The sequence below is a fragment of the Rhodococcus ruber genome (assembly GCF_027270735.1).
GTDB lineage: Bacteria > Actinomycetota > Actinomycetes > Mycobacteriales > Mycobacteriaceae > Rhodococcoides > Rhodococcoides rubrum_A.
The window spans coordinates 341,317-456,193 of sequence record NZ_JAPWIJ010000006.1 but is presented as its reverse complement, the minus strand read 5'-3'; the positions used below and the strand labels follow the sequence as shown (position 1 = coordinate 456,193).

Here is a 114,877-nt window from a genome sequence, read left to right as displayed (position 1 = left end):
ACCAGTGCCGGAGCGTGTCTGGCCGCGTGCACTGCCTTGGAACTTCGTGACAGCGGCGGTCCGAGACTGGCGATGCAGGCACTGATCGAACCGGCACTCGACGACAGAGCCGACTCGCCGTCGATGAAACAGGGCGTCGACGCCGTGTTCTGGAACACCGGCAATGCGGTTCTGAGTTGGCAGCATTATCTCGGAGGTCGGGTTCCGGACGAACGCACATCCCCGGCTCGACGACGAGACCTCGAGGGCCTACCGCCGACCTATCTCACCGTCAACGAACTCGACCCGCTACGCGATCAGGGTATCGACTACGCCCGCCGACTTCTGGCCGCAGGTAACAGAACCGAATTCCATTGCTGGCCTGGCGCATTCCATGGATTCACCATGTTCGACACGGCGCTGTCTCGTCGCACCCGGGCAAGCGATGTCGCCGCGATGGATCGTCTGATGAACGGTTCCGTCAGCAGCTGAGTCCCTCCGCAGCTACGCAACGAGATTGCCGACGGCCCACATCATGTGGTCACGCACCGCAGCTGTCGCATCGTCGGGCACCCCGGCCTCGATGGCGTCGACCATCTCGTGGTGGCGGTCGGCATCCATGTTGCCCAGGGCGCGATCACGTCCGGCGTACATGATCGACATGCGGATCGAACCTTCGAGACTCGTCCACGAGTGCAGCAGGGTCTCGTTGTCGGCCGATCGACAAAGCAAGCGATGGAAGTCGAGATCTGCCTCGATGCGGTCGTCGAGTGTCTCGTCCTTCGGGGCCTGATTGAGCAGCTGCAGTGCTGCCCGCAATTCCGCGACTATGCGGGGACGCTCAGGATGTCGAGCGATTTCGGCTGCAGCCAAGCCCTCCAATGCGCCCCGCACCGAGAAGATGTCGTGAATCTCCTTGGTGTCGAGGTGGCGTACGTGCAGACGCCCGCGCGCACCGGTGACGACAAGGCCTTCCTGCTGCAATTGCCGTAGGGCCTCGCGCAGAGTGCCTCGACTGATCTGCAAGCGCTCGGACAGTTCGGTCTCGACCAGGGCGCTGCGGGGACGAAGCTCACCGCTGGTGATGGCAGATCGCAGAGCGGTGACCGCCTGCTGACGCAGGTTGGTCTTCTGCAGTCCGAGAAGTGCGCCGGGTTGCCCCATGGCGGGGGCTCCTTTCGTCGATGACGTCTCACTGCAAACAGTCGACTGATAGCTGTTGACAGTAAGTGTACGTCCGGCGTCGACGACCCTCGGACTGCAAAGCCGCATCGTGTCAGAGTCCTGCCATGATGCGGGCTTCCATACTGGACGTCGAGAGGCCGTAGCGATCGTGCAATGTGGGTAGGGCACCCGCGGCAAGGAACTCGTCGGGCAAGGAGATCGCACCGACCTTCTTGCCGAGTCCGCGCTCGACGATCGCCGAGGCGACGGTCTCGAACAGACCGCCGATCTTGGTGTGGTTCTCGCAGGTGAAGGCCAACCGAGGTGTATCCAGTTCAGCCAGAACAGTATCGGCATCGAACGGCTTGATCGTCGGAGTATGCACCACCGCGACGTCGATGTTGTGTTTCTCGAGATTCTTCGCTGCCTGCAACGCGCGCATCGTCATCAGGCCGCTCGATACCAGCACCACATCGTTGCCGGGTCGGATGACCTTGGCTTTTCCGAGCTCGAAGGTGTAGTCGTACTCGTCGAGCACGGTTGCCACCTTGCCGCGAAGCAAGCGCAGGTAGGTCGGCCCGTCGGAGGCGGCGAGTTGGGGGACTGCCTGGCTGATGTCGACCGAATCGCACGGATCGACGATCGTCAGGTTCGGCATCCCGCGAAAGATGGCGATGTCCTCGGTGGCCTGGTGGCTCGGTCCGTACCCCGTGGTGAGGCCGGGAAGGCCGCCGATGATGTTGACGTTCAGATTGGGTTCGGCGATATCGAGGCACAGGAAGTCGTATGCCCGACGGGCCGCGAACACGGAGTACGTCGACGCGAACGGGATCAGTCCGGTCTCGGCCATGCCGGCGGAGGCTCCGAGGAGCAGCTGCTCGGCCATGCCCATCTGAAAGAAGCGATCGGGAAAGGCCTGGGCGAAGATGTGCATGTCGGTGTACTTGGCGAGGTCGGCGCTGAGGCCGACGATCTTGTCGTTGTTCTGCGCGGCCTCGACCAAGGCGTGACCGAACGGTGCGTCGGCGGTGCGCTGGCCGGGATCGACGAACGATGCAATCATCGCCGATGTCTTGAGTTTGGGGGAAGTGGTGGTGGTCATGCCTGAACCTCGTTTTCCTGCAGGTAGGTCGGGTCGGTGAAACGCTCGGTCAACTGGTCGCGGCAGATGCTCCACTCGCTCTCGTCTATGCGCATGAAGTGCGCCTTCTCCCGGTTTTCGAGCAAGGGGACTCCGTAGCCGATCTTGGTGTCGCAGATGATGATCGAGGGTGTTCCGACGGGCTCGGCTGCGGCGCAGGCAGAGTCGAATGCGGCAGACAGGGCCGCGGGATCGTTCCCGTTCACGCGGTAGACGCTCCACCCCATTGCAGCCCATTTCTCGTGAACGGGCTCGATTCCGAGCACACCTGCTGTGGGGCCGTCCGCCTGGAGCGCGTTCATGTCGACCATGGCGATGAGGTTGCCGAGTCGGTGGTGATGGGCACCCATCGCGGCCTCCCAGGTGGAACCTTCGTCCAGTTCGCCGTCGGAGAGAAAGTTGAATACCCGCGACGCGGAACGCTGATGTCGGAGTCCGAGTGCCATCCCCACTGCGACGGTCAGTCCGTGGCCCAGCGAACCGCCAGAGATTTCCATACCCGTTGTGTAGGTTGCCATTCCGGACATCGGGAGTCGGGACTCATCCGAGCCGTAGGTTTCGAGTTCGGCGACGGGGACGATGCCCGCCGCGGCCAGGGCGGCGTAGAGACCGATGGCGTAGTGGCCGGTGGAGAGCAGAAAGCGGTCGCGTTCGGCCCATTCGGGATCCTCGGCCCGGTAGTTCAACCTGTCGGCGTACACGGCAGCGAAGATGTCCGCAGCGCCGAGGGCCTGCCCTACGTAGCCCTGTCCCTGAGCTTCGCCCATATCGATGACATGGTGGCGCATGGCGTACGCGAATTCGGCTGCGTGTTCGATCCTGCTCTTCGAGTCATGCTGTGCTGCTTCGGTTATCGTGCTCACAGTAATTCCTTTGCGCGTGTGGTGGCCGGAAAATTCGCTGGGGTGTCGAGTTCTGCCTGTGCCGCGAGGCGTCTCTCGGTCGGGCCCCAGGTTTCTTTGGTGACGATGGCGGAGCCGAGACCGATCAGGGCGTAGGCAATGAACAGCAAGGCCGGTCCGAGCCACCCGAGCCAGACGAACAGCAGCGTCGTTATGAACGGAGTGAAGCCGGAGACCATGGCCGAGATCTGGTACGCCAGTGAAGCTCCCGATGCACGGCGAGAGGCGTCGAACAGCTCGGGGAACCAGGCACCCTGAGCGCCGGCGAGGGCATTCTGGCAGACGGCGTAGGCGAGCACGATGGTCGCGATGACGAACAGGAACAGACCGGTGTTGACGAGCAGGAACATCGGTATTCCGAACAGTGCGGCGAAGCTGCACACCGCGATGTATAGGGGGCGTCGTCCGATCCGGTCGGTGAGGGCGGCCCAACCGGTTGTGGCGAAGATACCGATGAACGAAGCAATACACAGTGCGGTGATGGTCTCGGACGTGGTCGCCAGCTCCTGCGTGTGCAGGTAGGAGATCATGTAGGTGACGGACACTGCGTATCCCGCAGTCTCGGCGATACGAAGACCGATGCCGCGCAGAATGTTTCGCCAGTCGTGCTTGATGGCCTCTTTGATCGGAGACTTGGAGACGCCTGCTTCTTTGACGTCGTCGAACACCGGCGACTCGGGAACCTTCGAGCGGATGATCAGGCCGACTGCGACCAGGACGATGCTGAACAAGAAGGGCACTCGCCAGGCCCAGTCGCCGCCGAGGTGCACGCTTCCGAGGAAGACGAGGTTGGCGAGCAGTAGTCCGACGGGGAAGCCGGCCTGCACGATGCCGGTGAACTTGCCTTTCTTGCGCCACGGCGCGTGCTCGTAACTCATCAGGATCGCGCCGCCCCATTCGGCACCGAAGGCGAGTCCCTGGATGATGCGCACCACCACGAGCAGGATCGGCGCGATGATGCCGGCTTGGGCGTACGTGGGCAGCAAGCCGATGGCGAAGGTGGCGATGCCCATGAGGATCAGGGAGCCGACCAGTACGGGTTTACGGCCTACGCGATCGCCCAGGTGTCCTCCGACGATGCCGCCGAGGGGGCGGGCTGCGAACCCGACACCGAGGGTGGCGAAGGCCGCGAGTGTGCCGGTGACGGAGTTGGAGCCGGGGAAAAATGCGGTTCCGAAGTAGAGGGCGGCGGCGGTGCCGAAGCCGATGAAGTCGTACGTTTCGATGACGGCACCGACCGAAGATCCGACGGCGACGCGTTTGGCGTCTTTTGTGCCGTGAACCGGTCCGCGCATCTGCAGAGCATCTGTGCTCATGGGGGCTCTCCTGCTGAGGTGTTGGTTTCAAACTCGTCCAAGTGACCGTCGACTGTCAACATCACGAGTGTGACCTATTCCACTGTTACTGTCAACAGTCAACCGGCGACGGTTGACGAAGGGCCGGAGGGGTGCCTACTGTGGTCCGCATCACGACGACAGGAAGGAGGCTCGGATGTTCGATTCGCGGCTGGGCTGCTCGACGATCTCGTTTCGGCACCTACCTCTGGGCAGCGCGCTCGACGTCATCGGCGAGCTCGGATTCGCGGAAATCGACCTGGGATCGCTACCAGGGGTGTGCGACCACGTGCCCCTGGACCTGGGCGATCGTGGTGTTCGCGAGGTGGTGGAGGTTGTGCAGCGCTCAGGCCTGGCCGTCCGGTCGATCAATTGCGATGTCGGAGATCTGAACGATCCGACTACCAACCTCGGGGCGGTTGTTCACCTCGAACGACTGCTCGAGTTAGCTTCACAGGTGGGGGCTCAGGCGCTCGTGCTACCGAACGGCGCCCTCGGGCATGAGCCCATCGAGTCGCTCGACTTCGATCTCGATCGGGTCGCGGCCAACCTGAACTATGCGTCGACACGGGCCCATCGGCACGGCGTGAACGTCTGGACCGAGTCGCTGCATGTGTTCCGGCTCTGCTGCACCACCGGGCGCGCAGCCGCGTTGGCCGAGCGCATCGATCCGGCGATCGGCATCGTCATGGACTTCAGCCACATTGTTGCCTCCGGAGGCGACCCGATTCACTTCGCGCGGTCGATGGGCAGCCGAATCTCGCACGTTCATGTTCGCGATGCGACCCGCGGCGACGTCCGGCTCGATGGAGCCGACGCCATCGACGACCCGGGCAACATCAACGTCAGCGTGGGTCGCGGCGAGGTCGACTTCCGCGGCGGCATCGATGCGCTCCGATCCGTGGGATTCAACGGCCATTTCGCGCTCGAACTCGAAACGAGAGACATCTCCGACGAACAACGTCCGGCGGCGACCACTGCCGCCGGAGACCTGATCACCGAACTGCTACTCGACACACACCAGGAGACATCATGACCACAACCATCCGTACCGCAGTGATCACCGGGGCTACCTCCGACAAGGGAATCGGCCGCGCCACCGCGGAGCGCTACGCCGAGGACGGCTGGGGCGTCGTCATTCTCGACCTCGACGGCGAGAAGTCCGAGAAGGTTGCGGCAGAGATCGCGGCGGCGTACAACGTCGCTGCGTTCGGGCACGCCATCGACGTATCGGACGAGGATTCCGTTCTCAAGGCCTATGCAGCAACGAAATCGGAGGTCGAAGCAGGGAACCTGCCACCGGTCGGAGCCGTGGCGAACATTGCCGGCATCACGTCCCCGGTGCCGTTTCTCGAAACCACGGTCGAGCTCTGGAACAAGGTCTTCGCGGTCAACGCCACCGGAACCTACCTGGTCACCAAAGCATTCTTGCCGGACATGATCGAGCAGCGGTGGGGTCGGATCATCACCATGTCCTCGGTCTCGGCGCAACGCGGCGGCGGAGTCTTCGGCAAGGTCCCGTACTCCTCGGCCAAGGCCGCTCTGCTCGGTTTCACCAAGTCCCTGGCCCGTGAGTTGGAAGATACGGGCGTGACGATCAACGCGGTCACTCCGGGAGCTGTGGACACCAACATCCGTGTCGGCAGCACCGACGAACAGGAAAAGGCCATCGCCCAGGGCATTCCGCTCGGACGCACGGCCACCACCCGCGAAGTTGCCTCCGTCATCACGTTCCTGTCGTCCGAGGACGCCGCGTACCTCACCGGCACCACGATCGACATCAACGGTGGAAGCCACATGCACTGAGAATCTCAGGACGGAACACCATGAAGTACAAATCACTCGACGTGCGGCTGCCCCCGCCGATCGCCGGCGTGTGGGAATGGCAACTTCGAGCCCGGTGCAGAACGATGCCGATCTCGATGTTCTACCCGGACAGAGGATTGCGTGGCCCCACCCTTCGTCGCCTCGAAGCCGAGGCAAAGGCCATCTGTCGGCAATGTCCGGTAGTCGAGTCCTGCCTGGCCCACGCCCAGCGATGCGACGAGCCGTACGGAATCTGGGGCGGGCTGACCGAGCGCGAGAGAACTACGAGGCTCGACGCGCGATGATGCGTCGAGCATGCGCCAGAACGGGTGCGTCGACCATCTGACCGCGGAAGGTGAAGACACCGCGGTTGTGTGCCACAGCGTCGAGCACTGCGGTGGCCCACTCGATCGCCTCGGGGGTCGGGGCATAGGCGTCGCGAATGACCGGGATGTGGCTCGGATGGATGGCCACCTTGCCATCGAAGCCGACGGCCACGGCGTCGTCGGCCTCGGCTCGCACCCCGTCGAGATCGGGGATGTCGAGGAACACCGAATCGAGTGCGAACACCCCGCGTGCCTTCGCCGCCAAGAGCGTATGCGACCGAACATGCTGTGCGACATCGCGGTACGAGCCGTCGCCGTGTCTACTCGAATTACCGCCCATGGCGGCGACCAAGTCCTCGGCACCCCACATGGCACCGATGGCGTTGTCGGCCGCAAGTGCGTCGAACACCGTCATCGCGCCGAGTGGAGATTCGATCAACGCGACGACGTTCAACGGAGTCAGAGCGACAATCTGTTCGGCTGATTCACATTTGGGCAGCATGACCGTCGTGTACCCGGTCTGCTTCAACGCCAGGAGATCGGCGGCCTGATCGTCGGTACCGTGCGCATTGATGCGGACGATGGTGCTCGCGGGGTCCAGAGCGGTCGACACCACGGACTCGCGAGCTCCGGCCTTGTCGGCGGCACCGACAGCGTCCTCTAGATCGAGGATGACCACATCTGCTCGGGCTGCGGCTTTTTCGTAGCGCTCGGGACGGTCTGCCGGGCAGAACAGCCATGCCGGACCCGCCGGAACCCAACATTGCGCCCGGCCTCCGGCCTGCCCGGGGCTCACGATGCGTCCTCCGACGGTTGCATTCGGACCAGCGTCTTGCGGACCGCGATGGCGACGACATCCCCGTGCTGATTTCGACCGGTGTGGGTGAATGTCACGATGCCTTCGCCGGGGCGAGAATTCGATTCGCGCTTGTCCGAGATCACCGTCTCCGCGTACAGCGTGTCGCCGTGGAACAGCGGCTTGGGAAAAGAGACCTCGGAGAAGCCGAGATTGGCGACGATGGTGCCCTGGGTCAACTGCGTCACCGACAACCCGACAAGGGTCGAGACCGTGAACATCGAATTCACCAGGCGCTGGCCGAAAGGTGTTGTCTCGCTGTAGGCCGCGTCGAGGTGCAGGGCCTGAGTGTTCATCGTCTGCGTGGTGAACAGTGTGTTGTCGGCCTCGGTGATGGTCCGTCCCGGACGGTGTTCGTAGACGGTGCCCAGCTCCATCTCCTCGAACCACAGGCCGCGTTGGCGAATGCGCTTGTCGCTCACAGTCCCAGGCTCCGGGCGATCAGCATCAGCTGAACCTCGGTTGTACCCTCGCCGATTTCGAGGATCTTGCTGTCGCGGTAGTGACGGGCGACGACGTACTCGTTCATGAAACCGTAGCCGCCGTGGATCTGCGTGGCATCGCGGGCGTTGTCCATGGCCGCTTCGGAGGCGACGAGCTTGGCGATGGACGCAGCCTTCTTGAACGGCTTGCCCGCCAACATCAACGCAGCTGCGTCGTAGTACGCCGTTCGCGCGGTGTGGGCGCGTGCCTCCATGCGGGCGATCTTGAACGAGATCGCCTGATTGCGGGCGATCGGAGCGCCGAAGGCCTCACGCTCCTTGGCGTACTTGACGCTCTCGTCGACGCAGCCTTGCGCGGCTCCGACCGATACTGCAGCGATCGCGATGCGTCCCTCGTCGAGGATGTGCAGGAAGTTCGCGTACCCGCGACCTTCCTGGCCCAGTAGGTTCTCCTGGGGTACGCGGACATCGGTGAAACTGAGCGGGTGTGTGTCGGACGCATTCCAACCCACCTTGTTGTACGCAGCCTCCGCAACGAAGCCCGGGGTGTCGGTGGGCACCAGGATGGAGGAGATCTGCTTGCGTCCGGTTGTCTCGTCGACGCCGGTCACCGCGGTGACGGTGACGAGCTCGGTGATGTCGGTGCCGGAGTTGGTGATGAACTGCTTGCTGCCGTTGATGATCCAGTCGCCGCCGTCACGCTTGGCGGTTGTCTTGGTACCGCCGGCATCACTACCGGCACCGGGCTCGGTCAGGCCGAACGCGGCCAAGGCTTTGCCTGCGGTGAGCTTGGGCAGCCACTGCTCCTTCTGCGCATCGTTGCCGAAACGGTAGACCGGCATGGCACCGAGTGAGACACCGGCCTCGAGCGTCATCGCGACGCTCTGATCGACCTTGCCGAGCTCCTCGAGTGCCAGACACAGAGCGAAGTAGTCACCGCCCATACCGCCGAACTCCTCGGGGAACGGCAGACCGAACAGGCCCATCTCGGCCATCCCGGCGACAACCTCGTACGGAAACGAGTGCTCGGCATCGTGTTTCGCCGAAACCGGCGCAACGACCGTCCGGGTGAAGTCGGCAACGGACTTCACCAGTTGCTGGTACTCGTCGGGCAGATTCGACGAAGACAGATGATCGGTCATGGCTGGTCCTGTTCGGTGTCGGTGGGAACGATTCGGGCGAGGACCTGGTCTACGCGGACCTGATCCCCCACTGCAACAGTGAGTTCGACGGTGCCGTCGATGGGCGTGGTCAGGGTGTGTTCCATCTTCATCGCTTCGACCACCACGATGGCCGAGCCTGCGGTGACGGCGGTGCCGGTGGTGGTTCCGATCGCGATGATCGAACCCGGCATCGGGGAGAGGATCTCGGCGTCTCCGGAGTGCGCTTCGTTCTCACGGACGCTGGGCTCGGCGATTCGATCGATTCGCCAGGTGCCGCGGGAGCTGGAAACCCAGGTGGCCGAACCGCTTCGGGCGAACGTCATCGTCTCACGTCGATCGTCGAGCACCACATCCACGGAATCTTCGGTGGCCACGCCGCGTAGGGTGCGCGGCATTCCGTCGTCGACGACGACCGTGGCCGCATCGAGGGTCCCGGTGATGGACACGTGGGCAGTGCGCCCTCCCGAGGCCAGACGGCAATGGAACGGCGCGTGCGCTCCCACACGCCATCCCGACGGCGTACCCCAGATGTCGTGGCCTGCCGCCTGCCACACATCGAGCCAGGCAATGGCTGCCGCGGCGACCAGCGCCTCGTCGCTTGCCTCGGCGGCCACGAAATCCTCGACCCGGCGGTCGAGCAGCCCGGTATCGAGGTTGCCGGCTCGGACGTCGTTGTCGGCGAGCAGGAATCGCGCAAACTCGATGTTCGTGACGACTCCGAGCACGGCAGTGTCGGCGAGCGCTCGATCCAAGCTGCGTAGCGCCGTGCTGCGGTCGGGGCCGTGGGCGATGACTTTCGAGAGCATCGGGTCGTAGTTGCTGCCCACCTCGGTTCCTACGGCGAGGCCGGAGTCGACGCGGATGCCGGGGCCGGTGGGTTCGCGCAATCCGACGACGGTGCCGCCGGTGGGGAGGAATCCACGGCCGGGATCCTCGGCGTAGACGCGGGCCTCGATGGCGTGGCCGGTCAGGCGAATGTCGTTCTGGCTCAAAGTGAGCGCTTCACCGGCAGCTACACGGACCTGCCATTCGACGAGGTCGAGTCCGGTGACCATCTCGGTGACCGGGTGCTCGACCTGCAGGCGGGTGTTCATTTCCATGAAGAAGAACTCGTCGGGGTGCTCGGCCGAGACGATGAATTCGACTGTGCCGGCACCGGAGTAGTCCACGCTGCGGGCCGTATTGCAGGCGGCCTCGCCGATGCGCGCCCTGGTTGCGTCGTCGAGCAGCGGAGAGGGTGCTTCTTCGATGACCTTCTGATGTCGTCGTTGCAGGCTGCATTCGCGTTCGCCGAGGTGGATGACGTTGCCGTGGCCGTCCGCGAGGATCTGTACCTCGATGTGCCGTGGCCGCAGCACGAATCGTTCGAGGAAGAGGGTGTCGTCACCGAACGAGGAGGCCGCTTCACGGCGAGCGCTGGTCAATGCCGCGGGGAGGTCCTCGGCGTGCTCGACCAGGCGCATACCCTTGCCGCCGCCGCCTGCGGATGGTTTGACCAGGACGGGGAAGCCGACGTCCGGCGCGCCGGCAATGAGGTCCTCGTCGGTCAGGCCCGGACGAGAGATGCCGGGTACGACGGGGACGCCGAAGGCGCTGACGGCGGCCTTGGCGGCGATCTTGTCGCCCATCACTTCGATTGCCTTGGCCGGCGGTCCGAGGAAGGCGATTCCCGCTGCAGCACAGGCGGTTGCGAACTCCGAGTTCTCGGACAGGAAGCCGTATCCCGGGTGAATTCCCTGTGCTCCGGTGGCTTTCGCGGCGGCGATCACCTTGTCGATATCGAGGTAGCTCTCGCGTGCGCTGGCTGGGCCGAGTCGCACCGCGGTATCCGCTTCGCGGACGTGCCGGGCGTCGGCGTCCGCATCGCTGTACACGGCGACGGTGCGAATCCCCATGCGGCGCAGGGTCCGTGCCACTCGGACGGCGATCTCGCCGCGGTTGGCGATCAGAATGGTGTCGATCATCGTGGTCATGCCTCTCACATCCTGAAAACGCCGTAGGAGACCGGCTCGAGCGGCGCATTGGCGCACGCCGAGAGGGCCAGTCCGAGAACCTGCCTGGTGTCGGCGGGGTCGATGATGCCGTCGTCCCAGAGCCTGGCCGTCGAGTAGTAGGGGTTGCCCTGGCTCTCGTACTGATCCCGGATCGGAGCCTTGAACGCTTCCTGGTCTTGCTCACCCCACGGCTTCCCCGCTGCATCGAGCTGGTCGCTGCGCACCGTGGCGAGCACCGATGCGGCCTGCTCGCCGCCCATCACCGAGATGCGAGCGTTGGGCCACATGAACAGGAAGCGAGGCGAATACGCTCTGCCGCACATGGAGTAGTTACCGGCGCCGTAGGAGCCACCGATGACGACGGTGATCTTGGGGACGCGGGCGCAGGCAACTGCCGTCACCATCTTCGCGCCGTGTTTGGCGATGCCGCCTGCCTCGTAGTCTCGGCCGACCATGAAGCCGGTGATGTTCTGCAGGAAGACGAGTGGGATGCTGCGTTTGTCGCACAGTTCGATGAAATGTGCGCCCTTCATGGCAGATTCGGCGAACAGGACGCCGTTGTTTGCGATGATCCCGACGGGATGGCCGTGGAGGTGGGCGAATCCGGTGACGAGAGTCTTGCCGTATTCGGCCTTGAACTCGTCGAACTCGCCTGCATCGACCACTCGGGTGATCACCTCGCGCACGTCGTACGGGGTGCGAGGATCGGTGGGGACGACGTCGTAGATCTCGCTCTGATCGGCGACGGGCTCGCGGGTGGTGACGATGTCCCATGGCCGTGGGGTGCGGGGCCCGAGGGTGGAGACGATGCGGCGCACGCGTCGCAGTGCGTCTCGATCGTCGTCGGCGAGATGGTCGGTGACGCCGGAGATCTTCGAGTGCAGATCACCACCGCCGAGTTCTTCTGCTGTGACGACCTCGCCGGTCGCAGCCTTCACCAGTGGCGGACCGCCGAGGAAGATCGTGCCCTGGTTTCTGACGATGATCGCTTCGTCGCTCATCGCAGGCACGTAGGCACCGCCCGCGGTGCAGGAGCCCATGACGGCAGCGATCTGTGCAATCCCTTTGGCGCTCATGGTCGCCTGATTGAAGAAGATGCGACCGAAGTGGTCGCGGTCGGGGAACACCTCGTCCTGACGCGGCAGGAATGCGCCGCCCGAGTCGACGAGATAGATGCACGGGAGGGTGTTCTGCAACGCGATTTCCTGAGCGCGCAGATGCTTCTTGACCGTCATCGGGTAGTAGGTGCCGCCCTTGACGGTGGCGTCGTTGGCGATGATCACGCACTCGCGTCCGGAGACGCGGCCGATGCCGGCGATGACACCGGCACCGGGGCATTCGTCGTCGTACAGACCGTTGGCGGCCAGCGGTGCGATTTCGAGGAACGGGCTGCCAGGGTCCAGGAGTTCGTCGACGCGGTCGCGGGGGAGCAGCTTGCCGCGGGCGACGTGCCGTTCCCGAGACTTCTCACTGCCGCCGAGGGCTGCGGCGGCGAGCCGTTCGGTGAGTTCGCTGGTGAGAAGCTCGTGATCTGCTCGGTTGGCAGCGGTATCGATCGCCATGAGGTGCACGCCTTAGGGGTCGGACGTTGGTGTAGCAGGAGTTCAGTTAATGGTTGATAACTGACATGATAGTAAACTACGATTAACTGAGCGTCCAGGGTCGAGGGGGTGCAGGAGTTGGAAAAGCCGACGACCGTGCGCGAGCAACGCAAGGCCGAGCGTCGGCAGCAATTGCTCGACGCCGCGGCATCTCTGTTCGCCGATCGTGGGTTCACGTCCGTGCGGCTCGAGGATCTGGGTGCGGCTGTGGGAATCAGTGGTCCCGCCGTCTATCGCCACTTTCCGAACAAGGAGGCGGTGCTCGTCGAATTGATGGTCGGAATTTCGGAGTATCTGCTCGACGGCGGGCGCAAAGTGGTCGGCCGAGAGGCCGTCGCTGCGAGCACAGTGTCGGCCCTGGTCGATTTCCACCTCGATTTCGCTTTCGAGACACCCGCATTCATTCGCATTCAGGATCGAGACCTGCAAAGCCTTCCCGAGGGAGCTCGACGCAAGGTGCGCCGAATGCAGCGCGAGTACGTGGAACTGTGGGTCGAGGTGCTGTGTGCCGTCGACCCGGAGTTGAGCGAGTCCGATGCGCGGACCACGGCACACGCAGTATTCGGGCTGATCAACTCGACGCCCTACAGTGCGGGACGCAGTCCGTCACGCAATGCTCGGCCGGTTCTGCGAGCAATGACTCTGGGGGCACTGGGGGTATCGCACTGACCTGAGTGTCCACAATTCGCTGCACCGATCGCGATCCCGCCTGCGGACACAAATAGTGGACACTCAGCGCACCTGCGCTCCATAGGAAGAGCAACTCGACGTCATCGGAGACAATGATCGACATGACGACCCAACTATCGCGTGTCGAACTCGGCAGACGGCAGAGTCGATTCACTCTCGACGAGGTTCCTCGGCTGCTCGCGATGGCCGGCTTCATTGCCGCGTTGCATGTGATCGGGTGGGGGCTGTTCACCCACTACGACTCCATTCCGAGTATCCACGGCCTGACCGGAGCCGATGGCACCCTCGTCTACGCCGGAGCGGGCGTGCTGGCGTACACCCTCGGTCTCAGGCACGCGTTCGACGCCGATCACATCGCCGCTATCGACGACACCACCCGCTTTCTCCTGCAGAAGGGCAAGCGGCCGTTGGCCGTCGGGCTGTTCTTCTCGCTGGGGCATTCGACCGTCGTATTCGTGTTCGTCGCCGCGATTGCCTTTGTCGCCTCGCAGGCGACGGCGTTCCAGGATGCCTTCGCCGGGGTCGGCGGCATCATCGGCACGTTGGTGTCCGGAACTTTCCTGTATCTCATCGCCGCGCTGAACATCGCGGTCCTCGCCGGCATCGTCGGGGTCTGGCGGCGAGCGAAACGCGGTGAGTTCACCGAGGCCGGGCTCGACGAGTTGCTGGCCAAGCGCGGCTTGATGAATCGACTGTTCCGGGGCCGCTACGACAAGATGATCAACCACTCCTGGCAGATGTATCCGCTCGGTCTGTTGTTCGGTCTCGGTTTCGATACCGCCACTCAGGTCGGCCTGCTCGCGATCGCCGGTACGACTGCCATCGCCGGCGGACTGCCACCGATGGCGATAATCGCGCTGCCGGTCCTGTTCGCCGCGGGCATGACCACGATGGACACGATCGACGGCATCTTCATGTCCAAGGCCTACGGCTGGGCGTTCGTCACCCCGGTCCGCAAGATCTACTACAACATGACGATGACGGGACTCTCGGTCTTCGTAGCCCTGGTGATCGGGACGGTGCAGCTGCTGACCCTGCTTGCGGAGCAGTTCGAGCTGACCGGTGGACTGTGGGACGCGCTGGCCGTCATCGACCTCAACCTCGCCGGCCAGCTCGTCGTCGGCACGTTCTTCGTTGTCTGGATCGGCGCGGTCGTGTATTACAAGGTGGCGCGCATCGACGAACGCGGTGGCGCGCTCGCACACTCGAATGCAACGGAGACCCAGTGATTGCTCGTCGTCGGATCGGTGCCCTCGCAGTCGTCGCAGCGCTCGCCGCCGGCATGGCGAGTTCGACACTGCTCGCGTCCCCGGCCTCCGCAGCACCGACGATCACCCAGGACATCGGCGACGTCGTCTCCAGTCGTGAGCTGCCACAGGACTTCTGGATTCCCGGTGCGTCCTCGGCCGAGGTGCTCACCTACGTCACCACCGACACGTTCGGCGAGAAGGCGCTCAGCACCGGTACCGTCTTCCTCCCGCAGGGCACTGCCCCCGATGGCGGTTGGCCGGTGATCTCGTGGGCCCACGGCACGTCCGGACTCGGTGACTCGTGCGCACCGTCCGTCGCGGGACCTGCGCTGGCCGAACGAGATCTGCCGTACCTCGCGAACTGGATCGCGCAGGGATACGCCGTTGTGGCCAGTGATTACGCAGGCCTCGGAACGCCGGGTTTGCAGGCATACCTGGACGGGCGGACCACGGCGCACAACGTTGTCGACATGGTCAAGGCGGGTCGCCACTACTCGAGTGAGCTCTCGAACTCCTGGGTGGCGGTCGGTCAATCGCAGGGCGGCGGCGCAGCGATCTACACCGCTCGGTACGCAACCGAATTCGGTGGACCGGATCTGGACTATCGGGGCGCAGTCGGCACCGGAACCCCCGCGTACATCGAGAAGCTCGTCTCGATCGGCGGACCGGGTATGCCTCCGGTCGCACTGCCGGCAGGCCTGACCGCGTACGTCGCGTACATCGGTGCTGCTCTTCGCTATTCGCACCCCGAGCTGGGCTTGGACGGTATCCTCACCCCTGCAGGAAAGAAGTACGCGGCACTGGCCGAGACGGCGTGTGTGGCGGACCTCGAGGAGCAACTGGACGGCGTGAAGATCGGCGATTTCTTCACCGCGCCGCTGACCGGCCTGCCGGGCTTCACCGCTGTGCTCGACGACTACATGGCCATGCCCGAGGCAGGTTTCGACAAGCCGTTCTTCATGGGCCACGGTCTACGCGATACCGACGTCCCGTTCCCGACCACCGCCGCCTACGTCGCCAGACTCACCGCGAACGGCCAGCCGGTGACGTTTCGGACGTACGACGCCGACCACAGCGGAGCGCTCGTGCAATCACAGGCCGACACGATTCCGTTTGTCGCACAGCTGTTTCGCTGAAGCGCAGCTGTTTCGCTAGCTCACCGGCCGCTTGCTGGGCAGGCCGTATGCCCGTGCTGTGAACTTCTCGAGCACGGTGCGCGGCAGCAATCGTTGGGCGAGGAACACTGCAGGCGCATTGCTGCCGACGGCATAGATCGGGAGTGTCTTCTTGTCCTCGACCGCTCTCAGCACGGTCTTGGCGACCGTCTCGGCGGTAATGCCCTGTGCCTCCTTGGCGTCGAGCTGTGCGATCACTGTGGTGAAATCGCGAAGATACGGCGAATGCGGTCCGCAGTACTTGGTTCGGCGAGCGGACAGGCCCGTGGCGATGGAGCCGGGTTCTACTGTGGTGATGTCGATTCCGTAGGGCTCGAGCTCGAACCGCGCCGCCGTGGCGAATCCCTTGATCGCGGCCTTGGTCGCGGCGTACGAGGAACGGTAGGCCAGGGGGAAACTGGCCAGCATCGACCCGATGTTGATGATTCGTCCGCGTCCACGCTCGCGCATCGCCGGTAGTACGGCCTGGGTCAGCTCGATCGCGCCGAAGACGTTGAGCTGGAACAGCCGGGCGATCGCCTCGATGGGGAGTTCTTCGATCGGTCCGCACTGGCTTTCGCCGGCATTGTTGATCAGCACATCGATCGGTGTGTCGCCGATACCGTTCACGAACGCGCGAATCGATGCCGGATCCGTCAAGTCGAGATCGCGGTAGTCGACGCCGGGAATGGGGTCGACCACGGCCGAGCTGTTGCGGCTCGTCCCGATGACGCGAAAGCCGCGAGCGATGAGAAGTTCGGCGATCGCCTCGCCGATTCCGGACGTCGCTCCGGTGACAATTGCAGTATTCATCTACGCCTCTTGGTTGCAATGCTTCTGGTCTTTTGAGCAGTGACTGGAGCCGTGGGTGTCGGTCGGTCGGCGCGCCGGAGCGTCGTGCTCGGAACTCGGGTGTGCAATGCCGGTACCGATTTGCCCGACGCCATGACGGTGCGGTCCGGTCGCACGATCGCTGCAACAGCGCGACCGCGCCGCAGCCACAAGCCGAGATCGGACGAGGCCGCCACTTCCACCACTGCGGCACCGCGCCGCTGGACTTCGCGTCGTTGCTCCACGGTCAGGGGTGTCGACGCGAGAAACAGGAACTGCCCAGGTGCCCGATCATCGAGTCGCATCCCATTGTCCAACAAGCTGTTCGGGCAGAGTTGTCCGGCGAGTGAGCGAGGCTGCATCGGCGATCGCAGGACGTACTGCGATCCGACGAGCGAGGGCGTAGTGCTCGCGGTGACCTTGTCGCCGATGACCGGAAGATGTCCGAGGACGGGCGCGATGTTGGTCCGCATGATGCCGGTGAGCTTGCTCCCGCCGGTCATGGCCCGCCCTATCATCACGGCCAGCCTGATCATGGCCTTGGCGTGCGTCTTTCGTTCGGTCTCGTAGCTGTCCAGCGCGGACTGGGGCACGTGTCCGTCGAGTGCGCCGACCAACTTCCACACCAGGTTGCGGGCGTCGCGCAGACCTGCACCCATTCCCTGACCGATGAACGGCGGCGTCAGATGCGCGGCGTCGCCCAGGACGAAGACCCGGCGATCACGCCACCGATCGGCAATCTGTGCCTTGAATGTGTACTCGGCACTGCGAATCAGCTTCATCTCAGGGATCTCCGCCGCAACGAACCACGGTGCGATCAGTGGGTGTGTTGCCGAGAGATCGGTGAACTCGTCGAGGGTTTCGCCATCGAGCATCTGGAACTCCCAGCGGTAGCGCGTGGTTCCGATACGCATGTACGTCGCCGATCTCTCGGAATCGCACACCTGATGCACACCGTCCCACTGGTCGAGGTCGACATCGGTCTCGATATCGACGACCAGCCAGCGCTGCTCGAAACCGAGATCCTCCATCTTCGAACCGATGGACCTGCGCACCACACTGTTGGCACCGTCGCACCCGAGAACGTAGTCGGCGGTCACCCAATGCAGCGTTCCGTCCTCGGTGGACGTGTACGAGACCCGGACGCTGTCTTTCAGATTCTGTACATCGGTGATCTCGTATCCACCGCGCATCGCAATGCCGTCGTAGCGAGCGATGTGAGAACGCATCAGACGCTCGAGTTCGGGTTGATCGAACATGTTGGCCTGCGGATAGCCGTGCGGTCTGTCGTCGGGATCGCGCTCGAACTCGGCCAGGGTCCGCAGGTCCTTGGTGCACAGTCGTAGCCCGCGCGCCGGACGTGAGATGGCGGCGAAATCCTCTGCCACACCGATGTCGTGGAGAATTCGGTACACCTCGTCATCGAGGTGGACCGCGCGCGGCTGGGGATAGACATCTGCCCATCGGTCGAGGACGAGAGTGGGTACGCCGTACCGGGCCAGCTGGAGCGCGGCGGTCATCCCCGTCGGCCCAGCGCCGACGATCACCACCCGGTGGTGCGCGCCGTCGAGCTCGTGTTCGCTCATCGGTAGGAGACCCGGGTGCGCTGAACCCCCAGATCCAGGGCTCCGTCGGGAGTCGAGCTCGTCAGTTCGAGCACGTCGCCGTCCTGCAGGAAGTCGGGATTCTTGGCCTGCTTCTTGAAGAAGACCTTCCACTTGACCGACGGCGGAATCAAAGCACCGATCATCTCGATCGGTTTGGCGGGAGCCTTGAGGGCGGTACCGCCGGGTGTGCCGGTGAGCAGCAGGTCGCCGGGATCGATGCGCTGAAACTTGCTCAGCGCCTTCAGTGATTCGACCGGCCGGAAGATCATGTCTGCGACCGTACTGTCCTGTCGAACAGTGCCGTTCACTCGGAGTGTCATGGCCAACTCGCCGAATCGATCGAACTCGCCCTGCTCGAGCAGTACCAATCGTGGGCCTACAGGAGTGAAGGTGGGGTACGACTTACCCTCGTAGAACTGGGTTTTCGGCAGCTGCACGTCACGCGCCGAGACGTCGTTGGTGAGTACGAGTCCCGCCACGTACTCGGCCACATTGGTGGCATCGATCTTGGTGCCCACGGTCAGAGTCTTGCCGAACACCAGACCGATCTCGATCTCGTAGTCGAGAAGTTTCACGTGCGGCGGCTTGACGACGTCGTCGGTGGGGCCGCTGATCGAACCCGAGGTCTTCCGGAAGAACGTCAGCGGCACCGTCTCGGGGTTCATGCCCGAATCCTTGACGTGCGAGACGAAATTGGTCATGTTCGCCATCACGCGGCACGGTGCGGTGACCGGGGAGAGCAGCGACAGTGTCTCCACCGCAACGACATCGGTGCCGGCACGGGCGGCGTCCACGGCCGCGCGATCGGCCAGAAGCTCGGCAGTGGTGGTTGCCGAAGTGTCGATGCGCGACGCTCCGTTCGGGGTCTCGACCCACCAGGCGTCGGCGGTGCGGAGTACAGCGATGCTCATGAGGAAGCCACTTTCATCAGGCCGCGAAGGCGTTCGGTGTCGAATTCGTTGTTGTTGCGTAGCGAGGAGAGGATCGATTTCAGTTCGTGCAGAGACGCTTTGCTCGGCGCGATTCCGAGAAAGTCCTTGGATGCGGGCGGGCCCCACTGTGCGAGGCCCGACGCCGTCATCGGTGCCCAGCCGGGTTCGAGCGAATTGTCGAACATGTCGCCGTCGCTGAAGTGCTCCACCAGGAAACCGTCGGGATCACGCCAGTAGTCGAAGATCTGGCTGCCTTGGATGTGTCTGCCGATACCCCAGGAATGCTTGTACCCGTGCTCGGTGAGGAATTCGCCACCGGCGGCGATGGCGTCGATGTCGGTCACCTGATACGCCGAGTGCACGTACCTGTCGGACGGACCGAGAGTCATGGCGAGCGTGTGATGATCGGAGGGGATGCTGCCGCGATCGCAGCGGATGAAGCTCATCACCGGGCCTCGGTCGCGTTGGCCGTCGTAGTAGAGGAAATCGCTGACGATCAGTCCCAGGTGGTGCAGGTACCAGTTCAGGTTCTCCAGGTAGTCCACTCGCTGCAGCACCACATGCCCGAGTCGTTGTACTCGTGCGGGCTGATGCGGTGGGCGCTGAGTGGCGTTCACCCGGTTGCGGGGATCGCCGAAGTTGTAGGTATGTGTGTCCTGGCCCGGAAGCTCCGGGTGCTCGGTGTATCCCGAGACGACCTGAACGGGCTGGCCGCCCGGATCGGTCAGAGTGACGGCGATACCACCAAGGGTGTCGGGCAGTCGGTGGACGCGTTGCCCCGTGGCCTCGGCGAGTCGGACGACGTCGGCATCCTCGGCGGCGGCGAACGCTGCACCGACGAACCGCGTTCGCTTACCGCGTCGGATGATCACGCACGGTGAGCCGATGTGGGTGCCTCGAAGGTGAATCTCCTCGGACGTCCGTAGCGAGACGGTGAATCCGAACGCCACGGCGAACGCCTCGGCCTTGGCCAGATCGGGTTTGCGGAACTCGAGCCAGGCGATGTCGCGCACCTTGACGATCGGGTCGGTGGCTTTTCCCGGGTGTTCGCCTGGTAGCGCGCCCTGATCCACATGCATGTTCTTGTGGCCGTCGACGTCGTGTCCCATCAGCCCTCCCTCGTTGTTGACACTATCGTCACCTATGACTACTGAGTCAGTCAAGAGTATTGACAAATTCGTCAGCGGTGAGGAAGGGTCAGCGGGTAGACCAGCGTAGACAGAGGTAGGGAACATGGCGGAGACCCAGAATCGCCTCGAACGGCGGAAGGCGCGCACCCGTGGCGCGCTGATCACGGCGGCGCAAGGCTTCATCGCTCGGGGCGAGCTGAATGCTCCGATCGCGGAGATCACTCAGGCAGCCGACGTGGGGATGGGTTCTTTCTACAACCACTTCGTCAGCCGCGAGCAGCTGTTCCAGTCGGCGGTCGACGGTGCCCTGGAACTGCTGGGACGCTACCTGGACTCGTTGACCGACGCCGACGCAGATCCCGCCGAGGCATTCACTCGATCGTTCCGAATATCCGGCCGACTCTTTCGGCTGCAACCGGAACTGAGCCGGGTACTCATCCACTCCGGTCCCGAGTTGATCACGTCGCAGCACGGCCTCGGTCCACGGGCGGCGAGAGACATCGTGGCCGGAATCGGTGCAGGGTATTTCCGCGTTGAGGACATACAGCTGTCCCTGGCTCTGGTGGCAGGTGCTCTGCTCGGTCTGGGCCAGCTGCTGCTCGAGCAACCCGACCGTGACGACGCCGAGGCCGTGGATCGGATGGCGTACACGGTGCTGCTCGCGCTGGGAGTGTCCGACGGCGACGCCCAGGACCTGTGTTCGCGGCCGCTGCCGCCGATGAGTGACGTCCCGAGCGTGGGGGACGAGCTGGTTTAGCGCTCGTGGTCGGCTTGTTGTTCTAGCAGTCGACGAGTGTTGGCTACGAGGACATCGGACGTGCGGCGCTGGAAGTCGGCTATCACCGTCAATTCCTCGGCAGAATAGGTCGACATCAGTTCGTGCATGTCGGCTCCTAGTGGCCCGAAAATCGATTCTGTGCGGCGGTTCATCTCGTCGTTCGTAGTGAGTTGTACGACGACTTTTCGACGATCGTGTTCGTCCCGCGTTCTTTCCGCGAAGCCGGCTTTGACGAGGCGATCGATCAGGCCCGTCACGGCACCGCTCGTCAGTCCGGTGTGGTCGGCGATCTCCCCGGCCGATACCGGGCCGAGCCTTTTGAGCACGTCCATGCACTTGCGCTCCACCGGACTCAGGCCCATGGCCCTGCCCACGACCTCGTGAAACACGACTACCGACGTGATGAACTCTCGGCCGAGAAGTTCGCCCGGAGTCGACCTGGCTTCGATTTCCTGTTGCGCCATGCCCCGACTATAGCTTACGGTCTAAGTATCTTAGTTACCAAGATAAAGGAGTCGAGATGAGGGCAGTGGTGGTAGGCGCAGGACTCGGAGGCCTGGTTGCCGCGCATGGTCTGAGGTCGATCGGGGTGGACGTCGAGGTGTTCGAGGCCAGGCGGCCGTACGACGCAGGCGGGCTGGGCTATCGAATCAATGTCTCGGTGGCCGGAGACCGTGCGCTCCGCGGGTGCCTTTCACCCGAGAACTTCGCCGAATACCGAGCCACCGTGCATCGGCAGCCGATTCCGTTGGTGGACATCTATTCACCGAGCCTGGAGCTGATGCTGCGTCGCAAAGCTCCCGGTGCTCCCGGGGCCATCGACCGCGGCACGTTACTGACGTTATTGGCGAAGACCCTGGACGCTCCGATTCACTGGGGCTCGCCCGTCGGCTCGGTCGACGACCTCGCAAGTTTCGATCTGGTCGTGGCCGCGGACGGTGTGGGCTCGGCGTTGCGTCGCGAATTGTTGCCCGGACACGGTCCGCAGCCATTGGGAATCACTGCGCTGTACGGTCGGAGCCGACTCACCGACAGCAACCGTTCCTGGATCGCCAAGACCGTACTCGACAGCAGGTTCACCGGGGTCACCGACGGTGCCACGACCTTGGCGCTCGGTGCTTACGATGTGCCGAGCTCCATCAGCGAGCCTTACGTGATGTGGGTGCTCCTCGGTCCAGCCGACGAATTCCCCACCCGGGGGCAGAATCCTGCGCAATTAGTGGAATTCACCCGACAACGTTTGTCTGCTTGGGACCCGCGAGCGACGGCCGTTCTGCACGACGCCATCGTCGACGACACCTTCCGCATCACCCTCCGCGCAATGGATGTGTTGCCGGAGATGACGTTCCGCTCGACCGTGCCCGTCGCGTTCCTCGGCGACGCCATCCACGCCATGTCGCCAGCAGGAGGCGAGGGAGCCAACACCGCCTTCATCGATGCCTACGATCTGCAAACCCGAATCGCCGCCGGCAGCGACGTGCAGTCCGCTGTTCTTGCCTACCACGAATCAATGAAAGATCGAGCGGAGCAAACGATTACACGGTCGAAAAACTACTCGCGAACAGGAGCCTGACGTCATGCCGAACACCATCAAGACTCGTATTCTCGCGTCGTCCATCGCCAACATCGCCATCGATCTGCTGCTCCCGACCGTTGTCTTCCTGCTGCTCTCGCACGCCGGCATGCCGGCGACGGTGGCACTGTCCATCGGCGGTGCAGTCGCCGGCGGTAAGGCGCTGGGTGGACGGGTCGAGAGCGGTGAATTTCGTTGGCTACGAGCATTGCTCGGGGCAATCGCGCCGACCGGCACAATACTCGTGGCAGTCGTGCTGGGCGCGTCGGACATAACCGCTGCAGTTGTCGGCGCGGTAACGCTCGCCTTGTTGTTCGTCGGTGATCTCGTGACTCGTCGACGCAGCAGAGCGAGTGTGGACGGGATCTCGATTCTCGTGCTCGCCGAGATTGCCGCCAGCGTCGCACTGGTCGCAATCAGCGACGACCCCCGATTCATCCTCGTCCGCCCGGCGTTCTACGCAATAGTGGCTGCTGTCGTCGCATTGGCCAGCGTACTGACCAGCCGTCCGTTGATGATGGAGGCCAGCCGTCCTATGGCCGTTGCCGGTGATCCCGACCGAGCGCGGGCATTCGACAACTCCTGGGCCGCGTCAGCACAGTTCCGCTCGATTCAGCGGGTGATGACGGCGGGGTTCGGTGCCGTGCTCCTGGCCGAGGCCATTCTGCGCATCGTCCTCGTCTACCGTGCCCCCGCCGACGCTATCGCCGAAACTTCGCTCACATCGCAGATCCCGGCGGTCATCCTCTTCGTCGCCTACTTCGCCGCAGTACGCCTGCTTGCCGTGCCCCGCGCCAGCAAGATCGTCGACGCCCAACTCCGTCAACTTCAGAGTGCCTGAACATCTTCCAGATCGCGGACGATCTGGGCGATCGCGCGGTCGTGGACGAGCCGACGTTCCAGAATCGGGTTGAGTATTCCGCGGAACCAGAAGTACGGCGTCCACACAGCAGGGGCTATCAGTCGTGCCCGACGGGTGCGGACCGCACGGACGAGCAACTCCGCGGCGCGCCGAGACGGCAGACGTCGGTTGAGCGGCCACGGGAGCAATCCGCCGATTCGCTGACCGATCGGGTCGTCGTCGAGGGTGTGACGCGCCAGGTCGGTATCCACCACTCCGAAGTACGCAAGACCGGCCGATGCGCCGACGGCAGCCAATTCGATACGCAGAGCGCGTCCCAGCTGTTCCACGGCAGCCTTGCTCACCATGTACGCAGACCCGCCCATGCCGGGAGTGAATGCAGCACAGGACGATACGAGCAGTATGTGGCCGCCGCTCGCCACGATCTCGTCGGCAGCGGCGCGCACGATGTTGAGGACGCCGCCGAAGTTCACTGCCATCACCGTGTCGAAGACGGCGCGGTCGATCGAGCGAATCGTGGCGGGCGGCGGCGTGATACCGGCATTGGCGATCACGATGTCGAGGCGGCCGAACTTGTCGATCGTTGCCGCGACGCAGTCCACCATCGCTGCCGGATCGGTGACGTCACCGACGAGGTGGAGTGCGCGCTCGGAACCGGCCGTCTCGGGTGGAAAGTCTCGATCCACCATTGCCACTCGGACTCCCGCGGACAGTAGTGACGCCACGGTCGCAGCTCCGATGCCGCGTGCCCCACCCGTTACCAACGCGACCGTGCCGGTGAGGTCGATGGGCTTGTTCATACGAGGTCCTTCGTCGTCACGAGCGTCGGATCCACACCGGTCGTCACGCTCCGACAGTGATAGTGGTCGAGCTCGATGGTGGACATGCGTCGAGTGAAGTTGCGGACCGAACCCGGCCAGTACGTGACGTTTCGGCCCGAGGGGCTCAGGTAGTAGCTGCTGCATCCGCCCGAGTTCCACACCGACCCTGCCAGTTGTGCGTCGGTGTGATCGGCGAACTCGGTCTGCGCGCGCTTGCTCACTTCGAGCACGGAAATCGCGTGAGAATCCATGGCGCGCAGGGCCGCCAGGATGTAGTTCACCTGCGCTTCGATGGTGACGACCTGCGAGGTGTACACCACCGAATTGGGGCCGAGCAGCATGAAGAAGTTCGGAAAACCGTGCACCGTGGTCCCTCGATACGACGACATTTCACCACCCGGCCACGTGTCCGCCAGTGATGTTCCGCCTCGCCCGACGATGCGTCGGAAGCCCGAGTGGCCGGCGACGGTGAATCCGGTTCCGAGAACGATCGCATCCACCTCGTGGACCGTGCCGTCGGTCGTGACGATTCCCTCGGGCACGATCGCGTCGATGCCGGTGGTCTCGACAGTGACGTTCTCTCGGCACAGAGCGGGGTAGAACTTGTTGGAAAAGGTCGGCCGTTTGCAACCGAATGCGTAGGAGGGCGTGAGCTTCTCGCGAAGAATCGGATCCTTCACCTGACGGCGTAGGTGCGCGCGCCCGAGGGCGGTCAGTGGGGCCAACAGGGAACGGTGCCGAATCAATCCCGGCACCAACGCTTCCTGGAACAGATCGAACATGCGACGCATGGCGCGCTGAGCCGGTGGGAACTTCTCGAACAGGGATCTGCCGGAGTCGGAGATGGGCCGGTCGGGGTGCGGAAGAATCCACGTCGGTGTCCGCTGGAACAGCGTGAGATGCCCGGCCTCGGGGGCCAGGCGCGGGACGAACTGCACCGCCGATGCACCGGTGCCGATGACGGCGAGGCGTCGCCCCTTCACGTCGTAGCCATGGTCCCAGTGCGCGGAGTGGAACACCGAGCCCGAGAACGAATCCAGTCCTGCGATAAAGGGAGTCGCCGGTTCACTGAACGGGCCGAGGGCTCCGATCAGAATCCGAGAAGTCCAAGTACCACCGCTCGTGCGTACCACCCACTGCACGCGCTCGTCGTCCCATGTCGCATCGAGCACCTCGTGTCCGAAGCGGATTCGATCGCGGATACCGAACCGATCGGTGCAGTCGTCGAGGTACTGCTCGATCTCCGGCTGTAGCGGATACAGGCGCGTCCAGTTCGGATTGGGCGCGAACGAGAACGAATACAGTGCCGATGGAATATCGCACTGGGCACCGGGATAGGTGTTGACATGCCAGGTTCCTCCGACAGCCGTATCGCGCTCGAAGATCAAGAAGTCGCCGCGGCCTTCCTGCTCGAGCCTGATCGCGGCCCCGAGACCTCCGAAGCCCGCGCCGATGATGGCGACGTCGATGTGCGGCAGTGCAGTGTCGGCAGTCGAATGTGATGCAGCCATAGGGGTCTCCTTCTACAGATCGAGGACGAGAACTTCGCCGTCGACCGCGCCACGTGAGACGCACAGGGTGAGTGAGTTTTCGCGCTCGGGGTTGCTCAGTACGCGGTCGCGGTGCTCGACGCGTCCGCCGACGAGACCCACGACGCAGGCCCCGCAGAAGCCCTGCCGGCACGAGAACGGTTGATCCGGTCGAACTCTTCGGAGGGCATCGAGGGCAGTCTCCTGCGCACCGACCTCGATGGTGTCGCCGGAGCGGTCGAGCTTCAGTACGAAAGGAGTGCCGTCGACCACCGGTGCAGGCGCGAACAATTCGGTGTGGAACTCCCGAACCGCGGTGCTGCGGGCGGCCTCCTCGCGTAACCTGCGCGAGAGCGCCGCGGGGCCGCAGACGTACAGGGCCGAGGATCCCGTTCCGAGATCGACGATGTCCGCAGGATTCGGAAGTCCCTCGACGTCATCGGTTTTCACCATCACGTGACCATGCGAGACGAGTGCCATCTGCTGCAGTTCGGTGACGAACGGCAGACTCGCACGCGATCTTCCGTGGTAGTAGAGCGTCCACCGTATGCCGTCGGCGACTGCGCCTTCGATCATGGACCGGATGGGGGTGATGCCGATGCCGGCGGCCACGAAGAGGTAGTGGTCGGCGGCGGCCAGCGGAAAAGCGTTGCGGGGTCCACGAACTCGCAGAACATCCCCGCGGGAGAGGGTGTGGATCTCTGCGGAGACCGTGCCGCCGGGTATCTTGCGGACGCTGATGCGGTAGCGATCACCTTCGCCGGGGCGCCCGGCGAGCGAGTACTGGCGCACCGAACCGGAGGGGGTGGTGACGTCGATGTGCGCACCGGGTAACCACGTCGGCAATGCAGCTCCGTCGCTGCGACGGAGCAACAGTGAGCGTACGTCCTCGGCCTCGTCGACTGTCTCGTCGATGGTGGTCTCGAATTCGTAGCCGACGCATCTGCGTGGTCGGGCCGGGGACAGGGCGGTCACGAGGGACGAGTCGGTGACCAATCTGGCGTACACCCGCGAAGCCGCAGCGATGGCTCGCAGACCGCGACCGGGCTCGGTCACCGTGATCTCACCCAAATGGCTGTGAATCGGGGACGCTGTGGTCATCACCGCTGGGCCGCCAACGCTGCGGGGGACACTGCCAGGTATCGCACGGCCTTGTCGATGTCGCCCATCTTCGACGGGTGGAAGCCCGGACGGATGTACAGGGCGAGTTGGACGAACAGGAACGACAGGCCCGGAATGAGGTGCTTGCGGGACGCTCGTGCGAACGCGAGAGGCCACGGGGTGCGAACTCGGCGTTTCCCGGTGCGCGGGGTGGCCACCGAATTCTCGTACAGGTACGCGGCGGTGCTGAACCACAACACGGCCAACCCTGCACTGGCTATCACTGCGGTACGGGCGCGGCGAAATCCACCACCGTCGACGTACTGGAAGGCGTCGAACGCCACGTTGCGGTGTTCGAGTTCCTCGGCCCCGTGCCAGCGGAGCAGGTCGAGCATCGTCGGGTCGACGCCGAGGCGGTCGAATTCGGTGTTGTCCAAGAGCCATTCGCCCACCACAGCAGTGAAGTGCTCGGCCGCTGCGTAGATTCCGAGTCGCTCGTTCAGCCACGCTTTGCCTGCGCGCCCGGTGAGACCGTGGTCGCCGAACACCACGCCCACCGCAAATCGGATCCGCTGCAGAATCGGTTCGATGTCGACTCCGTGGGCAACGAGGTAGGTGCGGAAGCTTTCGTGGGAGGACGCATGAGTGGCCTCCTGGCCGACGAATCCGACGACCTCCTCATGCAGTCTGCGGTCGTCGATGTACGGGAGCGCGAGGGCGAAGACGTCGGCCATCGCCCGTTCTCCCTCGGGCAGCACCAGATGCATCACGTTCCAGAAGTGGGTGGCGTACCACTCGTGCGGAATGTATTGCAGCGGAACGCCGGTCCAGTCGAACGTCACAGCACGGGCCACGATCGCATAGGACTCGTCCGTGTGGCGCGCGTTCGGGTCGATCGCTCTGTCGCGGGACATTCGAGCTCCATTCGTCGAGACGCTGATACACCGATGCTACATAGCAACAACTAGTGTTGCAATGTTGCATTCTGCGATCGAGGGTGACGTTAGGATTGGACAATGCATCCAGACGGTGACGACGGGCCGATCCTCGATGCCGCGTTGGAGTTGTTCGGCGAGGTCGGCATTCCCAGAACGACCATCGGGGACGTGGCCAAGCGCGCCAAGATCAACCGTGTGACGGTCTATCGCCGCATCGGATCCAAGGACGAGCTGGTGCGGGCAGTCATGGCGCGTGAATCGACGAGGCTGTTCGTCGCCGTGGCGGCAGCGGCCGCCGAGCAGTCGTCACCGGCGGATCGAGCCGCGCACGGATTCGCGACGACGATCGATTCGGTGCGAACCAACCCTGTTCTGCTCAAGATGTTCGATTCCGAGAGTGCGTTGGTGCTCGAACAGTTGACGACCAATGCGTCGACCCTGCTCGCGTCCGCGATAGACGCTGCCGCCCAGATTGCCCGGGGAGGGCTGGACTCGGACAGTTTCGCAGTACCCGATGCCCCGGAGATCGTGGTTCGCGTCGTGCATTCGATTCTGTTGACGCCTGCTGCAGGCGCTGCACTCGAGACGTACGACGACTTGCTCGCCTTCGCGCACCGCAGCATCGTGCCGTTGCTGGTCAGCGGTGACCACCGCGGCGAATAGTTAGGCTAGGCTGCCCAGTTATGCCCAGGTTCTCTGTGTTCGACAGCCGCTCGACCAGCCGCACGAGACGGCCCGCCTCTGCGCGGAGGTACGCGCTCGCCGGTGCACTGTCACTGGCGTTGGTCGCCCTGGTCGGTTGCTCGAGCGCGACCTCGGAACCGTCGGACACGGCCGAGACCGCGGGCACCAGAACGGTGCAGGACTACTTCGGCTCCGTCGAGGTTCCCGCTGCGCCGGCACGAGTCGTCGCTGCCGACCCGATCTCCCTGGCGCTGATGCTCTCCCTCGACGCGAAGCCGGTGGCGGCGTCGTTCAATCCTCTCGCCCTCCCTGCGCACGTCGACCAGCGCGCCGCCGACGTCGAGAACATTGCCGGGGAAGGCGGGGGATTCGATCCCAACGTCGAAGCGATCCTGGCTCAGGATCCGGACCTGATCATCGTGGTTGCCGGCTACGACGGCGAAGGCGAGAAAGCCTGGAACAAGGAGATCTACGACAAGCTTGCTGCCAGTGGAGTACCGACCTACGGGTTCGCGTACAACGACGGGGTGTCGCTCGACGATGTATCCAACGGCGTTACTGCCGTGGGCGAGGTACTCGGAAAGCAGGACGAGGCAATGAATCTGATGCAGGGCCTCACGGATCGAATGGCCGAACTGAAACAGCGCGTCTCCGATGCAGGACTTGCCGACAAGCCCGTCTCGGCCGTGCGTCTCAGTGACCGGGGCGAGTACTCGATTCGAGTCGGAACCGGAGAGAGCATCGCCTTTCGGGGGTTGGGAATGGCGCAGCCCGAGGGGCAGCAGGATCCCAGTGTGTTCCGCATCGACATCACCGACGAAACGCTGAACATTCTCGCGTCCGCCGACACCTTGTTCGTCTACACCGACGAGGGATCCGATGCCGAACGAGACGCCATCAGCACCGCACCTCTGTGGTCGACCCTGCCTGCCGTGCAGCAGAATCGGGTGCACTGGGTGTCGGCAAGTGCGTGGAACTCGTCCGATCCCATCGGCCTCGGCCTGATCCTCGACGACATCGAAACGCTGTTCGTCCAGCCGGCCGAGCAGAACTGACGGCACCGTCATGGCCGGCCGAGGTGGCGAGGGCGGATACCTCACCGCGACAGTAGTCGAGTCGATTCGCTTGTCACCGTCGCTGATTCGCGTCGTGTTCGATTCTTCCGGTGCGCACGGGTTCGAGTCGAGCGGTGTGCCCGACGAGATCGTGCACCTGTACTTCCCCGCAAACAGGGAGAGTGCACCGCCCGAGATGACCCGTCGTAACGGGGTTCTCGCTCATCATGACGGTGTGGCACGTGCATGCCGCAACTACACCGTCAGGCGCTGGGGCGGGGACCGGATCACCATCGACTTCGTGGACCACGTCGGCGGGGTCGCCGCGGACTGGGCACGCTCGGCCGAGCCGGGTACGGCGCTGGGGATGTGGGGAACTCGGTCGTGGTACGAGCCACCCGCCGACACGGAGTGGATGTTGTTGATCGCCGATCTACCGGGTCTACCGGCTCTGTGTCGTGCACTCGAGCAACTGCCTGCCGGCCTGCGCGCCCATGCGATCGTCGAGGTGGCTCACGACGACGACATGCTGGACGTTCGATCGGCGGCCTCGGTGACGATGGACTGGCGGGTGGCCGGAAACGGCCGCGCACCATCGGAATTGCCCGATGCCGTTCGCGCGTACGGGATACCGGCGGGAAATGGCTACGTCTGGTTCGGTGCGGAGGCCTCGGCGGGGAGAGCTGTGCGCAAGTACTTGCGCGGCGACATCGGCATACCGGCGAAGCGGCTGGCCATCGTCGGCTACTGGCGTGACTACAAAGAGGCGTGGCTCGAACGCTATGAGCGCGTTGCCGATTCACTGATCGACGACTACGAGCGAATCGCGGCCACCGGAATGGGTGAGGCCGAGGCCGAGCTCCACTGGGACGAAATTCTCGAGCGCGCCGGTCTGTAGCAACGCGGACCGGAGTCAGGGCGTTCGATCGTACGAATCGAGGACCCGAAACAGCGCGTCTCGCAGTGCAGGTCGGTTTCCGCCCGGTGTGGGCCTGGCGATTTCGTGCAGGGTGTAGCCGTCGATCAAGGCCAGGAAATGCCGAGCCGGTAGATGTGGTTCCGGGATGCCGAATGCCCCGAGCGCCGCCTCGGCCGCCTCCTCGATCATCCGCATGATTCGGTGCACCGAATCGGTCAGCTCGGGCCGTCTGCGTACGGCGAGGTACGCCTCGAACTGAACGCGAGAGTCGTCGTCTTCGGGAGAGGACAGCAGCGAGACCAGGTCCATGATCGCGTCGGCGAGATCGTCGCGCGTGAGGCCCCCGGTGTGCGCCACCTCGAGGAGCGCGGTGACCTTCGTCGTCACGTTCTCGGCAATTCGAGTGATCGCGGCATCGATGAGTTCGCTGACCGAGCCGAAGAAATAGCTGGTGGTCGACGGCGGGAAACCGGCGGCGTCGGCCACGGACCGAAACGAGACGCGTTCGAGTCCGCGCGTTGCGATCACGCCGATGGCAGCGTCGACCAGGGCGTCGCGGCGCTCCTGGCCACGTGCGTATCGCGTCTTCCGGCGCTCTTCGGTCATCGCTACAACGTAGCCGGGATGCTGTCGTCCACCCTCATCGCAGTGCCCTCCAGCAGGCACTTTCCTTCAATCCTGGCCTAGTGGCCAATATTGAGTTACTGTCGCCGCTACATCGAACAGCTCGGAAAGGGGCACCCATGTCCGAGAATTCGGCAGCCTCGCAGGTGGACGTAGTGGTCGTCGGCGCAGGACTCGCGGGTTTGACCGCCGCCAGGGAGTTGAGGGCAGCGGGCCTGACCGTCCAGGTTCTCGAAGCCCGAGATCGGGTCGGCGGGAGGACGGTCAACCATGCGATCGGCAGAGACGCTGTGGTGGAGACCGGAGGGCAGTTCGTCGGTCCGACGCAGGATCACATCCTTCGTCTGGCCACCTCGGTCGGCGTCGCCACGTTCCCCGCTCACGACATCGGATCGAGCATCTACGTCAAGAACGGACGCGCCCGACGCTTCGCCGGTGGTGTCCCACCCGACCCCATCTCGCTACCCGATGTCGGGATGCTCGTTGCACGAATGGATCGAGCCGCCAGGCAGATTCCCGTGGACAGACCGTGGGATGCGCCCCGTGCGCACGAGTGGGACACCCAAACTCTGGCCACCTGGGCTCGGCGCCACGCGGCCACCGACGGTGGAGTGGAGCTACTCGACATCCTGCTCGGATCGGTGTTCGGCGGCACGGCCGCCGACGTGTCCGCGCTCTTCGGCTTGGCGTACGTGGCCGGGGCGGGTAACGAGTACACCCCCGGCACGGTGGACCGATTGATGAGTGTGGCTGGGGGAGCACAACAATGGCGCTTCGTCGGTGGCTCCCAGGCGATCTCGATCGCATTGGCCGAGCAGCTCGGTGACGCCGTCCGGCTCGGCAACCCGGTGCGCCGGGTGGAGCAGTATTCGGATCGAGTGGTGGTACGGACCGAAACCGAATCGTGGATCGCCGGATCGGTCGTCGTCGCGATTCCTCCGGTTCTGGCATCCAGAATCGACTGGAGTCCAACGCTTCCCGCAGCCCAGGAGGCGCTGTTTCAGCGGATGAACTTCGGCGGATTGGCCAAGTGCGAGGCGGTGTATTCCGAACCGTTCTGGCGCGCGAGTGGGCTCTCCGGTCAGGCGCTCTTTCGTGACAGCGACGTAGCGGTGTCCTCGATGTTCGACAACTCGCCGCCCGACGGGAGTCAGGGAGTACTGATGGGATTCGTCGGCACCTGGGGTGCACGCCACCGGGGCGGCCGGAACTGGTCGGACGGTAACGACGCCGAACGACGCGGCGAGGTTCTTCGGGCCTTCGCCTCCGCGGTGGGGCCGCGCGCGCTGGAACCGACCGAATGGATCGAGCTGGACTGGACTCGCGAGCAATGGACTCGCGGCGGGCCCACCGCGGTGCTGGCTCCCGGGGTGCTGACCGGGCTGGGCCAGTGTCGCGACGCCGCGTTCGGCCGAGTGCATTGGGCAGGTGCCGAACACTCCGACTACTGGAACGGATACATGGACGGCGCTGTGCGATCGGGTGAAAAAGCAGCAGCAGAAGTACTTTCGACCGAAGGAGAACTCTCGTGGAACAACGCTTCGTAGTCTCGGCCCATCGCACCCTCTCGGTCAGCCCGGAGGAAGTGTGGGCACTGACCAGTGACACCAGTCGTTATGCGGAGTGGGTCACCGACGTTCGGTCGGTCACCACGCATCATGGCTCTGCACGCGCAGGCGGTGTGTACACCGAGGAGGTGGCAGCGCTCGGCCGCTTCACCAGTCGCGTCACATGGACCGTCCGGCAGCTGGAAGCGAATCGACTGCGAGTGGATTTGGGGCAGGGTTTCGCGCCGCTCACCAACGTGGCGAACGTATTTCGCTTCGCACCGCTCAGTGGCGGTACCTCTACGGCGATGACCTTCGAGTTCTGGTTCGACGTCTCCCCGAGCTGGGCGGGACGTCTGGTTCGGCCGATCGCCACCGCAGGGATGTCCGCACGATTCGACGTCTCGATGTGCACTCTGGAGGCCTTGATCCTCTCCGAGCGAACCGTGACGATCCGATGAGAGAACCAGCGGAAGTGCTCACCCTCGGCGTGCATGTACTCGACACTCTTGTTCGTCCGGTGACCGAGATACCCGCCGGTCAACAGGCCGTACTGGCCGAGCAGATCGCGATGTCGGCCGCGGGAACCGCCGGGGGCACTGCACTGGTGCTGGCCCGACTAGGTGCCGCGGTACACACCGCGGGAGTCGTCGGCGGTGACTCGGCAGGAACGTTTCTCCTGCAGCTCCTCGCCGACGACGGAGTGGACGTCTCCCTGGTGCATCGTATGGACGGGGTGCAGACCTCGGCGTCGGTGTTGCCGATCAGGCCGGATGGCTCGCGGCCGGCCTTGCATGTGATCGGTGCCAATGGCTATCTGTCTCAGCATGTTCCGTGGAACATGTTTCACAACGTCGACTTCGTGCATCTCGGTGGACCGGAGTTCTTCGGACCGGACACCGCGCGCGACATCGCGCGCCGCGCCCACGAGGACGGCGTCGTCGTCACCGTCGACAGTCTTGCGCCGTCCGTTCCCGAGGGCCTCGGTGCGTTCGCGCCCGCGCTGCCGTACGTGGACTACCTGCTGCCGAACGACGAGCAGGTCCTCGGCTGGACCGGCTGCGCCACTGTCGAAGACGGGTGTCGGCGACTGCTCGAACTCGGTGCGTCCTGCGTGGTGGCCACCGCGGGGGCGTCGCCCACGCTCGTCGTGACGGCGGAAGAGACCGTCGAAGTGCCCGCGTTCGCTGTGGACGTGGTGGATACCAGTGGATGCGGAGATGCGTTCTCGGCAGGGTTCGTTCGTGGCCTGTCGCTGAGCATGAGCCTCGTCGACTCCGCGGAGCTGGGCAACGCGACCGCCGCCCAGGTTGCGCAGGGTCTCGGTACCGACTTCGGCACCTACGACCTCGAATTCGTCCGGAAATTCGCCCGCACCTGCAGGACCATCTGATGCCGACCGACGTGGACGAACTCCGAGAGTCCGTCGCCGAGACCGCCCGCCAACTGGGTCGACGGGGCCTGGTTCTCGGTACCGCAGGCAACGTCAGCGCTCGCGCGGGTGATGTGGTGGCGGTGACGGCGACCGGGCTCGTACTGGGCGACGCCACGATCGAGGACGTCACGCTCGTCGGGATGGACGGAATCGTGCGCGCAGGTGCGTGCGAACCGACCTCGGAACTGGGTCTGCACTTGGGCATCTATGCGTCGTCCGAGGTTCGGGCTGTGGTGCATGCGCATTCCTCTGCGGCAGTTGCTCTTTCGCTCGTCACCGACGAACTGCCACCCGTGCACTACGCGCAGTTGGCCCTCGGCGGCCGGGTCCCGGTGGTGCCGTTCGCGCCGTTCGGCACAGTCATGCTCGCGGACGCGGTGGTGGCGGCGATGGACTCCAAGTCGGCGGTCATCATGGCCCACCACGGGTCGGTGGCTACCGGGCACGATCTCGAGGCGGCGCTGTCGAACATCGAACTGCTCGAATGGCTGTGCGGGGTCTACCTATCGGCCGCTTCGGTGGCCCGCCCACGTGCTCTCACCGACGCGCAACTGGCGGCAACTCTGGACGAGGTGGTGCGTCGGGCTTACGGAACCACGTCACCCGTGCGGAGGGACTGACCGATCGACGTCGGTGGTCACAGGGACGCTCCGAGCGCGTCCTTAGCCACGTGCGCATCCCGTAAGTCGCGCTTGAGGATTTTACCTGCCCCACTCATGGGGAGAGCGGTGACGAACTCGATGGTGCGCGGGGTCTTGTACCCGGCAACGTAGCTGCGGGTGTGCTCGCGCAGTTCGGCGGTAGTGGGTGAGAGTCCCTCGGCCAGAACGACACACGCGTGTACGCGCTCGCCCCACTCCTCGTCGGGCACACCGATCACAGCGCAGGCCAACACTGCGGGATGCAGGCTCAACGCGCTTTCCACCTCGGCGCTGTAGACGTTCTCGCCGCCGGTGATGATCATGTCCTTGAGACGATCGACGACGAACAGGAAGCCGTCGGAGTCGAGGTAGCCGACGTCGCCGGTGTGCATCCATCCGTCACGGACAGCAGCTGCAGTCTCTTCCGGCTTGTTCCAGTAACCCAACATCACGTGTCCACCGCGGACACAGATTTCGCCGACCGCGCCGGTGGGCATCTGCTCGTCGTCGGGTCCGAGAATCTGGATCTCGGAGTGCGGGGCCGCGCGTCCGGCCGAGCCGATGCGTTTCCCCACATGGTGTTCGGGCCACAGCAGCGACGCAACCGGCGCAAGTTCTGTCATGCCGTAGGCCTGAGTGAGGCGGGCCTGCGGGAGCCGGGCGAGAGTGCGTTCGAGGACACCGGCGGAGATCGGTGATCCTCCGTAGAGCACGCGGCTCAGCGACGAGGTATCGAACTCGCTCAACGTGGGGTGGTCGACCAGAAGCTGAATCATTGTCGGTACCAGCAGAACATCGGTGATCGAATGCTTCGCGATCGCGCCGAGGACAGCGGTCGGCTCGAAGAACGGAACCATGACATGGGTGCCACCGAGCATGACCTGACCCACCCACGCGGCCAGATCTGCCAGGTGGAACATCGGGGCCGCATGGAGAAGGACGGAGGCGTCGTCGAGCAGCTGTCCGGTTGCCACCGTTCCCAGGCCCGAGGTGACCAGGTTCGCGTGCGAGAGCATCACTCCCTTGGGGAATCCGGTGGTGCCGCCGGTGTAGAAGAGGCCGGCAAGGGCGTCGCCGCTGCGGCGTACGTCGGGAACGGGATCGTGGGATGCCACCAGTTCCTCGTACGACACCATGCCCTCCGGTGTATCTCCGTCCCCGCAGTAGACGACGGTCGCCAAGTCGGGACACGACGAGCGCAGAGCCGGAACCATCGCGCCGAAGGTGTCGTCGACGATCAGAACCTTGGTCAGAGAGTCGTTGAGTGCGTAGGCGACTTCGACGGGTGACCACCGGATGTTGACGGGATTGAGGACGGCATCGGCCCACGGGACCGCGAGCAGGTACTCGGAGTATCGGTCGCTGTTGAAGGCGAGTATCGCCACTCGATCGCCGGCCTCCACGCCGATCGAGTGCAGGCCGGACGCCAATCTCGCCACGCGGTCGATCTGCTCCGAGAAGGTTCGCACGCGATCGCCGAACACCGTTGCTGCACGATCGGGTGTGGTGGATGCGGATCGATGGAGGCCTTGAGTGAGATACATGGCGAAGTCCCTTGTGCGAGATGGGGCGACGTGCGCCCGGGTGAATACGGTCACAGTTCCACCTTGTTGGCGCGGTGTCAATAGTGCCGGCATGCGATGACGTGTGGAGGCACGCAGCGAAAAGGATTGCCCAGCTAACGATCTGGGGCGTCGTCCAGAGAGCGCGCGGTCGCGAGAACGGTGACCAGTACGTCCGTCAGCAGTACTTCCACCTGGTCCCGGGTCAGCGTGCCACGCACCAGCCACTCGCGGCCCGCTGCCTTCACCATGCCGCCGAATGCGCGCACGGCGGGCAGCGCGATGCGTCTGTCGCCGCGGCGCGTATCGAAAGCCGTTGCATCCAAGACGCGCTCGGCAGCAAGATCGTCTGCCTCGTCGAGAATCTGCGCCACCTGCTCGTCCACACCCGACCCGCTCGCTACCGACACCCACGCCGTGCCATGCGTCTCGATGACGCCCACCAGCCAGTGCACACTGCCACGGGCGCGCTCTTCGAGCGAACCAGTGGGTAGGTGAACATCCTCGATCGGCGGCACGGTGACCAGAAAGCGAACGCACTCGAGATACAGATCGCGCTTACTGCCGATGTAGTGGTGGATGAGTCCGCGTGCGACACCCGCGGTCGCGGCCACGTCGGCCATCGAGACCTCGGCATAGGGCTTGTCGCCGAACAAGCGAACGGCGGCGGCCAGAATCTGCGTCCGTCGCTCGTCCGGTTCCAGTCGGTTCCACTTGGGTGTACTTGCAGCCGGCATGGTTCTCATGATTGCACCGAACCGACCGATCGTGATCTCAGAGGTACCGCTCGGTGCGTGAGCGCAGCGACTTCGGCACGACGAACCTGTCGCCGTAACGCGCCCGCAGCTCGTCGGCTCGACGCACGAATCCCTGCAGCCCGCCGTCGAACTGATCGACGAACTGCAGCACACCTCCGGTCCAGGCGGGGTAGCCGATACCGAGAATGGAACCGATGTTCGCATCGGCGACCGTACGCAGTACACCCTCGTCGAGGCACGCGATCGAATCGAGCGACTGCGCGACCAGCATGCGATCCATCATGTCCTCGAACGGAATTCCATGATCGGGGCGGTGGCAGTGCTCCACCAGCCCCGGCCACAATCCGGCCTTGGTGCCGTCCTCGGCGTACTCGTAGAAGCCACGCCCGGCCTTGCGGCCCGGTCGGTCGAACTCGTCGACCAGGCGATCGACCAGGGCGTACGAATTCGAGACGATCCAGGGGCGACCGTCGGCGCGAGCGGCCTCGGCCATGCCTTCGCGGATGTGTCGGGACAGGGTCAGCGAAATCTCGTCCATCAGAGCCAACGCGCCGGACGGGTAGCCCGCCTGCAGGGCGGCCTGCTCGACGGTGGCCGGGTGCACGCCGTCGGCGACCAACGAGATCGCCTCGTCCATGAAGCGGCCGATGACGCGAGTGGTGAAGAAGCCGTGACTGTCTCCGACGACGATCGGAGTCTTGCCGATCAAGCGAACGAAGTCGAACGCGCGGGCCAACGCGGAGTCGCTGGTGTGTTCTCCCACAACGATTTCCACCAACGGCATCTTGTCCACCGGAGAGAAGAAGTGCGTGCCGATGAAGTCCGCGGTGCGCGAGACTCCCGTCGACAGTTCGGTGATGGGCAGTGTCGAGGTGTTCGAGCACAACAGTGCGTCGGCGGTCAGATACTTGTCGACGGACTCGAACGCACCCTGCTTGACGGCGGGATCCTCGAAAACTGCCTCGACGACCAGATCGCAACCCTCGGCATCGGCGGCGTCGGAACTGGGCGTGATGAGCGCGAGCACCGCATCGGCGTCGGCCTGGGTCTTTCGTCCCTTCGCGACGGCCTTCCCGAGAATCGAACGCGCGTAGTCCTTTCCGTGCTCGGCAGCTTCGATCGAGACATCGCGGAGGATCACCGGAACCTGTGCCGAGGCGACGACATAGGCGATGGCGGCACCCATCATTCCGGCCCCGATCACCAGCACCTTCTCGGGTACCCGGTGCGGTTCGGCCGCCGGCCGGGAACCACCCTTGGCGATGGAGCCGAGATCGAAGAACATCGACTGGATCAGGTTGCCCGAGACCGCTCCGCAGGCGAGGGAGGTGCAGTAGCGGGTTTCTACGAGCGATGCCGACTCGAAGTCGAGTACCGACCCTTCCACGGCCGCAGCAACCACCGCGATCGGAGCGGGCATCGGAGCGCCCTTGACCTGCTTGCGCACTGTGGCGGCGAAGGCCGGCAGCTGGGCAGCCAATGCGGGTGAAGCTGCGGTTCCACCGGGAATTGTGAATCCCTTTTTGTCCCATGGTTGTACGGCGTCAGGGTTGGCAGAGATCCAGGCGCGTGCACTTGCCATCATCTGCTCTTCGGTGTCGACGACCTCGTCGACGAGTCCGAGTTCGAGGGCCTGCGCCGGCCGATACCGCTGGCCCTGGCCCACCACCTGTGTCAGAGCCTTGACGATGCCGAACATCCGAACCGTTCGGGTGACGCCACCGGCCCCGGGTAGCAGCCCGAGGGTGACTTCGGGAAGCCCGAAGCGAGCCTTGCTGTTGGTGAGGGCAATTCGATGATGACAGGCCAGCGCGATCTCGAAGCCGCCCCCGAGTGCGGTGCCTCCCAGCGCGGCCACGACCGGTTTGCCCAGTGTCTCGAGACGGCGGAACTTGTCCTTGGTGAAATCGAGAGCATCGGCGATCGCCGCGTGATCGGAGGGACCGGCGTCACGCAGCAATTCGAGGTCGCCGCCGGAGAAGAAGGAATCCTTCGCCGAGGTGACGATCACACCGTCATAGGCATCGAGGTTGGCCTCGAGCCAGTCGACGGTCTGTCCGAGCGATTCGCCGAACGCGGTGTTCATCGTGTTGGTGGACTGCGTCGGGTCGTCGATCGTCAGCACGAGGATACGGTCGATGCCGATCTCGCAGGTGATGGTGGGAGTCTGCAGGGCAGCGGATGTGGTCATCGAGGTCCTCGAATTGTTGTTTTCTTGCAGTGTTTTCACAGGCGCTCGATGATGGTGGCGACGCCCATTCCGGCACCGATACAGAGCGTGATCAGTGCGTAGCGCTCGCCCCGGCGCTCGAGCTCGTCGAGGGCCATTCCGGTGAGCATCGCGCCCGTCGCGCCCAGTGGGTGGCCCATCGCGATCGCGCCACCGTTGACGTTGATGCGCTCATGGTCGATGTGCAGCTTCTTCGCGTAGTTCAGCACCACGGAGGCAAAAGCCTCGTTGACCTCGAACACCGCGATGTCGTCGAGGGTGAGACACGCTGCGGCCAACACCTTGTGTGTCGCCGGAACCGGTCCGGTGAGCATCAGCGTCGGGTCCGATCCGGCGACGACACCGGCCACCACGCGCCCGCGCGGAGTCAATCCGCCTGCGCGACCGGCTTCTTCGGAGCCGATCAGAACCATCGCGGTGCCGTCGACGATGCCGGACGAGTTGCCGGCATGGTGCACGTGCTCGATGCGCTCGACCTCGGTGTACTTCTGCATCGCGACGGCGTCGAACCCGGCGAGCGCGCCCATCCGGTCGAACGAGGGCTTCAGGGCCGCGAGATCGGTTGTGGTGGTATCGGGTCGCATGATCTCGTCGTGATCGAGCATCAGCCGGCCATTCGCGTCGAAGACCGGAACGACGGACTTCTCGAAGTGGCCCATCGACCAGGCGTGCGCCGCTCGCTGCTGACTGCGTACGGCATAGGCGTCGACTTCACCGCGATCGAATCCCTCGATCGTCGCGATGAGGTCTGCGCTGATGCCCTGCGGAACGAAGTAGCTGCCGTAGTTGGTCATCGGGTCGCACGGCCACGCGCCGCCGTCCGCGCCGAGCGGAACCCGGGACATCGATTCGACACCACCGGCGACGATCAGGCTGTCCCAGCCGGACCGAACACGTTGCGCCGCAGTGTTGACGGCCTCCAGGCCCGATCCGCAGAAGCGGTTGAGCTGAACGCCGGCGACACTGTCCGGCAGGCCGGCCACCATCGCGACGGTTCGGGCGATGTCGCAGCCTTGATCGCCTACGGGGGTGACAACACCGAGCACGACGTCGTCGATCAGGGCCGGATCGAGCTGCGAGTGTCGAGAGAGCAACGTGGACAACGTGTTCGCAGCCAGATCGACCGGTTTGATGGTGTGCAGTGAGCCTGTGCTCTTGCCGCGGCCACGTGGGCTGCGAACTGCGTCGTAGAGGAACGCCTCCATGATGGTGCCTTTCTGGGGCAACAAGATTGCCGAGTTCTACAGCGAGCGGGAGATGAGGTCTTTCATGACTTCGTTGGCACCGGCGTAGATGCGGGCGATGCGGCCGTCGACGAACATGCGGGCGATGGGGTATTCCTCCATGTAGCCGTAGCCGCCGAAGAGTTGCAGGCAACGGTCCACCACTTCGAACTGTCGGTCTGTGGTCCAGTACTTGACCATCGCGGCGGTCGTCACGTCGAGAGATCCCGAAATGTGCTTGGCCATTGCGTCGTCGACGAAGGTGCGCACGACGCGGCCGATCGTGGCGCATTCGGCGAGCTCGAACTTCGTGTTCTGCAGGTCGAACAGGGTCTTGCCGAAAGCGCTGCGCGACTTGGTGTAGTCGACGGTCTGCGTAACGGCTGCGTCGATCATCGCGGCAGCGGCGATCCCGCAGATCAACCGTTCCTGGGGGAGCTGCTGCATCAACTGTGCGAAGCCGCGCCCCTCTTCACCCAGAATGTTGGCGGCGGGGATGCGAAGTCCGTCGAAGGTGAGTTCTGCTGTGTCCTGCCCTTTTTGGCCGATCTTGTGCAGCACGCGTCCGCGGTGGAAACCTTCGGTGTCGTCGGAGACTTCGGCGACGAGCAGTGACAGCCCCCGTGATCCCGCGGCCGGATCGGTCTTGGCGGCGATGATGATCAGATCGCAGTGAGCTCCGTTGGAGATGAATGTCTTTCCGCCGGTCACGACGTAGTCGTCGCCGTCACGCACCGCGCGGGTGGTGATGCCCTGCAGATCCGAGCCGGTGCCTGGTTCGGTCATCGCGATCGCGCCGATCCACTCGCCCGAGCACAGCTTCGGCAGCCAGTGCTGCTTCTTCTCCTCGGCGGCGTAGGCCAGGATGTAGTGCGGAACGATGCCGCTGTGCACGCCGAGCTGCATGGCCGAGTCGCCGGAGCGAACCTGCTCCTCGAACAGCACCGCCTCGTGACGGAAGTCGCCGCCGCCGCCGCCGTACTGCTCGGGTACCGACATGCCGAGCAGCCCGAGGCCGCCTGCGGTTCGGTAGACCTCGCGGCTGGGGCGTCCGGCCGCAGCGAATTCCTCGCGGTGGGGCGCGACCTCTTTCTCGAAGAATCCTCGGGCGAGCTGTCGCACGTCGGCGAGCTCGGTGGCGAGATCGTCACCGGTGCGGTCTGCGAGTGCAGTCATGGTGGGTCCTTGGCTCGAAGCGCAACTACGGCTTGTTGGCGCTGTGCCAATAATGATTGCGCGCCGGGTCGGTGGATGTCAACAGTGGACGGGTTCGACCGAGCCGCCTCAGCCTGAAATCCGCCGAACTCGAAGTTATGGATACTTTTCGGCTGGAATTCATCCATAACTTCGACTTCGGCGGCGATCGACCGGGGGCTATCGTCGTGCAGGTGGCGGGAAATGCGCGGGATCCCGGGGTGTCCGTCGCTACGCGACTGCTGGCGTTGCTCGGTGTGTTCGACGAGAAGACACCTGCCTTGACGTTGACCCAATTGGCCGACGGTGCCGGTCTGCCCATCGCCACCGCGCATCGGATGGTGCGGGAACTGGTGGAGTGGGGTGCGTTGGTCCGCGCCGAGGACGGTCGCTACGTCGTCGGCCGACGGCTGTGGAAGCTGGGACTTCTGGCACCCGATCAGTCCGACCTTCGCGACATCGCGTCACCGTTTCTGCACGATATCTACGGAGCGACTCTCGCGACGGTGCACCTGGCCATCCGCGACGGCGACGAGGTGCTCTATCTCGATCGACTGGCCGGTCACGCGTCGGTGCCGGCGATCAGTCGCGTGGGGGCGCGCCTTCCCCTGCACGCCACCGGCGTCGGGAAGGTGCTGTTGGCGTATGCGCCGCGAGAGGTGCACGACCGGGTGCTGCGTTCTCTGAAGCGCGTCACCCCGTACACGGTGACGCATCCAGGACAGCTGGAGAACGAACTTCGTCGAGTGCGTCGGGATGGCTTTGCGCAGACGGTCGAGGAGATGACGCTCGGTGCGTGTTCGGTGGCCGTGCCCGTTCGTGCCGGCGGCGACAGTGTGGTCGCTGCATTGGGAATCGTGGTTCCGAAGCTGGGCCGTGATCGAGTGAAACTGGTTGCAGCGCTGCAGGTTGCAGCCCAAGGGATCGGGCGAAGTCTGGGCGGATAGTAAGGCGTTTCCACTGAGTGGAAGCGTTCTCTTGTTCGGTTCGAGATTCCGGGATGTACTGCACGCATGCGTACACAGGTCGCCATCATCGGTGCAGGGCCCGCGGGCCTGCTGCTGTCCCACCTGCTCGGCGAGCAGGGGATCGACTCCATCCTGATCGAGTCACGTACTCAGGACTATGTGCTGTCGCGAATCCGGGCTGGAATCCTCGAGCACTCCACGGTCCAGTTGCTCGACGAACACGGACTCGGTGAGCGCCTGCACCGCGAAGGCCACGAGCATCGCGGTATCTACCTGCAGTGGCCGGAAGAGCGGCATCACATCGACTTTCGTGATCTGGTCGACCGGAGTGTCTGGGTCTACGGGCAGACCGAGGTCACGAAGGATCTGGTGGCGGCACGCGAGAAGGCGGGTCAGCAGACGTACTACGACGTCTCCGACACGGCCTTGCACGACGTCGAATCCGACGCTCCTTATGTCACCTGCACGGACGCGTCGGGCAACACGATGCGGATCGACGCCGATGTCATTGCCGGATGCGACGGTTCCTTCGGGCCGAGTCGTGCTGCAATGCCCGACGCCGTCAGGAACACCTGGGAGCGCGTGTATCCGTATTCCTGGCTCGGCGTGCTCGCAGACGTTGCGCCTTCGACGGACGAGCTGATCTACGCCTGGCATCAGGACGGATTCGCCATGCACTCCATGCGATCGTCGACGGTGAGTCGGCTGTATCTGCAGGTGCCGAACGGCACCGACATCGACACGTGGTCCGACGACCGAATCTGGAACGCATTGGCCACCAGACTCGGTCACGGCCAGGACGGGTGGACCCTGAAACCGGGACCGATCACGGAGAAGAGTGTGCTGCCGATGCGGAGCTACGTGCAGACACCGATGCGACACGGCAACCTGTTCCTGGCCGGCGACGCCGCGCACATCGTTCCGCCCACGGGTGCAAAGGGTCTGAACCTTGCGGTTGCCGATGTGGCTCTACTGGCACCGGCCTTGGCGCAGATGCTGCGGGGGAAGGGGGCCGAGAGTGCCGATACGTACAGCGACACTGCGCTGCGTCGCGTCTGGCGCTGCACCCACTTCTCGTGGTGGATGACGACGATGCTGCACACGGGCGACGACCCGTTCGATGCGCAGTTGCAGCTCTCGCAACTGAAGTGGGTGGCCTCGAGCGAAGCGGGTGCCATGGGACTGGCGGAGAACTACGCCGGCCTGCCCATCGGGTTCTGACCATCCCGCACTGCCGAACTCGAAGTTATGGACGGAATCTGCCCGGAATCCATCCATAACTTCGAGTTCGGCGGCCGTCGCGGCATCGACCCTCTCGTTCGTTACCCTTGAAGAACAGCGAGAGAACAGGGTAATTCACAGTGTCTGATATCGACGCCGCCTCGGCGCGCACGGCCGTGGCGGTGCGGGCGACCTATACAGCGTTCATCGGAGCCGGTTTTGCCTTCGCCAGTTGGGCTTCTCGGATCCCGCAGGTGCGCGATCGCCTCGAACTCACCTCGTCTCAGCTCGGAATCGTGTTGCTCGCGATTGCAGTCGGATCCCTGCTCGCACTGCCGATGTCCGGAATTATCATCAACCGCTTCGGATCTCGGCTCACGGTAACCGTGATGTCCCTCGTTCTCGCGGCCGGTCTGACGATCATTGCCACCGGCTATCTCGTGGGTGTCGTGCCGTTGCTCATCGGACTGTTCGTGCTCGGATTCGCCAACGGTGCATGGGATGTCGCCATGAACGTCCACGGTGCCGTGGCCGAACGTCGGCTCGGGCGCTCGATCATGCCGCGGTTCCACGCGGGTTTCAGCGCCGGCACTGTGGCGGGAGCCCTGATCGGCACTGCGATGGTGGCGCTGAACATCTCCGTCACGGTGCATCTGCTGACGGTCGCTGTCGTGATCGCCGGAGCCATTCCGTGGGGAGTTCGCCATTTCCTGAACGAATCCGATGCCGAACCCGAACAGTCGACCCCCGGTACCACGCGGCCGCACGCCCTTGCTCGGTGGAAGGAGCCGCGCACCCTGCTGATCGGCGTCGTCGCCTTGTCCTTCGCGTTTGCCGAGGGCAGCGGAAACGATTGGCTCAACATCGCATTGATCGACGGTTACGACGCGTCGGCCGTCGCTGGAACCCTCGCGTTCACCACGTTTCTGGTCGCCATGACTGCTCTGCGATGGTTCGGTAACGGACTGCTCGATCGCTACGGTCGAGTCGTGGTACTTCGAGGCTTGGCAGGCGTCTCGGTGGTCGGAGTGCTGCTGTTCGTGCTCAGTCCGGTTGTGCCGCTGGCTTTTCTGGGCGCATTTCTGTGGGGATCGGGCGTTTCGCTCGGTTTCCCCGTCGCCATGAGCGCGGCGGCCGACGAGCCCGCCGCCGCAGCCGCGCGAGTGAGTGTGGTGGCCTCCATCGGATACTTCGCCTTCCTGGGCGGCCCGCCCCTCATCGGCTTCCTCGGCGGTCATGGTGACGTGCTCCGCGCGCTGCTCGTCGTGGCTGCCCTTCTTGCGGCTTCGCTGCTGGTGATGGGAGCGCTGCGACCACTTCCAGGGTCGAACTCCCGACACTGAATTCGCAGTCACGGCGGAGGTGTTCTCGGTTACTGTGGCCGGTATGCGTATCGACGAGTATCGGAAGTACGACGGGCTCGGGCTGGCAGAGCTGGTGGCCAACGGCGAGGTTACGCCCCGTGAGCTACTCGATTGTGCATCGGCGCATGCGAAGTCGGTGAACCCGGCTCTCAACGCGATCGTGCGTCCGATGCGGGAGCAAGCCGAACAGCGGCTGTCCGGGACGCTGGACGGCCCGTTCGCCGGTGTGCCGTTTCTGATCAAGGATCTGTCCCAGGACTATGCGGGTCTGCCCACCTCGAGCGGATCGAGTTCGCTCACCGACCTGCCGATGCCCGAGCATTCCACAGTGGTGCAGCGCTGGCTCGATGCGGGCCTGGTCATCTTCGGAAAGACCAACACTCCGGAATTCGGTGCGAAGGGGATCACCGAGCCGACGGTGTTCGGTCCGGCCCGAAATCCATGGGACCGCAGCCGAACTCCAGGTGGTTCCTCGGGTGGGTCGGCGGCGGCGGTCGCGGCCGGGATCGTCCCGGTGGCAGGGGCGAACGACGGCGGAGGGTCGATTCGCATTCCGGCGGCGTGCTGCGGACTGGTCGGGCTCAAGCCGGGACGCGGACTGGTGCCGTCCGGACCCACGTTCGGAGAAGCTATGCACGGGGCAGCAGTGCAGGGCGTTGTGTCGCGGTCGGTACGAGACACCGCAGCGATGCTCGACGTGCTGGCGGGCGGCGAGGCGACGTCCGGCTACTCGCCGGCGCGTCCGGACGGCACGTTTCTGTCTCGAACGAACAAGGACCCCAAGCCTTTACGTATCGGGATGCGCGCGGTCACCTCGGTGAATCCAACGCCGGATCCGCAGGCTGTTGCCGCGATGGAACAGGCAGCGAATATCTTGACCGACCTCGGCCACACCGTCGAATTTCTCGACGCCTCGCCGTACGACGACACGAGCCTCAATCGCGAATTCCTGCTGGCCTGGTTCACCTACCTGGCCTGGGAGATGGACGAAGTCAAGCGCCGAACCGGTTGCAGCGACGACAAATTCGAGCGTGATACCCGAATCATGGCCGCATTGGGCAGATCCGCCAGCGGTGTCGACTACCTGGAGGCGGTGGAAGGCCGGCACAAGCATGTGCGCGCGCTGGCGACGTACTTCGAAACGTACGATCTGCTGCTGACGCCCACCCTTGCCGACCTACCCCCGAAGATCGGCGCGTTCGAGCTCGCGAAACCGCTTCAGCTGGCGTCGGAGTTGTTGTTGCGCAGCAGAACTGCTGGGGTTCTGCGATACACGGGCATCGTCGATCAAATGATAGACGACAACATCTCGTGGATTCCGTACACCCAGTTGGCCAACGTCACCGGGCGTCCCGCGCTCACTCTGCCCGTCCACTGGACCCCTGACGGGCTACCGATGGGCGCGCACTTCACCGCACCGCTCGGCGGCGAGGCGCTGCTCGTCCAACTTGCCGGCCAGATCGAACGTGCAGCGCCCTGGGCTCATCGCGACGAAGCCCTCGACTAGCGGATCGCCCCCAACTGCGCCTTACCCAGAATTCCGGACGGTCGTTGCCGCACCTGCCCATCGACGATGTCGACGACGCCGCCGGCCCAGTCGGGATCGGTGTCAGCGGCCGCCTGGGGATCGGCGTGGGCGTCGGTACCCTCGTCGGCCACCACGGTGATGGAGCGCTGCAAGGCTTCTCGCACGCTCATCGGCGTCGTATCGGGTTCGGCGAACACCTCCGTTGCGGCGTTGCCTCGACGCACCACCATGTCGTGAGTGAGGCTGTCCACCAACGAGATCACCGTGCCGGGGGGCATGCCGGTGATGATCGCAACGGCGCGGCCCACCAATCCGGTCGGCAGCAGTGGGACCGGAATCTGGGCGCGGCGCAGACCGGCGACGCTGCCGTACGCCTGCAGCAGTTCCGGGTAGCTCATCGTTTCGGTGCCCCCGATGTCGAAGGAACCGGGCCGGGCGGTGTCGCCCAGGGCGCGAGCGATGATGGCAACCACATCGACGACGGCAATGGGCTGGACCTGCCTGCGCATCCACGTCGGAATCGGAGTGAGCGGCAGTCGCTCGGTCATGCGTCGAACCAACTCGAAGGACGTCGATCCCGAGCCGAGGATGATGGCCGCACGCAGCACTGTGGCGTCGACGGAGCTGTCGAGGAACGTTTCCTCGACCTGTAGTCGTGAGCGCAGATGATCCGACAACGGTGTGTCGTCGTCGGGAATGAGACCGGAGAGGTAGACGATCCGCTGTACGCCGTTGCGTTCGGCTGCGGCGGCCATCGACTGTGCCGCATGGCGATCTTTCTCGACGAAGTCTCCCTCGTCCATCGAGTGCACCAGGTAGACGACGGCGTCGACATCTGCCGTCGCGGTGTCGAAGGTCTCGTGATCGTCGAGGTCGAAGTGCACCGCGGTGACCTGGGCACCCCATGCGAAGCGTGACTTCTTCGCGGGGTCACGCATGGCTGCGTGGACCTCGTGGCCCTGCTCGAGGAGCACGGGGATCAGCCGAGACCCGATGTATCCGGTTGCGCCGGTGACCAGTACTCGCATGATGAATCTCGTTTCTGTAGGTACATGCGATACCCGGTCGGAGCAGTCTCACTCCCCGCTGTCGGCCGCAGATGACAGACTGTGCGGGTGAACGCACGTACCAGGAACAACGTCAGGGTCGTCGGGGCTGCCGACGGTCCGGTGGTGATGCTGGCTCACGGGTTCGGCTGCGACCAGACGCTCTGGCGTTCGGTGACCGATATCCTGGCGGCAAACTTTTGTGTCGTGCTCTTCGATCATGTCGGGTCGGGAGCGTCGGACCCGGCCGCCTGGGATGCCGAGAAGTACGTGCCCTTGGACGCCTACGCCGAGGACATCGTCGAGATCGTCGAAGAACTCGACCTCCGCAATGTCACGTTCGTCGGTCACTCGGTGGCGTCGATGATGGGTGTTCTTGCGGTTCAGGCGGCGCCCGAGCGGTTTTCCAAGCTCTTCCTCCTGACGCCGTCTCCGCGCTACATCGACGACGGTGACTATCGCGGAGGCTTCAGCTCTGAGGACATCGACGAATTGCTCGAGTCGTTGGACAGCAACTATCTGGGCTGGTCCGCGGCCATGGCACCGATCGTGGTGAACGCACCGGATCGGCCGGATCTGGAGAACATGTGGACCGCGAGCTTCTGTCGAACCGACCCGTCGTGTGCACGGGTGTTCGCCCGCACCACATTTCTGTCCGACAATCGCGCTGATCTGGCCGGGGTGAACCTGCCCACGATGATCGTCGACTGCGCCAGGGATTCGCTGGCCCCGCCTCAGGTCGGCAGGTACGTCCACGAGCACATTGCCGGCAGCACCCTGAAGACTCTCGACGCGAGCGGCCACTGCCCGCACGTCACCGAGCCCGAGCAGACCGCCGAGGCGATTGCGACCTTCGTGAGATCGTCATGATCAACGAACTCGACATCGAGGATCTCTACGAGAACGCTCCGTGCGGCTACCTGTCGGTCTATCCCGACATGCGGATCGCGAGACTCAACGCGACGCTGGCGGGTTGGCTCGGGTTCGACGTCGACGCGTTGATCGGCACAGATTTCACCGAGCTGCTCACCGGTGGTGGACGCATTCACTACGAGACGCACTTCGGTCCGATTCTGCGGATGTACGGCCAGCTCGACGGCATCGCCTTGGATTTCGTGACGTCGGATCGTCGTCGGTTACCGGTGTTCATGACCGCGAACGTCAAGACCGACGAGTCCGGCACGCCGGTGCTGATCCGTATCACTGCGCTCGATGCCCGGGATCGACGCACCTACGAGCGTGAACTGCTCGAATCCCGCACACGAGCAGAACTGCTCGCGAAAACACTGCAGCGGTCGCTGTTGCCGCCGAGTCTGCTACCGCCGTCGGGAATGACCGCGGCTGCTCACTATCACGCGGCATCGAGCGACGAGGTGGGCGGCGATTTCTACGATCTGTTTCCGCTCTCGGACGACCGGTGGGGATTCTTTCTCGGCGACGTGTGCGGAAAAGGCGCGTCGGCCGCAGCCGTCACCTCGCTGACGCGGTACACGTTGCGTGCGGCCGCGGTCTACGACCACGATCCGGTGGCGGTGCTGCACAATCTGGATTCGGTTCTGCGTCAAGAATTTCGAGAGAACAACGCGCAATTCTGTACGGCGGTGTTCGGAGTTCTCAGCCGCTCCGCCGAGGGATTCGAGGTGTGCATGGCCAGTGGTGGCCATCCGCCGCCGTTGGTGATTCGGGCCGATGGCAGCGCGCAGTACGTACTCATGACCGGCGGGCAGCTGGTGGGAATTCTGCGCAACGCACGGTTCGTATCGGCCACCGTGACGCTGGGTGCCGGCGACACCCTGATGCTCTACACGGACGGACTCACCGAGGCCCGGGTGGGCTCCGGTCGTTACGACGACGACGGCGCGCTGCTGGATTTCGCGACCGAGCATGCCCCTTCGGCGCCGGCCGTCCTGATCGACCATTTGCGGAAACTGCTGAACAGCTTCGGCGACGGTCTGGTCGACGACGCGGCTGTCATGGCATTGGGTGTCTCGTCAGTCGAGAGCAGCGCGCGCTGACGCGAGGTCGGCATGCAGTGCGAATTCCTGGTCCAGGCCCATCAGCTTGATCGGACGGCTGGTGGTCGGTCCGTCGGCGACGACCGAGAATGCCACTGCGTCTCCGTGATCTTTCTGCGTTGTCGCCAGCACGGTCATCGCGGCCGAGGCCAGGAACGAGACGGCGGACAGATCGATGATCAAGGCCGAGGGCGCGGACTCGATCTGCGCTTCGATGGCGGTGGCGAGAGCTGGTGCGGTGGTGATATCGAGTTCGCCGGACACCGCAATGACGGCTACTCGGCCATCGTTGCTGGACTGAATCGAGAACCCGGCGTTCGTATCGGCAGACATATGTACTCCTGAATCGTTACCCGCCGCGCTCGTCGACGGGGTTGCGCACCATTCAATCAGTAGGGACTACTGGAAGGTGACCTGCGTTCCTCTGAGGGCGGGAGCTCCGACCGTCGTCGTCCAGGACGGCACTGCATCGGGCTCGATTCCGGTGGCCCCGCCGTAGATGACCGCCAAGGTCTGCTGCTCGGTGACCGAGCCTGCGTAAGAGGCGGGCACGGGGGAGAGCTGAGGTGCCGGGAGGACGGGAATGTTCTGCTCGCCAGGGTTCCTCGTCGGCACCTGGTACGAGCCGTCGTTGGGTGAACCGCCCGGATACTGGGGGAAGTACTCGCCGGCATAACGATCGAGGGACGTGTAGCAACTCGGGCCTCGGTTCTGCTCGAACAATCTCGGTTCGTCCTGATTGGGTAGGTAACGCCCCTTCGGATTGACCAACGGCATCGAAACGTTGATGCCGGGATACTCGTCACCGTCGCCGAGCAGGATCTTGCCGCGCCTGGCACCCTCGGCGAACTGTGAGACGGTGCAGCCCAGAGCAGGCGAGAACTCGGCGAACACCTCGAGTGCCTCACGTGAGTTCGCGGCCAAGCCGATCAGCTGTGCAGAGTTCGCCTCCAGAAAGCCGGCCGTCGTGTTCGAGGCCGATGTGAGCGAAGCGTAGAGCGTCTCGAGGGCCGGGCGCTTCTCGACGACGGTGTTGCCGGTGGTCCGCAGATTGTCCAGCGCATTGATCAACTCGGGGGCCGCATCGGAGTAGGTCTGCGAGAAGTCTGCGAGACCACGCAGATCCTGCTGGATTGCGGGAAGTTCGGTGTTGAGCCCGGCGAAGATGTCCTCCAGGCGGTCGATGGTGAGGCCGAGTTCCTCGCCGCGACCGCTCAGACCCTGCGCCAGAGCGCCGAGGGTGTTGGACAGGTCCTGCGGAGGGACGGCTTGGAGCAGCGGCAAGAGGCCGTCGAGCAGCTGGCCCACCTCGATGGCATTGCCGCTGCGATCCTGCTTCAGGACGGTGCCCTCACCGATCGGCGAGGCCGGTGCGCCGTCCGGGAGTATCAGCGACACATACCGCTCGCCGAACAGTGTCTTCGGGAGAAGCCGAGCGGTGGCGTTCGACGGAATCATCTCGGCCATGTCCGGCTGGATCGCCAACTCGGACGTCACGACGCCATCGGTCGTCGTCGCCGATCGGACTTCGCCCACGATCATGCCCCGCACCTTGACATCGGCATTGCGGGGGAGCGCGTTGCCGACGCTGTCGGTCTGCAGGGAGACGGTCACGACGTCCTGGAACGTCTTGTTGTACGAGGTGACGCTCCACCCGACGAACACGACGATGAGTACCACGAGGGCAATTCCGAGAAGCCGGTTCTGCAGCGGCGAGGGGGTGCCGGTCACGGGAAGCACGGATCGAGAGCGTCAACCATGTCGCGAACATTAGTGGTACATGACGTCACACTTACTACTTCGCGACGGCTTGTGAGATGCATGTATCAACGCCAGAAATATGAGATGCAGCTCACTCACCGGTGGCGGACCGAGCCCAATCGATGAACTGGCGGGTTGCGGGGGATTGCTCGCCGGTCCTGTGCATCAAGGTGATGGAGTACGTCAGCGGCGGCGTCAGATCGATCGACCGGAGATGGGCAAACGTGTCGAGTGGCATCGAACTCGGTACGAGTGCAGCACCGACACCGGCATCCACCAGGCTCGGTATCGTCAGAACCGGCGTGCCGGTCAGCACCGTGTGTGGGCGGGCACCCGAACGTCGAAGTCGTTCCAGCGCATGTGCACCGGTGGTCTCGACGGCACCGGCGATGAAGGGGAACTCGCCCAGCCAGTCGAGTCCGTGCCGATCGCTGATCCGGGCATTCGACTGCGTCCACGCCGCAGGGACGATCAGCGTCAACTCCTGGCGTCCGACGTGGATGCCGAGCAGATCGGGCGGAGTGGGAAGACGCGGAATCAACGCCAGCTCGGCAGCACCGGATCGCAGAGATTCCATTGCTGCCGTGGCGGTCTCGACGCGTGCGATGTGCACATTCAGGCGCGGTCGCCCTCGTGTCACAGACGCGATCATGGTCGGCAGAACGGGCCCGGTGTCGTCAGCTGGAGCCGCCACCACTACTGCCCCCACTCGGCCGAGGGCGGCGTCGACGGCAAGGGCGGAGAACAGGTTCAGATCATCGACGACGCGCCGGGCAGCGCGCACGATTTCCCGTCCCGCATCGGTCGGCACGAGTCGCATACCGCGCCGCTCGAAAACGGTCACGTGGGTCTGCTCCTCGAATCGTGCGACAGCGCGCGAGACTGTGGACGGGCTCAGTCCGAGTTCGATTGCCGCACCGCTCATCGAACCTGCGTCGGCGACCGCAACGCACTGCCGCAGTTGTCGTGAAGAAAGTTCCATCACGTCCCGTCGATCGATGACACCGGAAGGAACCCGACGTACCCCCGATGATGCTGCAGCCCCACCGAAGTGTTCACACTGATGCCGTGAACGTCACCACTTCGATGCTCGAGTGCTTCGTGGCCATCGTCGACGAGCATGGACTCGGTAACGCGGCTCGTGCACTCGGGGTAAGCCAACCGACGGTGTCCGGCATCGTGCGAAGTCTCGAGACCGAACTGGGTGTCGAGTTGTTTCGTCGTGACGCCAATATGCTGGTTCTGAGCCCCGAAGGTGCTGCCTTACTACCGCTTGCGCGTCGAACTGTACTCGACCATCGAGCTGTCGAGCGAGTGGTCGACGAACTGCGGACGACGCATTCCGGCGGTGCGGCACCGACCGTACGCATCGCGCTGTCGGACCGTTCGGCAACGCCGGAATTGATGGCGGCATTCGTCGCTGCGCGACCGGGCTCGCGGATCGACGTCGTGACGATCTCCGATCCCACGGAAGCGCTGGCGCAGGTTCGGATGGGGCAGATCGACTGCGCGGTGGTTCCCGGTTCCGACGCGCCGGCCGACCTCGTCCACGAATACTTGCCCGATGAGGTTCTCGTGCTTGCACTTCCGCCCGGATCAGGAGATGTCGGCACCCTGGATCGACTCGACGTGGCGGTTCCGTTGGCCGTGCTGGCACCGACGCATCGTATGGGCGTCGGTGTCGTCGACGCTCTGGCGGGGTTCGGGATCGTGGCGGCAGTGGTGTTGAGCGGGGTGCCGCAGCAGGCACTGCCGGGACTCGTCGCCCATGGAATCGGCGCGGCGGTCATGGCCGAGTCGATGGCGCGTTCGGTGACTGCCACGGGCGGTGCGGTCGTCCCCTGGCCGGTGCCGCCCGCGGAGCGCACGATGCTCGTCTATTCTCCCAATTGGATAGCACCGCTTATTAATTCGTCAATCGATCAACTTGATCGTGGCCGGTCGCTAGGTACAAAAACGAACCATTCGTGACCGTTTGTGCGTTTTGGCTATGACTTTGCGTCATTCGGTTGCCTCGGCTGGCTGTCGGTGCCCTGTGTCACTTAATGTGGCGCGCAGCAGGATCAGGGGGCGATCGGCGGGGGAGTATTCATGGACGGAAAATTGCGGAGACGGGTGTGTCTCGACGCGCACGCGCATCTGAAATCTCTATCGAAAGTGTTGCCTGACAGCGCTCTACGTTCGATTGGTGTTGTCGATGGTTGCTGATGCCATGGGTCTGGAATGGGCGTCTCCGGCAAAGCCGGATGCCATCGTGGTATCGGCGCAACTAGGCGCCGTCCAGGCGGCAATGAACCGTATTCTCGAGCCGCACAGTACCTTTCGTTCGATCTATGATCATGTTCTCTCGATACCGGGAAAGCGTGTGCGCGCCGGCATGGTACTTGCGTGTGCGCAGCTCGCGCCCGGCGCTGATGCGGTACCGTTGCGCGACGCCGTCGACATCGCGGCTGCGATCGAGATGTTGCACGAATCCTCTCTGATACACGACGACATCTGTGACGGGTCGTTACTTCGTCGCGACAATAATTCTGTTGCAGCAGCATTCGGTGTTCGAGTGGCAGCGTGTGCCGGCTTCCACCTGGCGGGTACCGCACTGCGGGAAGTCGCGAGAGTGCTCGACGCCAATCCTTCTGTGTTCGCCCGAATCGGTCGCGCTGCCGGAGTGACGTATCTCGATCGACTGTCGGAACTCTCGTACGGTCAGTTGATCGAAACCTTGCCGCCGGATCTCGAGGACGGTGCGCTCAGGAGGCACTACCGCGCGGTTGCCGGAGCCAAGACCGGGACACTGTTCAGGCTCGCCTGCGCCTACGGCGGTACAGCAGGCGGAGTGGACGACGATGGACTGCGCAGTCTGATGAACTACGCAGATCATCTGGCGCTGGCATTCCAGATCATGGACGACGTCCGCGATATCGAGGGCGGGCCGAACCTGGGCAAGGATGCCTGCGGAGATCTCGAACGCAGAGTGCCTACCTGGCCGGTGATCGACTGGCTGTGTACCGATGCCGAGGCGCGGAAGATGTGGCTCGACGAGTCGGTGTCCGGCCGCGACCTGCAGGCCGCATTGACACACAGCGGAGCACTCGGCAGCGCTCGCGAGTTCGCCGAATCCGCGAGGCGGCAGGCATGCATCGCAACCGAGTGTTTCGTCGATTCGCCTGCGCGAGAGCACCTGCGCACACTGGCCCGACGGGTCGTGCTCCGGTGAGGCCCGCCCGCCTACTGATACTTGCCCGCGGCATACGGGATCTCCGACGTGCGGTCGATCCGTCCGCGCTCCTGCGGGCAGGTACGCCGGATGAACTCGCCGAATCGGCATTGATACCCGCCGCCCGAAACCTGGCCGTGGCAATCGACCTGTTGCCGGAGGTGCAACGGACCGAATCGATTGCGGCTGTGCTGGCCTGTCGAGTGCTCGACGCCTACGAGGACCTGTACTCCGGTTCCGTGGGCGCTGCGACGACGGTGCTCGGAGCGGCCCGGTATCTCGTGGGCGACGACCCGGTCCCGCCGCCACCGTTGCGTGCGCGAGTTCTGCGTGAGAGTGATGCGGTGGATTCGGTTCTCGCCGAACGGATCGACGACGTGCGGGTGTTGGTCGAAGGACTGCCGGTCGCCGGCCGCACACGCGTGCGAGAGCTGCTGATCGACGTTGCCACCGCAATGGCAGACAATCTCGACACACCGATGGCGCGGGTCACGTACGGCGAGAGAGTCCTCGGGCGTGTCGTGGTCTATGCGTGCACGGTGATCTGCGACAACGACCCGGACGCCACCGATGAGGATGTCACCGAGCTGGCCCACTGCGTGGGAGCCGCGGCGCAACTGGCGAACGATCTCCGCGATCAGGAACTCGAGCTGTACCGGGTGGGTACCAGTGCCGAATTGACGCATGAGATCGTATTGCGTTTGCTGACACCGGCACTCGGCACATTCGCTCTGTTGTCGCATCTCGGACGGCGAACCCGGAGCAAGGGTGCCAGGGCGGCCGTCGCCTACATGTCGATCACCACGACCGCATTCTTCTGCGGCGCGGTCGGAGTGCGAAGTCCGTATTCCCGGAGGCTGCGTCTGGTCGGTGCGGTGGTCGCGGCCACCGGTACCGACCGATGGGAGGCCATGCTCGACCGCCTGCGTGAGTCGGTGGACAGAACGGTCGAGTTCCTGCTCGACTCGTCGACCGAGGGCGGACAACAGTTGCCGGACAGCTTGTTTCCGCGCATCGATACGCACTCCGCGGACACCGCGATGGGCTCGATCGTCGTGGACTCGGTGATGGCGCTCGTCGACGGGCTGCCGGCCGGAGCGCTGCGCGGCGAGCTGCCCGAGGACCAGGTACGCCGAATGATGATTGCCGACCACCTCGCTTTCGGATCGCTCGAGCGTATGCAGCCCGGCGACAGCAACGCCATGCACCTTCTCGGCACTCGGTTTCAGACGGCTGCGATGTCCCGAACGGCACCGCATCTCCCACTCGATTCTGAAAGGCAATCATGACTGCGGTGACACCCCGGAACGAGACCGGTACGACCGGCGAACCGAAAGATCCGATCAGCAAGCGCATCTTCCGCCTGGAGAATCCGGCGAACGTGGGTCCGCTCGTCCACGTCGCACTGTGGCTCGCACTTCTTGGCTTCGGACTGTTCTCGCCGATCGCCCAGCGCTGGTACACCGCGGTGCCTCTCGTGCTCGTCCTGACCCTGCTGAGCTTCTCCTTGACCATCGGGGTGTTGCACATGCACACTCACCGACCACTGTTCGTCTCGCGCCGGGCCAATCGAGTGGTGGACATCCTGTGTTCCCTCCCTGCCTCCTTGACGGCGGCCGAGATGCGCGAGGTGCATGTGCTCAACCATCACCGATACAACGACGGCCCAGGAGACGTGACGTCCACCGAGGGCCGGGAGCACGGTTCGGGTGCCGTCGGATATTGGATTCGGTACGGCTCGATCGTCAAGATGCACACGATTCGCGAGTTGTTCGCCACCGGGGTGTCGGACGCCAGACGTAAACGACGTCGACAGTTCTCGTTCGATTGTGCTGTTGCCCTGACCTTCATCGTCGTCGCCTGGTACTTCGCCGGGACGGGTCCGTTCGTGGTGTTCTACTGGATCCCGTTCCTGATCACTCAGGTCAATTCCGGGTACTTCGCATGGCTCACCCATGCCCCGGCACGAGGCTTCGAGGACGACCCGAGCAAGTCGCTCAACACGGCCGGGAACTGGCTCAACTTCTTCATCTTCAACCAGGGGTATCACAGTGTGCACCATCGCTATCCCGGTGTGCACTGGAGTGTCATTCCGGACAAGCTCGTGTTCATGCGCGACGTGGAGCCGGAGGTCATCGTCCCCTACTGGATGACGATCCAGTCCGCGTGGCGACTGGCGATCCCTGGCGCGTTCCTCGATGCGACGTACGGTGAGCGTTGGAAGGCCAAGCTGGAGAGCAAGATCGAAGCAGGCACCGTCCGGCCGCGAGTTCTGCGCTGGTTCGCGTGGATCTGATTCCCTGGCCGCAGGTTCGCGAGACGCTGCGCGATCGAGCTCGGCTGCTGCCCTTTCTCGCGGCCCTGACCGGCTATGCGATCGCCGGCATCACGGTTCCGTTGCTGTTGCTCTTCTCCGGCGGCCGGCTGTTGCCCAAGACGGTCGACGACGGACCGCATCTGTCGCCGTGGGTTGCAGTCCCCATCGACCTGGCGGTCGTCGGACTGTTCGGCCTACAGCATTCGGGTATGGCGAGACCGTCGTTCAAGGCGTGGCTCACCCGGCGGGTGCCCGAGGCGCTCGAGCGCACCGTGTACATCTTCATGGTGAGCGCAGTGGTCTGGTTTCTGGTCCTGGCCTGGCAGCCCATTCCGTACCGGATCTGGTCGATCGACGGTGTTGCAGGCCGTGTTCTCGACTCCGCATTCTGGGTGGGCGTGCTTCTGGTCTACGCAGCGACACTGTTGCTCGACCACTTCCACCTGCTGGGCCTGCGACAGGCCTACCGCGAGTATGTCATCCGGATTCCCGACGCCACCGCGGATCGACTGCAGGTCCACGGGCCGTATCGGTTGGTGCGTCACCCGTTGATGACCGGACTGCTGCTGACCTTCTGGGGCGCGAGCGAGATGACGGCCGGTCATCTGCTGTGGGCCGCTGGTCTCACCGGCTACATCCTGCTGGGGACTGCGCTGGAGGAACGGGACCTGCTGGCGAGGTTCGGCAGTTCGTACCGCGCCTACGCCGCTCGGGTACCGGCGTTCTTCCCGTCTCCGAGACAGGCCCTGCGCAGAATGCCACGACCTGTCGAGTCGGAACAGTCCGACGTCGACACCCGACGCGACACCGAAAGTGACTCCACACCATGGTCATCCACGACACCGCAGTAACTCGTCCGCACCTGTCCGATGCTGCTTCGACTCCTGTACGCGAGGTGGAGATCGCAGTGATCGGCGGAGGTGTGGGCGGGATCGGGCTCGCAGTGGCACTACGCAGACGCGGTATCGAGGACTTCGTGGTTCTCGAACGCGGCAACGACTTCGGTGGAACCTGGCGCGACAACACCTATCCGGGTGCGGCGTGCGATGTTCCCTCGCACCTGTATTCGTTCTCCTTCGATCACAATCCGAACTGGTCGCAATCGTTCTCGACGCAGCCGGAGATCCAGGACTACATTCTCGGTGTCGCCGACCGGCACGACATTCGAGAGAAGTTCTCGTTCGATCACGAACTGATCGCAGCCGATTGGGACGAGCCGACGGCGCGGTGGAGGCTGGCCACAACTCACGGACCGATCAGTGCGAAGGTAGTGGTCTCGGCCATGGGTGCACTGTGCGAGCCGAACATGCCCGACATCGAGGGGCTCGACCGGTTCGACGGCCCGGTCTTCCACTCGGCGCAGTGGGACCACACCGTCGACCTCGCACACAAACGGGTGGCGGTGATCGGTACCGGAGCGTCGGCTATTCAGATCGTGCCCGCAATCGCGAGCACAGTTGCCCATCTCGATCTCTTCCAGCGGACGGCACCGTGGATCTTCCCGAGGCTGCTCCGAAAGTACAGCAAGCTCGAGAGGCTTGCCTTTCGTCGAGTTCCCGGGCTCACCAGCGCCTTTCGGTCGATTCTCTACCTGCTGCGAGAGATCTACGCGATCGTGCTCATCAAATTTCCCCCGGCGACCGTCGGCCTCGGTCTGATCGCGGCGGTCAAGCTGCGGTTAGAGGTACGAGACCGCGCCCTGCGCGCTCAGGTCACCCCCGAATATCGCGTCGGCTGCCAGCGCATGTTGTCATCGAACGAATATTATCCGGCGCTCGGTCGCGAGAACGTCGACGTCGTCACCTCCGGGATCGCCGGCGTGCAGAAGGAGTCGATCGTGACGGTCGACGGCACCGTGCGTCCGGTCGATGCGATCGTGGTCGCCACCGGCTTTCGCATCACCGACTCGCCGGCATTCGAACTCTTTCGCGGCCGGGCAGGTAAGACGTTGACCGAGATATATGCCGAACAGGGAGTTTCCGCCTACAAGGGCACCGCGGTGGCCGGGTTCCCGAACATGTTCGTCATCCTCGGACCGAACTCCGGGCTGGGCTACTCCTCGGCGATCTTCATGATCGAATCGCAGATCAATTACATAGTCGACGCAGTAGCCGCGGTACAGGATCAGCAGATCGCCAGCGTCGAGGTGCGTCCGGAGGTGCAGGAACGCTACAACAGCGACCTCCAGCGAAAGATGAGCAAGAGCGTCTGGGTCACCGGTGGATGTCGAAGTTGGTTCCTGGACAGCACAGGTCGGAACATCGCGTTGTGGCCCGATTTCAGTTTCAGGTTCCGCAGGCTACTGCGGACCTTCGACCTCGAGTCCTACGAGACGACGCCGCGCCGCTCAGGCGACAACCACCGGTGACGGTCGGCCGGTGAATGTCAGTCGGCGACCAGCTGGGACGATCGACCCCACCCGCTTCGGGTGCCCTCGCGCTGACGACCGATGACGTATCGGCCGGGCGCAATTCCGGTGGCACCGTGCTCCGGGTGAATGAGATACGCGGTCACCGACGTGTCCAGAATGCCAAGGGCCAGGCCCCGGGCATCGAACACCGGTGCGGACCACGTGCACGGCCCACCGTCGGCAACGAGGCTGTGCGGGTTGCCGCCGACTGCGCTGCGCAGCAACTCGATTCCCGAGAGTGGCACGTTCTCGGTGTGGCTACGGTCGGTGGTGGCGACGCTCTCGGTCAGCAGCGAGTAGGGAACGACGATGAGATCTCCCTGGGCCTGCAGGCCGTCGATCACGGGTACGGAAATTTCTCGGTCGAGGTAGTCGAAAACGTCGAGGCCGGTGAGAGTGGTCAGTGTGGACAGTGTCATGTCGGAGATCATGTGAGTCACCTTGGGTAGTCGTGTGAGTTGGGTAGTCGTGTGAGTTGGGTGGAAGCTACGTGCGGCGGAGCAGTTGGACATAGTCTGTTCCGGATAGGCCGTACGTCCACGCCGCGGCGTCCAGTGCCGAGGAAATCTCGCCGGGGATGCGCAGGCCGTAGCGTCGACGGTCACCGTCTCTTTCGCGGGAGCCGTTGACGGCCAGCAGTACTCGGCCGTCTCCTCCCCATCCTGCAGGGGTGGCGAACAGGTGCAGAGTGCACCCCGGATTTCCTGGATCGTCGGCGGTGTCGAGTAGGGCGAGCCCGGCCTGGTCGAGGTAGGTGTCCCAGCCGATGCGTTCGATCGCGCAGCGTCGAACCTCGACGTTGCGTTCGGTGGTGATGCGTTCGACGGTCGGATCGTGCATCACCCAGTCGGGAACGACGGTGCCGTGCAGCACGTTGACGGCATGTCCGTCGCTGAACTCGAGCGCGGGTGCTCGCGAATTGTGCAGTCGCACTTCGCCGTGGAAGGAGTCCGGTATCGGTTCGGTCTGCAGGGTGGTGGGCCGCTCGCACATCACTGCGACGTTCTCGAACGCCCACCACCATCCGGTCGACTCGACGAGATCACGCTGAAGTTCGAGTAGTTCGACGTGGCCGGCCGAGAAGGTGGTCAAGCCGAACCGTCGATGGATGTCGTAGAAGGCGACACGATGCGCCTCCTGTTGGCCGTACCAGGTGATGCTGCCGAATGAGTGCGGGGCGAGCTGCCGGATCGCCGAGGCTACCCCGTCGAACAGGCTGGTGCGCAACGAATTCCAGACTGTCCTGCGAACGATGGGGTCGGGGCTGATGCCCGCGCGGGCAGCGTCTTCCGGTGGACTGTTCGCGGCTGTGATCCGCGCTGGGAGGTCGCGGTCGAAGTTCCCGTCGGGACGGAATCGTTGTCGCGGCCATTCGATTCTTCGACCGTCGATTCGCTGATCCATCCGCCGGCGCGAATCGGCCAGCAGCGAGGCGATACGTGCCGGTGCGTGGTCGATCGTCGCACCGGGTACGGGCGTCTCCGTCGCCAGTCCCTCGGCGTTGACGAATGTCGTTGCGGCAGCGGGTGAGGTCACCCACACGAACTCGGGCTCCTCGTACTCCACTCGGCGATACAGTTGTGCCACTGCAGATTCCGCGGTCGATCTGTCCGACGGACCGACTCTCAGGCCGAGGTCGAGCCAGCTGTCGCGAACCGCGCAGACCGCACGAATGCTCTCGGAATATGTATCGGGATCGTCACTGAATGTGCCGCGACGGGGGAATGTCGACGGCATCGGCACGGCGCTCACGTGAGGGAGGCGGTGTCCGCCTTTCCGGTTGTCATGGTTTCAAGAGTGACACCTCGAGTGCGTGAGCGCAAGAGCAACCGTCAGGTGCGTGATCGCAGGATCAGTTGGGCAGCGCTGATGTCGTCGATGACGAGGTCGGTGATCAGTCCGCCTCGCAGCGCCGCGGTGAGTGCGTCGAGCTTGGAGGCCCCGGCGACGATGCACAGTCGTCGCTCGACCTTTTTGATGCGATCGAGACTCGGTCCACTCGACCTGTCGTTCAACGCAATTCGGTCGTAACTACCGTCGGACCGGAGAAACACGGTGGCGATGTCTCCGACGACGCCGTCACGTCGGAGCTCGGCACCGTCCTCGGGTTCGAGGTAGCCGGCGCTGTAGACGTGGCTCGGTACGGCTCCGCTCATGACGCCGATGCTGAACACGGCCAGGTTCATCCGATCCTGCAGCTCGAGTACTCGCCTGATGCTGCGTTCACGCCACAGGTGTCGGCGGGTCTCGGGGTAGTCGAAGAATGCGGGAACCGGAAAGCCCTGTGCTACAGCGCCGTAGGCGTCGGCAAAGGTTCTGATGATGTCGGTGGCGTAGGAGACTCCGGTGGTGCGGGTGTTGGCTGCCCCGTTGAGCTGCACGACGGTCGAGTTGTGGGTTCTCTTGGGTGCCACCTTGCGGCTGACGGCACTGACGGTGGTTCCCCAGGCCACGCCCATCACCATGTCGGACTCGAAGAACGATGTCAGCAATCGACCGGCGAACGTGGCGACACGATCGAGGCGCTGCAATTCGTCCACCGTCTCCGAGACCGGGACGACGTGTGCACGGATGTCGTACAGATCGGCGAAGGCCCGCTCGATTCGTGGTGCCTGCCCGAGCGGTGTGGAGATCTTGATTTCCACCAGTCCCGACGCCCGCGCGAAGGTGATCAGTCGTGAGACGGTCGAACGAGAGACTCCCAGCTCACGGCCGATCGCCGCCATCGTCATGTCCTGGAAGTAGTACAGCCGGGCGGCCTGGGTGGCGTGGCCGGTCCGCAGGTCGGATTCGGGAGTGATGCCGGTGTCCGTCACCGGCACCAGTGTACGACCGAATTGCACATATGTGCATCAGCTGTGCAACGCAGTGCAGGGCGTCTACCGTGGCAAACAGCACGCAATGTGGCGTGCATCACCAACTTTGCGGAGGCTACACAATGGCTCGTAAGGAACCGGAATGGGGATTGCCGGCGCACATGGCCGCCGAATTCGCCGGAACCATGATTCTCATTCTGTTCGGCGTCGGCGTCGTCGCGCAGGTCGTCTCGGGCGGTGAATCCGGCAGTCTCGGAGACCACGACTCGATCGCCTGGGCTTGGGGCCTGGGCGTGATGTTCGGCATCTACGTCGCGGGCCGAATCACCGGCGCGCATCTCAACCCCGCGGTGACCATCACGTTCGCACTCTTCCGCGGATTCAGCTGGAAGATGGTTGCGCCGTACATCCTCGCGCAGACCGCAGGTGCCTTCGTGGCCGCACTGCTGGTGCGCTGGAACTACAACGACATGATCAACGCAGTGGACCCCGGGCACACCAGCGCCACTCAGACGATCTTCTCGACGCTTCCCGGTAACGGCACGTTGCCCGTGAGCGTGTCCTCGGCGCTGATCGACCAGATCATCGGCACCGCGATCCTGCTGTTCCTCATCGTCGCCGTGACCGATTCGCTCGGCACCGCTCCGATGGCCAACATGGCTCCACTGATCGTCGGCCTCATCGTCGTCGCCATCGGCTTCGCCTGGGCGACCAATGCCGGATACGCGATCAATCCGGCTCGAGATTTCGGACCTCGCCTGGCGTCGTACATCACCGGATACGGTGGAGCGTGGCGAGACCAATACGGCGGCCTGTACTTCTGGGTCCCGATCGTCGGACCTCTCGTAGGTGGACCGATAGGAGTGTTCCTGTACGACCTGCTGATCGGAAAGAACCTACGCAAGCAAGAAGGTTCGACGCCCGAGCCGCCATCACGACTCCCAGCCGACACCCAGACCACAGGAGAGAAGCCATGACCGAGTTCGCAGGAAAGTACGTCGCCGCGATCGATCAGGGAACGACGTCGTCACGCTGCATGATCTTCGATCACGCGGGCACCGTCGTCGCGGTCGATCAGAAGGAACACAAGCAGATCTTCCCGCAGGCCGGTTGGGTGGAGCACGACGCGTCCGAGATCTGGGACAACGTGCGCGCCGTGGCGGCCGGTGCCATGGCCGCAGCCGATCTGACGCGCGAGGACATCGCCGCTGTCGGTATCACCAACCAGCGTGAGACGGCGCTGGTGTGGGAGCGCGAGACGGGCAAGCCGATCTACAACGCCATCGTCTGGCAGGACACCCGTACCGATCGGATCGCCACCGCACTGGGCGGCGGCGACGCCAACAAGTACACCGCCAAGACCGGTCTGCCGCTCGCGACCTACTTCTCGGGCCCCAAGATCAAGTGGATCCTCGACAACGTCGAGGGCGCGAGGGCCAAAGCCGAAGCGGGAGAACTGTGTTTCGGCAACATGGACACGTGGGTGCTGTGGAACATGACCGGCGGTGTCGACGGCGGACTGCACTACACCGATCCGACCAATGCCTCGCGCACCCTGCTGATGGATCTCGACACACTGCAGTGGGACGAGAGCATTTGCGCCGACATGGACATCCCGATGTCGATGATGCCCGAGATTCGCTCGAGCTCCGAGGTGTACGGCACGGGCCGTGAGCGCGGACCGTTCAGTGGAGTGCCGATCGCCGGTATCCTCGGCGATCAGCAGGCAGCCACCTTCGGGCAGGCCTGCCTGTCTCCCGGTGAAGCCAAGAACACTTACGGCACAGGCAATTTCGTGCTTCTCAACACCGGTACCGAGAAAGTCATGAGCAAGAACGGTCTGCTGACCACGGTCTGCTACAAGATCGGCGATCAGCCGACGGTGTACGCGCTCGAAGGCTCCATCGCCGTGACGGGCTCGCTGGTGCAGTGGCTGCGCGACAACCTCGGCATGATCTCCTCCGCCGCGGACATCGAAACCGACGCACGTTCGGTGGACGACAACGGCGGCGCATACTTCGTCCCCGCATTCTCCGGACTCTTTGCCCCGCACTGGCGCTCGGATGCTCGCGGTGCCATCGTGGGATTGACGCGGTTCGTCAACAAGGGGCACCTGGCCCGCGCCGTGCTCGAAGCCACCGCGTACCAGACGCGTGAAGTGATCGAGGCCATGAACGCCGACTCCGGTGTCGATCTCGAGGTGCTCAAGGTCGACGGCGGCATGGTGGTCAACGAGCTGCTCATGCAATTCCAGTCCGACATCCTGAACGTCGACGTGGTGCGTCCGGTCGTGGCCGAAACCACCGCTCTCGGAGCGGCATACGCGGCCGGCCTCGCAGTCGGATACTGGGAGAGCGAAGACGATATTCGCCAGAACTGGGCCGAGGACAAGACATGGACCCCGTCCATGGACGAAGACCAGCGGGCGAAGTTGTACGCCGGCTGGAAGAAGGCAGTAACACGTACTCTCGATTGGGTTGATGAAGAATGAGTTCCACCACAACGGCTTTGAGTCCGCAGTCGCGCACGGATGCGCTGGCGAGGATGGAGTCGGAAGAGCTCGACATCCTGGTGATCGGCGGCGGCGTCGTCGGCGCGGGAACAGCATTGGACGCGGTGACCCGCGGATTGAAGGTGGGCCTGCTCGAAGCGCGGGACTACGCGGCCGGCACGTCCAGCCGCTCCAGCAAGCTGTTCCACGGCGGTCTGCGCTACCTCGAGCAGTTCAACTTCGCGTTGGTGTTCGAGGCGCTGAAGGAGCGTTCGCTGGTACTGAACAAGCTCTGCCCGCACCTCGCTCGCCCGGTGCCGTTCATCTATCCGCTGGAGAAGGTGATCGACCGTCCGTACGTCGGGCTCGGCATCGGCGTATACGACGTCATGGGCGCCGGACGCGGCGTCCCGAGTCACCACAAGCATCTCGGCAAGAAGAAGACGCTCGAGTCCTTCCCGTCCGGTAAGCGTTCGGCGATCCGCGGTGCGGTGAAGTTCTACGAGGGCCAGGTCGACGACGCCCGGCACACGATGATGCTCGCTCGTACCGCAGCGGCTTACGGCGCGTTGTGCGCCAACAGCACTCGCGTCACGGGCTTCCTGAGGGAGGACGACAAGGTTGTCGGCGTCGTGGCGAGCGACCTCGAAACGGGCCGCTCGTTCGAGGTGCGGGCCAAGCAGGTCATCAATGCTGCCGGTGTCTGGACCGACGAGGTGCAGCAGATGGTCGGTGGCCGTGGACAATTCCAGGTTCGCGCATCCAAGGGTGTGCACCTGGTGGTGCCGCGCAATCGCATCAACAGTGCCACGGGCATCATCACGCGAACCGAGAAGAGTCTGCTGTTCGTCATCCCGTGGGGTAGCCACTGGATCATCGGCACAACCGACACCGACTGGAAGCTCGATCTGGCTCACCCGGCCGCGAGCCAGAGCGACATCGACTACATCCTCGGGCACGTGAACAAGCTGCTGGCCGATCCGCTGGACCGGACCGACGTCGTCGGCGTCTACGCAGGTCTGCGTCCGTTGCTGTTCGGCGAATCCGATTCCACCAGCACCCTTTCCCGGGAGCATGCGGTGTCCAGTCCGGTACGCGGCCTGACAGTCATCGCGGGTGGCAAGTACACCACCTATCGAGTGATGGCCAAGGATGCAGTCGATTCCGCGATACACGGACTCGAGCGCACAGTGCCGAAGTGCGTCACCGAAGACATCCCGTTGGTCGGTGCCGACGGCTACCTGGGTGCGTTCAACTCCCGCGCTCTCACGGCCGAACGCACCGGGATGCGCGTCTCACGCGTCGAGCATCTGCTGGGTCGGTACGGCACTCTGATGGGTGAGTTGTTGGATCTCATCGACGCCGATCCCGAGCTCGGCAAGCCTCTCGAGAGTGCACCGGAGTACCTCAAGGTCGAGGCCGTCTATGCCGCGAGTCATGAAGGCGCGCGGCACCTCGAAGATATTCTGACGCGTCGTACCCGCATCTCCATCGAGGTTCCCGATCGTGGTGAAGCGGCCGCCGACGAGGTGGCCCGGCTGGTGGCACCCGTCCTGGGATGGGACGATCAGCACGTTGCCGAGGAGATCGAGCACTATCGGCTTCGTGTTCTGGCAGAACGGGATTCGCAGCAGCAGCCCGATGACGACACTGCCGATGCAGCCCGACTCGGGGCACCGGACGTGCGCGCCGGGGTGAGCTGACCTTATCGGTCGAGTGGTTCGGTGAGGTAGCGCCGCAGCGTCGGCCCTACCCACCGGACCAACTGCTCGTGGCTCATCCTTGCCAGTGGTGACACCTGGAGGATGTAGCGAGCGAAGACCAGGCCGAGTACCTGGGTTCCGACGAGCGCAGCGCGTTCTGCATGCCGGTCGACCGAGACGGCGGCCAGGGCAGGGGCTACCTGTGTGGCGAACACCTGTTGCATCGCCGCGGCTGCGGCGGCGTTGGTGGCGGCCGCGCGCATCAAGGCAAGGAATGTGCCGTCCTCCTCCCAGATCTGAAAGAACCTGGGCATCAACACTTCTGCAATTCTCTCGGGTTCGATGTCGGTCAGATCCGGAATGTCGAGGACGAATGTGGCGGCTTCGGCGAACAGCGCTTCCTTGGTTCCGAAATACCGGACGACCATGGCCGCGTCGACGCCTGCAGTGCCGGCGACGGACCGCATGGTGGTGCGGTCGTAGCCGTCGGCGGCGAATTGTGCGCGGGCTGCGTCGAGAATGCGGGCTCGGGTGGCGGTCGCGGATCGAGGTTGTCGTTCGGCCATCTCCGTAGCCTAAGTCAACGACCGTTGACCACTGCGCTCGACGGGTCTATCGTCGGAAGTCAACAGGCGTTGACCAGGAATGCGCCGACCACAGTGGGAGTTCGCCATGAACCATTCGGACGTGATCGTTGTCGGTGCGGGTCCGGCGGGCTGCATGCTGGCGGGGGAACTCGCGCGTGCCGGCCGCTCGGTGACGGTGCTCGAGAAACACGATGCACCGTCACCGCTGTCGCGGGCGTTCGGAGTGCACGCCCGCACGCTGGAGGTTCTCGACAGTCGTGGTCTGGCCGAGGACCTGCTCACCACCGGAGCCCACGCGTCGGGATTGAAACTCTGGAACGGGTTGTCCCTCGACCTCGGCGTACTACCGTCGCAGTTTCCGTATCTGCTGGTCACACCACAGACCAACGTGGACTCTCGACTCGAGGAGTACGCGCGGGCATCCGGTGCGCGGATTCTGCGCGGGGTGACGGTCACCGGCCTCGAACAGGACGCCGACGGAGTCGTGGTGCGCGGGAGGGCGGCCGACGGCAGCGCGCAGGAATGGACGGCGTCGTATGCGGCCGGCACGGACGGGGTGCACAGTATCGTCCGCACGTCGATCGGACTCGACTTCCCCGGCAAGGAATTGCTGCGGTCGATCATGCTCGCGGATGTCCGGTTGACCGATCCGCCCAACGGTCTGATCAATATCGGCGCGGGCAAGGACTGCTTTGCGTTCGTTGCGCCCTTCGGCGACGGCTGGTTCCGAGTGATCGCCTGCGACCGTACCGACACGGCAGACGTAGCTGCATCGGTCGACGAGACGCGGCTTCGTGACGTGGTGCGCCGTGCGATCGGAACCGATTACGGCTGGACCGACGTGCGATGGAGTTCGCGCTTCTCCTGCGACGAGAGGCAAGTCCGGCGCTACCGAGTGGGCCGGGTATTCCTGGCCGGCGATGCTGCGCACGTACATTCGCCTGCCGGAGGGCAGGGCATGAACACCGGAATCCAGGACGCGATGAACCTCGGCTGGAAGCTGGCAGCCGTCCTCGGCGGTGCCGACCAGAAGATCCTCGACACCTATCACGACGAGCGGCATCCCGTGGGAAAGCTGGTGCTGCGCAGTAGCGGCGCGACGATCCGCATGTTGTTGCTGCGCTCGGCGACAGCGCAGAAGCTACGCAACGTCGTGTCCGCACGAGTGCTTCGTAGCCAACGTGCGGTCGGCAAGATTGCGGGCATGTTCTCGGGAGTGGGGATTTCGTACGCGCGCACCCGAGGTGAGCATGCCCTGGTCGGGACCCGGGCCGTACGGATCCCGCTGAACCAGGGCACGGTCACCGACCGGCTGCGGGCGCACGGCTTTCTTCTGATCGGCGAGAGAGACTGCAAGAGAGCAGGTATCACTCGTCGCACCGACAGTGGCCCAGCCGTTCTCGTCCGGCCCGACGGCTACATCGCGTGGGCCGGACGCTCCGATTCGGAGGAGTGGCAACAGGTTGTCGAACGATGGACCGGTCAGCCCTGCAGCAACGTGAACGAGTGCTCACGAATCAGGATGGACGGACCGCCCGCCTCGTATGCCTGATCGGGGTCGCTCGAGGTCGACTGAGTCCACTTGCCCTCCGGCAGAGTGAACTCGACGGTCGCAGGTGAGGCGTTGGCCATCCACGCGAACGACGCATCGCCCTCGCCTGCGCGCATCAGCACCAGGATGCTGTGCGCGTTGCCGTCGGTCCAGTCCTCGTCGGAGAGCTTTTCGCCGTCCGCGCGGTAGAAGTCGACGGTGTCTGGTCCGGCCCCCTCTTCGTCGGAATCGCTGTCGTGGCGGAACCATGTGGGACGCAGTGCCGGGTGCTCGTCACGTAGCGCGATCAGGTGGGTGGTGAAGTCGATGAGATCCTGATCGGCTGCGCTCCAGTCGAACCAGGAAACCTCGTTGTCCTGGCAGTAGGCGTTGTTGTTGCCGTTCTGTGTCCGGCCCAGCTCGTCGCCGCCGAGGATCATCGGGACTCCGGCCGAGAGCAGCAGTGTCGCCAGGTGGTTGCGCTGCTGCCGAGCGCGTAGCGCGTTGACGCCCTCGTCGTCGGTCGGTCCCTCGGCACCGCAACCCCATGATCGGTTGTCGGATTCGCCGTCCTGACTGTCCTCGCCGTTCTCCTCGTTGTGCTTGTCGTCGTAGGAGTTCAGGTCCGCCAACGTGAAGCCGTCGTGTGCGGTGATGAAGTTGACGCTCGCCAACGTGGGGCGCCGGGTGCTCTCGTAGACGTCGGGGCTGCCGGTGACGCGTTGCGCCAGAGCCGGGAGTGCGCCGCTCTCACCGCGCCAGAAGTCTCGAACGTCGTCGCGGAACTTGCCGTTCCACTCCGACCAGCGAGCCGGGAAGCCGCCCACCTGGTAGCCCTGGGTGTCCCACGGCTCGGCGATGAGTTTGATCGAAGCGAGCGTCGGGTCCTGATGCACCAGGCTCAGGAAAGCGCTGTGCACGTCCAGGTCCGAGTCCTGGCGGGTCAGTGTGCTCGCAAGGTCGAACCGGAAGCCGTCGACGTGCATTTCCGTCACCCAGTACCGCAACGAGTCCAGGATCAGCGCCAGCGCAGCGGGGTGGCCGACATTGAGACTGTTGCCGGTGCCGGTGGTGTCGTAGTACGCACTTCGGTCGTCGTCGACCAATCGGTAGTGCGAGCCGTTGTCGATTCCCTTGAGCGAGAGGGTCGGTCCGAGATGGTTGCCCTCGGCGGTGTGGTTGTAGACGACGTCGAGAATGACCTCGATGTCGTTGTCGTGCATGGCTTTGACCAGTGCCTTGAACTCGTCCACCTGGCCACCGGTGTCGCCGCTGCTGCTGTATTCGTTGTGCGGTGCGAAAAAGCCGATGGAGTTGTATCCCCAGTAGTTACGTCGCCCCTCTTCGAGCAGATGTGAATCCTGAACGAACTGGTGGATCGGCAGCAACTCCACTGCCGTGACCCCGATGCGCTTCAGATGCGCGATCGCGGCCGGGTGTGCCAGCCCTGCGTATGTGCCCCGAATATCTTCGGGCACATCGGGATTGGTCGCAGTGAACCCCTTGACGTGGACCTCGTAGACCACCGTGCGATCGAGTGGCGTGCGCGGCGACTCGTCACCGGACCAATCGAAATTCGACTGCACTGCAACGGAGTACGGCATGTACGGAGCCGAGTCCTCGTCGTTGCGGGTCTCCGGCTCGGCGTGGAGATGGCTGAAGACCGACTCGTTCCAGTCGACCTGACCGGTGATGGCGGTGGCATACGGGTCGAGGAGCAGCTTGGCAGCATTGTGCCGCAGGCCCGAGGCGGGATCCCACGGGCCGTCGACCCGTAGTCCGTAGCGGGCACCCGGCGTGACATCGGGAACCAGGTCGTGGAACACGTGGCCGGTTCGCAGCGCCAATGGAGTTGTACTGCGTTCTGTTCCGTCGTTGTTCAGCACGACCACGGACACCGAGTCCGCCGTTTCGGAGTAGACGGCAAGGTTGGCACCGTCGTTCGACAGACGCGAGACGCCCAGGGGGTACGGGAGACTTGATGAGGAGGGCATGCTCGCCCCAGTACCCCCACGGGGGATGAGCGAAACGCCTGCATACCCGGCGCTCGGCTACTATCGATGCCGAGATTGCGACCGCCGAACTGTCGCGGAACGCTGGTTACGAAGGACGAGGCGATGAACTCCGCACGACCCGACGACGGTTCGGCCCGGTTGGACGAGCTGTTTCCGGGTGACAACTCCACCGACGCCCTGTTTCGTGAGCTGGATTGGGCGGCGACCGATGTGGGGCCGGTGGAGAGTTGGCCGGACGAGCTGGTGACGGCCGTGCGCACCGTCCTGCCGTCGACAATCCCGATGCTGATCTGGTGGGGCCCCCACCTGGTGCAGATCTTCAACCACTCCTACACGAATTTTCTGGGCGACAAGTTTCCACTGGCCGCAGGGCAGCGGGCCAGCGAATGCTGGTCCGAGATGTGGGATTACGTCGGCGGGTTGTGCGCGCAGGTGATGGATGGTCGAGAGCCGGTGCACGGCGTTCGCCAGATGTTCGTCATGGACCGGTACGGCTACCCCGAAGAGACGTACTGGACCTTCTCGTACAGCCCGATCTTCGGACCGGGTCGCACGGTACTGGGTGTGTTCGTTGCCACGACGGAGGTGACGATGCAGGTGCTCGGCGAGCGCCGCATGCATGCCCTTCTCGCCCTCGGATCGCTGACCGCCGACGATACCGGTGGCCCCGTCGGCATCTGCCGCGCGGCAGTCGAGGCGCTGGGTAACGAAGCACGCGAATTCCCCCTGGTGGCGGCATACCTGCGACGCGATCTTGCCGACGACGGAGTACTCGAGCACATCGCGACCGCAGGTGCACTCGGCTGCGAGGCTGCCACCTGGGACCTCGCCGACGTTGTCGAGGTCTCGGACGGACGGGTCACCCGCGCGACCGTCGACGTGGACGGAACGGTCGCGAATGCCGTGATCGTTCCGCTGACGCTGGCCGGACACGCTCGACCCATCGGTGCTTTGCTGGTCGGAGTCGATGCATTTCGGGCCCGCGACGATTCCGCCATCTCGTTCTTCGTGGCAGTGGCCGAGCGCGTGTCCACGGCACTGACCGCCTCGCATGCGTTCGAGATGGAACGGCGTCGCGTCGCGGCGCTGGCCGAGGCCGACGAGGCCAAGACTCGACTGCTGGAGAACGTCGGCCACGAGTTCAGGACTCCGCTCACCCTGTTGGCCGGCCCGCTGGACGCTGTGCGCGAGAGCACCACGTCGATCCTGACCGACTCCGACCGCGACTCCCTCGACGTCGTCCACCGTGCATCGACTCGGCTCCGCCGACTCGTCGACGATCTGCTCGACGTCGTCAGCGCCGACGCCGGCCGGCTGCGCGCCCGTCTCGAGCCCACCGACCTGGCCGCGGTGACGCGTGACTGTGCGTCGATGTTCGCGGCGGTCGTGTCGGATCAGGGCCTCGAGCTCGTTGTCGACGCGGCCGAGGACGTGGTCGTTCTCACCGACGGTGAGATGTGGGCGAAGGTCGTCTTCAACTTGGTCGCGAACGCCGTCAAATACACCCCGGCCGGCCGCATCTCCATTCGCCTCGGTGCCGACGCGGACGCTGTTCGGTTGGTCGTCGCGGATACCGGCCTCGGCATCCCCGAAGGCGATCTGCCCCGAATATTCGATCGGTTCCACCGGGTCGAACGGTCCGGTGCGCACAGCATCGAGGGGTCCGGGATCGGACTGGCGCTGGTGTCGGATCTGATCACGGCCCTGGACGGACGGATCGACGTCGACAGCCGGGTGGGCGTCGGTAGTACCTTCACCGTGGTTGTCCCGCGACTGCCCGTCGAGTCGATCCAGGGCGTCGCGAGACCGATCCCTGCCGTGGATTCGGTGTCCGCGATCTTCCCACCGCACGAACCGACCACGGTCACCACCGACCGCGCAGACATACTGCTCGTCGAAGACAACATCGACATGCGCAACTATCTCGTTCGGCTGCTCACCGACGAAGGATGGACCGTCACGACCGCAGGTGACGTCGAGACCGCGCTGGACCGCGCGCGGTCGACGACACCGGGACTGGTGCTCACCGACGTCATGCTGCCCGGCCGCAGCGGACTGGACCTCGTCGGCGACATCCGCCACGACGACGCGCTTCGGCGAGTACCGGTGATCCTGGTGACTGCGAGGGCGGGAACCGACTTCGTGCTCGACGGCCTCGGGCGCGGTGCAGACGACTACATCGTCAAACCCTTCCACGACCGCGAGCTGGTGGCCCGCGTTCGAGTGCACCTCGAACTGTCCCGCATGCGCGAGCAATTGCTCGAAGAAAGTGACAACCAGGCCGCGACGCTACGCAGCGCCCTCGACACTCGCGCGGCAATCGGCCGTGCCGTCGGAATCCTGATGTCGGTGTACCGCGTCGACGCCGACGCGGCCTTCGCACAACTGACCGAACTGTCGCAGAACTCGAACCGCAAAACCCGCGACCTGGCAGCCATGATCGCCGACGACTTCACCGCGGGGCTCAGGCGCGAGGGTCAGTGATTTCGGCGGTAGTTCTCGCGCTCACGTTGCATTTCGGCCATCTTCTTTTCACTCTTCAGATCAGCTGGTAACCCATGGATTTCGAGGCGACGGGCACGGTTCTGGTCCATGTACGCGGCCGTGTAGAACAGCGCGAGCAGCAGACTGAGCAACACCATCGACGCCCGTAGCCAGATCGCTCCGGGGAAGAGGACGAAGAACCCGATGAAAATGGGCAGGAACGGAATCATCGACCGCAGGATGTGACGCGGCGTCGCACCGGGCCCGACGAGGTCGCGTCGAACCCAATCCTGCAGGGAATCGGGCAGTTTGCGGCCGAGGACTGCGTAGCCCAGCCACTGACCGAAGGACGGACGGCTGCGGTTCGTGTTCATGACAGTGCTCCTGCTGCGATGGCCGCGTCGTTGACACGGGTGAGGACGCGTCGAAGATCGTCCAGTTCGGCGAGTGACGCGCCGAGCTTCTCCACGACGGCGGGCGGGATCTTCTCGGCCCGTGTTCTCAGGGCGGTCCCAGTCGGGGTGAGCGCGACCAGCAGGACACGCTCGTCCTCGGGGCTTCGGTTGCGGGACAGCAGCCCCATCGATTCCAGACGCTTGAGGAGCGGTGAGAGCGTGGGCGAGTCGAGCTGCAACGCCGATCCGATGGCTTTGACCGACATCGGCGACTCGCCCCACAGTGCCAGCATCACCAGATACTGCGGATGCGTCAGCCCCATCGGCTCGAGCAGTGGCCGATACACCGAGAGCACAGCACGGTTGGCGACGGCAAGCGCGAAACAGACTTGCCGATCGAGTGCGAGTGGATCTTCGGTGGTGGCCACGACAACCAGGTTAGCAGATCAGTTAGTGCACTAATGATTAGTGCACTAACAACTTGCTGGAAGCGAGTTTTACACCCGAGAAATGCCGCAAAACAGGGCAGTGGATTCGATAGGCAGCCGGTGGCAGAGTCTCGGTCGGTCCTGTTCGACCAACTTCGTTCTCGACGTTCTATCCCGTCCGAACTTGTGCGATGCTCCGTGTCGATTCGCTGTTTCCCTCGAGATTTCCCGGAGGATCGCCCATGCGTCGTCGACGCATCTTCACCCCGTTCATCGTCGTTGCAGCGATGTCGTTGTCCTCGATCGGCGTGGCTGCCGCCGCCCCGGCCGACTCCGCTGCTCGCATCGTCGACACCGCGATCGCGTCCGACACCCTGCGCACGTTGAGCGTGGACTCGCCTGCCATGGGCGGAATCGTCGAGGTGCAGGTGCTGACTCCCGCCGTGAAGGCCGGATCCCGTCCGACGCTGTACATGCTCAGCGGCATCGGCGAGGAGGATCCGCACAACAGCATGTGGCTGCGCAAAGGCGGAGCCGCCGAATTCTTTGCCGACAAGAACGTCAACGTCGTGCTGCCGCTGGCCGGCCCCGGCAGCTTCTACACCGATTGGCAACGGGACGATCCGAAACTCGGCCGCTACCAGTGGGAAACGTTTCTCACCGAAGAGCTCCCACCCTTGATCGACGCAGCCGTGGACGGCAACGGACGCAACGCGATCGCGGGGCTGTCGATGGGTGCGCAGTCGGCCATGATGCTGGCCGCACGCAACCCGGATGTCTACTCCGGGGTGGCGTCGTACAGCGGGTGCTTTGCATCCTCGGAGCCGTTGGGCCAGGCAAGTATTCGGGCGATCGTCGGGGCGTTCGGTGGAAATGCCGACAACATGTGGGGCGGGCCCCTCGATCCTGCGTGGGCGGAGCACGATTCGGTCGTCAACGCAGAGAGTCTGCGCGGCACCGACGTATACGTGTCGGTGGGAACCGGCGCGCCGGGCCCGCACGAAAGTTTCGACAGCGCAGCAGCATTGGATGTCGTGGTGGTCGGAGGTCTCATCGAGGTGGGCGCGAACTACTGCACCCACCGACTGGCCGATCGACTCGGTCAGTTGAACATCCCGGCGACATTCGACTTCACCGAGACCGGAACCCACTCGTGGCCGTACTGGGTGGACCAGCTGCCCAAGAGTTGGCCGACGCTGGCAGGGTCGCTCGGGATCTGAGTTCGTAGGTTCAATCGCGATTGCTGTCGCGAAAGTCCTTGGGGGTGCAGCCGAAGCGCGCCCGGAAGGCGCGGCTGAAGTGGGCCGGGTCGGTGAATCCCCAGGATGCAGCCAGGGCTCCGATGGTCGTGCGGGCATTCTGCGGTTCGCACAGAGCACGTTTGACGCCGTCGAGTCGTTGCATCCAGATCCACTCGCTGGCGGTACACGGCTCACCGGCAAAGGCACGGTGCACCGTGCTCAGCGACAAGTGCAGGGAAGCAGCCACTTCCGTCACGGTCAGATCAGGATCTCGCAGTCGCGCGGTCATCGCGCGTTTGATCTCACCGAGTCTCTCGGACGCCGCATACGGTGCCGGTTTCTCGACGCCGGTGAGGCCGACCAGGCCTGCGACCAGGATGTACTCGACGCTCTGCGACACGGCCTCGGCCGAGGCAGTACTCATGTCGGCGTCGTCCATGATCGACGAGATCATGCTGACGAGCAGTTTTCCCGCTCCGTGTCGTCCGGACACCGCCCGCGCGGTCAATGAACCCGTGTCCCGTACGAGCGTCCTCAGCGTTGCTCCGGGGAGCATCAGCACGTACTGGGCAAACGGGTCGTCGAAGCGAAGACTGTAGGGCCGGGTGGTGTCGTAGAGCGCGAAGTCGCCCGGTTGCAGGACTGCCGTCCGCTCGTCCTGAACGACGAACCCGGTGCCCGATGTCTGGACACTGACCAGGAAGTAGTCGTCACTGGTTCGGGAGATACCTGCAGGCGTCCGCAGCACGCTCTGAGCCGTCGCAGACACTCGCGACAATCCGAGAGTGGCAAGTCCGGTGGACTCGATATGCCCGGTGATCGCGGACGCGTCCTCGGGAATCGTGCACTCGAGATCGACGTACGTTCTACTGACCGCAGCGGTCCAGAAATCGACGCTGTCGGCTCGGTCGACGGAGTCGGTGCGCAGCGGATCGGCCATGGCAGATACCTCCCGTCTCCTCACAGAGTAGAACGCTCCACAGCAGTACGCAGTAGACCCGTGCGGTCGTGGCAGCCGAAGTACTCGAAGTACTGCTCGTCCGCCGCTGCCACGGTGACCTCGTGATAGAGCCTCAGCGACGCCGCGGGCCCCATCGTCGACAGATACTTCAGCGCAGCACCGAAGATCGCCACGTGCGTCGGATGCGACTCGGCCCACGCTTCCAGGTCGCTCAGGCTGCGCCACCAACTCATGCCGAACGATTTGTCGGTATCGGTGCCGTCGTCGGTCACGACGGTCATGTACCGGTTGGCGAAACAGCCGATCGCCAGTCCGTCGTCGCGGAGAAAGTCCATGCCGGCACGCAACACCGGTTCGACGTCTCGCAGGTACATCTCCCGCTCGGACCCGGCGGTATCGGCCCAATCCTGCCCGGACCGGATGAGGCAGAGGTTCTCCTGTGGCACGATCCTGACTCTGTCGCCGTCGCGCACGACCCGAGGTTCCCCGATGGGAGCGAGTGAGTCATTCTGTGACAACGGGATTCGATCTCGAACCCCGCCCCAGTAGGCATGCTCCTCGATGGTTCCACTGAGTGAATCAGTGAGTGTGGCAACACCTTCCATCCGTCCGGTGGAGGAGAACAGTGTCTCGTACCGGTCGACGGTCGGTCTGATGATTTCGACGAAGCGACCTCGGACGCTCGTCCAGTGGTGGCCGACGGTGTCGAACCACCGGTCGAACGTTGCCACGTCGTCCCAGTAGCCGATGAACACCGTCGTGTCGATACCCTCCTCGTCGGTGTAGCGCGCCCGGTCCGTCCGGGATGGGCCTTGGTCACCCCACGGGGAGGCGTCGGGTATGCCCTGTATTCCGAAGTAGCCCATCACGACTCGCTCGGTAGACGCTGGAAAGCGGGCGACGTACGACGGGAAGGGCGGCTGATAGCTCTCGGGTGTTCTGCGCGGACACGACCGTGGAACGACGAGATGGTCGGGTATCGCGGATTCGAGCTCAGACACGGGCAGCGTCCTCGTCGAGAGTGAGGTACTCGGCAATCTCGAGACGTACCTCGGCGGCGACGTCCTCGGTGAAGTCGTACCGTGCGTTCGCGGCAGGCTGCGCACCCGACACGACGCGGTCGCCGGGAGTCTTGTCGAGCCACAGTCTCGTCACGTCCGGACGCGAATAGTGCCCGGCTGGGTCGGCGGCAGCCTTGGCGATCGAGATCAGACCGGTGTCGATGTCGGCGTAGACGATGCCCTCCTCATCGTGTGGAAGCGGCTCGTGCATCGATTGGCCGTCGGGAGCGAAGATGCGGGCGTGACCGCCGCCTGCGGTGAGCATCGCGCGCTTGGCGTCGTCGGTGCACATGATGTCGATCATCTCGGGGGAGACGGTCGCGCACGGGCTGATGACGAAACAGCCGCCTTCGACGGCGTAGATGCGGCTGGCGGCCGTGTTGACCTCGGGCCCGAGGGCATAGGCCGCCCCGGTGTAGAGCGAGAAACTGGGCCACGCTCCGATGTGAACCTGCTCGTTCTGGGCGTACATCGCGTACTTCGACAGCGGCTGCAAGTGCTCCCAGCAGCACAGCGCGCCGACGCGTCCGAGGTCGGTGTCGTACACCGACAGATCGGATCCGTCGCCCTCGCCGTAGACGGTGCGCTCGACGTGAGTCGGCTTGAGCTTGCGGCGCATCGCGACGGTCTTGCCTTCCGCGTCGATGATCCACTGGGCGATGTAGAGGCTGGCCTTGTAGCGCTCGCTCAGACCCATCACGACCATGATGTGGTTGACCTTGGCGGCCTGTGCAATTCGAGCTGCCTGCGGCGTCCCGTACTCGAGTGAGTTGTCGAAATAGCGCTGCGTGAACTGGAATCCCCATGCCGGTGCGTCGAGCCAGATGTACCAGGGGTAGCCGGGCAGGTAGGTCTCGGGAAACGCGACGAGCTCGGCTCCGGCCCGAGCTGCGTCCTCGATCAGGCCGATGGCCTTGTCGATCGAGGCATCGAGATCGAGAAAGATCGGCGCGGCCTGAACTGCTGCGGCGCGGAACTGATGGTGGTTCATGTAAGGGCCTTTCGTTGGGGAGTGCCCCAGTTTTGCCTGCTGAAAGGCCGTTCGATGGCCTCGTCGTGTCGGAAAAATTGACTCTCCGTCGCATGCCGGGGCGGCGAAACACGGTGGTAACCGGGTCCCGGTGTCTCGACACACGATCGTCACGCGCGGAGGTCGCTCGGCGGTGCGCATCTATCGCACAATGTGTGCGCGATCACACAAGACCTTCGTGCGGCCGCGGGCGCAATCTGGGAACGGACACGCCACAGGTGCCGCGATCGGCACCCGAGAAGGAGCCAAGGAACATGACAGCAGTACAGGAATCGGCCGCACCGTCGTTGCCGACCGGCACCGCCACCGAGCTCTACATCGCAGGGCAGTGGCGCGGTGCATCCGACGGAGGCACCTTCACCGATATCAACCCCACCACGGAACAGCCTCTGGCCGAGGTTGCTGCGGCCACTGCGTCGGACGTCGATGCAGCGGTGCGTGCGGCCCGCGCTCAACTGGGTGGCGAGTGGGGCGCAACCCCCGGTGCGACTCGGGGGAAGCTGCTCAACCGGATCGCCGATCTCATCGAACGTGACGGGGACCTGCTGGCGCGGCTCGAGGCCCTCGACGTCGGCAAGCCGGTGGGTCAACCGGCGATGCTCGACATTCCCAATGCCGCAGCTACTTTCCGGCACTTCGCCGGCTGGGCCGACAAGATCACCGGCAGCTCCATTCCCACTGCGGGATACTTCGGGCAGCCGACGCACTCGTACACCGTTCGTGAGCCGGTGGGCGTCATCGGCATGATCGTCCCCTGGAACACCCCATTGATGATCGCCGCGTGGAAGCTCGCGCCCGCACTGGCCGCCGGAAACACCGTGGTCGTCAAGCCGCCGGAGGATGCGCCGCTGTCCATCCTGCACTTGGCCCGTCTGATCGACGAGGCGGGAGTACCTGCCGGCGTGGTCAATGTTGTTCCAGGACTGGGCGAAGTGACGGGCGATGCCTTGGTCGGCCATCCGGACGTCGACAAGATCAGCTTCACCGGCAGCCCTCGGGTCGGCAGAATCATCGCCAAGAAGGCAGCCGACACATTCAAGCGGACGACGCTCGAGCTCGGCGGCAAGTCCCCGCAGATCATCCTCGAGGATGCGGACCTGGAGGCGGCGATCAACGGAACCGCGATGGGACTGTTCTTCAATCAGGGCCAGGTGTGTGCCGCGGGGACGCGAGTGCTGGTGCACCGCTCGCTGTACTCGCAGGTGGTCGACGGATTGGCCGCAGCGGCGTCTGCTCAGGTCCTGGGAGATCCGTTCGATCCGTCGACGACCATGGGTGCCCTCGTCAACGCGAAGCAGCGAGACAGCGTGCTGGGGTACATCGAGGCCGGACGCGACGGTGGGGCCCGAGTCGCAGCCGGTGGCGGACGTCCCGACGGTGCCGGGTATTTCGTCCAGCCGACGATCTTCGCCGACGCCGACAACGACATGAAGATCGCACAGGAGGAGATATTCGGACCCGTCGGCACGGTGATTCCGTTCGATACGGCCGACGAGGCGATCTCCATTGCGAACGACACGGTATACGGGTTGGCCGCTTCGATCTGGACCCGCGACGTCTCGCGGGCGCACACCCTGGCCGCGCAGGTTCGCTCCGGCGCGGTGTGGGTGAACGGTTGGGCAGCAATCGATCCCGCGCTCCCCTGGGGTGGCATGAAATCCAGTGGCACGGGCCGTGAACTCGGTTGGGCGGGTATCGAGGCCAACACCGAGGAGAAAGTCGTCACGATAGTTCTGTAGAGCTGACGCAGGTGAGCGGGAGTGGAGCCTGCGGAACGACCCAGGTGAACGGAAACTCGACCCCTGCTACGAGGTTCCGCTCACCTGGGGTAACGCGGTGTTTACCGAAGGACGCGCAATTCGTAACGAGCAGGTCGCAAGATTTAGTTCAACGGACGTAGAACGACGTCTCGACGGATCGGAAGGCGATGATGACGATGCCCGAACCCTAGGTCCGAGTAGGGAGCCGCTACCGTAGGGCTGTGCCCAAGCTCGTGGATCACGACGAACGCCGCCGCGCGATCACCGCGGCAACCTGGCGTTTGATCGCTGCCAAGGGGATCGATGCCGCGAACATGCGGGACATCGCGACCGAGGCGGGATACACGAACGGTGCGCTGAGCCACTATTTCGCGGGCAAAGACGAGATTCTCCGAACCGCGTTCGAGCACGTCTTCGAGGCAACGAACCGCCGCATCGACGAAGCGCTAGGCGATGCAACGGGATTCGACGCCCTTCGCATCTTCTGCCGCGAAGTGATGCCGACGACCGAAGAGACTCTGCTCGAAGCGAGAATTGCCGTCTCGCTGTGGCAGCGCGCGATGTACGACGAGCACATGGACGACACCAACCATCGTTCCCTGGTGTCGTGGCGAACGCGGATGGCGGAGTTTCTCGAGCAGGCTCGCGCGGAAGGCGACGCAGGCGATTTCGATGTCGATCTGGCCGTCGAGATGTTGCTCAACATGATGATGGGCATGCAGATTCTCGGCGTGCTCACCCCCGATGACACCACTGCCGATCGGCAGTTCCAGATGCTCGATCGATTCATAGCTCAGCTGTAACCACCCTGTGTGCGGGTGATTCGCGCCTTCCGCATGCCTTCGTTATTCAACGTCTGTAGAACCAACACCCGACTTCGAGGAACACCCATGCCAACCCTGACGCCCCACGCAATCGACCATGCCTTGTCGTTGCCCACCGAAGACGAGATCGCGCAGGTTCGAGACATCGTCGACGCCGCCGGATTCGTCACGGCCGCAACTCGGTTCGTCTACGTCGGACTCGACGAACCGGACAAGTCCGAGCTGTACGTCGCCGAACCGACCACCCGACGCACCTATCGAGTGCTGCTACACGACATCTCGACACCCGATGCTGTCGACCTTCTCGTCTCCCTCGACGACCGGCAGGTGATCGGCTCCACCCGGCTCGACGCGATCCGCGACGGTCAGATGCCGGTGCTCGACGAGGAATTCGAGCTCGTCGAGAATGTTCTCTCCACCGATCCCGCCTGGCTCGCCGCGCTGGCCGCCCGCGGGCTGGACGTAGCCGATGTGCGAGTGGCACCCCTGTCGGCAGGCGTGTTCGACTACCCGGGCGAGCACGGTCGACGCATCCTGCGCGGTTTGGCCTTTCGTCAGGACTACCCCACCGATCACGCCTGGGCCCATCCCATCGACGGGTTGGTCGCGTTCGTGGACGTGATGAATCGGACGGTGGACAAGGTCGTCGACTTGGGTGCGGTTCCGATCCCCGAGGAGTCGGGCAACTTCGACGATCTGTCCGTCACCGGCCCGCTGCGCACCACGCAGAAGCCGATCGAGATCACCCAACCTGAAGGTCCGAGTTTCACGGTGCGGGGCAATCTGGTCGAGTGGGAGAAGTGGTCGTTCCGAGTCGGCTTCGATGTGCGTGAAGGTTTGGTGCTGCACCAGATCGGCTTCGAGGACGGAGGTGCCGCCCGGCCGATCATTCACCGCGCGTCGATCGCTGAAATGGTTGTGCCCTATGGTGATCCGTCCCCGGTACGCTCGTGGCAGAACTACTTCGACACTGGTGAGTACCTGGTGGGACGGTACGCGAATTCACTCGAACTCGGCTGCGACTGCGTCGGGGACATCACGTACTTCGACGCCGTGATCGCCGACGAATTCGGCAATCCGAAAACGCTGACGAATGCCGTGTGCATGCACGAGGAGGACTTCGGGGTGCTGTGGAAGCACACCGATCTGTGGTCGGGCTCGCAGGAGACCCGCCGTCAGCGCCGACTCGTGATCTCCTTCTTCACCACCATCGGCAACTACGACTACGGCTTCTTCTGGTACCTGTACCTCGACGGCACCATCGAATTCGAGGTCAAAGCAACAGGAATCGTGTTCACGTCCGGGCATCCCGGTGGTGACTACCCCTACGCAACAGAGATCGCCCCTGGACTCGGAGCGCCGTGCCACCAGCACCTGTTCAGTGCCCGACTCGACATGATGGTCGACGGCATCGGCAACTCCGTCGAGGAGATCGAGACTCGCCGAGTGCCGATGGGCCCGGAGAACCTGCACGGCAATGCTTTTGCTCTGCACCACACCCCGCTCACCACGGAATCCGAGGCGCAGCGAGTCGCCGACGGCACGATGGGCCGCGTCTGGCACGTCATCAATCCCACATCGCTGAGTCGGCTCGGGAAGCCCGTCGGATACACGTTGCACCCCGAAGGTCAGCCGCTGCTTCTCGCGGACGACAACTCGTCGATCGCCCGACGCGCCACGTTCGCCACCAAGCATCTCTGGGTGACGCAGTTCGACCGGAGCGAACGTTATGCCGCAGGGGATTTCGTCAACCAGCATCATGGGGGAGCGGGTCTGCCGGCATTCGTCGCCTCGAACCGCAGCCTCGTCGACGAGGACATCGTGCTGTGGCACACCTTCGGGCTCACCCACTTTCCGCGCCCCGAGGACTGGCCGATCATGCCGGTGGACTACACCGGTTTCAAACTGAAGCCAGCAGGATTCTTCGATCGCAACCCCACCCTCGACGTGCCGCGCACGACCTCTGCGCACTGCGCCACTTCGAATTGCGCGGGCGGTGAGCAGAATGTCTGATGCTCAGGCGAATTCGACGGCAGGCGCACTGCGCGGTTCCATCGGCGTCGTCGGGATCGTGTTCCTGGTCATCGCCGCTGCAGCGCCATTGACCGCTATCGGTGGGGCTCTGCCGGTCATGATCGCGACAGGTAACGGAGCGGGCGCTCCGCTCGCCTACATCGTCGCGGCCCTCGTCCTGCTGGTCTTCAGCGTCGGGTATGCGGCCATGAGCCGACACATGGTGGACACCGGCGCGTTCTATGCGTACGTGGAGAAAGGGCTCGGCAGAACCATGGGCCTCGGTGCCGCGGGTCTGGCACTGCTGACGTACACCGCCATTCAGGCGGGCATCTACGGCCTCGCCGCATCGACCGTCGACAGCCTGGTCGTGAAGTACGGCGGCCCCGATCTGCCGTGGTGGTTGTGGGCGCTCGGTCTCGTCGCGATCGTGGCGTTACTCGGCTACCGCAGCATCGATCTCGGGGCCAAGGTTCTCGGCGTGCTGCTGGTACTCGAGATCGGCATCATCGTGGTCCTGTCGATCGCGGTGTTCGCGAAGGGTGGTGCCGCGGGCATCGACGTCGAATCGTTCACTCCCTCGGCCTTCTTCAGCGGATCACCGGGAATCGCCCTGATGTTCGCCATTGCCTCGTTCATCGGCTTCGAGGCCACCGCGATCTACGGCGAGGAAGCGCGTAATCCGACACGGACCGTACCGATCGCGACCTACGCCGCCGTCGTCACCATCGGACTGGTGTATGCGGTGTCGAGTTGGGCCGTGGTACTCGCTTTCGGGAGTGCATCCGTCGCACAGGCCGCTGCCGACGACACGGCGGGATTGACGTTCGCCGCTGCCGCCCAGTATCTGGGCCCGATGTCGGCGGACATCATGGAGATCATGTTGGTGACCAGTCTCTTCGCCGCCCTGCTCGCGTTCCACAACGCAATCGGACGGTACGTCTTCGCGCTCGCTCGCAAAGGCGTCGCCCCGTCGATGCTGGCGCGCACGCATTCTCGGCATGGCTCGCCGCACATGGGGTCATTGTTCCAGACCGCTTCGGCAGCAGTAGTTCTCGTGGTCTTCGCGGCAGCAGGCGCAGATCCGGTGTTGGAGCTGTTCACCTGGATGTCGGGACTTGCCACCGTGAGCATCCTGGTCCTGATGATCCTGACAGGCGCAGCGATCATGGCGTTCTTTCGTCGATCGACCGTGGACAGACGTACCTGGCACACCCTTGTCGCCCCGGCGCTCGGAACCCTGGGTCTGGTGGCGATTCTCGGTCTCGTGTTGGACAATTTCACGCTGCTCATCGGCGGTTCCGAAGTGCTCGCCGCCCTGCTGTTGATCGTCGTTGCGGTGTTCTTCGTCGGCGGGCTCCTCGTGGCTCGGCTGGCTGGATCTCGCGCCCTCGATCTCGAGCCGACGGGCTGACACCGATGGTCATGACGGTGCTGATGGCTCTCGGTGCAGTGGGTGCCGTTCTTCCGCTGATCGGACGCGGCAACCATACGGGGCGGGTGCGGTGGGCACACCTGTGCATGGCCATCGTCATGGCGGTGATGGTGGTGTTCGGCATGGATGCCACCATCGCGATAGCGGCAAGTCTCGCACTCGTCATCGCGGCTCTGTACGTGACCGGTGATACGCCGTCGCCGTCCGGTCCGTGCGTCGTGGACCTGACCTGTATGGCTGTCCTGCTGTTGCTCGTGCCCTCGATCCACACCCATTCGGCAACCGAGGCAACGTCCGCGGCGTCGATGCATCGGCACGGATCAGGTCTGGATCCGATGCTCGCGCTACCGGTTCTGCTTGCAGCGTGGATCGTTCTGACACTCATCATGTTTCACCGGAACCGCTCGGGCCGGCGGGCCGCGGCCGGTTCCCTTCTCATGATCATCGGAATGGCGCCCGTCACTTTCTGATTCCACTATCCAGGAGACAAACAATGACTACAGCAGACATCGTCTATCGCAACGGCGCAGTGTTCGTCGTGGATGCGGATTTCACGATCGCGAGTGCGCTCGCGATCGCCGACGGCGTGATTCTGGCCGCCGGAACCGACACCGACATCGACAGGTTCGTCGGGCCGCGAACCGTGACAGTCGATCTCGCAGGTAGGACCGTTCTGCCGGGTATCAACGATTCGCACCTGCATGCGGTGGCCTTCGGTCTCGACACCCCGCCGCTCTCGCTCGACCTGAGCTTTCCGACCGTTCGATCCATCGCCGACGTGGTCGACGCGGTGGCCGACGCAGTGGCGAAAGCGGGTCCCGGTGACTGGATCGTCGGAACAGGCTGGGACGAGGGGTATCTCGCGGAGTGTGTGGCCGACCCCGCGGTGCGGCCGACGCGGTTCGAGCTCGACGCCGTCTCGCCCGACAACCCGGTGTTCCTGCAGGACTTCTCCCGGCACGTCTCGTGGGTGAACACCGTCGCTCTCCAGCGCGCGGGGGTCGACGAGAAGACGGTAGTGCCGGACGGGGGAGTGATGCCGACGGACGCATCGGGCCGACTGATCGGCATTCTGCAGGAAGGGGCGCAGAGTCTGGTTCAGTCCACTCTGCCGAGGCTCACCCGCGAACGGCGTACGAAAGCAGTACGATCCGCGATCTCCATCCTGCAGCGCGAAGGAATAACCAGCTTCACCGACCCGGCTCTCGGGCCGGGCGGCGAAGATCTGGCCGGCGGTGCGATGGGTGAGGAGGGCCTGTCGATCTACGCCGACCTCGCCGCGGCAGGTGACCTCGGCATTCGCGTCTCGGCGCTGATGTTGCCCACCGGAATGAGCGGAACTGCAGCAGAATTCGAGACGAACCTCAGCGCTATCGAACCGCCGTCGACCGAGGACCCGCGCATGTTTCGGATCCTCGGCGTGAAGGTGTTCGCCGACGGTATCCCGCCCAGCAAGACGGCGTGGATGCATGAGGAGTACGTCGGTGGCGGGTGCGGATCGCTCTGCGTGGGTGGTGACACCGATGAGCGTCGGGTGCACGAGGTGACCGAGATGATCCGGATCGGGCACGAGGCCGGTCATCAGATCGGCGTGCACGTCACCGGTGACCGAGCCATCGACACGGTCGCCGACGCATTGATCGCGGCGCAATCGTCTCATCCGCGTGACGACGCGCGGCACTACCTCATCCACGGCGATTTCATCAGTGCACAGACTCTTGCCCGGCTGGCCGAGCACAATATCGGCGTCAACATGAATCCGACGATCAAGTGGACGATCGCCGACTTGGAGGAGGGCGTCGTCGGGGTCGAGAGAGCAGCGTACGAGTGGCCGTACCGCAGTGCGATCGAGTCGGGCGTGGCCCTGATGAGCTCGTCGGATGCGCCGGTCACCACACCGGACTGGCGCCAGGGCATTTCGACGATGATGCTGCGGGAGAGTCGGTCGTCGGGCAGGGTCAGTGGGCCGGAGCAAACCATCGGATTGGCCGACGCCGTGCGGACCTACACGATCAACCCGGCGTGGCAGGACTTCGCGGAGGACTGGAAGGGCTCACTCGAGCCGGGAAAAGTAGCCGACCTGTGCATTCTGGACGGTGATCTGACGGTCATGGATCCGCACGATATTCCCTCGGTCGAGGTTGTCTCGACTGTGGTCGGAGGTGTTGAGGTGTTCCGCAACTCCACCTGGCTCGACCACTGAGCGAGGGCGCGTCTGGCCCAGAATGTGTGCGCTCAGCTACATGTTTCTGTCGCGGTGATCGGCGATTGTTGTGTCGACGGTCACAACAGAAAGAAGCAGCGCATGTCGACGAATTCGACGGACTACATCGTAGTGGGAGCAGGTTCGGCGGGAAGCGTCATCGCGAGGAGGCTTCTCGACGCGGGACATACCGTCCATGTGATCGAGGCAGGTCCCGTGGATACCGATCCGGCGATCCACTCACCGCAGGGCTGGCCCACGCTGTTGGGTGGCTCGCAGGACTGGGGACTGTTCACCACTCCGCAGAAGCACGCCAACGATCGCCGGATCTTCTGGCCGCGCGGACGCGTACTCGGCGGCAGCTCGTCCCTCAACGGAATGATCTACGTGCGTGGGCATTCCAGCGACTACGATGGCTGGGCCGCCGCCACCGGTGACACCGGATGGTCGTGGGAGAACGTGCTACCGCTGTTCAAGCGCTCGGAGTCACACGAACTCGGTGCCAACGAGTTCCACGGCGGCGACGGGCCACTGCCGGTGTCGATCATGGGCACCCCGCACCCGCTGGCAGCGGCCTTCGTCGACGCGGCCGTCGAACACGGACACAAGCTGATCGACGACTTCAACGCCGACGAGATGGTGGGTGCCGGCTACAACCACACCACCACTCGCGACGGTGAACGAATGAGCGCATGGAAGAGCTTCGTCGGCCCGGTGCTGGACAACCCCGATCTGACCGTCACCACCGGGGCCCTCGTGCACAAGGTGGTGGTCGAGAACGGCCGCGCGGTGGGAATCGAGTACAGCCTCGGTGGTTTCGAGCTGGAGCGTGCGTTCGCCGATCGCGAGGTGATCCTGTGCGGCGGGGCACTCGGCTCTCCGAAGGCATTGTTGCTCAGTGGTATCGGACCGTCGGCACACTTGGGCGAACTCGGAATCGACACCGTCGTGGACCTGCCGGGTGTGGGCGAGAACCTGCACGACCACCTGCTGCTCAGCAACATCTACGAGTCCCTCGAGCCGCTCGCAGCCGGTACGAACAATCTGCTCGAGGCGCAGCTGTACGCCCGCAGTAACGGATGGGCCGGTGCCGCACCGGATCTGCAGCCGCTGTTCATGCATATTCCGTATCCGGCAGACGGATACCCGGTGCCCGAGAACGGCTACACGATCGCACCCGGAATCGTGGCTCCGCGTTCGCGTGGCACGCTCCGGTTGGCGTCCTCGGATCCGAGCGAGCTACCGCTGGCGGATCCGAACATTCTGGCCGATCCGTACGACCTCGAAGCGATGGTCGACGCGGTCGAGATCTGCCGTGAGATCGGTGCGTCCGACGCGTTCGCGCCGTGGCGTAAGGCAGAGGTGGTTCCGGGACCGAGTGCGCGCACACGCGACGACCTGCGGGCCTATGTTCGCCAAACCGCCGGCACGTACCACCACCAGGTCGGCACCTGCAAGATGGGAGCCGAGTCGGACGTCGATGCCGTTGTGGGAGCCGATCTTCGGGTCCGTGGCATCGAGGGGCTGCGGGTCGCGGACGCATCGATCATGCCCGCGGTGCCGTCGGGCAACACCAACGCGCCGTCCATCATGGTCGGTGAGCGGGCCTCGGATCTGATCCTCGGAAGGTAGCTCGTAGTCGGGTGAGGGCGGTGTGCGCTCTCACCCGGCGCGATACTCCCGCGGCGACATGCCGTACGTCTCCTTGAACAGCTTCGAGAAATTCGAGGAATCGATCAAACCGTGACGCGCACAAATGGTTCCGATACTGTCCGCGGCGAAACGAGGGTCACGCAGATCGCGGTGGCATCGATCCAGTCTCCTGGATCTGATCCAGCCGGCGACCGTGCGACCGTCGGACTCGAAGAGCTTCTGCAAGTAGCGTGTCGAAATATGTAGGCGCGCAGCGAGAGACGCCGTGGAGAGTGTGGGATCGGACAGATGTGACTCCACGAGACTCTTGGCCTCGATCAGGAGTGTGGATCCCGGCGCATCGTGGGGAGCCGCGTCGTCGAGAGCGGCGCAGAGCAGATCGAGGACGGCGTTCTCGAGCATCGGCGTCGTCGGGAGAGTTCCGTCGGCGGCGTTGCGGCGCAAATTGAACAGAAACGGCGACACCAGCGCGCCGACACCGTGATCGCCCTCGATGCGCCGCGCCGCAACGGTCGTCAACTCACGGGAATCGATGCGCAGCGCATCGCGTGGAAACATCACCACGAACATCTCGAAGTCCCCGACGAAGTGCAGATCGTACGGTGCGCTGGTGTCGTACACCGCGAAGTCGCCCGGCTCCAGCACTGCCTCTCGGTCGTTCTGGACCAGGGTGCCGCGGCCGGTCAACTGCAGGCCGACCTTGATCAACCCGGGATCGGCACGTTTGATGGTTGCGCGCGTGCGGCGGACATCCACCTCGCGCCCCGCGACCTCGCTCAATTGCAGAGATCCCAATGTCGACGACACCAAGGTGCCCTGGAACGGAGAATGCCCGGTGGACACAGCGTCGAGCGGCACGAACGCCGTCGAGACGTTCTCGCGCCATTGCTCGAAATCCTGTGCCACCGGGTTCATGTCATACGGCTGGGCGGTTGTCGATCAGACGGCGGGCTTTACCGATGGAACGCTCGAGGGCCGCGGGTGCGACGACATCGACCGCAACGCTCACGCCGATGCGGTCCTTGACCAGCTTCTTCAGCGTTGCCGCCGCGATCGGATGCGTGTCGAGTGCAGCGTCGGGCCGGGCTTCGACGAGGACGGTCAGAGTGTCCATGCGTCCGGCGCGCTCGAGCACGCACTGAAACTGCGGTGCCAGAACGGGAACCGTCAGGATCAATTCCTCGATCTGCGTCGGGAAGAGATTGACTCCGCGCAGAATGATCATGTCGTCGGTGCGGCCGGTGACCTTCTGCATCCGACGCATCGTGCGAGCCGTGCCCGGCAGCAGTCGCGTCAGATCGCGGGTGCGGTAGCGGATGATCGGCATCGCTTCCTTGGACAAGGACGTGAACACCAATTCACCCTCCTCGCCGTCGGGCAGAACTTCGCCGGTCACCGGGTCGATGACCTCCGGGTAGAAATGATCCTCCCAGATGTGGAGCCCGTCCTTGGTTTCGACGCATTCCATCGCGACGCCCGGCCCCATCACCTCGGACAGGCCGTAGATGTCGACGGCGTCCATGTCGAGAGTCTTCTCGATCTCTTTGCGCATCTCCTCGGTCCACGGCTCCGCGCCGAATACGCCGGTCTTCAGCGAGGTCTTGGCCGGGTCGATGCCCTTCTTGATCATCGCGTCCACGATCGTGAGCATGTACGACGGCGTCACCATGATGGCGTCGGGCTCGAAGTCCTCGATGAGCTGGATCTGACGGTCGGTCATTCCACCGGACATCGGAATGACGGTGCAGCCGAGGCGTTCTGCACCGTAATGTGCGCCGAGGCCACCGGTGAACAGTCCGTAGCCGTAGGCGACGTGCACCTTGTCGGACGGCTTCACCCCGCCGGCACGAAGGCTGCGGGCGATGAGGTCTGCCCAGTTGCTGATGTCGTTCGCGGTGTAGCCCACCACTGTCGGCCTACCCGTGGTGCCCGAGGACGCGTGGATGCGTGAGACCTTGTCCTGCGGCACCGCAAACATCCCGAAGGGGTAGTTCTCCCGCAGATCCTTCTTTGCAGTGAACGGGAACTTCGCCAGATCCGACAGATCCTTCAGATCGGTCGGGTGCACCCCGGCAGCGTCAAAAGCCTTCTTGTAGTGCGGGACGTTGTCGTACGCATGCTGCAGCGACCACTGCAGGCGCTCCAACTGGAGAGTCGAGATGCGATCCCGTGACGCGAACTCGATGTCGGGGGTATCGGTGGGGGCGGACAGCACACTGGTCATGATTGCTCTCTCGTGGTCTCAGGCGTCGAAGTCGACGGTCACTGTGTCGCTGACGGGGAAGGTCTGGCAGGTGAGCACGAAGCCGGCGTCGACCTCGTTGTCCTCGAGCGCGTAGTTGCGGCGCATGTCCACATCGCCGACGGTCACCTTCGCGCGGCAGGTGCCGCACACCCCGCCCTTGCATGCGAAGGGAAGATCGGAGCGCAGTTGCTCGGCGGAGTCGAGGATCGACTCGTCCTGCGGCAGTGCACCTGTCACCTCACGGCCGTCGAGGATGATCGTGACCTCGCTGCTCGGGCCGGTGATGCCCGGTTCGCGATGCTTCTCCTGCGGCGGAGGTACGTCGTCGACGTAGAACAATTCGTGGTGGATGCTGCTCTTGGCGACGCCGAGTTCCTTCAGAACGTCCTGCGCGTCGTTCACCATCCCGAACGGACCGCACAGCCAGAAGTGGTCGATGTCCGGGGTCGGGACGACGGTGTCGAGGATCTCGCGTAGTCGCCCTGCGTCGAGCCGGCCGCTGAACAACTCGACCTCACGAGGCTCTCTGGACAGGACGTGGATGACGTCGAATCGACTACCGTACTGATCCTTCAGGTCGGCGATCTCCTCGGCGAACATCACTGTCCTGGTACGCCGATTGCCGTACAACAGAACGACTTCGGCCTCGGGGTTGGCAAGAACGGAGGCCGCGATGGACAGCATCGGGGTGATGCCGGAGCCGGCAGCGATGAGAACGTGCCTACCAGCCACGGCCGGATCCGCATGAAAGTTGCCGGTCGGGCCCTGAACATCGATGCGGTCGCCGGCCTTGACGTCGCGGACCAACCACGAGGAGAACAGGCCGTCGCTCACCTCCCGCACGCCGACGCGGGGACGCGCGCCCACCGGTGCGCAGATCGAGTAGGAGCGGCGGTGCTCGACGCCGTCGACGGTCCGGCTGAGCATCAGGGATTGTCCTGGGCGAAAGTCGAATTCGTCCGTGAGGTGTTCGGGCACGTCGAACGTGACGGCGACGGCGTCGTCGCACAGTGACTCGACATCCGCGACGGTCAACGTGTGAAAAGGCTTGTTCCGCAGGTTCTTCTGTACGGGTTCAGCGGTGACGGTCATCAAATTTCCTTCACGTGGTCGAAGGGCTCGAGGCAGTCGTCGCACCGGTACTGGGCTTTGCAGAGGGTGGCACCGAACTCGGAGGTGAGGCGGGTATTCGTGGAAGTGCACTGAGGGCAGGCGATCTGCCGCGGCTTCACTGTCAAGGTCAACGGGACCGGACCGCTCGTCCGCGCCGGAGCGGGGCCGGGCACGGAGTAACCGGCTTCACGAAGCTTGCGCAGGCCGTCCTCGGAGATCCAGTCGGTGCTCCACGCGGGGGAGAGGCTGGTGACGATCTCGACGTCGGAGTAGCCGTGGTCGGTGAGCTTGTGCGCGATGTCGTCGCGCATCGTCGCCATCGCCGGGCATCCGGAGTACGTCGGAGTGATCGTGACGAGCACACTGCCGTTCTCGCGTACCTCGACGTCGCGCAGGACGCCGAGGTCGTCGAGGGTGAGCAGTGGCATCTCGGGATCCATGACGGTGGCGGCGATGTCGCGAGCCGAAAGTTCCATCGTTGTCACCAGACTCCCTCCGGATGGGCCCTCGCCACGACCTGCATCTCGGCGATCAGGGGTCCGAACGCCTCGGTGTGGATGCCGCGACGACCACCTCGGCCGCCGATGGTGCCTACGGACTTACCCTCGGGGGCGTCGAGTTCCGCGGCATGTAGAACCTGCGCAAGAACGGAATCGAACTCCTCGCGGACGTCCCGGGGGTCGACGGCGACGCCGACCTCTGCCAGTGCGATCTCCTCGTCCGTCGGGATGAACAATTCCGAGACGTACGGCCAGATTCTGGTCACGGCGTCGCGGACTCGTCGCTTCGATTCGTCCGTGCCGCAGCCCAGGGTGACGACCCAGCGGGCTGCGTAATCGCGGTGATAGGTCAACTCTTTGACGCCCTTGTTCGCGACCGCGGCGAGAACGGGATCGCGGGATTCCTGCAGGCGAGTGAAGACGGCGAGCCGCCACGTCGAGAACACCAGCAGGCGAACCTGCGACTTCGCGAAATCGCCGTTGTCGAGCTCGGTGAGCCGAACGTTGCGGAAGTCTGCCTCGTCGCGGAAGAACGCCAGCGCATCTTCCGAGGGTGCGGGCGAGGTGTCCGAGATGAACGGCACCACCGTCGGATCGGCTTTGGCGGCGCGGGCCAGCAGCAGCCGGGCCTGGCCGAGGAGGTCGAGGCCGACGTTGGCCAGCGCCACCTCTTCTTCCAATTCCGGTGCGCGAGTGCTCCATTCGGCGAGGCGCTGGGAGTTGATCAGCGCATCGTCACCGAGCATGAGGCAGTACGCGGCAAGGGCTTTCAGGTCGACGTCGTCGGGAACGGTGGTATCGACGCCGGCGAGCGGGTCGTCGAAACTCGTCCCGAATGCCCACTGCCCGTGCGAATCCTCGTCGACCAGGCCCTCGTAGGCGCTGTCGTGATCAGTCATGAGTGCTAGTCCTCTGGAAGAGTGGGTCTCACATGTGGGGGACGTTGTCGGGGATCTCGTAGAACGTCGGGTGGCGGTACACCTTGTCGCCACTCGGTGCGAAGAACGGATCCTTCTCCGACGGCGACGACGCGACGATCGAGTTGGACGGAACCACCCAGATGCTGACGCCTTCGTTGCGGCGGGTGTAGACGTCGCGAGCATGCCGCAGGGCCATGTGGTCGTCGGCAGCGTGGAGCGATCCGACATGCACGTGGTTCAGGCCGCGCTTGCCGCGCAGGAACACCTCGTACAGCGGCCAATCAGCCTTGACTGCTTCCCGTTTCGGCTCGACCGGAACACCCTCGGTGGGCACTGCTCCGTGGCCGCCCTCGGCGGTGAACTCGGTCATGATGCTGCGTTCCTTTCGGCGAATGCGGTTGCGGCCTCACGGACCCAGGCTCCGCCGTCGTGGGCTGCTCGACGGTTCGCGATGCGCTCGACGTTGGAGGCGCCGTTGCCCTTGATCACCTGCATGAACTCGGACCAGTCGGGCTCACCGAAATCGTGTGACTTGCGCTCCTCGTTCCACTTCAGGTCCGGGTCGGGGAACGTGACTCCCAAGGCCTTCGCCTGCGGGATCGACATGTCGACGAAGCGTTGGCGCAGTTCGTCGTTGGTGTGGCGCTTGATGCCCCACTTCATGGACTGCTCGGTGTTGGGGGACTCGTCGTCCGGCGGGCCGAACATCATCAGTGCCGGCCACCACCATCGGTTGACGGATTCCTGGACCATGGCGCGCTGTTCGTCGGTGCCACGCATCATCGTCGCGAGCAGTTCGTAGCCCTGGCGCTGGTGGAAGGATTCTTCCTTGCAGACGCGGATCATCGCGCGCGCGTACGGGCCGAAGCTGCTGCGACACAGGGGAACCTGGTTGCAGATCGCTGCACCGTCGACGAGCCAGCCGATGGTGCCCACGTCGGCGTACGTCAGGGTGGGGTAGTTGAAGATCGAGGAGTACTTCTGCTTGCCCTCGATGAGCTTGACCGTCAGGTCGGCGCGGTCCGCTCCGAGCGTTTCCGCGGCGGAGTAGAGGTAGAGGCCGTGGCCGGCCTCGTCCTGCACCTTGGCCATCAGGATCGCCTTGCGGCGCAGCGACGGCGCGCGGGTGAGCCAGTTGCCCTCCGGCTGCATGCCGATGATCTCGGAGTGCGCGTGCTGGGCGATCTGGCGGATGAGCGACTTGCGATAGCCGTCGGGCATCCAGTCGCGAGGCTCGACGCGCTGCTCACGGGCAACGGTGTCGTCGAACCCGTCCTGCAGCGTCTCGGCGGACAAGGTGTTTGACGTGGTCATAAGTCCTACTTTCATTACCGAATGATCGGTTGGTAACCAGTATGCATCGAAGTGACCCCGGGCACAAGAGCAGCTTCGCCGCACGTGCGCGAAACCTCGTAGCAGGGGTCGAGTCTCCGCTCACATGCCGACGAAGGAGGCTCTTTTTTTCGCCAGAAACGCGTCCACCGCTGCCTTGTGGTCCTGCGTCTGGCCCAGAGCGGCCTGTGCCTGCGCCTCGCGGTCCAACGCGTCGGACAGTCCGGATCGAGCGATCAGCGACTTGACTTGCTTGTAGGCCTGGGTGGGGCCGGCAGCGAGGGAGGTGGCCAGCGTGCGCGCTGTCTCGAGTACCTCCGCGTCGTCGACGACGCGATGCACCAGGCCCCAGTCGAGGGCCTGGGCGGCGGTGACTTTGTCTCCGAGCAGCATCAGCCCCGCGGCCCGGCTCGATCCCAGTGCCTCGACCAACGTGTAGCTCAAACCCGAGTCGCTGGCCAGGGCGATGCCGGTGAACGCCGTCGCGAACGACGACTTGGTACCGGCCACTCGGATATCTCCGGCGAGTGCGATACCGAGACCTGCGCCGACGCATGCGCCGGGGATGGCCACGACGATCGGCACCTCGAGCGCCGCGAGCCCTCGGATGACCGGGTTGTAGTGCTCGCCGACGGTATCCATCGCCGTGGCCGGGTCGGATTCGAGCGCAGTGACATGCTCACCGAGGTCCTGGCCGACGCAGAAGTTCTTGCCCTCGGCGGTGATGAGCACAGCACGCACCTCGGGTGCGGCCGCGTTCTGGACAGCCTCGGCCAGCGCGAGCTTCGTCGCGACGTCCAGGGCGTTGTGTGCCTCGGGGCGAGCGAGGGTGATGGTCGCCAGGCCGTCGGTGATGTCGAACCGTACCGTCATGCGTTCGTCCAATCGTGAAAGCCGCGACCGGACTTGCGTCCGATCTCGCCGCGAGCGACCATGTCTCGCAACAACTGCGGGGGAGTGAACCTGTCGCCGAGTGTCGACGCCAGGTGTTCTGCGATAGCGAGCCGAACGTCCAATCCGACGAGGTCGGTGGACCGTAGCGGACCCATCGGGTGCTTGTACCCGAGCTCCATGGCGCGATCGATGGATTCGGCATCGGCGACGCCCTCCTCCAGCATCCGAATGGCTTCGAGCCCGAGGCAGACGCCGAGCCGTGACGTCGCAAAACCGGGGGAGTCGTTGACGAGCACTTCGGTCTTGCCCAGGAGCGACACCCACTGCTGTACTCGCTGCACCACGTCTGCGGAGGTGGCCGGAGCGCGCACGATCTCGACGAGAGTCGACGCCGGAACCGGGTTGAAGAAGTGCATCCCGATGAAGCGGCTCGGATCACTCAGTGCTGCGCCGAGTTCCGCGATGGAGATCGAGCTCGTGTTCGACGCGATGACCGTGTCGGGCCCGGCGATCTTGTCGACGAGAGCCAGTACCTCGACCTTGAGCGACGGGATCTCGGGCACCGCTTCGACAATCAGGTCGAGGTCGGCCGGGAGATCCGTAGGCCCGGCGACGGTGGAGACCCGCGCGAGAATCGCAGCGGGATCCTCGCTGAGTTTGCCGCGCTCGTGCGCCCGGTCCAGCCCGGTCGAGACTCGGCCGAGGGCTGCTTGTTGGTCGGCTGCTTCGGCGACGACGACCCTCGAGCCGAGGGCTGCGAACACCTGCGCGATACCTGCACCCATGCGGCCGCCACCGACCACTGCCACCGCAGAAGGAACTGTCATTTCTTCTTCTCCAGAAATGCCGTCATCCGGCGTTGTTTGTCTTCGGTCTCGAACAGAACAGCCTGTGCGATGTCGTCGGCCCATGGGTGTGAACCGGGTGCATCGAGAATCTTTTTCGTCAGCTTCAGGGCCAGTGGTGCCTGTCTCGCAATGCGATCCGCGAGGGAATGCGCTGCAGTCAACGGCTCGTCGACGACGTCCAGCACCAGGCCGCACCGAAGTGCCACCTGTGCGTCGAGCGTCCGGCCACCGAGAAGCACCTGCTTCGCGACGGAGACGCCCACCAGCGTCGGCAGCCGGTAGCTGGCTCCGGCGGCAGCCATGATGCCCAGTCCCGGTTCGGGATTGCCGAACACGGCAGTCGACGACGCGATGCGAATGTCGCAGGCATAGGACAGTTCGGCTCCGCCGCCGAGCGCGTATCCGCGGACGGCTGCGATCGTCGGCAGGGGCAATGCTGCAATGCGATCGAACAGGTTTCGGTTGATGCCGCGCAGTGCGTCGTCGCGAGTGCGGGCCCGCAACTGGTTGATGTCGGCACCGCCGGCAAAATGCTCGCCTGCTCCGGTCAGGATCACGATCTTGGGATCCTGCTCCACGAGCGCGCACACCTCGTGCAGCTCGCTGATCATGTCGGAATCGATTGCATTGCGCTGCTTCTCGCGACTCAGGGTGACGACAACGCGGTCCGTCGACTCCTCGACGATGAGAGTGTTCACGGTGCCTCGATCAACATCGACACGCCTTGCCCGACACCGACGCACAGTGTCGCAAGGCCACGTGAGGCCTTCTCGCGTTCCATGCGGCCCAACAGCGTCAACAGAATTCGAGCACCCGACGAGCCGAGAGGGTGGCCGAGGGCGATGGCCCCGCCGTCGGCGTTGACGATGTCCTCGTCGAGGTTCAACTGGCGGATGACGCCGAGGGACTGTGCCGCGAAGGCCTCGTTGAGTTCGACGGCACCGAGGTCGTCGATCGACCATCCCGCGCGAGTGAGTGCCTTCTGCGTGGACGGGACCGGCCCGAGTCCCATGATGTGGGGCGCGATGCCGGCGCTCGCACTGGTGACGATGCGTCCGCGCACCTCGAGGCCGTACTTGTTCACGGCCTCTTCCGATGCCACCACCAATGCCGACGCGCCGTCTGTGAATGGCGACGAGGTGCCTGCGGTGACGATGCCGTCCTTGCGGAAGACGGTCTTCAGGGTGCCGAGCTTCTCCAGAGTGGTTCCGCGTCGCGGCGTCTCGTCCTCGGTGACCTCGCCGTTCTTGGTCGTGACGGGCACGATCTCGTCGGCGAAGCGTCCGGCATCCTGGGCGGCGATGGCACGCTGCTGACTGCGGAAGGCGAATGCATCGGACTCTGCGCGGGTGATGCCCTCACTGAGCGCGACCTCCTCGGCGGTTTCGCCCATCGACAGGGTGATCTTGGGATCGGTCCCCGCGTCGTGGGAGGCGAAGGTCGGATTGGTGAAACGCCAGCCGAGGGAGGTATCGAAGATCTCTCCCGGTTTGGCCCATGCGGTTCCCGGCTTGGCCATGACCCAGGGCGCGCGTGTCATCGACTCGACGCCACCGGCGACGATGATGTCGGCCTCACCGCTACGAATGGTGCTCGCGGCGTTGGCCACTGCCGTCAGTCCGCTCGCGCACAGGCGGTTGACTGTATATCCCGGCACCGTGTGCGGGAGTCCTGCGAGCAGAACCGCCATTCTCGCCACGTCTCGATTGTCCTCGCCTGCCTGGTTCGCGGCGCCCAGAATCACTTCGTCGATTCGATCGACGGGCACACCCGCGCGGCGGACGGCCTCGGCGACGACGATCCCGGCCAGGTCGTCGGGGCGCACGGTCGACAGCGCACCGCCGTAGCGTCCGTGCGGCGTGCGCGCGCCGGCCACGAGAAATACTTCGCCCACTGGAGATCTCCTTAGTACGGTTGCGTCATTAGTAACCGAACATTCGGTCGTTTGGCAAGGTTTGCTGCCCACGGTGCTGTGGAATCGGGCGCCGACTGAGAAGATGTGGCAATGACAACCGCACGCGCGCCGCGCAAGACCGGACAGCCAGGGCGGCCGGGATACGACCTGGACTCGCTCTTGGCAGTGGCGGTCAAGGTCTTCAACGACCGTGGATACGACGGAACCAGCATGGAAGTTCTGGCGAAGCGGCTCGGCATCACCAAGTCCTCGATCTATCACCACGTGTCGGGCAAGTCCGAGTTGCTCGAACTCGCGCTGTCGCGGGCTCTCAATGCACTGTTCGCCGTCACGACCGAGGATCGGGCCACCACCGGGCGATACATCGACCGCCTCGAATACCTGGTGCGACGCAGCGTGGACATCCTGTGTGCGGAACTGCCCTACGTGACGCTGTTGCTGCGCGTGCGAGGCAATACCGACGTCGAGCGACGCGCTCTCGCTCGCAGGCGCGAATTCGACACGTTCGTCACCGGGCTCGTGGTGGCTGCCGCCGAGGAGGGTGACCTGCGTCCAGGGGTGGATCCGGCCCTGGCGTCGAAGCTGGTCTTCGGAACGGTCAACTCGCTCATCGAGTGGTATCGCCCACGCACCGGCGGATCGGTCGAGGAATTGGCCGACGCCGTCGTCGCGTTGACCTTCGACGGCCTGCGTCGCACGTAAACCGGCGCCCACGCCCCGCCACCGGACCTGAGTGTTCGGTATCGGCGACCTTGCGCGGCTTTCCGCCGATCGGCTCCGATCGTGAACAACCTGGTCCGCCGTCGAGTCTTGACATCTCGGCGTTCGACGGCGATGGTAATTACCGACCGAACGTACGGTGAGATGGAGGCGTTGTGAGCAGACTTCTGGAAAGCTATGCCCAGGGCACGTGGTATTCCGCACCCGATGAGGGAGCGCCGCTGCTGAGCGCCGTCGACGGCAGCGAGATCGCCCGGGTGTCGTCCAGCGGTCTCGACGTCGCAGGCATGGTGGACTACGCCCGCACCGTCGGCGGCCCAGCGCTCGCAGCACTGACGTTCCACGAACGTGCAGCCCTGCTCAAGCAGTTGGGCCTGACGCTGATGGCCGGCAAGGAGGAGTTCTACCAACTCTCCCGACACACCGGAGCCACCACCCGCGATTCCGGCGTCGACATCGACGGCGGTTTCGGAACTGTGCTGAGCTATGCGAGCAAGGCTCGACGTGAACTCCCCAACGAGACGGTCTATCTCGACGGCGCGATCGAGCAGCTCGGCAAGAAGGGCACCTTCCTCGGTCAGCACATCTACACCTCCCGGCGCGGTGTCGCCGTGCAGATCAACGCGTTCAACTTCCCGGTCTGGGGCTTCCTCGAAAAGCTGGCCCCCGCGTTCATCGCGGGCGTGCCGTCGATCGTCAAGCCCGCCAGTCAAACTGCGTACCTGACCGAGCTTGTCTTCCGTCGGATCATCGAGTCGGGGTTGTTGCCCGAGGGGTCGGTTCAGTTGCTGTGTGGCAGTGCCCGCGGTGTCCTCGACCACCTCGGCGGCCAGGACTCGGTGGCCTTCACCGGATCGGCCGATACCGCTGCGACCCTGCGCTCGCACCCCAACGTCGTCGGCGAGGGACTCCATTTCACGGCGGAAGCGGATTCTCTCAACGCGTCCATCCTGGGTTCCGATGTGGCACAGACTGATCCGGAGTTCGATCTGTTCGTCAAAGGTGTGTTCACCGAGATGACGTCGAAGGCCGGCCAGAAGTGCACGGCGATCCGGCGCGTTCTGGTTCCGCAGGACTCGGTCGAGCCCGTCATCGAGGCGCTGAAGGCCAAGCTGGAGAAGGTCGTCGTCGGTGATCCGGCCGACGAGGGGGTCACCATGGGTGCGCTCGCCAGCATCGACCAGCGCGACGAAGTCCTCAAATCCATTCGTGGACTGACCAAGTCGGCAACGGTCGTCTTCGGTGATCCGGACGCCGTGGATTCGCGACCCGGTGCCTTCATGGCACCGGTCCTGCTGAAGGCCGGCGACAAGACCGCATCCGAACCGCACGAGATCGAGGCCTTCGGGCCCGTCTCCACCGTCATCGGTTACGACAGCACCGCAGACCTGCTCGACCTCGTCGCGCGCGGAAAGGGCTCTCTGGTTGCATCTCTGGTGACCAAGGACTCCGCGATCGCGCGAGAGATCGTCCTGGGCAGCGCTCCGTATCATGGCCGCATCCTGGTCCTGAACTCCGAGGATGCCAAGGAATCGACCGGTCACGGTTCGCCGCTACCGGTACTGGTGCACGGCGGACCCGGCCGCGCAGGCGGTGGTGAGGAACTCGGTGGTATCCGCGGCGTCCTGCACCACATGCAGCGCACCGCAATCCAGGGAACCCCGGACGTCCTGACGGCCATCGGCAACAGGTGGGTCACCGGAGCGAAGCAGACGACCGGTGACGTCCACCCGTTCCGCAAGAACCTCGGCGAACTGAAGCTGGGCGACACCATCATCGGTGGGCCCCGACAGGTCACCCGTGCGGACATCGATCACTTCGCCGAGTTCACTGGCGACACCTTCTACGCGCACACCGATCCCGAAGCCGCAGCGGTCAATCCGTTGTTCGGTGGAATCGTGGCGCACGGATACCTGGTGGTGTCGCTGGCGGCCGGACTGTTCGTCGACCCGGCTCCGGGCCCCGTACTCGCCAACTTCGGCGTCGACAGCCTGCGCTTCCTGACGCCCGTCAAGGCCGAGGATTCGCTGACGGTCACGTTGACGGCCAAGCTGATCACTCCGCGTCAGAGTGCCGATTACGGCGAGGTGCGGTGGGATGCAGTGGTTGTCAACCAGGACGGCGATCCCGTCGCGACATACGACGTGCTGACTCTCGTCGCGAAGCCCGAGGCCGCATCATGAGCGTACGAGTAGCCGTCTGTTATGGAATGCCCGAGGATCCTGCCGCATTCGATCGTCACTACGCCGAGGTGCACGTACCCCTCGCTCGGGCAGTTCCCGGCCTGGTCGACTTCACCTGGGGCACGCTCGACTCGCTCGACGAGTCCCCGCCGCCCTACTACGCAATCGCAAGTCTGTACTTCGCGGACGAGGCGTCGCTGAAGGCAGGATTGGGTTCGCCCGAGATGAAGGCAGCAGGTAAGGATCTGCGCAACTTCGCCACCGGCGGCGTCACGATGTTCACCCAGAACGAGCAGTCGGTGTTGCGGCCGTGACCGATTCGCCTATCGCCCGCGAGATGTTCGAGGTCGACGCCGCGTCCCGCAAGCTCGGCATCGAACTGATCGAGCTGTCACCCGGTCACGCGAGAATGTCGATGGTCGTGACCGAGGACATGGTCAACGGCTACGCCATCACACACGGCGGATACGTCTTCCTGCTTGCGGATACGACGTTCGCTATGGCCTGCAACTCGCACGAGGACTCGGCCGTCGCGGCACGCTGCGACATCCGGTACCTCCGTCCGACGAAGGTCGGCGACGTCCTCGTCGCCGACGCCGTCGAGCGTGCGAGGTTCGGCCGCAACGGCATCTACGACGTGTCGGTGACGTGCCGAGACGAGCTGATCGCCGAATTCCGAGGCGACAGTCGCACGATAGCGCGCTAGCGATCCGGCGCGTGGAAGTACTGTGAGTCGGTGACCGCTGCAGACCTGTCGGCGCTGGCAGACGCCACCGCCACTGCGGTGGGTGGTGCGGTGTCGGTGATGGATCCGCAGGGCTATGTGGTGGCGTATTCGTCGGTGCCGGGGCAGCCGATCGACGACGTGCGACGCGACGGTATTCTGGGCAAGCAGGTCCCGGCTCGATACATGGTGCATCACATCGATCCTGACTTCCGGCGCAGCTCGACCGTTCACGTAGTCGATGTGGCCGGTGCGCTACCGCGTCTGGCAGTAGCGGTGTCGGTCGACGGTGAGTACCTCGGCTCCATCTGGTGCATTGCGTCCGGTGCTGGTATCCGTTCGCCGGCCCCTGCGGCAGTGGCTGCATTGACGCGTGCGGCCGCAGCTGCAGTGCCGTTGTTGTCGGCCCGACATCATCCGGCCGATGCCGACAATCCCAGGGTGCGTGCGTTACTGACCGATCCCGAGGTCGTCACTACGCCGGGAAAGCGCTACGCCGTTCTGGCCGCAAAAGTGGATTCGCCGCGAGCGCAGAGCATGCAGGTACAGCTCGCTGGCCTGCTTCAGCTCACGTTCGGCGATGCCGGTGACTCCGGATGCATCGTCGACGGGAACACCGTCCTGCTGGTGGTGGAGTCCCACGACGAACGCGCATTCGCTGCGGAGGCAGAGGAGGTTCGACGACGGGCGGAGACGGCCTTCGGTGCCGCGGTGAGCTTCGCGATCGGTGGCCCGGACGCCCGTCCCGCGATAGCGCTCAGACATGCTCACTGGGTACTCGACGTGATGGAAACAGGCTCACAGACAACGACATTCGAGCAGAATCGGATCCCGATCACTCTTCGGAGAGCGGGGGCGGCGCTGTCGGAGGTGTCGTTGGCGTTGCCTGCCGTCGAGCGGATGCTCTCCTGCGATGCTTCGGAAGGCACCGAGTACGCCGCGACGGTGCTGGCGTTGTTGGCGCACGAGTCCAACGTTGCCGCCGCAGCTGCATCGCTGTACCTGCACCCCAACACCTTTCGCTACCGGCTCCGGCGTACCAAGGAGTTGTTCGGTCTCGATCTCGACGACGCGGACACCCGGTTGCTGGTGTGGATGTCGCTACGGCTCAGGGCCGGGCGGTGAGTACCTTCCCGGGATTGAGCAGATAGTGCGGGTCCAGCAATTCCTTGATGCCGCGCTGCAGTTCCGCTGCAACCGAATCGAGTTCGGTCTCGAGAAGGTCCCGCTTGAGCAGTCCCACCCCGTGCTCGCCGGTGATGGTTCCACCGAGCGAGAGGGCGAATGCTGCAATCTCGTCGAACGCGCTGTGCGCCTTGGCCAACGATGAGGGGTCGAGGGGGTCGACGATGACCGTCGGATGGATGTTGCCGTCCCCTGCGTGGCCGACGACTCCGATGACGATGCCCAGCCGGTCTGCAACCCAACCCACCTCGTCGATCATCGTGGCGAGTTGCGAAATGGGTACGGACACATCGTCGACCAACGGTGAACCGAGACGCTCGAGTGCGGGGTACGCCAGTCGTCGGGCCTGCACGAGTTGCTCCGATTCGACCTCGTCCTCGGCGACGGCCACATCGATCGCACCGGATTCGGTACACAGTGCGGCAATGGCCTCGAGCTCCTCGACGGCGCCTGCGCCGATGTCGGATTGGGCGATCAGCACGGCCGCGGCGTCCGTGCCGAAGTCCATCCGGGCATAGGCGTCGATAGCGGCGATGGTGGTGCGGTCCAACAACTCGAACAGGCTCGGGGTGATACCTGCCGCACGAATCCTCGACACTGCCTCTCCTGCAGCGACAGTGGAGGGGAAGGTCGCAGCCATCGTGAGTGGTACGGCGCTGGGGAAATCGAGGCCGACGGTGGCCTCGGTGATGATGCCGAGCGTTCCCTCGGAGCCGACGAACAGTTCGGCCAGAGAGAGCCCAGCCACGCCTTTGACGGTGCGTCGACCGACGAACGTCGCGCGGCCGTCGGCGAGTACGACGCGCAGCCCACGGACGAATCGTGCTGTGACGCCGTATTTGACGCAGCACAGGCCGCCGGCGTTGGTGGCGATGTTGCCGCCGATCGTCGACGCCTCCCAGCTGGACGGGTCAGGGAGGTACGTCAGTCCCTGCTGCAAGGCGGCATCTTTCAGCTCTTTGTTGGTGACACCGGGTTGCACGACGGCGGTGCGATTGACGACGTCCAACTCGACGATCTTGTTCATGCGCCGAGTATTGAGGGCAATGGCTCCGACGCTGGTGTTCGCGGCTCCCGCCAGGCCGGTCAATGCACCCTGCGGCACCACGGGAATGCGATGTGCCGATGCGATTTTCATGATCGCCTGTACGTCCGATTCGGTGCTCGGTAGCACTGCCGCCAGGGGTAGCGCGGATTCGCACAGAGCGGCGGCATCGTGCCGGAAGCTCTTTAGAATGTCCGGGTCGGTCACCACCGCGTCGGCACCGAGGGCGCGCATCAGTTCGTCGATGACCGGCGAATGTAGAACGAGGGTGGTCGGAGCAGTCATGGCTTCGAGTATGTCCGGCGTCACTGTCGATGTCTGCGTCGTTTCGGACGAAGCACGAGGCCTCGATCGGTAGTTTCCGACGAAGTGTGGGTAGGGCCTTGTTATGCACGCGACCACCTTGACAAACTACGGTGGCGCCGGTCACCGTAATTACCGACCGAATGGACGGTGAGTTTTATCCGGTTCGTCGGTACCTGAATCCGCCGCTGTTCATACCCCACGTCACTCCGAACTGTCGCTCGCTCTTACGAGCGCCGGAGCCCGAACGAAACGAGATCGTCGATGACAACACAGGTCGAGACGCCCACCGGGGTGTCGCGTGAGCATCGCCGCGCCGCGATGGCCAGCATGGTCGGAACCACCGTCGAGTGGTACGACTTCTTCATCTACGCGCAGGCCGCGTCGCTGATCTTCGCTCAGCTGTTCTTCGCGCCCATGGGCTCGTCCGGGCAGTTGGTCGCCTACGTCACCATCGGTATCAGCTTCGTCTTCCGTCCTCTCGGGGCCATCGTCGCGGGGTACTTCGGCGATAAGATCGGCCGCAAGAAGGTCCTCATCGCGACCCTCACCCTGATGGGCGCGGCCACCGTCGGAATGGGCCTGTTGCCCACGTACGCGACCATCGGCATCTGGGCTCCGATCATCCTGATCGTGTTGCGCATCCTGCAGGGGTTCTCGACCGGCGGCGAGTGGGGCGGCGCGGCACTGATGGCCGTCGAGCATGCACCGAAGGGCAAGCGCGGAATATACGGCGCAGCAACCCAGATGGGTGTCCCACTCGGCATGCTCATTGCAGTGGGAACGTTGGCACTGTGCACCGGTTTGCTCAGCGAAGAGCAGTTCGAGGCCTGGGGCTGGCGTATTCCGTTCCTCATCAGCTTCGTCCTGATACTCGTCGGCTTCTACATCCGCCGCCGCGTCGAAGAGACTCCGGTGTTCAAGGAGCTCGCAGAACGCAAGGAGCGCAACCACACTCCCGTTCGTGCACTGTGGCGCACCAACAAGAAGCAGGTGATGCTCGCAGCGCTGTCGTTCGTCGGCAACAACGGCAATGGTTACATCATCGTCGGTGGCTTCATCGTCGCGTACTCGACGAGGGAGCACGGGCTCGCCCGTGTGGACGTGTTGGTGGCCAGTCTTTTCGCCGCTCTCGTGTGGGGTGTGTTCACCCTGCTCGGCGCGTATCTGTCCGACCGCTACTCCCGGACCGCCATCATGAACCTGGGCAACGCATCGATGGTGTTGTGCGCCATCCCGTTCTTCCTGCTCGTCGACACCGGTGAATTGCACTGGATCTACGTGGCCCTCGGTCTCTTCGCCGTCGGACTCGGCCTCGCCTACGGACCGCAGCCGGCGCTGTACGCCGAGATGTTCCCTGCTGCAGTCCGATTCAGTGGCGCATCCATCGGCTACGCCATCGGCACGGTGCTCGGTGGAGCGTTCGTTCCCACGATTTCCGAGGCACTGTTCAAGGGAACCGGCACTTCGATGTCCATCTCGATCTACCTGATGATCCTGGCCGCAATCTCCTTCATTGCGACCTCGCGCATCAAGAACCGTAGGGACGAGGATCTGAACGTCTGAGCTATCTGTGACGAAAGCCCCGCAACGAGCCGAGTTGCGGGGCTTTCGTCGTCTGTTCTCAGACTGCAGCGAGCTGATGACCGAAACAGGTTATCTGAGCGCTGGCGGGCGGCATTCTCGGCGAAATCTTCGCCGACCAGTCGACTGAGTTGATCGACTCGACCAACCAAACGTCTACAGCATTGGTCAAGCCCCCACCGTGGCGATGCCGCCCCCGAAGACGGACCGGTAGTTCCACTGCTGGGCTGACACCTAGTCGGCAGGCAGGGCGGCGGCGGCGGCGGCGACTTTGGCTGCAACATCGTTCAATGAAGAGTCTTTCGTGTTCAGTCCAGCATGCGAGGCGAGCATCGGGCTCACATCGTTGAGATCGTCGAAGCTCACTCCGTGCAGAACGGGGACAACGCGACGACTCGACAGCAATACTGCGAGTTCCTTCTCGGCCACACCCTCGGCCTCGATACTCTTGAGCAGCGCAGGCGTGACCAGCACAATCCCGACGCGGGAATTCCGGAGGCCTTTGTCGATCTCGCGGATCATGAGCGAACCGAGGGGGAGATCTTCCTCGCTAAACCAGACTGAAGCGCCGTTTGCTTTCAAGAAGCTGTACAAATCCTTCGCGCTACCTTGTCTGTCGTCCCACGCGTGGCACAGAAACAGGTCGCGGCGCTCTGGATGCGTCTGGGCCTGCTCGCTCGCCTTCCTCGTGAACGGCTCGACGGTGCGCCACTCTGTCGAGGTGTACGACACCGACCGGCCGGTCCTAGTCCGACGCGAGCCTCCGCTACTCCCTCCGGATGAGCTGTTTAACCTCGTTCCGCCGCTGTACGCGGACGACTGCCCGCCGCCATATGCGTACGACGGGTAGTAACTGCCCCTGCCGCTGCATGCAGGGCAGTTCGCGCGCCCACTTGCAGTGTGGTGGCCTCTAGACGGTGCTGTACATTGCGCCATGTATCGATGATAGACGTGGGGTCTGACACTATCGGTCCACTTGGCTCAGGCTATGCCACCGCGTTCCTCCGATACTGAATGGCTTTCATGAGTTCAAGTGTTGCATGCGAGAGCCGGAATGCGGTGAGTCCCAATCCAGCTCCTCAAGCGGCATCGATGCCAGCTGACTCATCATTCAGAAAATTCCTACGCTCGACGGTGAATACTGGTGGCGTGATGGAGCAGTAAATCGGCCCCACTGGTTGACAGCGGGTGCGGGGCGGTCGCCGACTGCCTCGGTTCGTACCCCAAGATTCGACCTGGGGGTTCAATCTTTGCGCCGCGCCAACACTCCAATGCAAGACCAGGTGAACCGAACTCAAGCTAGGTTGGAGCCCGTGGCACCACTCATCGATCATGTTCCGCGACACCTGCTTGACGAATTAGTCGAGGGAGCTTGGCTGCCGATCGTTGGTGCCGGGTTCTCCAGAAACGCGGTAGTACAGGGGGGAAAGCCGCCCGTTTCGTGGATTGAGTTGGGTGCCGCGTTGGGAAGTGATGTGGACGGCACAGACGTGACCAGCGGGACACTCGAGATCATCTCAGCCTTTGAACAGGCTTTTGGGCGTGTCGCACTCGTTGACAGGACCGCCTCACTGATACGAGCGTACGACGCAGCGCCTGGACCGACTCATCTCGCTTTCGCGCGGGTCGGGTTTGCAAATGTCGTCACAACCAATTTTGACCTACTGCTTGAGAGGGCCTACGAGCAGATCAATAAGGGATGCCTTCCTGTTGTAGACGAAACTCAGCTCTCGACGCCGAATAGATACGCTGGCCCCCGCATAATCAAGCTTCACGGCGATATAAATCATCCCGCCAGGATGGTAATTACAGAGGAGGATTACGACCAATTTCTCCATACATTCCCGTTGCTGGTGACGAGTGTTACAGCGATGCTTGTCGAGCGTACTGGGATTCTTGTCGGATACAGCCTTGACGACCCGGACACTAGACAAATTCTCGCACTGATAAAGCGACGTCTCGGTCGTATGTACCGTCCGCTTTGGACGGTGCAGATTGATTGCCCTCCCCACGTGGTCAGCAGATATGAACGACGGGGGGTAAAGGTCATTAACCTTCCTAAAGTTCGCGGGCTAAGCATTGGAGGTGAGCTGGAGCAGTTCTTCACCGAACTCGCTAAGTACTGGCGTGATCGGCTGCCGGAGAAAAGCGTAAACGCAGACGACCGTGTCACCGCCGATTTTCTGGTACTGGAGGAGCCGAGCCGAATCTGCTACTTCGCGATTCCAGCCAAACTGATCGGTTGGTACCGTGACTTCATCTTTCCTGAAGTTGAAGCACACGGACTGGTCCCCGTTACAGCGCGCGATATGTTCAGTCCGCCGGGCACAATCTCTGCAAAGCTCGACACTCTGATAAGCCGGGCGGCTTACGTCGTGGCCGAGGTCGGCGACCAGGCGAGTGAGTACGAAGTTGCGATGGCTGTCGCGCAGAAGGACGCGAGCAACGTCTTGCTTGTTCTCTCGGAGTCGCGTCCCTCGGTGCCATCGGCGCTACATGGACGATTCGCTCTCATGCGACCAGCCCGGTTCGAGGTCAGCCCCGATGAATTTGTACGTCACTTCCGAGATTGGCTTTCCTCCGTGGCGCAGAAGGAATTTTCCGAAAATGCGGAACCGGAGCGTTTGCTCAGACATCGCGAGTATGGGGCTGCGTTGATATCGGCCGTCTCTTTGTTGGAAGTCGCATTGTCCGAGATATTTGCTGCCAACGCCCGCGACTCGCCTCGGCCTACCCCGCTTCGGTCGATGCTAAAGGAAGCCGAGAGGCGGGATCTGTTCATCTCGGTTGAGGAAAAGCTAAGTATCGAAGAAGCGGTGAATCGGCGTAACCAGACGATTCATACGGCGGATACGATTTCTGGTGCCGACTCAAGAAGGCTCGTAAAAGCGATTCGTCAGTTCGTAGACCGCCTTAGGATTCGGAACTTAAGTGCGACACGCATGCAGTAGCGGCGAGCGGTTCAAGATAGACACCGCGTACGCGGGAAGTGAGATCCGCCGAAGCTAATAGGGCAGGGGTCTACCAGGTGCGGACCGCCACAGCCAATGTTAAGCGTCGTGGGGACACCTACAGCCTCTCGCGTTCAACTATGCGCGTGCAACGGCCGCCCCGACAACATCATCATAGCTTCACCGAGTGCCTCGTTCTGCGTGGGGTGGGCGTGCACGAAGCTACCGACCTCCGATGGCAGTGCTTCCCACGCAACCGCGAGTTGTGCCTCGCCGATCAATTCGCCCACGCGGTCACCGACGAGGTGGACGCCGACGACCGGGCCGTCATCGCGTGCTCGAATCACCTTGACTCCGCCGGCGGTGGAGAGAATGCGGCTCTTGCCGTTGCCGCCGAGGTCGTAGACCACCGACGTCACCGTGCCGTACTTCTCCTCCGCCGCCTTCTCGGTGAGTCCCACCGATGCCACCTCGGGGTGCGAATACGTCACGCGCGGAACGAGATCGCCGTCGATGCGTGCGGGCGAAAGGCCGGCAATGTGTTCGGCAACGAACATGCCGTGCTGAAAACCGCGATGAGCCAACTGATACCCCGCCACGATGTCGCCGACGGCATAGACGCCGTCCGCGGTGGTGAGCAGATTGTCGTCGACGGTGACGAAATCCCGTTCGGTGACGATGCCCTGCTCAGCTAGACCGAGGCCGTCGGTGCGAGGTCCACGTCCGACGGACACGAGTACGAGATCGGCCAAGAGGGTGTCGCCGGACGACAGCGCCACCGAAACGTCGTCGGCGGATTCGGTGACGCTCTCGACCTTGGTGCCGGTACGAATGTCGATGCCGCGCTTGCGCAATGCCTTCGTCAACTGCTTCGACGACCATTCGTCTTCGCCCGGAACGATACGATCGAGTGCCTCGGCGACAGTGACCTTGGCACCGAAAGAGGCCCAGATACTGGCGAATTCGATACCGATGACACCGCCGCCCAGTACGACGACAGACTCGGAGATACGGTCGAGCGCCAATGCGTCGTCGCTGGTGAGAACGCGAGGTCCAAGCTCGATGCCCGGGATGGTGCGCGAATACGAACCGGTCGCGAGGACCAGCGAAGACCCGGTGATGCGTCGACCCTCCACCTCGACCGTACGAGGACCGACCACCTGGCCGCGACCGGACACGATTTCGATGCCCGGCCGCTTCAATAGCCCTTGCAGTCCGGAGTACAGGCCGGCGACCACGCTGCGCTGATAGTCCAGTGCCGCTGGCATATCTACGCCCGCAAACGATGCGGTGACGCCGACATGTGACGAACCGCGGACCGCGTCGGCCACCTCGGCGGTGTGCAGCAGAGCCTTGGTGGGGATACATCCGCGGTGCAGGCACGTGCCGCCGAGCTTGTCCTCCTCGATCAGCGCGACCGACAGGCCGAGCTGTTCGGCCCGCAGGGCGCAGGAGTACCCGCCGGATCCACCGCCGAGGACGAGAACGTCGACGTCACTCATCGGACGGATCCCAACGCCACGACGGGGTTCTCGACGAAATCGGCCACGGTACGCAAGAACCCGCCGGCCACTCCGCCGTCGCACACGCGGTGATCGAAGGCCAACGACAGCTGCGCGACCTTGCGCACGGCCAATTGGCCGTCGACCACCCACGGGCGGTCGATGATGCGTCCGATGCCCAAGATCGCGGCTTCGGGATGGTTGATGATCGCGGCCGAGCCGTCGACCCCGAACACCCCGTAGTTGTTGAGTGTGAACGTTCCGCCGCTCAGGCGAGCTGCGGGGAGAGAACCGGTACGTGCCAGTTCGGTCAACTCGGCCAACCGCTCGGACAGTTCCTTCAGGTCGGCCTTGTCTGCCTGCGGCACAACGGGAACCATCAATCCGCGATCGGTCTGCGCGGCAATGCCGAGTCCGACGTTCTCGTATCGCAGGATCTCGCCGGCTGCGGTGTCGACGGTGCTGTTGAGCTCTGGGAACTTGGCCAGCGCGATCATGGTGAGTTTGGCGAGGACCGCCAACAGCGTCACCTTGACTCCGTCGATGGAGGTGTCGAGGTCGCGTCGGGCCTGCATAAGCGCCGTCGCGTCGACGTCCACCCAGACGGTCGCTTCGGGTATCTCCGAGCGACTGCGAGAGAGTTTGTCTGCGATGGTCTTACGGATACCGGTGATCGGGATCCGCGTGACGCCCTCCGGCGAGGAAGCAACGCGCGAACCGGCCAAGGCTCGCTCGACATCCGCGCGGGTGATGACGCCGTGGCCGCCGGCGGTATCGATAGACGTCAGATCCAGCCCACCCTGCAACGCCATGCTCCGAACGATGGGGGAGAGCACCTTCGGTGCATGTGAGCGGCTCGGTTCGCTGGTCGCTCCGCAGGCTCCGCTCCGATTCGTAGCCTGGGTCGAGTTTCCGCTCACCTGTGGCGCAGCCGCTCCCACCTGCGGCGCAGCCGCTCTCCGTTTGCGACGGTTGGTAGGGCCATGGCCGGTGCCGTAGCCGATGAGCACGTTCCCCGAACCGGCGCGTTCTTCCTCGCGGTAACGCTCGTGGGCCGCAGGGGTATCGGCGACGGCACCGCCGCTGATGCTGATCAGGGGTGCGCCGACGGCGAGTGAGGTGCCCTCGGCCGCATGCAGTTCGCCGACGACACCCTCGAACGGGCAGGGCACCTCGACGGAGGCTTTCGCCGTTTCGACCTCGACGACGACCTGATCGATGGTGACCGTATCGCCGGGCTTGACCTTCCACTCCACGATCTCGGCCTCGGTCAGTCCTTCACCGAGATCGGGGAGCAGGAATACCTGCATGCTCATACCGTGACCGCCTTGCTGAGGTCGGGAGCATCGTTCCACTGCAGTCGATCCATCGCATCGAGCACACGATCGGCGGACGGGAGGTGGAAGTGCTCGAGTTTCGGTGCCGGGTAGGGAATGTCGAGTCCGGTGACCCGTAGTACCGGAGCGTGCAGGTGATGGAAACAACGCTCGGAGACCCGCGAGGCGATCTCGGCGGCTACGCCTGAAAACCCCTGCGCTTCCTGAATCACGATGCAGCGTCCGGTCTTACGTACCGAGGCTGCGACGGTCTCGTCGTCGAACGGATTGAGCGAACGCAGATCGATCACCTCGACGCTCCGGCCGTCCTCGGCCGCGAATTCAGCGGCCTGCATGGCGACGGACACGGTGGGGCCGTAGGCGAGAAGCGTGACGTCGGTGCCGGCACGACGTACGACGGCGGTGCCGATCGGCTCGGTCTTGGCCAGCTCGATGTCGTCCTTGGAGAAGTACAGCCGCTTCGGTTCGAGGAAGATCACCGGATCGGGATCGGCGATGGCGTCACGCATCAGCGAATACGCGTCGGCCACGGTGGACGGGGAGACGACCTTCAGGCCCGGGGTGTGGGCGTAGTAGGCCTCGGACGAGTCGCAGTGATGTTCGACGCCGCCGATACCGCCGGCGAACGGGATACGAATGACCATCGGCGCGGTGAGCGATCCTCGAGTTCTGTTGCGCAGCTTGGCAACATGCGACACGATCTGCTCGAATGCCGGGTAGGCGAAGGCGTCGAACTGCATCTCGACGACGGGCTTGTAGCCCGACATCGCCATCCCGATCGCAAATCCGACGATGCCCGACTCCGCGAGCGGGGTGTCGAAGCAGCGATCGTCACCGAAGTCTCGGGTCAGTCCGTCCGTAACGCGAAAGACGCCGCCGAGCGTGCCGACGTCTTCGCCGAACACGACGACCTTCTCGTCCTCGGTCAACGCGTCGCGCAGGGCGGCGTTGAGGGCTCCGGCCATGGTCATCGTGGTCATGACAGTTCTCCTGCTGCGATTTCGGCGGCGACCTGATTGCGCTGTTCGGTCAGGCCCGGGGTGGGGGAGGAGTAGACGAATCGGAACAGATCCTCGGGGTCGACGTCCTGCTCGACGTTCATGCCTGCGCGAAGTGCCGCGGCATCGGCGTCGGCGGATACCGTCATCTGCTCGCGGAGCTCGTCGGTAAGCAGACCCTGGCCTTCGAGGTAGGAATCCAGGCGCGAAAGCGGATCCCGAGCCAACCAGCCCTCGACCTCGTCGGCCTTGCGGTAGCGAGTGGCGTCGTCCGCGTTCGTGTGTGCGTCCATGCGGTAGGTATGCGCCTCGACGACTACCGGTCCCTTGCCTGCTCGGACGTACTTCACGGCCTCGTCCATCACGGCCATCATGGCGATCGGGTCGTTGCCGTCGACCTGCTCGCTACCGATGCCGTAGCCGACACCCTTGTGCGACAACGAGGGAGCTGCAGTCTGACGTGCGAGGGGAACGCTGATGGCGAATCCGTTGTTCTGCACCAGGAAAATCACCGGGGCGCGGAACACCGCGGCAAAGTTGAGGGCCTCGTGGAAGTCGCCTTCACTGGTCGCACCGTCACCGCAGAATGCGAGGGCGATGGTGTCTCGTCCCTGCTTGGCCTCGGCGTAGGCGAAACCGGTCGCGTGCAGCAATTGTGTTGCCAGAGGGGTGCATTGGGGAGCCACCTTGTAGGCGGTGGGATCGTATCCGCAGTGCCAGTAGCCGGCGAGCATGCCGAGCAACTCCACCTGGTCGACGCCTCGCGCCGCGAGAGCCATCGAGTCACGGTACGTCGGGAACATCCAGTCCTGCTCACCCAGGCAGAGGGCTGCGGCGATCTGGCAGGCCTCCTGGCCGCGCGAGGACGGGTAGACCGCGAGCCTGCCCTGCTTGGTCAATGCCGTTGCCTGCTGGTCGAATCGGCGACCGTGCACCATCGAGCGATACATCTCGAGCAGGCGCTCGTTCGACGGGTGTGCGTAGCGGGCGGCACTGTCCACGCCCGTCCCATCGGGTGCGAGATATTGCACGGGACGGTCGGCAGGCATGAACTGTTGGTAGGACGTTGCCGGAACCTTCTCGACGGTCGTCATGTCGCACTCTCCTGAAATCGGCTTGTACGGCGATTCTGGCCGAATCGGTGAGGAAGAAGTCCGATGGTCGTAGGATTGCAGACATATGGCTGCCGATCTGGATGCAGACCTCAAAAGTGTCCGATCGGCACAACGAACCACGAGGTAGGAGCGGACGAATGGACGACGTCTCGAGACGTGTGGAATTGGACGACACGGATCGGCATATTCTCACCGAGCTGACCTCCGACGGTCGGGTCTCGATGCGGGTGCTGGCCGATCGTCTCAATCTCTCTCGGGCACATACCTATACGCGGGTGGACAGGCTCAAGGATGCGGGCGTCATCGAGCGGTTCACCGTGCAGGTGGACCACGCGGCGTCCGGGCTCGGTACCTCTGCATTCATCGCGATGTCCATCCGTCAGGACTCGTGGCGCAGTGTGTCCGAGGGTTTGCGATCGATGGAGTTCGTCGACCATTTCAGTTTGCTCGGAGGGGATTTCGACGTGCTGGTACTCATCAGGACTCCCGACAACGAGAGTCTGCGGCAAGTGGTGCTGGAGGGGCTGCAATCGCTCGACGGCGTTCGGGCGACCCGCACATGGCTGATCTTCGACGAGGACCGAGGTGGTTTGGGACGGACGACGCCGCCCACCGAACGCTGACAGTGGGCGGCGTCGAACAGGGTACGAGTCAGAAGTTGCCGCGAGCGTCCTGCTCGCGCTCGATGGCCTCGAACAGTGCCTTGAAGTTGCCGATGCCGAAGCCGAGCGAGCCGTGGCGTTCGATCAGCTCGAAGAACACCGTCGGGCGGTCGACCAGCGGCTTGGTGAAGATCTGCAGCAGATACCCGTCCTCGTCTCGGTCGACGAGAATTCCGCGCTTCTGCAACTCTTCGATCGGCACTCGGACGTTACCGATACGGGCTCGCAGTGCGGGATCCTCGTAGTACGAATCGGGCGTAGCGAGGAATTCGACGCCCGCCGCGCGGAGGGCATCGACCGAGGACAGGATGTCGTTGGTCGCCAGCGCCAGATGCTGGGCTCCGGGGCCTCGATAGAAATCCAGGTACTCGTCGATCTGTGAACGCTTCTTGGCGATGGCCGGCTCGTTCAGCGGAAACTTCACCCGGTGGTTGCCGTTGGAGACAACCTTGCTCATCAACGCCGAATAGTCGGTTGCGATATCGGCCCCCACGAACTCGGCCATGTTAGTGAAGCCCATGACGCGGTGATAGAAGTCGACCCACTCGT

The 114,877-nt window shown here is 64.1% G+C and carries 106 protein-coding genes (2 of these 106 running past the window's edge); 50 read left to right on the top strand and 56 right to left on the bottom strand.

Annotated features, from left to right (window positions below):
• Positions 1-471, top strand: the 3' portion of a protein-coding gene (locus O4220_RS16995) for an alpha/beta hydrolase (protein WP_269606258.1). The gene continues 453 nt to the left of window position 1, outside the view; the window shows 471 of its 924 coding nt (coding positions 454-924); its start codon lies off the left edge, out of view; the stop codon is at positions 469-471.
• Between the two features lie 12 nt (positions 472-483).
• On the opposite strand, the gene O4220_RS16990 is transcribed toward O4220_RS16995, so the two are convergent.
• The 4 genes from O4220_RS16990 to O4220_RS16975 all read right to left on the bottom strand — a co-directional run bounded on the left by O4220_RS16990 (position 484) and on the right by O4220_RS16975 (position 4,502).
• Positions 484-1,143 carry a GntR family transcriptional regulator gene (locus tag O4220_RS16990; RefSeq protein ID WP_269606256.1) on the bottom strand — a complete coding sequence of 220 codons (660 nt, stop codon included), beginning with the start codon at positions 1,141-1,143 and terminating at the stop codon, positions 484-486.
• A 112-nt stretch (positions 1,144-1,255) separates the two neighbouring features.
• Positions 1,256-2,245: a transketolase family protein gene (locus O4220_RS16985; RefSeq protein ID WP_269606254.1), complete on the bottom strand. Its 990-nt coding sequence runs from the start codon at positions 2,243-2,245 to the stop codon at positions 1,256-1,258.
• Positions 2,242-3,153 carry a transketolase gene (locus O4220_RS16980; protein WP_269606365.1) on the bottom strand — a complete coding sequence of 304 codons (912 nt, stop codon included), beginning with the start codon at positions 3,151-3,153 and terminating at the stop codon, positions 2,242-2,244. The genes O4220_RS16985 and O4220_RS16980 overlap by 4 nt, the downstream gene beginning before the upstream one ends.
• Entirely contained in the window at positions 3,144-4,502 is a 1,359-nt protein-coding gene (locus O4220_RS16975) for an MFS transporter (protein WP_269606252.1), read from the bottom strand. The genes O4220_RS16980 and O4220_RS16975 overlap by 10 nt, the downstream gene beginning before the upstream one ends.
• A gap of 175 nt (positions 4,503-4,677) precedes the next feature.
• On the opposite strand from O4220_RS16975, the gene O4220_RS16970 reads away from it, so the two are divergent.
• Genes O4220_RS16970 through O4220_RS16960 form a run of 3 tightly spaced genes read left to right on the top strand, consistent with a single transcriptional unit; the run spans position 4,678 to position 6,631 of the window.
• Positions 4,678-5,556 (top strand): sugar phosphate isomerase/epimerase family protein, encoded by an 879-nt coding sequence (locus tag O4220_RS16970; protein ID WP_269606250.1) that lies wholly within the window; start codon positions 4,678-4,680, stop codon positions 5,554-5,556.
• Positions 5,553-6,326 (top strand): SDR family NAD(P)-dependent oxidoreductase, encoded by a 774-nt coding sequence (locus O4220_RS16965; RefSeq protein ID WP_269606248.1) that lies wholly within the window; start codon positions 5,553-5,555, stop codon positions 6,324-6,326. The genes O4220_RS16970 and O4220_RS16965 overlap by 4 nt, the downstream gene beginning before the upstream one ends.
• A 20-nt stretch (positions 6,327-6,346) precedes the next feature.
• The gene (locus tag O4220_RS16960; protein ID WP_269606246.1) at positions 6,347-6,631 is read left to right on the top strand and encodes a WhiB family transcriptional regulator; all 285 of its coding nucleotides are present in this window, start codon (positions 6,347-6,349) and stop codon (positions 6,629-6,631) included.
• Here the strand turns inward: O4220_RS16960 and O4220_RS16955 are convergent.
• The 5 genes from O4220_RS16955 to O4220_RS16935 are packed head-to-tail and all read right to left on the bottom strand — an operon-like array spanning position 6,609 to position 12,670.
• Entirely contained in the window at positions 6,609-7,448 is an 840-nt protein-coding gene (locus O4220_RS16955; protein WP_269606244.1) for an HpcH/HpaI aldolase/citrate lyase family protein, read from the bottom strand. The two genes, O4220_RS16960 and O4220_RS16955, sit on opposite strands and share 23 nt — an antisense overlap.
• A complete protein-coding gene (locus tag O4220_RS16950) occupies positions 7,445-7,930 on the bottom strand; it encodes a MaoC family dehydratase (RefSeq protein WP_332112833.1) in 486 nt (161 codons plus the stop codon). Before O4220_RS16950 ends, O4220_RS16955 begins: the two co-directional genes overlap by 4 nt.
• Entirely contained in the window at positions 7,927-9,093 is a 1,167-nt protein-coding gene (locus O4220_RS16945; protein ID WP_269606242.1) for an acyl-CoA dehydrogenase family protein, read from the bottom strand. Before O4220_RS16945 ends, O4220_RS16950 begins: the two co-directional genes overlap by 4 nt.
• Positions 9,090-11,087, bottom strand: coding sequence for an acetyl/propionyl/methylcrotonyl-CoA carboxylase subunit alpha (locus O4220_RS16940; protein WP_269606240.1), 1,998 nt, complete (start codon positions 11,085-11,087; stop codon positions 9,090-9,092). The genes O4220_RS16945 and O4220_RS16940 overlap by 4 nt, the downstream gene beginning before the upstream one ends.
• A 5-nt stretch (positions 11,088-11,092) precedes the next feature.
• The gene (locus O4220_RS16935; protein ID WP_269606238.1) at positions 11,093-12,670 is read right to left on the bottom strand and encodes a carboxyl transferase domain-containing protein; all 1,578 of its coding nucleotides are present in this window, start codon (positions 12,668-12,670) and stop codon (positions 11,093-11,095) included.
• A 108-nt stretch (positions 12,671-12,778) separates the two neighbouring features.
• On the opposite strand from O4220_RS16935, the gene O4220_RS16930 reads away from it, so the two are divergent.
• The 3 genes from O4220_RS16930 (at position 12,779) to O4220_RS16920 (ending at position 15,785) form a co-directional block, all read left to right on the top strand.
• Entirely contained in the window at positions 12,779-13,378 is a 600-nt protein-coding gene (locus O4220_RS16930; protein WP_269606236.1) for a TetR/AcrR family transcriptional regulator, read from the top strand.
• Between the two features lie 122 nt (positions 13,379-13,500).
• A complete protein-coding gene (locus O4220_RS16925) occupies positions 13,501-14,628 on the top strand; it encodes a HoxN/HupN/NixA family nickel/cobalt transporter (protein ID WP_269606234.1) in 1,128 nt (375 codons plus the stop codon).
• Positions 14,629-14,681: 53 nt separating this feature from the next.
• Positions 14,682-15,785 carry an alpha/beta hydrolase family protein gene (locus O4220_RS16920; RefSeq protein WP_269606360.1) on the top strand — a complete coding sequence of 368 codons (1,104 nt, stop codon included), beginning with the start codon at positions 14,682-14,684 and terminating at the stop codon, positions 15,783-15,785.
• Between the two features lie 15 nt (positions 15,786-15,800).
• On the opposite strand, the gene O4220_RS16915 is transcribed toward O4220_RS16920, so the two are convergent.
• The 4 genes from O4220_RS16915 to O4220_RS16900 are packed head-to-tail and all read right to left on the bottom strand — an operon-like array spanning position 15,801 to position 20,282.
• The gene (locus O4220_RS16915) at positions 15,801-16,616 is read right to left on the bottom strand and encodes an SDR family oxidoreductase (protein WP_269606232.1); all 816 of its coding nucleotides are present in this window, start codon (positions 16,614-16,616) and stop codon (positions 15,801-15,803) included.
• Positions 16,613-18,220, bottom strand: a complete 1,608-nt coding sequence (locus tag O4220_RS16910; protein WP_269606230.1) for a bifunctional 3-(3-hydroxy-phenyl)propionate/3-hydroxycinnamic acid hydroxylase — start codon at positions 18,218-18,220, stop codon at positions 16,613-16,615. The genes O4220_RS16915 and O4220_RS16910 overlap by 4 nt, the downstream gene beginning before the upstream one ends.
• Positions 18,217-19,152, bottom strand: coding sequence for a fumarylacetoacetate hydrolase family protein (locus O4220_RS16905; RefSeq protein ID WP_032377676.1), 936 nt, complete (start codon positions 19,150-19,152; stop codon positions 18,217-18,219). Before O4220_RS16905 ends, O4220_RS16910 begins: the two co-directional genes overlap by 4 nt.
• On the bottom strand, positions 19,149-20,282 hold the full coding sequence (locus O4220_RS16900; RefSeq protein WP_032377675.1) for a VOC family protein: 1,134 nt from the start codon (positions 20,280-20,282) through the stop codon (positions 19,149-19,151). The genes O4220_RS16905 and O4220_RS16900 overlap by 4 nt, the downstream gene beginning before the upstream one ends.
• Positions 20,283-20,406: 124 nt before the next feature.
• Between O4220_RS16900 and O4220_RS16895 the strand changes: the two genes are divergently transcribed.
• Positions 20,407-21,060: a TetR/AcrR family transcriptional regulator gene (locus O4220_RS16895; RefSeq protein ID WP_269606225.1), complete on the top strand. Its 654-nt coding sequence runs from the start codon at positions 20,407-20,409 to the stop codon at positions 21,058-21,060.
• Here the strand turns inward: O4220_RS16895 and O4220_RS16890 are convergent.
• Positions 21,057-21,545: a MarR family winged helix-turn-helix transcriptional regulator gene (locus tag O4220_RS16890; RefSeq protein ID WP_269606223.1), complete on the bottom strand. Its 489-nt coding sequence runs from the start codon at positions 21,543-21,545 to the stop codon at positions 21,057-21,059. The two genes, O4220_RS16895 and O4220_RS16890, sit on opposite strands and share 4 nt — an antisense overlap.
• A gap of 56 nt (positions 21,546-21,601) precedes the next feature.
• Here O4220_RS16890 and O4220_RS16885 point away from each other — a divergent pair, with 56 nt between their 5' ends.
• Positions 21,602-22,654, top strand: coding sequence for an FAD-dependent oxidoreductase (locus O4220_RS16885; RefSeq protein ID WP_269606220.1), 1,053 nt, complete (start codon positions 21,602-21,604; stop codon positions 22,652-22,654).
• Between the two features lie 4 nt (positions 22,655-22,658).
• Positions 22,659-23,495, top strand: coding sequence for a VC0807 family protein (locus O4220_RS16880; protein WP_269606218.1), 837 nt, complete (start codon positions 22,659-22,661; stop codon positions 23,493-23,495).
• Here O4220_RS16880 and O4220_RS16875 read toward each other — a convergent pair.
• The 4 genes from O4220_RS16875 to O4220_RS16860 are packed head-to-tail and all read right to left on the bottom strand — an operon-like array spanning position 23,483 to position 27,881.
• Entirely contained in the window at positions 23,483-24,316 is an 834-nt protein-coding gene (locus O4220_RS16875) for an SDR family NAD(P)-dependent oxidoreductase (protein ID WP_269606216.1), read from the bottom strand. The two genes, O4220_RS16880 and O4220_RS16875, sit on opposite strands and share 13 nt — an antisense overlap.
• Entirely contained in the window at positions 24,313-25,848 is a 1,536-nt protein-coding gene (locus O4220_RS16870; protein ID WP_269606214.1) for a flavin-containing monooxygenase, read from the bottom strand. The genes O4220_RS16875 and O4220_RS16870 overlap by 4 nt, the downstream gene beginning before the upstream one ends.
• A gap of 12 nt (positions 25,849-25,860) precedes the next feature.
• Positions 25,861-26,967 (bottom strand): PDR/VanB family oxidoreductase, encoded by a 1,107-nt coding sequence (locus tag O4220_RS16865; protein WP_269606212.1) that lies wholly within the window; start codon positions 26,965-26,967, stop codon positions 25,861-25,863.
• Positions 26,967-27,881 carry a metal-dependent hydrolase gene (locus tag O4220_RS16860; RefSeq protein WP_269606210.1) on the bottom strand — a complete coding sequence of 305 codons (915 nt, stop codon included), beginning with the start codon at positions 27,879-27,881 and terminating at the stop codon, positions 26,967-26,969. Before O4220_RS16860 ends, O4220_RS16865 begins: the two co-directional genes overlap by 1 nt.
• Before the next feature lie 102 nt (positions 27,882-27,983).
• On the opposite strand from O4220_RS16860, the gene O4220_RS16855 reads away from it, so the two are divergent.
• Genes O4220_RS16855 through O4220_RS16845 form a run of 3 tightly spaced genes read left to right on the top strand, consistent with a single transcriptional unit; the run spans position 27,984 to position 30,542 of the window.
• The gene (locus O4220_RS16855) at positions 27,984-28,568 is read left to right on the top strand and encodes a TetR/AcrR family transcriptional regulator (protein ID WP_269606208.1); all 585 of its coding nucleotides are present in this window, start codon (positions 27,984-27,986) and stop codon (positions 28,566-28,568) included.
• 20 nt (positions 28,569-28,588) lie between these two features.
• Positions 28,589-29,644, top strand: coding sequence for an ABC transporter substrate-binding protein (locus O4220_RS16850; protein ID WP_269606206.1), 1,056 nt, complete (start codon positions 28,589-28,591; stop codon positions 29,642-29,644).
• A 10-nt stretch (positions 29,645-29,654) separates the two neighbouring features.
• Positions 29,655-30,542: a siderophore-interacting protein gene (locus O4220_RS16845; RefSeq protein ID WP_269606204.1), complete on the top strand. Its 888-nt coding sequence runs from the start codon at positions 29,655-29,657 to the stop codon at positions 30,540-30,542.
• Positions 30,543-30,557: 15 nt separating this feature from the next.
• On the opposite strand, the gene O4220_RS16840 is transcribed toward O4220_RS16845, so the two are convergent.
• Positions 30,558-31,169 (bottom strand): TetR/AcrR family transcriptional regulator, encoded by a 612-nt coding sequence (locus O4220_RS16840; RefSeq protein WP_269606202.1) that lies wholly within the window; start codon positions 31,167-31,169, stop codon positions 30,558-30,560.
• Between the two features lie 137 nt (positions 31,170-31,306).
• On the opposite strand from O4220_RS16840, the gene O4220_RS16835 reads away from it, so the two are divergent.
• Genes O4220_RS16835 through O4220_RS16820 form a run of 4 tightly spaced genes read left to right on the top strand, consistent with a single transcriptional unit; the run spans position 31,307 to position 34,789 of the window.
• Positions 31,307-32,734, top strand: coding sequence for a flavin monoamine oxidase family protein (locus O4220_RS16835; RefSeq protein ID WP_269606200.1), 1,428 nt, complete (start codon positions 31,307-31,309; stop codon positions 32,732-32,734).
• Complete coding sequence (locus O4220_RS16830; protein WP_269606198.1) at positions 32,716-33,195, top strand: SRPBCC family protein; 480 nt, start codon at positions 32,716-32,718, stop codon at positions 33,193-33,195. Before O4220_RS16835 ends, O4220_RS16830 begins: the two co-directional genes overlap by 19 nt.
• A complete protein-coding gene (locus O4220_RS16825) occupies positions 33,192-34,127 on the top strand; it encodes a carbohydrate kinase family protein (protein WP_269606196.1) in 936 nt (311 codons plus the stop codon). The genes O4220_RS16830 and O4220_RS16825 overlap by 4 nt, the downstream gene beginning before the upstream one ends.
• Positions 34,127-34,789, top strand: coding sequence for a class II aldolase/adducin family protein (locus O4220_RS16820; protein WP_269606194.1), 663 nt, complete (start codon positions 34,127-34,129; stop codon positions 34,787-34,789). The genes O4220_RS16825 and O4220_RS16820 overlap by 1 nt, the downstream gene beginning before the upstream one ends.
• A gap of 17 nt (positions 34,790-34,806) precedes the next feature.
• On the opposite strand, the gene O4220_RS16815 is transcribed toward O4220_RS16820, so the two are convergent.
• The 5 genes from O4220_RS16815 to O4220_RS16795 all read right to left on the bottom strand — a co-directional run bounded on the left by O4220_RS16815 (position 34,807) and on the right by O4220_RS16795 (position 41,759).
• Positions 34,807-36,354, bottom strand: coding sequence for an acyl-CoA synthetase (locus O4220_RS16815; protein ID WP_269606358.1), 1,548 nt, complete (start codon positions 36,352-36,354; stop codon positions 34,807-34,809).
• Between the two features lie 134 nt (positions 36,355-36,488).
• A complete protein-coding gene (locus O4220_RS16810; protein WP_332112832.1) occupies positions 36,489-37,118 on the bottom strand; it encodes a helix-turn-helix domain-containing protein in 630 nt (209 codons plus the stop codon).
• 28 nt (positions 37,119-37,146) lie between these two features.
• Positions 37,147-39,321 (bottom strand): 3-hydroxyacyl-CoA dehydrogenase NAD-binding domain-containing protein, encoded by a 2,175-nt coding sequence (locus tag O4220_RS16805; protein ID WP_269606192.1) that lies wholly within the window; start codon positions 39,319-39,321, stop codon positions 37,147-37,149.
• Between the two features lie 35 nt (positions 39,322-39,356).
• The gene (locus O4220_RS16800; protein WP_269606189.1) at positions 39,357-40,565 is read right to left on the bottom strand and encodes an acetyl-CoA C-acetyltransferase; all 1,209 of its coding nucleotides are present in this window, start codon (positions 40,563-40,565) and stop codon (positions 39,357-39,359) included.
• Positions 40,566-40,601: 36 nt separating this feature from the next.
• Positions 40,602-41,759 carry an acyl-CoA dehydrogenase family protein gene (locus tag O4220_RS16795; protein ID WP_269606187.1) on the bottom strand — a complete coding sequence of 386 codons (1,158 nt, stop codon included), beginning with the start codon at positions 41,757-41,759 and terminating at the stop codon, positions 40,602-40,604.
• Positions 41,760-41,971: 212 nt separating this feature from the next.
• Here O4220_RS16795 and O4220_RS16790 point away from each other — a divergent pair, with 212 nt between their 5' ends.
• The 4 genes from O4220_RS16790 (at position 41,972) to O4220_RS16775 (ending at position 46,837) form a co-directional block, all read left to right on the top strand.
• Positions 41,972-42,724, top strand: a complete 753-nt coding sequence (locus O4220_RS16790; RefSeq protein ID WP_269606354.1) for an IclR family transcriptional regulator — start codon at positions 41,972-41,974, stop codon at positions 42,722-42,724.
• 66 nt (positions 42,725-42,790) lie between these two features.
• Positions 42,791-43,966 (top strand): 4-hydroxybenzoate 3-monooxygenase, encoded by a 1,176-nt coding sequence (locus tag O4220_RS16785; protein WP_269606185.1) that lies wholly within the window; start codon positions 42,791-42,793, stop codon positions 43,964-43,966.
• A 140-nt stretch (positions 43,967-44,106) separates the two neighbouring features.
• Positions 44,107-45,309, top strand: coding sequence for an MFS transporter (locus O4220_RS16780; RefSeq protein WP_269606183.1), 1,203 nt, complete (start codon positions 44,107-44,109; stop codon positions 45,307-45,309).
• A 43-nt stretch (positions 45,310-45,352) separates the two neighbouring features.
• Positions 45,353-46,837, top strand: coding sequence for an amidase (locus O4220_RS16775; RefSeq protein ID WP_269606181.1), 1,485 nt, complete (start codon positions 45,353-45,355; stop codon positions 46,835-46,837).
• Here the strand turns inward: O4220_RS16775 and O4220_RS16770 are convergent.
• Positions 46,834-47,886 carry an NAD(P)H-binding protein gene (locus O4220_RS16770; RefSeq protein WP_269606179.1) on the bottom strand — a complete coding sequence of 351 codons (1,053 nt, stop codon included), beginning with the start codon at positions 47,884-47,886 and terminating at the stop codon, positions 46,834-46,836. The genes O4220_RS16775 and O4220_RS16770 overlap by 4 nt on opposite strands.
• Positions 47,887-47,973: 87 nt before the next feature.
• On the opposite strand from O4220_RS16770, the gene O4220_RS16765 reads away from it, so the two are divergent.
• Both O4220_RS16765 and O4220_RS16760 read left to right on the top strand, forming a co-directional pair.
• The gene (locus O4220_RS16765; RefSeq protein WP_269606177.1) at positions 47,974-48,774 is read left to right on the top strand and encodes an alpha/beta fold hydrolase; all 801 of its coding nucleotides are present in this window, start codon (positions 47,974-47,976) and stop codon (positions 48,772-48,774) included.
• On the top strand, positions 48,771-49,919 hold the full coding sequence (locus O4220_RS16760; RefSeq protein WP_269606175.1) for a PP2C family protein-serine/threonine phosphatase: 1,149 nt from the start codon (positions 48,771-48,773) through the stop codon (positions 49,917-49,919). Before O4220_RS16765 ends, O4220_RS16760 begins: the two co-directional genes overlap by 4 nt.
• Here O4220_RS16760 and O4220_RS16755 read toward each other — a convergent pair.
• From O4220_RS16755 to O4220_RS16745, 3 genes are all read right to left on the bottom strand, one after another.
• A complete protein-coding gene (locus tag O4220_RS16755) occupies positions 49,896-50,252 on the bottom strand; it encodes an STAS domain-containing protein (protein ID WP_269606172.1) in 357 nt (118 codons plus the stop codon). The genes O4220_RS16760 and O4220_RS16755 overlap by 24 nt on opposite strands.
• A 66-nt stretch (positions 50,253-50,318) precedes the next feature.
• The gene (locus O4220_RS16750; RefSeq protein WP_269606170.1) at positions 50,319-51,650 is read right to left on the bottom strand and encodes an MCE family protein; all 1,332 of its coding nucleotides are present in this window, start codon (positions 51,648-51,650) and stop codon (positions 50,319-50,321) included.
• Between the two features lie 121 nt (positions 51,651-51,771).
• Positions 51,772-52,662 carry a LysR family transcriptional regulator gene (locus O4220_RS16745; RefSeq protein ID WP_269606168.1) on the bottom strand — a complete coding sequence of 297 codons (891 nt, stop codon included), beginning with the start codon at positions 52,660-52,662 and terminating at the stop codon, positions 51,772-51,774.
• Positions 52,663-52,748: 86 nt separating this feature from the next.
• Between O4220_RS16745 and O4220_RS16740 the strand changes: the two genes are divergently transcribed.
• The 6 genes from O4220_RS16740 (at position 52,749) to O4220_RS16715 (ending at position 59,579) form a co-directional block, all read left to right on the top strand.
• On the top strand, positions 52,749-53,651 hold the full coding sequence (locus O4220_RS16740) for a LysR family transcriptional regulator (RefSeq protein ID WP_269606165.1): 903 nt from the start codon (positions 52,749-52,751) through the stop codon (positions 53,649-53,651).
• A gap of 226 nt (positions 53,652-53,877) precedes the next feature.
• On the top strand, positions 53,878-54,894 hold the full coding sequence (locus O4220_RS16735) for a polyprenyl synthetase family protein (RefSeq protein WP_269606163.1): 1,017 nt from the start codon (positions 53,878-53,880) through the stop codon (positions 54,892-54,894).
• Positions 54,891-56,183 (top strand): squalene/phytoene synthase family protein, encoded by a 1,293-nt coding sequence (locus O4220_RS16730; RefSeq protein ID WP_269606161.1) that lies wholly within the window; start codon positions 54,891-54,893, stop codon positions 56,181-56,183. The genes O4220_RS16735 and O4220_RS16730 overlap by 4 nt, the downstream gene beginning before the upstream one ends.
• Positions 56,180-57,190, top strand: a complete 1,011-nt coding sequence (locus tag O4220_RS16725; protein ID WP_269606159.1) for a fatty acid desaturase — start codon at positions 56,180-56,182, stop codon at positions 57,188-57,190. Before O4220_RS16730 ends, O4220_RS16725 begins: the two co-directional genes overlap by 4 nt.
• Positions 57,181-58,062: a methyltransferase family protein gene (locus O4220_RS16720; RefSeq protein WP_269606157.1), complete on the top strand. Its 882-nt coding sequence runs from the start codon at positions 57,181-57,183 to the stop codon at positions 58,060-58,062. Before O4220_RS16725 ends, O4220_RS16720 begins: the two co-directional genes overlap by 10 nt.
• A complete protein-coding gene (locus O4220_RS16715) occupies positions 58,038-59,579 on the top strand; it encodes a flavin-containing monooxygenase (RefSeq protein ID WP_269606155.1) in 1,542 nt (513 codons plus the stop codon). Before O4220_RS16720 ends, O4220_RS16715 begins: the two co-directional genes overlap by 25 nt.
• Positions 59,580-59,596: 17 nt before the next feature.
• Here O4220_RS16715 and O4220_RS16710 read toward each other — a convergent pair whose 3' ends face one another.
• The 3 genes from O4220_RS16710 to O4220_RS16700 form a co-directional block, all read right to left on the bottom strand.
• Complete coding sequence (locus O4220_RS16710) at positions 59,597-60,052, bottom strand: hypothetical protein (RefSeq protein WP_269606152.1); 456 nt, start codon at positions 60,050-60,052, stop codon at positions 59,597-59,599.
• Positions 60,053-60,107: 55 nt separating this feature from the next.
• Complete coding sequence (locus O4220_RS16705; protein WP_269606150.1) at positions 60,108-61,373, bottom strand: DUF6745 domain-containing protein; 1,266 nt, start codon at positions 61,371-61,373, stop codon at positions 60,108-60,110.
• Between the two features lie 80 nt (positions 61,374-61,453).
• Complete coding sequence (locus O4220_RS16700) at positions 61,454-62,437, bottom strand: sugar-binding transcriptional regulator (protein WP_269606148.1); 984 nt, start codon at positions 62,435-62,437, stop codon at positions 61,454-61,456.
• Positions 62,438-62,559: 122 nt separating this feature from the next.
• Between O4220_RS16700 and O4220_RS16695 the strand changes: the two genes are divergently transcribed.
• The 3 genes from O4220_RS16695 to O4220_RS16685 are packed head-to-tail and all read left to right on the top strand — an operon-like array spanning position 62,560 to position 66,631.
• On the top strand, positions 62,560-63,414 hold the full coding sequence (locus O4220_RS16695) for an MIP/aquaporin family protein (protein ID WP_269606146.1): 855 nt from the start codon (positions 62,560-62,562) through the stop codon (positions 63,412-63,414).
• A complete protein-coding gene (gene glpK, locus O4220_RS16690) occupies positions 63,411-64,928 on the top strand; it encodes a glycerol kinase GlpK (RefSeq protein WP_269606145.1) in 1,518 nt (505 codons plus the stop codon). Before O4220_RS16695 ends, glpK begins: the two co-directional genes overlap by 4 nt.
• On the top strand, positions 64,925-66,631 hold the full coding sequence (locus O4220_RS16685; protein WP_269606143.1) for a glycerol-3-phosphate dehydrogenase/oxidase: 1,707 nt from the start codon (positions 64,925-64,927) through the stop codon (positions 66,629-66,631). The genes glpK and O4220_RS16685 overlap by 4 nt, the downstream gene beginning before the upstream one ends.
• Before the next feature lie 2 nt (positions 66,632-66,633).
• Here O4220_RS16685 and O4220_RS16680 read toward each other — a convergent pair whose 3' ends face one another.
• A complete protein-coding gene (locus tag O4220_RS16680; RefSeq protein WP_269606141.1) occupies positions 66,634-67,197 on the bottom strand; it encodes a TetR family transcriptional regulator in 564 nt (187 codons plus the stop codon).
• A 106-nt stretch (positions 67,198-67,303) separates the two neighbouring features.
• Between O4220_RS16680 and O4220_RS16675 the strand changes: the two genes are divergently transcribed.
• The gene (locus O4220_RS16675; protein WP_269606139.1) at positions 67,304-68,770 is read left to right on the top strand and encodes an FAD-dependent oxidoreductase; all 1,467 of its coding nucleotides are present in this window, start codon (positions 67,304-67,306) and stop codon (positions 68,768-68,770) included.
• Here the strand turns inward: O4220_RS16675 and glgX are convergent.
• Positions 68,701-70,743 (bottom strand): glycogen debranching protein GlgX, encoded by a 2,043-nt coding sequence (gene glgX, locus O4220_RS16670; RefSeq protein ID WP_269606137.1) that lies wholly within the window; start codon positions 70,741-70,743, stop codon positions 68,701-68,703. The two genes, O4220_RS16675 and glgX, sit on opposite strands and share 70 nt — an antisense overlap.
• Before the next feature lie 123 nt (positions 70,744-70,866).
• Between glgX and O4220_RS16665 the strand changes: the two genes are divergently transcribed.
• Positions 70,867-73,248, top strand: a complete 2,382-nt coding sequence (locus tag O4220_RS16665; RefSeq protein ID WP_269606133.1) for an ATP-binding protein — start codon at positions 70,867-70,869, stop codon at positions 73,246-73,248.
• Here the strand turns inward: O4220_RS16665 and O4220_RS16660 are convergent.
• Both O4220_RS16660 and O4220_RS16655 read right to left on the bottom strand, forming a co-directional pair.
• A complete protein-coding gene (locus O4220_RS16660; protein WP_269606130.1) occupies positions 73,242-73,622 on the bottom strand; it encodes a DUF5313 family protein in 381 nt (126 codons plus the stop codon). The two genes, O4220_RS16665 and O4220_RS16660, sit on opposite strands and share 7 nt — an antisense overlap.
• On the bottom strand, positions 73,619-74,071 hold the full coding sequence (locus tag O4220_RS16655; protein WP_269606127.1) for a MarR family winged helix-turn-helix transcriptional regulator: 453 nt from the start codon (positions 74,069-74,071) through the stop codon (positions 73,619-73,621). Before O4220_RS16655 ends, O4220_RS16660 begins: the two co-directional genes overlap by 4 nt.
• A gap of 242 nt (positions 74,072-74,313) precedes the next feature.
• Between O4220_RS16655 and O4220_RS16650 the strand changes: the two genes are divergently transcribed.
• Positions 74,314-75,291, top strand: coding sequence for an alpha/beta hydrolase (locus O4220_RS16650; protein ID WP_269606124.1), 978 nt, complete (start codon positions 74,314-74,316; stop codon positions 75,289-75,291).
• A gap of 10 nt (positions 75,292-75,301) precedes the next feature.
• Here the strand turns inward: O4220_RS16650 and O4220_RS16645 are convergent, their stop codons facing one another.
• From O4220_RS16645 to O4220_RS16635, 3 genes are read right to left on the bottom strand one after another with little or no spacing between them, the layout of a single operon-like run.
• The gene (locus tag O4220_RS16645; RefSeq protein WP_269606121.1) at positions 75,302-76,252 is read right to left on the bottom strand and encodes a helix-turn-helix domain-containing protein; all 951 of its coding nucleotides are present in this window, start codon (positions 76,250-76,252) and stop codon (positions 75,302-75,304) included.
• Between the two features lie 20 nt (positions 76,253-76,272).
• A complete protein-coding gene (locus O4220_RS16640) occupies positions 76,273-77,274 on the bottom strand; it encodes a phenylacetaldoxime dehydratase family protein (RefSeq protein ID WP_269606118.1) in 1,002 nt (333 codons plus the stop codon).
• Positions 77,267-78,325: a carbon-nitrogen hydrolase family protein gene (locus tag O4220_RS16635; RefSeq protein ID WP_269606116.1), complete on the bottom strand. Its 1,059-nt coding sequence runs from the start codon at positions 78,323-78,325 to the stop codon at positions 77,267-77,269. Before O4220_RS16635 ends, O4220_RS16640 begins: the two co-directional genes overlap by 8 nt.
• Before the next feature lie 293 nt (positions 78,326-78,618).
• Here O4220_RS16635 and styD point away from each other — a divergent pair, with 293 nt between their 5' ends.
• The 7 genes from styD (at position 78,619) to O4220_RS16600 (ending at position 88,231) form a co-directional block, all read left to right on the top strand.
• Positions 78,619-80,103, top strand: coding sequence for a phenylacetaldehyde dehydrogenase StyD (gene styD / locus O4220_RS16630; protein ID WP_269606112.1), 1,485 nt, complete (start codon positions 78,619-78,621; stop codon positions 80,101-80,103).
• 254 nt (positions 80,104-80,357) lie between these two features.
• Positions 80,358-80,927: a TetR/AcrR family transcriptional regulator gene (locus tag O4220_RS16625; protein ID WP_269606352.1), complete on the top strand. Its 570-nt coding sequence runs from the start codon at positions 80,358-80,360 to the stop codon at positions 80,925-80,927.
• An 87-nt stretch (positions 80,928-81,014) separates the two neighbouring features.
• The gene (locus tag O4220_RS16620; RefSeq protein ID WP_269606109.1) at positions 81,015-82,961 is read left to right on the top strand and encodes a primary-amine oxidase; all 1,947 of its coding nucleotides are present in this window, start codon (positions 81,015-81,017) and stop codon (positions 82,959-82,961) included.
• A complete protein-coding gene (locus O4220_RS16615) occupies positions 82,954-84,375 on the top strand; it encodes an APC family permease (protein WP_269606107.1) in 1,422 nt (473 codons plus the stop codon). The genes O4220_RS16620 and O4220_RS16615 overlap by 8 nt, the downstream gene beginning before the upstream one ends.
• A gap of 11 nt (positions 84,376-84,386) precedes the next feature.
• A complete protein-coding gene (locus tag O4220_RS16610; RefSeq protein WP_269606105.1) occupies positions 84,387-84,866 on the top strand; it encodes a hypothetical protein in 480 nt (159 codons plus the stop codon).
• A gap of 23 nt (positions 84,867-84,889) precedes the next feature.
• Positions 84,890-86,599 (top strand): amidohydrolase, encoded by a 1,710-nt coding sequence (locus O4220_RS16605; protein WP_269606102.1) that lies wholly within the window; start codon positions 84,890-84,892, stop codon positions 86,597-86,599.
• A 102-nt stretch (positions 86,600-86,701) separates the two neighbouring features.
• Complete coding sequence (locus O4220_RS16600; RefSeq protein WP_269606099.1) at positions 86,702-88,231, top strand: GMC family oxidoreductase; 1,530 nt, start codon at positions 86,702-86,704, stop codon at positions 88,229-88,231.
• A 30-nt stretch (positions 88,232-88,261) separates the two neighbouring features.
• On the opposite strand, the gene O4220_RS16595 is transcribed toward O4220_RS16600, so the two are convergent.
• From O4220_RS16595 to O4220_RS16545, 11 genes are all read right to left on the bottom strand, one after another.
• Positions 88,262-89,167: a helix-turn-helix domain-containing protein gene (locus O4220_RS16595; RefSeq protein WP_269606097.1), complete on the bottom strand. Its 906-nt coding sequence runs from the start codon at positions 89,165-89,167 to the stop codon at positions 88,262-88,264.
• A 1-nt stretch (position 89,168) separates the two neighbouring features.
• Positions 89,169-90,476, bottom strand: a complete 1,308-nt coding sequence (gene paaK / locus O4220_RS16590; RefSeq protein ID WP_269606095.1) for a phenylacetate--CoA ligase PaaK — start codon at positions 90,474-90,476, stop codon at positions 89,169-89,171.
• Positions 90,477-90,494: 18 nt separating this feature from the next.
• Positions 90,495-91,589: a 1,2-phenylacetyl-CoA epoxidase subunit PaaE gene (paaE, locus tag O4220_RS16585; RefSeq protein ID WP_269606092.1), complete on the bottom strand. Its 1,095-nt coding sequence runs from the start codon at positions 91,587-91,589 to the stop codon at positions 90,495-90,497.
• The gene (gene paaD / locus O4220_RS16580; RefSeq protein ID WP_269606350.1) at positions 91,589-92,086 is read right to left on the bottom strand and encodes a 1,2-phenylacetyl-CoA epoxidase subunit PaaD; all 498 of its coding nucleotides are present in this window, start codon (positions 92,084-92,086) and stop codon (positions 91,589-91,591) included. Before paaD ends, paaE begins: the two co-directional genes overlap by 1 nt.
• Before the next feature lie 5 nt (positions 92,087-92,091).
• Complete coding sequence (gene paaC, locus O4220_RS16575; RefSeq protein WP_269606090.1) at positions 92,092-93,009, bottom strand: 1,2-phenylacetyl-CoA epoxidase subunit PaaC; 918 nt, start codon at positions 93,007-93,009, stop codon at positions 92,092-92,094.
• Between the two features lie 28 nt (positions 93,010-93,037).
• Positions 93,038-93,400, bottom strand: a complete 363-nt coding sequence (paaB, locus tag O4220_RS16570) for a 1,2-phenylacetyl-CoA epoxidase subunit PaaB (protein ID WP_032404451.1) — start codon at positions 93,398-93,400, stop codon at positions 93,038-93,040.
• The gene (gene paaA / locus O4220_RS16565; RefSeq protein ID WP_032379887.1) at positions 93,397-94,344 is read right to left on the bottom strand and encodes a 1,2-phenylacetyl-CoA epoxidase subunit PaaA; all 948 of its coding nucleotides are present in this window, start codon (positions 94,342-94,344) and stop codon (positions 93,397-93,399) included. The genes paaB and paaA overlap by 4 nt, the downstream gene beginning before the upstream one ends.
• Before the next feature lie 120 nt (positions 94,345-94,464).
• A complete protein-coding gene (locus O4220_RS16560) occupies positions 94,465-95,235 on the bottom strand; it encodes an enoyl-CoA hydratase/isomerase family protein (protein WP_269606083.1) in 771 nt (256 codons plus the stop codon).
• Positions 95,232-96,083: a 3-hydroxyacyl-CoA dehydrogenase family protein gene (locus tag O4220_RS16555; protein WP_269606081.1), complete on the bottom strand. Its 852-nt coding sequence runs from the start codon at positions 96,081-96,083 to the stop codon at positions 95,232-95,234. The genes O4220_RS16560 and O4220_RS16555 overlap by 4 nt, the downstream gene beginning before the upstream one ends.
• Positions 96,080-96,802 carry an enoyl-CoA hydratase/isomerase family protein gene (locus O4220_RS16550; RefSeq protein ID WP_032373300.1) on the bottom strand — a complete coding sequence of 241 codons (723 nt, stop codon included), beginning with the start codon at positions 96,800-96,802 and terminating at the stop codon, positions 96,080-96,082. The genes O4220_RS16555 and O4220_RS16550 overlap by 4 nt, the downstream gene beginning before the upstream one ends.
• Positions 96,799-97,998, bottom strand: coding sequence for a thiolase family protein (locus O4220_RS16545; RefSeq protein ID WP_269606078.1), 1,200 nt, complete (start codon positions 97,996-97,998; stop codon positions 96,799-96,801). The genes O4220_RS16550 and O4220_RS16545 overlap by 4 nt, the downstream gene beginning before the upstream one ends.
• Positions 97,999-98,109: 111 nt before the next feature.
• Here O4220_RS16545 and O4220_RS16540 point away from each other — a divergent pair, with 111 nt between their 5' ends.
• From O4220_RS16540 to O4220_RS16520, 5 genes are all read left to right on the top strand, one after another.
• Entirely contained in the window at positions 98,110-98,721 is a 612-nt protein-coding gene (locus O4220_RS16540; RefSeq protein ID WP_222095468.1) for a TetR/AcrR family transcriptional regulator, read from the top strand.
• Positions 98,722-98,894: 173 nt separating this feature from the next.
• The gene (paaZ, locus tag O4220_RS16535; protein WP_269606073.1) at positions 98,895-100,922 is read left to right on the top strand and encodes a phenylacetic acid degradation bifunctional protein PaaZ; all 2,028 of its coding nucleotides are present in this window, start codon (positions 98,895-98,897) and stop codon (positions 100,920-100,922) included.
• Entirely contained in the window at positions 100,919-101,236 is a 318-nt protein-coding gene (locus O4220_RS16530; protein WP_269606071.1) for an EthD family reductase, read from the top strand. The genes paaZ and O4220_RS16530 overlap by 4 nt, the downstream gene beginning before the upstream one ends.
• A 23-nt stretch (positions 101,237-101,259) precedes the next feature.
• Complete coding sequence (gene paaI / locus O4220_RS16525; RefSeq protein ID WP_045841663.1) at positions 101,260-101,628, top strand: hydroxyphenylacetyl-CoA thioesterase PaaI; 369 nt, start codon at positions 101,260-101,262, stop codon at positions 101,626-101,628.
• Between the two features lie 30 nt (positions 101,629-101,658).
• Positions 101,659-102,771 carry a PucR family transcriptional regulator gene (locus O4220_RS16520; protein ID WP_269606069.1) on the top strand — a complete coding sequence of 371 codons (1,113 nt, stop codon included), beginning with the start codon at positions 101,659-101,661 and terminating at the stop codon, positions 102,769-102,771.
• Here O4220_RS16520 and O4220_RS16515 read toward each other — a convergent pair.
• Positions 102,755-104,161 carry an FAD-binding oxidoreductase gene (locus O4220_RS16515; protein WP_269606066.1) on the bottom strand — a complete coding sequence of 469 codons (1,407 nt, stop codon included), beginning with the start codon at positions 104,159-104,161 and terminating at the stop codon, positions 102,755-102,757. The two genes, O4220_RS16520 and O4220_RS16515, sit on opposite strands and share 17 nt — an antisense overlap.
• 282 nt (positions 104,162-104,443) lie before the next feature.
• Here O4220_RS16515 and O4220_RS16510 point away from each other — a divergent pair, with 282 nt between their 5' ends.
• On the top strand, positions 104,444-105,745 hold the full coding sequence (locus tag O4220_RS16510; protein WP_269606064.1) for an MFS transporter: 1,302 nt from the start codon (positions 104,444-104,446) through the stop codon (positions 105,743-105,745).
• Between the two features lie 252 nt (positions 105,746-105,997).
• On the opposite strand, the gene O4220_RS16505 is transcribed toward O4220_RS16510, so the two are convergent.
• The gene (locus O4220_RS16505) at positions 105,998-106,495 is read right to left on the bottom strand and encodes a toll/interleukin-1 receptor domain-containing protein (RefSeq protein ID WP_269606061.1); all 498 of its coding nucleotides are present in this window, start codon (positions 106,493-106,495) and stop codon (positions 105,998-106,000) included.
• Positions 106,496-107,076: 581 nt separating this feature from the next.
• Between O4220_RS16505 and O4220_RS16500 the strand changes: the two genes are divergently transcribed.
• Positions 107,077-108,714, top strand: a complete 1,638-nt coding sequence (locus O4220_RS16500; protein WP_269606059.1) for an SIR2 family NAD-dependent protein deacylase — start codon at positions 107,077-107,079, stop codon at positions 108,712-108,714.
• Positions 108,715-108,848: 134 nt separating this feature from the next.
• On the opposite strand, the gene lpdA is transcribed toward O4220_RS16500, so the two are convergent.
• From lpdA to pdhA, 4 genes are read right to left on the bottom strand one after another with little or no spacing between them, the layout of a single operon-like run.
• The gene (gene lpdA, locus O4220_RS16495) at positions 108,849-110,216 is read right to left on the bottom strand and encodes a dihydrolipoyl dehydrogenase (protein WP_269606056.1); all 1,368 of its coding nucleotides are present in this window, start codon (positions 110,214-110,216) and stop codon (positions 108,849-108,851) included.
• A complete protein-coding gene (locus O4220_RS16490; protein ID WP_269606054.1) occupies positions 110,213-111,532 on the bottom strand; it encodes a dihydrolipoamide acetyltransferase family protein in 1,320 nt (439 codons plus the stop codon). The genes lpdA and O4220_RS16490 overlap by 4 nt, the downstream gene beginning before the upstream one ends.
• Entirely contained in the window at positions 111,529-112,533 is a 1,005-nt protein-coding gene (locus O4220_RS16485) for an alpha-ketoacid dehydrogenase subunit beta (RefSeq protein ID WP_269606052.1), read from the bottom strand. Before O4220_RS16485 ends, O4220_RS16490 begins: the two co-directional genes overlap by 4 nt.
• On the bottom strand, positions 112,530-113,645 hold the full coding sequence (gene pdhA, locus O4220_RS16480; protein WP_269606051.1) for a pyruvate dehydrogenase (acetyl-transferring) E1 component subunit alpha: 1,116 nt from the start codon (positions 113,643-113,645) through the stop codon (positions 112,530-112,532). The genes O4220_RS16485 and pdhA overlap by 4 nt, the downstream gene beginning before the upstream one ends.
• 158 nt (positions 113,646-113,803) lie before the next feature.
• Between pdhA and O4220_RS16475 the strand changes: the two genes are divergently transcribed.
• Positions 113,804-114,289, top strand: coding sequence for an Lrp/AsnC family transcriptional regulator (locus O4220_RS16475; protein ID WP_037175778.1), 486 nt, complete (start codon positions 113,804-113,806; stop codon positions 114,287-114,289).
• Positions 114,290-114,317: 28 nt separating this feature from the next.
• On the opposite strand, the gene hppD is transcribed toward O4220_RS16475, so the two are convergent.
• On the bottom strand, positions 114,318-114,877 hold the end of the coding sequence (gene hppD / locus O4220_RS16470) for a 4-hydroxyphenylpyruvate dioxygenase (RefSeq protein WP_269606046.1). It continues 646 nt past the right edge of the window; 560 of the gene's 1,206 nt are visible here — the last part of the coding sequence; the start codon falls outside the window, past its right edge — the gene reads right to left on this strand; the stop codon is at positions 114,318-114,320.

Excerpts from the sequence above, each read along its gene's own strand:
- O4220_RS16540 (WP_222095468.1), top strand. The coding sequence starts at position 98,110 with ATGACAACCGCACGCGCGCCGCGCAAGACCGGACAGCCAGGGCGGCCG.
- O4220_RS16910 (WP_269606230.1), bottom strand. The coding sequence starts at position 18,220 with ATGAGCGAACACGAGCTCGACGGCGCGCACCACCGGGTGGTGATCGTC.
- O4220_RS16650 (WP_269606124.1), top strand. The coding sequence starts at position 74,314 with ATGCGTCGTCGACGCATCTTCACCCCGTTCATCGTCGTTGCAGCGATG.
- O4220_RS16635 (WP_269606116.1), bottom strand. The coding sequence starts at position 78,325 with ATGAACCACCATCAGTTCCGCGCCGCAGCAGTTCAGGCCGCGCCGATC.
- O4220_RS16610 (WP_269606105.1), top strand. The coding sequence starts at position 84,387 with ATGACGGTGCTGATGGCTCTCGGTGCAGTGGGTGCCGTTCTTCCGCTG.
- O4220_RS16880 (WP_269606218.1), top strand. The coding sequence starts at position 22,659 with ATGCCGAACACCATCAAGACTCGTATTCTCGCGTCGTCCATCGCCAAC.
- O4220_RS16795 (WP_269606187.1), bottom strand. The coding sequence starts at position 41,759 with ATGACTGCACTCGCAGACCGCACCGGTGACGATCTCGCCACCGAGCTC.
- O4220_RS16555 (WP_269606081.1), bottom strand. The coding sequence starts at position 96,083 with ATGACAGTTCCTTCTGCGGTGGCAGTGGTCGGTGGCGGCCGCATGGGT.
- O4220_RS16900 (WP_032377675.1), bottom strand. The coding sequence starts at position 20,282 with ATGGGACACGACGTCGACGGCCACAAGAACATGCATGTGGATCAGGGC.
- O4220_RS16660 (WP_269606130.1), bottom strand. The coding sequence starts at position 73,622 with ATGAACACGAACCGCAGCCGTCCGTCCTTCGGTCAGTGGCTGGGCTAC.
- O4220_RS16475 (WP_037175778.1), top strand. The coding sequence starts at position 113,804 with ATGGACGACGTCTCGAGACGTGTGGAATTGGACGACACGGATCGGCAT.
- paaC (WP_269606090.1), bottom strand. The coding sequence starts at position 93,009 with ATGACTGATCACGACAGCGCCTACGAGGGCCTGGTCGACGAGGATTCG.
- O4220_RS16825 (WP_269606196.1), top strand. The coding sequence starts at position 33,192 with ATGAGAGAACCAGCGGAAGTGCTCACCCTCGGCGTGCATGTACTCGAC.
- styD (WP_269606112.1), top strand. The coding sequence starts at position 78,619 with ATGACAGCAGTACAGGAATCGGCCGCACCGTCGTTGCCGACCGGCACC.
- O4220_RS16960 (WP_269606246.1), top strand. The coding sequence starts at position 6,347 with ATGAAGTACAAATCACTCGACGTGCGGCTGCCCCCGCCGATCGCCGGC.
- O4220_RS16840 (WP_269606202.1), bottom strand. The coding sequence starts at position 31,169 with ATGACCGAAGAGCGCCGGAAGACGCGATACGCACGTGGCCAGGAGCGC.
- glgX (WP_269606137.1), bottom strand. The coding sequence starts at position 70,743 with ATGCCCTCCTCATCAAGTCTCCCGTACCCCCTGGGCGTCTCGCGTCTG.
- O4220_RS16940 (WP_269606240.1), bottom strand. The coding sequence starts at position 11,087 with ATGACCACGATGATCGACACCATTCTGATCGCCAACCGCGGCGAGATC.
- O4220_RS16770 (WP_269606179.1), bottom strand. The coding sequence starts at position 47,886 with ATGCGAGTACTGGTCACCGGCGCAACCGGATACATCGGGTCTCGGCTG.
- O4220_RS16490 (WP_269606054.1), bottom strand. The coding sequence starts at position 111,532 with ATGAGCATGCAGGTATTCCTGCTCCCCGATCTCGGTGAAGGACTGACC.
- O4220_RS16990 (WP_269606256.1), bottom strand. The coding sequence starts at position 1,143 with ATGGGGCAACCCGGCGCACTTCTCGGACTGCAGAAGACCAACCTGCGT.
- O4220_RS16785 (WP_269606185.1), top strand. The coding sequence starts at position 42,791 with ATGCGTACACAGGTCGCCATCATCGGTGCAGGGCCCGCGGGCCTGCTG.
- O4220_RS16970 (WP_269606250.1), top strand. The coding sequence starts at position 4,678 with ATGTTCGATTCGCGGCTGGGCTGCTCGACGATCTCGTTTCGGCACCTA.
- O4220_RS16595 (WP_269606097.1), bottom strand. The coding sequence starts at position 89,167 with ATGAACCCGGTGGCACAGGATTTCGAGCAATGGCGCGAGAACGTCTCG.
- O4220_RS16600 (WP_269606099.1), top strand. The coding sequence starts at position 86,702 with ATGTCGACGAATTCGACGGACTACATCGTAGTGGGAGCAGGTTCGGCG.
- O4220_RS16965 (WP_269606248.1), top strand. The coding sequence starts at position 5,553 with ATGACCACAACCATCCGTACCGCAGTGATCACCGGGGCTACCTCCGAC.
- glpK (WP_269606145.1), top strand. The coding sequence starts at position 63,411 with ATGACCGAGTTCGCAGGAAAGTACGTCGCCGCGATCGATCAGGGAACG.
- O4220_RS16745 (WP_269606168.1), bottom strand. The coding sequence starts at position 52,662 with ATGGAACTTTCTTCACGACAACTGCGGCAGTGCGTTGCGGTCGCCGAC.
- O4220_RS16975 (WP_269606252.1), bottom strand. The coding sequence starts at position 4,502 with ATGAGCACAGATGCTCTGCAGATGCGCGGACCGGTTCACGGCACAAAA.
- paaA (WP_032379887.1), bottom strand. The coding sequence starts at position 94,344 with ATGACCACGTCAAACACCTTGTCCGCCGAGACGCTGCAGGACGGGTTC.
- O4220_RS16680 (WP_269606141.1), bottom strand. The coding sequence starts at position 67,197 with ATGGCCGAACGACAACCTCGATCCGCGACCGCCACCCGAGCCCGCATT.
- O4220_RS16805 (WP_269606192.1), bottom strand. The coding sequence starts at position 39,321 with ATGACCACATCCGCTGCCCTGCAGACTCCCACCATCACCTGCGAGATC.
- O4220_RS16605 (WP_269606102.1), top strand. The coding sequence starts at position 84,890 with ATGACTACAGCAGACATCGTCTATCGCAACGGCGCAGTGTTCGTCGTG.
- O4220_RS16845 (WP_269606204.1), top strand. The coding sequence starts at position 29,655 with ATGGCCGGCCGAGGTGGCGAGGGCGGATACCTCACCGCGACAGTAGTC.
- paaI (WP_045841663.1), top strand. The coding sequence starts at position 101,260 with ATGTTCGAGGTCGACGCCGCGTCCCGCAAGCTCGGCATCGAACTGATC.
- paaE (WP_269606092.1), bottom strand. The coding sequence starts at position 91,589 with ATGACCGTCACCGCTGAACCCGTACAGAAGAACCTGCGGAACAAGCCT.
- O4220_RS16860 (WP_269606210.1), bottom strand. The coding sequence starts at position 27,881 with ATGTCCCGCGACAGAGCGATCGACCCGAACGCGCGCCACACGGACGAG.
- O4220_RS16905 (WP_032377676.1), bottom strand. The coding sequence starts at position 19,152 with ATGAGCATCGCTGTACTCCGCACCGCCGACGCCTGGTGGGTCGAGACC.
- O4220_RS16615 (WP_269606107.1), top strand. The coding sequence starts at position 82,954 with ATGTCTGATGCTCAGGCGAATTCGACGGCAGGCGCACTGCGCGGTTCC.
- O4220_RS16820 (WP_269606194.1), top strand. The coding sequence starts at position 34,127 with ATGCCGACCGACGTGGACGAACTCCGAGAGTCCGTCGCCGAGACCGCC.
- O4220_RS16850 (WP_269606206.1), top strand. The coding sequence starts at position 28,589 with ATGCCCAGGTTCTCTGTGTTCGACAGCCGCTCGACCAGCCGCACGAGA.
- O4220_RS16485 (WP_269606052.1), bottom strand. The coding sequence starts at position 112,533 with ATGACCACGATGACCATGGCCGGAGCCCTCAACGCCGCCCTGCGCGAC.
- O4220_RS16945 (WP_269606242.1), bottom strand. The coding sequence starts at position 9,093 with ATGACCGATCATCTGTCTTCGTCGAATCTGCCCGACGAGTACCAGCAA.
- O4220_RS16875 (WP_269606216.1), bottom strand. The coding sequence starts at position 24,316 with ATGAACAAGCCCATCGACCTCACCGGCACGGTCGCGTTGGTAACGGGT.
- O4220_RS16890 (WP_269606223.1), bottom strand. The coding sequence starts at position 21,545 with ATGGCGCAACAGGAAATCGAAGCCAGGTCGACTCCGGGCGAACTTCTC.
- O4220_RS16530 (WP_269606071.1), top strand. The coding sequence starts at position 100,919 with ATGAGCGTACGAGTAGCCGTCTGTTATGGAATGCCCGAGGATCCTGCC.
- O4220_RS16895 (WP_269606225.1), top strand. The coding sequence starts at position 20,407 with ATGGCGGAGACCCAGAATCGCCTCGAACGGCGGAAGGCGCGCACCCGT.
- O4220_RS16645 (WP_269606121.1), bottom strand. The coding sequence starts at position 76,252 with ATGGCCGATCCGCTGCGCACCGACTCCGTCGACCGAGCCGACAGCGTC.
- O4220_RS16920 (WP_269606360.1), top strand. The coding sequence starts at position 14,682 with ATGGCGAGTTCGACACTGCTCGCGTCCCCGGCCTCCGCAGCACCGACG.
- O4220_RS16800 (WP_269606189.1), bottom strand. The coding sequence starts at position 40,565 with ATGGAGGCGTTCCTCTACGACGCAGTTCGCAGCCCACGTGGCCGCGGC.
- O4220_RS16695 (WP_269606146.1), top strand. The coding sequence starts at position 62,560 with ATGGCTCGTAAGGAACCGGAATGGGGATTGCCGGCGCACATGGCCGCC.
- O4220_RS16755 (WP_269606172.1), bottom strand. The coding sequence starts at position 50,252 with ATGTCTGCCGATACGAACGCCGGGTTCTCGATTCAGTCCAGCAACGAT.
- O4220_RS16775 (WP_269606181.1), top strand. The coding sequence starts at position 45,353 with ATGCGTATCGACGAGTATCGGAAGTACGACGGGCTCGGGCTGGCAGAG.
- O4220_RS16870 (WP_269606214.1), bottom strand. The coding sequence starts at position 25,848 with ATGGCTGCATCACATTCGACTGCCGACACTGCACTGCCGCACATCGAC.
- O4220_RS16715 (WP_269606155.1), top strand. The coding sequence starts at position 58,038 with ATGGTCATCCACGACACCGCAGTAACTCGTCCGCACCTGTCCGATGCT.
- O4220_RS16515 (WP_269606066.1), bottom strand. The coding sequence starts at position 104,161 with ATGACTGCTCCGACCACCCTCGTTCTACATTCGCCGGTCATCGACGAA.
- O4220_RS16760 (WP_269606175.1), top strand. The coding sequence starts at position 48,771 with ATGATCAACGAACTCGACATCGAGGATCTCTACGAGAACGCTCCGTGC.
- O4220_RS16685 (WP_269606143.1), top strand. The coding sequence starts at position 64,925 with ATGAGTTCCACCACAACGGCTTTGAGTCCGCAGTCGCGCACGGATGCG.
- O4220_RS16710 (WP_269606152.1), bottom strand. The coding sequence starts at position 60,052 with ATGATCTCCGACATGACACTGTCCACACTGACCACTCTCACCGGCCTC.
- paaD (WP_269606350.1), bottom strand. The coding sequence starts at position 92,086 with ATGGAACTTTCGGCTCGCGACATCGCCGCCACCGTCATGGATCCCGAG.
- O4220_RS16885 (WP_269606220.1), top strand. The coding sequence starts at position 21,602 with ATGAGGGCAGTGGTGGTAGGCGCAGGACTCGGAGGCCTGGTTGCCGCG.
- O4220_RS16925 (WP_269606234.1), top strand. The coding sequence starts at position 13,501 with ATGACGACCCAACTATCGCGTGTCGAACTCGGCAGACGGCAGAGTCGA.
- O4220_RS16855 (WP_269606208.1), top strand. The coding sequence starts at position 27,984 with ATGCATCCAGACGGTGACGACGGGCCGATCCTCGATGCCGCGTTGGAG.
- O4220_RS16810 (WP_332112832.1), bottom strand. The coding sequence starts at position 37,118 with ATGAGAACCATGCCGGCTGCAAGTACACCCAAGTGGAACCGACTGGAA.
- paaK (WP_269606095.1), bottom strand. The coding sequence starts at position 90,476 with ATGACCAGTGTGCTGTCCGCCCCCACCGATACCCCCGACATCGAGTTC.
- O4220_RS16935 (WP_269606238.1), bottom strand. The coding sequence starts at position 12,670 with ATGGCGATCGATACCGCTGCCAACCGAGCAGATCACGAGCTTCTCACC.
- O4220_RS16835 (WP_269606200.1), top strand. The coding sequence starts at position 31,307 with ATGTCCGAGAATTCGGCAGCCTCGCAGGTGGACGTAGTGGTCGTCGGC.
- O4220_RS16725 (WP_269606159.1), top strand. The coding sequence starts at position 56,180 with ATGACTGCGGTGACACCCCGGAACGAGACCGGTACGACCGGCGAACCG.
- pdhA (WP_269606051.1), bottom strand. The coding sequence starts at position 113,645 with ATGACGACCGTCGAGAAGGTTCCGGCAACGTCCTACCAACAGTTCATG.
- lpdA (WP_269606056.1), bottom strand. The coding sequence starts at position 110,216 with ATGAGTGACGTCGACGTTCTCGTCCTCGGCGGTGGATCCGGCGGGTAC.
- O4220_RS16815 (WP_269606358.1), bottom strand. The coding sequence starts at position 36,354 with ATGTATCTCACTCAAGGCCTCCATCGATCCGCATCCACCACACCCGAT.
- O4220_RS16675 (WP_269606139.1), top strand. The coding sequence starts at position 67,304 with ATGAACCATTCGGACGTGATCGTTGTCGGTGCGGGTCCGGCGGGCTGC.
- O4220_RS16865 (WP_269606212.1), bottom strand. The coding sequence starts at position 26,967 with ATGACCACAGCGTCCCCGATTCACAGCCATTTGGGTGAGATCACGGTG.
- O4220_RS16620 (WP_269606109.1), top strand. The coding sequence starts at position 81,015 with ATGCCAACCCTGACGCCCCACGCAATCGACCATGCCTTGTCGTTGCCC.
- O4220_RS16560 (WP_269606083.1), bottom strand. The coding sequence starts at position 95,235 with ATGACGGTACGGTTCGACATCACCGACGGCCTGGCGACCATCACCCTC.
- O4220_RS16665 (WP_269606133.1), top strand. The coding sequence starts at position 70,867 with ATGAACTCCGCACGACCCGACGACGGTTCGGCCCGGTTGGACGAGCTG.
- O4220_RS16735 (WP_269606163.1), top strand. The coding sequence starts at position 53,878 with ATGGTTGCTGATGCCATGGGTCTGGAATGGGCGTCTCCGGCAAAGCCG.
- O4220_RS16510 (WP_269606064.1), top strand. The coding sequence starts at position 104,444 with ATGACAACACAGGTCGAGACGCCCACCGGGGTGTCGCGTGAGCATCGC.
- O4220_RS16985 (WP_269606254.1), bottom strand. The coding sequence starts at position 2,245 with ATGACCACCACCACTTCCCCCAAACTCAAGACATCGGCGATGATTGCA.
- O4220_RS16915 (WP_269606232.1), bottom strand. The coding sequence starts at position 16,616 with ATGAATACTGCAATTGTCACCGGAGCGACGTCCGGAATCGGCGAGGCG.
- paaB (WP_032404451.1), bottom strand. The coding sequence starts at position 93,400 with ATGACCGAGTTCACCGCCGAGGGCGGCCACGGAGCAGTGCCCACCGAG.